Annotated in this window: 113 protein-coding genes and 2 tRNA genes (2 of these 115 running past the window's edge); 52 read left to right on the top strand and 63 right to left on the bottom strand. The window is 66.0% G+C overall.

From position 1 onward, the window contains the following. Positions 1–1,354, top strand: partial view of an autotransporter domain-containing protein gene (locus tag BVE01S_RS01400; RefSeq protein WP_066623240.1) — the 3' portion only. Its footprint begins 449 nt before the window's first position; the window shows 1,354 of its 1,803 coding nt (coding positions 450–1,803); its start codon lies beyond the left edge, outside the window; the stop codon is at positions 1,352–1,354. A gap of 22 nt (positions 1,355–1,376) precedes the next feature. Here the strand turns inward: BVE01S_RS01400 and BVE01S_RS01395 are convergent, their stop codons facing one another. Next, a complete protein-coding gene (locus BVE01S_RS01395) occupies positions 1,377–1,940 on the bottom strand; it encodes a GGDEF domain-containing protein (RefSeq protein WP_055804230.1) in 564 nt (187 codons plus the stop codon). A gap of 183 nt (positions 1,941–2,123) precedes the next feature. Here BVE01S_RS01395 and purE point away from each other — a divergent pair, with 183 nt between their 5' ends. After that, positions 2,124–2,615, top strand: coding sequence for a 5-(carboxyamino)imidazole ribonucleotide mutase (gene purE, locus BVE01S_RS01390; RefSeq protein WP_066623238.1), 492 nt, complete (start codon positions 2,124–2,126; stop codon positions 2,613–2,615). Next, complete coding sequence (locus BVE01S_RS01385) at positions 2,616–3,698, top strand: 5-(carboxyamino)imidazole ribonucleotide synthase (protein WP_066623236.1); 1,083 nt, start codon at positions 2,616–2,618, stop codon at positions 3,696–3,698. A gap of 247 nt (positions 3,699–3,945) precedes the next feature. Here BVE01S_RS01385 and BVE01S_RS01380 read toward each other — a convergent pair whose 3' ends face one another. Next, a complete protein-coding gene (locus BVE01S_RS01380; RefSeq protein ID WP_066623371.1) occupies positions 3,946–4,593 on the bottom strand; it encodes a COQ9 family protein in 648 nt (215 codons plus the stop codon). A gap of 188 nt (positions 4,594–4,781) precedes the next feature. Between BVE01S_RS01380 and rpsU the strand changes: the two genes are divergently transcribed. After that, the gene (gene rpsU / locus BVE01S_RS01375) at positions 4,782–5,024 is read left to right on the top strand and encodes a 30S ribosomal protein S21 (protein ID WP_026108547.1); all 243 of its coding nucleotides are present in this window, start codon (positions 4,782–4,784) and stop codon (positions 5,022–5,024) included. Positions 5,025–5,190: 166 nt separating this feature from the next. Here rpsU and BVE01S_RS01370 read toward each other — a convergent pair whose 3' ends face one another. The 7 genes from BVE01S_RS01370 to BVE01S_RS01340 all read right to left on the bottom strand — a co-directional run bounded on the left by BVE01S_RS01370 (position 5,191) and on the right by BVE01S_RS01340 (position 11,669). After that, on the bottom strand, positions 5,191–6,549 hold the full coding sequence (locus BVE01S_RS01370) for an ABC transporter permease (RefSeq protein ID WP_066623229.1): 1,359 nt from the start codon (positions 6,547–6,549) through the stop codon (positions 5,191–5,193). Continuing rightward, positions 6,546–7,493 (bottom strand): ABC transporter ATP-binding protein, encoded by a 948-nt coding sequence (locus BVE01S_RS01365; RefSeq protein WP_066623225.1) that lies wholly within the window; start codon positions 7,491–7,493, stop codon positions 6,546–6,548. Before BVE01S_RS01365 ends, BVE01S_RS01370 begins: the two co-directional genes overlap by 4 nt. Before the next feature lie 74 nt (positions 7,494–7,567). Continuing rightward, positions 7,568–9,454, bottom strand: a complete 1,887-nt coding sequence (locus tag BVE01S_RS01360) for a CocE/NonD family hydrolase (protein WP_167544814.1) — start codon at positions 9,452–9,454, stop codon at positions 7,568–7,570. Positions 9,455–9,520: 66 nt separating this feature from the next. After that, entirely contained in the window at positions 9,521–10,162 is a 642-nt protein-coding gene (locus BVE01S_RS01355) for a M23 family metallopeptidase (protein WP_066623212.1), read from the bottom strand. Between the two features lie 168 nt (positions 10,163–10,330). Further along, the gene (locus BVE01S_RS01350) at positions 10,331–10,555 is read right to left on the bottom strand and encodes a YdcH family protein (RefSeq protein ID WP_066623203.1); all 225 of its coding nucleotides are present in this window, start codon (positions 10,553–10,555) and stop codon (positions 10,331–10,333) included. A 50-nt stretch (positions 10,556–10,605) separates the two neighbouring features. Beyond that, on the bottom strand, positions 10,606–11,070 hold the full coding sequence (locus BVE01S_RS01345) for a TIGR02444 family protein (protein ID WP_066623200.1): 465 nt from the start codon (positions 11,068–11,070) through the stop codon (positions 10,606–10,608). Further along, positions 11,067–11,669, bottom strand: coding sequence for a UbiX family flavin prenyltransferase (locus tag BVE01S_RS01340; protein ID WP_066623197.1), 603 nt, complete (start codon positions 11,667–11,669; stop codon positions 11,067–11,069). The genes BVE01S_RS01345 and BVE01S_RS01340 overlap by 4 nt, the downstream gene beginning before the upstream one ends. Positions 11,670–11,785: 116 nt before the next feature. Between BVE01S_RS01340 and BVE01S_RS01335 the strand changes: the two genes are divergently transcribed. Further along, positions 11,786–11,959 (top strand): YdcH family protein, encoded by a 174-nt coding sequence (locus tag BVE01S_RS01335; RefSeq protein WP_017505994.1) that lies wholly within the window; start codon positions 11,786–11,788, stop codon positions 11,957–11,959. Positions 11,960–12,032: 73 nt separating this feature from the next. Here the strand turns inward: BVE01S_RS01335 and BVE01S_RS01330 are convergent, their stop codons facing one another. Further along, positions 12,033–12,698 carry a DUF1013 domain-containing protein gene (locus BVE01S_RS01330; RefSeq protein WP_039245300.1) on the bottom strand — a complete coding sequence of 222 codons (666 nt, stop codon included), beginning with the start codon at positions 12,696–12,698 and terminating at the stop codon, positions 12,033–12,035. A 219-nt stretch (positions 12,699–12,917) separates the two neighbouring features. On the opposite strand from BVE01S_RS01330, the gene BVE01S_RS01325 reads away from it, so the two are divergent. Further along, on the top strand, positions 12,918–13,523 hold the full coding sequence (locus tag BVE01S_RS01325; RefSeq protein WP_045810275.1) for a beta/gamma crystallin-related protein: 606 nt from the start codon (positions 12,918–12,920) through the stop codon (positions 13,521–13,523). Here BVE01S_RS01325 and BVE01S_RS01320 read toward each other — a convergent pair. Further along, positions 13,520–14,491, bottom strand: coding sequence for an NAD(P)H-quinone oxidoreductase (locus BVE01S_RS01320; RefSeq protein ID WP_066623195.1), 972 nt, complete (start codon positions 14,489–14,491; stop codon positions 13,520–13,522). The genes BVE01S_RS01325 and BVE01S_RS01320 overlap by 4 nt on opposite strands. A gap of 88 nt (positions 14,492–14,579) precedes the next feature. Between BVE01S_RS01320 and BVE01S_RS01315 the strand changes: the two genes are divergently transcribed. Next, positions 14,580–14,783, top strand: a complete 204-nt coding sequence (locus BVE01S_RS01315; RefSeq protein ID WP_055754990.1) for a DUF1192 domain-containing protein — start codon at positions 14,580–14,582, stop codon at positions 14,781–14,783. A gap of 109 nt (positions 14,784–14,892) precedes the next feature. Continuing rightward, positions 14,893–15,393 (top strand): protease adaptor protein RcdA, encoded by a 501-nt coding sequence (gene rcdA, locus BVE01S_RS01310; protein WP_055754989.1) that lies wholly within the window; start codon positions 14,893–14,895, stop codon positions 15,391–15,393. Positions 15,394–15,401: 8 nt separating this feature from the next. Here the strand turns inward: rcdA and BVE01S_RS01305 are convergent, their stop codons facing one another. Together BVE01S_RS01305 and rpmE are read right to left on the bottom strand one after the other, a co-directional pair. Further along, on the bottom strand, positions 15,402–16,964 hold the full coding sequence (locus tag BVE01S_RS01305) for a L,D-transpeptidase family protein (protein ID WP_066623193.1): 1,563 nt from the start codon (positions 16,962–16,964) through the stop codon (positions 15,402–15,404). Positions 16,965–17,123: 159 nt separating this feature from the next. Next, positions 17,124–17,348, bottom strand: a complete 225-nt coding sequence (gene rpmE, locus BVE01S_RS01300) for a 50S ribosomal protein L31 (protein WP_017506001.1) — start codon at positions 17,346–17,348, stop codon at positions 17,124–17,126. 152 nt (positions 17,349–17,500) lie between these two features. On the opposite strand from rpmE, the gene BVE01S_RS01295 reads away from it, so the two are divergent. Continuing rightward, a complete protein-coding gene (locus BVE01S_RS01295) occupies positions 17,501–19,372 on the top strand; it encodes an ABC transporter transmembrane domain-containing protein (protein ID WP_066623192.1) in 1,872 nt (623 codons plus the stop codon). A gap of 9 nt (positions 19,373–19,381) precedes the next feature. Here the strand turns inward: BVE01S_RS01295 and BVE01S_RS16685 are convergent, their stop codons facing one another. The 7 genes from BVE01S_RS16685 to BVE01S_RS01265 all read right to left on the bottom strand — a co-directional run bounded on the left by BVE01S_RS16685 (position 19,382) and on the right by BVE01S_RS01265 (position 24,982). Continuing rightward, entirely contained in the window at positions 19,382–20,593 is a 1,212-nt protein-coding gene (locus BVE01S_RS16685) for a hypothetical protein (protein WP_146112043.1), read from the bottom strand. Positions 20,594–20,707: 114 nt separating this feature from the next. After that, entirely contained in the window at positions 20,708–21,748 is a 1,041-nt protein-coding gene (locus BVE01S_RS01290) for a glycerophosphodiester phosphodiesterase (protein ID WP_066623190.1), read from the bottom strand. A 195-nt stretch (positions 21,749–21,943) separates the two neighbouring features. Beyond that, a complete protein-coding gene (locus tag BVE01S_RS01285; protein ID WP_066623187.1) occupies positions 21,944–22,750 on the bottom strand; it encodes an inositol monophosphatase family protein in 807 nt (268 codons plus the stop codon). Positions 22,751–22,854: 104 nt separating this feature from the next. Then, the gene (gene efp, locus BVE01S_RS01280; RefSeq protein ID WP_055754985.1) at positions 22,855–23,421 is read right to left on the bottom strand and encodes an elongation factor P; all 567 of its coding nucleotides are present in this window, start codon (positions 23,419–23,421) and stop codon (positions 22,855–22,857) included. Between the two features lie 103 nt (positions 23,422–23,524). Continuing rightward, complete coding sequence (locus BVE01S_RS01275; protein WP_055754984.1) at positions 23,525–24,085, bottom strand: tryptophan-rich sensory protein; 561 nt, start codon at positions 24,083–24,085, stop codon at positions 23,525–23,527. Positions 24,086–24,154: 69 nt separating this feature from the next. After that, positions 24,155–24,655, bottom strand: coding sequence for a bacterioferritin (gene bfr, locus BVE01S_RS01270; RefSeq protein WP_026108332.1), 501 nt, complete (start codon positions 24,653–24,655; stop codon positions 24,155–24,157). Positions 24,656–24,796: 141 nt separating this feature from the next. Then, positions 24,797–24,982 (bottom strand): (2Fe-2S)-binding protein, encoded by a 186-nt coding sequence (locus BVE01S_RS01265; protein WP_017504559.1) that lies wholly within the window; start codon positions 24,980–24,982, stop codon positions 24,797–24,799. A gap of 130 nt (positions 24,983–25,112) precedes the next feature. Here BVE01S_RS01265 and thiE point away from each other — a divergent pair, with 130 nt between their 5' ends. From thiE to BVE01S_RS01250, 3 genes are all read left to right on the top strand, one after another. Then, complete coding sequence (gene thiE / locus BVE01S_RS01260) at positions 25,113–25,766, top strand: thiamine phosphate synthase (protein ID WP_066623368.1); 654 nt, start codon at positions 25,113–25,115, stop codon at positions 25,764–25,766. Positions 25,767–25,828: 62 nt separating this feature from the next. Then, positions 25,829–27,520: a sensor histidine kinase gene (locus BVE01S_RS01255; RefSeq protein WP_066623184.1), complete on the top strand. Its 1,692-nt coding sequence runs from the start codon at positions 25,829–25,831 to the stop codon at positions 27,518–27,520. A gap of 43 nt (positions 27,521–27,563) precedes the next feature. Then, positions 27,564–28,358: a hypothetical protein gene (locus tag BVE01S_RS01250; RefSeq protein WP_066623181.1), complete on the top strand. Its 795-nt coding sequence runs from the start codon at positions 27,564–27,566 to the stop codon at positions 28,356–28,358. 3 nt (positions 28,359–28,361) lie between these two features. Here BVE01S_RS01250 and BVE01S_RS01245 read toward each other — a convergent pair whose 3' ends face one another. After that, the gene (locus BVE01S_RS01245) at positions 28,362–28,703 is read right to left on the bottom strand and encodes a VOC family protein (RefSeq protein ID WP_066623179.1); all 342 of its coding nucleotides are present in this window, start codon (positions 28,701–28,703) and stop codon (positions 28,362–28,364) included. A gap of 98 nt (positions 28,704–28,801) precedes the next feature. On the opposite strand from BVE01S_RS01245, the gene BVE01S_RS17345 reads away from it, so the two are divergent. Further along, positions 28,802–28,930: a hypothetical protein gene (locus tag BVE01S_RS17345; RefSeq protein ID WP_276309700.1), complete on the top strand. Its 129-nt coding sequence runs from the start codon at positions 28,802–28,804 to the stop codon at positions 28,928–28,930. Here the strand turns inward: BVE01S_RS17345 and aroC are convergent, their stop codons facing one another. Then, entirely contained in the window at positions 28,931–30,016 is a 1,086-nt protein-coding gene (gene aroC / locus BVE01S_RS01240; protein WP_066623177.1) for a chorismate synthase, read from the bottom strand. Positions 30,017–30,025: 9 nt separating this feature from the next. After that, a complete protein-coding gene (locus tag BVE01S_RS01235) occupies positions 30,026–30,760 on the bottom strand; it encodes a DnaJ C-terminal domain-containing protein (RefSeq protein ID WP_066623175.1) in 735 nt (244 codons plus the stop codon). A 110-nt stretch (positions 30,761–30,870) separates the two neighbouring features. Between BVE01S_RS01235 and pdxH the strand changes: the two genes are divergently transcribed. Further along, positions 30,871–31,545, top strand: a complete 675-nt coding sequence (gene pdxH / locus BVE01S_RS01230) for a pyridoxamine 5'-phosphate oxidase (protein ID WP_066623174.1) — start codon at positions 30,871–30,873, stop codon at positions 31,543–31,545. Between the two features lie 7 nt (positions 31,546–31,552). On the opposite strand, the gene queA is transcribed toward pdxH, so the two are convergent. After that, positions 31,553–32,638, bottom strand: a complete 1,086-nt coding sequence (queA, locus tag BVE01S_RS01225; RefSeq protein ID WP_066623171.1) for a tRNA preQ1(34) S-adenosylmethionine ribosyltransferase-isomerase QueA — start codon at positions 32,636–32,638, stop codon at positions 31,553–31,555. A 345-nt stretch (positions 32,639–32,983) separates the two neighbouring features. Continuing rightward, entirely contained in the window at positions 32,984–34,270 is a 1,287-nt protein-coding gene (locus BVE01S_RS01220) for a D-amino acid dehydrogenase (protein WP_066623170.1), read from the bottom strand. A gap of 135 nt (positions 34,271–34,405) precedes the next feature. On the opposite strand from BVE01S_RS01220, the gene BVE01S_RS01215 reads away from it, so the two are divergent. The 6 genes from BVE01S_RS01215 (at position 34,406) to BVE01S_RS01190 (ending at position 38,501) form a co-directional block, all read left to right on the top strand. Continuing rightward, on the top strand, positions 34,406–34,855 hold the full coding sequence (locus BVE01S_RS01215) for an Lrp/AsnC family transcriptional regulator (protein ID WP_039246401.1): 450 nt from the start codon (positions 34,406–34,408) through the stop codon (positions 34,853–34,855). A 41-nt stretch (positions 34,856–34,896) separates the two neighbouring features. Beyond that, positions 34,897–35,373, top strand: a complete 477-nt coding sequence (locus tag BVE01S_RS01210; protein ID WP_066623169.1) for a hypothetical protein — start codon at positions 34,897–34,899, stop codon at positions 35,371–35,373. Positions 35,374–35,434: 61 nt separating this feature from the next. Then, positions 35,435–35,779 (top strand): RidA family protein, encoded by a 345-nt coding sequence (locus tag BVE01S_RS01205; protein ID WP_066623168.1) that lies wholly within the window; start codon positions 35,435–35,437, stop codon positions 35,777–35,779. A gap of 41 nt (positions 35,780–35,820) precedes the next feature. Further along, the gene (locus BVE01S_RS01200; RefSeq protein ID WP_066623167.1) at positions 35,821–37,503 is read left to right on the top strand and encodes a lysine--tRNA ligase; all 1,683 of its coding nucleotides are present in this window, start codon (positions 35,821–35,823) and stop codon (positions 37,501–37,503) included. A gap of 64 nt (positions 37,504–37,567) precedes the next feature. Next, the gene (locus tag BVE01S_RS01195; RefSeq protein WP_066623163.1) at positions 37,568–37,939 is read left to right on the top strand and encodes a hypothetical protein; all 372 of its coding nucleotides are present in this window, start codon (positions 37,568–37,570) and stop codon (positions 37,937–37,939) included. Between the two features lie 88 nt (positions 37,940–38,027). Next, positions 38,028–38,501, top strand: coding sequence for an SH3 domain-containing protein (locus BVE01S_RS01190; protein ID WP_039246408.1), 474 nt, complete (start codon positions 38,028–38,030; stop codon positions 38,499–38,501). Positions 38,502–38,562: 61 nt separating this feature from the next. Here BVE01S_RS01190 and BVE01S_RS01185 read toward each other — a convergent pair whose 3' ends face one another. From BVE01S_RS01185 to BVE01S_RS01165, 5 genes are all read right to left on the bottom strand, one after another. Further along, complete coding sequence (locus BVE01S_RS01185) at positions 38,563–39,198, bottom strand: S24 family peptidase (RefSeq protein ID WP_066623161.1); 636 nt, start codon at positions 39,196–39,198, stop codon at positions 38,563–38,565. A 42-nt stretch (positions 39,199–39,240) separates the two neighbouring features. Beyond that, the gene (locus BVE01S_RS01180) at positions 39,241–39,681 is read right to left on the bottom strand and encodes a hypothetical protein (RefSeq protein ID WP_066623158.1); all 441 of its coding nucleotides are present in this window, start codon (positions 39,679–39,681) and stop codon (positions 39,241–39,243) included. Positions 39,682–39,773: 92 nt separating this feature from the next. Next, a complete protein-coding gene (locus BVE01S_RS01175; protein WP_066623150.1) occupies positions 39,774–40,124 on the bottom strand; it encodes a hypothetical protein in 351 nt (116 codons plus the stop codon). A 176-nt stretch (positions 40,125–40,300) separates the two neighbouring features. Further along, positions 40,301–40,696 carry a PaaI family thioesterase gene (locus BVE01S_RS01170; RefSeq protein ID WP_066623148.1) on the bottom strand — a complete coding sequence of 132 codons (396 nt, stop codon included), beginning with the start codon at positions 40,694–40,696 and terminating at the stop codon, positions 40,301–40,303. Further along, positions 40,693–41,193, bottom strand: coding sequence for a PaaI family thioesterase (locus BVE01S_RS01165; RefSeq protein WP_235551321.1), 501 nt, complete (start codon positions 41,191–41,193; stop codon positions 40,693–40,695). The genes BVE01S_RS01170 and BVE01S_RS01165 overlap by 4 nt, the downstream gene beginning before the upstream one ends. A gap of 46 nt (positions 41,194–41,239) precedes the next feature. Between BVE01S_RS01165 and BVE01S_RS01160 the strand changes: the two genes are divergently transcribed. Beyond that, entirely contained in the window at positions 41,240–42,271 is a 1,032-nt protein-coding gene (locus tag BVE01S_RS01160; protein ID WP_066623147.1) for a ligase-associated DNA damage response exonuclease, read from the top strand. A 3-nt stretch (positions 42,272–42,274) separates the two neighbouring features. Here the strand turns inward: BVE01S_RS01160 and BVE01S_RS01155 are convergent, their stop codons facing one another. Further along, entirely contained in the window at positions 42,275–43,897 is a 1,623-nt protein-coding gene (locus BVE01S_RS01155; RefSeq protein ID WP_066623145.1) for a response regulator, read from the bottom strand. Positions 43,898–44,089: 192 nt separating this feature from the next. Here BVE01S_RS01155 and queC point away from each other — a divergent pair, with 192 nt between their 5' ends. Genes queC through BVE01S_RS01140 form a run of 3 tightly spaced genes read left to right on the top strand, consistent with a single transcriptional unit; the run spans position 44,090 to position 45,821 of the window. Next, positions 44,090–44,821 carry a 7-cyano-7-deazaguanine synthase QueC gene (gene queC / locus BVE01S_RS01150; protein ID WP_066623363.1) on the top strand — a complete coding sequence of 244 codons (732 nt, stop codon included), beginning with the start codon at positions 44,090–44,092 and terminating at the stop codon, positions 44,819–44,821. Next, positions 44,818–45,453 carry a 7-carboxy-7-deazaguanine synthase gene (gene queE, locus BVE01S_RS01145; protein ID WP_066623360.1) on the top strand — a complete coding sequence of 212 codons (636 nt, stop codon included), beginning with the start codon at positions 44,818–44,820 and terminating at the stop codon, positions 45,451–45,453. The genes queC and queE overlap by 4 nt, the downstream gene beginning before the upstream one ends. Further along, positions 45,453–45,821: a 6-pyruvoyl trahydropterin synthase family protein gene (locus tag BVE01S_RS01140; protein WP_066623142.1), complete on the top strand. Its 369-nt coding sequence runs from the start codon at positions 45,453–45,455 to the stop codon at positions 45,819–45,821. Before queE ends, BVE01S_RS01140 begins: the two co-directional genes overlap by 1 nt. A 1-nt stretch (position 45,822) precedes the next feature. Here the strand turns inward: BVE01S_RS01140 and BVE01S_RS01135 are convergent, their stop codons facing one another. After that, the gene (locus tag BVE01S_RS01135; protein ID WP_017504585.1) at positions 45,823–46,101 is read right to left on the bottom strand and encodes a hypothetical protein; all 279 of its coding nucleotides are present in this window, start codon (positions 46,099–46,101) and stop codon (positions 45,823–45,825) included. A gap of 55 nt (positions 46,102–46,156) precedes the next feature. Next, on the bottom strand, positions 46,157–47,005 hold the full coding sequence (locus BVE01S_RS01130; RefSeq protein WP_066623136.1) for a thioesterase family protein: 849 nt from the start codon (positions 47,003–47,005) through the stop codon (positions 46,157–46,159). Between the two features lie 180 nt (positions 47,006–47,185). On the opposite strand from BVE01S_RS01130, the gene BVE01S_RS01125 reads away from it, so the two are divergent. The 3 genes from BVE01S_RS01125 (at position 47,186) to BVE01S_RS01115 (ending at position 49,132) form a co-directional block, all read left to right on the top strand. Beyond that, the gene (locus BVE01S_RS01125) at positions 47,186–47,674 is read left to right on the top strand and encodes a winged helix-turn-helix transcriptional regulator (RefSeq protein ID WP_066552002.1); all 489 of its coding nucleotides are present in this window, start codon (positions 47,186–47,188) and stop codon (positions 47,672–47,674) included. Positions 47,675–48,012: 338 nt separating this feature from the next. Next, positions 48,013–48,714: a helix-turn-helix transcriptional regulator gene (locus BVE01S_RS01120; protein ID WP_066623132.1), complete on the top strand. Its 702-nt coding sequence runs from the start codon at positions 48,013–48,015 to the stop codon at positions 48,712–48,714. Between the two features lie 61 nt (positions 48,715–48,775). Further along, complete coding sequence (locus BVE01S_RS01115) at positions 48,776–49,132, top strand: VOC family protein (protein ID WP_066623129.1); 357 nt, start codon at positions 48,776–48,778, stop codon at positions 49,130–49,132. Here BVE01S_RS01115 and BVE01S_RS01110 read toward each other — a convergent pair whose 3' ends face one another. From BVE01S_RS01110 to BVE01S_RS17200, 8 genes are all read right to left on the bottom strand, one after another. Further along, positions 49,133–49,822, bottom strand: coding sequence for a response regulator (locus BVE01S_RS01110; RefSeq protein ID WP_066623357.1), 690 nt, complete (start codon positions 49,820–49,822; stop codon positions 49,133–49,135). A gap of 164 nt (positions 49,823–49,986) precedes the next feature. After that, positions 49,987–52,341, bottom strand: coding sequence for a TonB-dependent receptor (locus BVE01S_RS01105; RefSeq protein WP_066623127.1), 2,355 nt, complete (start codon positions 52,339–52,341; stop codon positions 49,987–49,989). Positions 52,342–52,536: 195 nt separating this feature from the next. After that, complete coding sequence (locus tag BVE01S_RS01100) at positions 52,537–54,462, bottom strand: S9 family peptidase (protein ID WP_066623120.1); 1,926 nt, start codon at positions 54,460–54,462, stop codon at positions 52,537–52,539. A gap of 85 nt (positions 54,463–54,547) precedes the next feature. After that, positions 54,548–55,759 carry a tRNA 2-thiouridine(34) synthase MnmA gene (gene mnmA, locus BVE01S_RS01095; RefSeq protein ID WP_066623117.1) on the bottom strand — a complete coding sequence of 404 codons (1,212 nt, stop codon included), beginning with the start codon at positions 55,757–55,759 and terminating at the stop codon, positions 54,548–54,550. A 90-nt stretch (positions 55,760–55,849) separates the two neighbouring features. Beyond that, positions 55,850–56,134 carry a CtrA inhibitor SciP gene (gene sciP, locus BVE01S_RS01090; RefSeq protein WP_026108337.1) on the bottom strand — a complete coding sequence of 95 codons (285 nt, stop codon included), beginning with the start codon at positions 56,132–56,134 and terminating at the stop codon, positions 55,850–55,852. A gap of 172 nt (positions 56,135–56,306) precedes the next feature. Next, the gene (flgE, locus tag BVE01S_RS01085) at positions 56,307–58,064 is read right to left on the bottom strand and encodes a flagellar hook protein FlgE (RefSeq protein ID WP_055754753.1); all 1,758 of its coding nucleotides are present in this window, start codon (positions 58,062–58,064) and stop codon (positions 56,307–56,309) included. A gap of 48 nt (positions 58,065–58,112) precedes the next feature. After that, complete coding sequence (locus tag BVE01S_RS01080; RefSeq protein ID WP_066623114.1) at positions 58,113–58,841, bottom strand: flagellar hook assembly protein FlgD; 729 nt, start codon at positions 58,839–58,841, stop codon at positions 58,113–58,115. A gap of 4 nt (positions 58,842–58,845) precedes the next feature. Continuing rightward, positions 58,846–60,726: a flagellar hook-length control protein FliK gene (locus BVE01S_RS17200; RefSeq protein WP_240612075.1), complete on the bottom strand. Its 1,881-nt coding sequence runs from the start codon at positions 60,724–60,726 to the stop codon at positions 58,846–58,848. A 407-nt stretch (positions 60,727–61,133) separates the two neighbouring features. On the opposite strand from BVE01S_RS17200, the gene flgK reads away from it, so the two are divergent. The 9 genes from flgK (at position 61,134) to BVE01S_RS01030 (ending at position 71,666) form a co-directional block, all read left to right on the top strand. Beyond that, positions 61,134–63,233 (top strand): flagellar hook-associated protein FlgK, encoded by a 2,100-nt coding sequence (gene flgK, locus BVE01S_RS01070; RefSeq protein ID WP_244878335.1) that lies wholly within the window; start codon positions 61,134–61,136, stop codon positions 63,231–63,233. Next, positions 63,230–64,195, top strand: a complete 966-nt coding sequence (locus BVE01S_RS01065) for a flagellin (RefSeq protein ID WP_066623110.1) — start codon at positions 63,230–63,232, stop codon at positions 64,193–64,195. The genes flgK and BVE01S_RS01065 overlap by 4 nt, the downstream gene beginning before the upstream one ends. 66 nt (positions 64,196–64,261) lie before the next feature. Next, a complete protein-coding gene (locus BVE01S_RS01060; protein ID WP_066623107.1) occupies positions 64,262–65,500 on the top strand; it encodes a putative DNA modification/repair radical SAM protein in 1,239 nt (412 codons plus the stop codon). Beyond that, entirely contained in the window at positions 65,500–66,954 is a 1,455-nt protein-coding gene (locus tag BVE01S_RS01055) for a UdgX family uracil-DNA binding protein (RefSeq protein ID WP_066623104.1), read from the top strand. Before BVE01S_RS01060 ends, BVE01S_RS01055 begins: the two co-directional genes overlap by 1 nt. A gap of 228 nt (positions 66,955–67,182) precedes the next feature. Beyond that, the gene (locus BVE01S_RS01050) at positions 67,183–68,298 is read left to right on the top strand and encodes an MlaE family ABC transporter permease (RefSeq protein WP_066623101.1); all 1,116 of its coding nucleotides are present in this window, start codon (positions 67,183–67,185) and stop codon (positions 68,296–68,298) included. Then, positions 68,295–69,071 (top strand): ABC transporter ATP-binding protein, encoded by a 777-nt coding sequence (locus tag BVE01S_RS01045; RefSeq protein ID WP_055804373.1) that lies wholly within the window; start codon positions 68,295–68,297, stop codon positions 69,069–69,071. The genes BVE01S_RS01050 and BVE01S_RS01045 overlap by 4 nt, the downstream gene beginning before the upstream one ends. 12 nt (positions 69,072–69,083) lie before the next feature. After that, positions 69,084–70,022 (top strand): MlaD family protein, encoded by a 939-nt coding sequence (locus tag BVE01S_RS01040; protein ID WP_066623098.1) that lies wholly within the window; start codon positions 69,084–69,086, stop codon positions 70,020–70,022. Further along, on the top strand, positions 70,019–70,669 hold the full coding sequence (locus BVE01S_RS01035) for an ABC-type transport auxiliary lipoprotein family protein (RefSeq protein ID WP_066623095.1): 651 nt from the start codon (positions 70,019–70,021) through the stop codon (positions 70,667–70,669). Before BVE01S_RS01040 ends, BVE01S_RS01035 begins: the two co-directional genes overlap by 4 nt. Before the next feature lie 94 nt (positions 70,670–70,763). Next, a complete protein-coding gene (locus tag BVE01S_RS01030) occupies positions 70,764–71,666 on the top strand; it encodes a hypothetical protein (RefSeq protein ID WP_066623093.1) in 903 nt (300 codons plus the stop codon). Positions 71,667–71,669: 3 nt separating this feature from the next. On the opposite strand, the gene uvrA is transcribed toward BVE01S_RS01030, so the two are convergent. The 3 genes from uvrA to BVE01S_RS01015 form a co-directional block, all read right to left on the bottom strand. Beyond that, complete coding sequence (uvrA, locus tag BVE01S_RS01025; RefSeq protein WP_066623090.1) at positions 71,670–74,615, bottom strand: excinuclease ABC subunit UvrA; 2,946 nt, start codon at positions 74,613–74,615, stop codon at positions 71,670–71,672. A gap of 110 nt (positions 74,616–74,725) precedes the next feature. Then, a complete protein-coding gene (locus BVE01S_RS01020) occupies positions 74,726–75,220 on the bottom strand; it encodes a group III truncated hemoglobin (protein ID WP_066623087.1) in 495 nt (164 codons plus the stop codon). Between the two features lie 25 nt (positions 75,221–75,245). Further along, the gene (locus tag BVE01S_RS01015) at positions 75,246–75,680 is read right to left on the bottom strand and encodes a hypothetical protein (RefSeq protein ID WP_066623084.1); all 435 of its coding nucleotides are present in this window, start codon (positions 75,678–75,680) and stop codon (positions 75,246–75,248) included. A 175-nt stretch (positions 75,681–75,855) separates the two neighbouring features. On the opposite strand from BVE01S_RS01015, the gene BVE01S_RS01010 reads away from it, so the two are divergent. Further along, a complete protein-coding gene (locus BVE01S_RS01010; RefSeq protein ID WP_066623081.1) occupies positions 75,856–77,466 on the top strand; it encodes an ABC-F family ATP-binding cassette domain-containing protein in 1,611 nt (536 codons plus the stop codon). Between the two features lie 6 nt (positions 77,467–77,472). Here BVE01S_RS01010 and BVE01S_RS01005 read toward each other — a convergent pair whose 3' ends face one another. From BVE01S_RS01005 to BVE01S_RS00990, 4 genes are all read right to left on the bottom strand, one after another. Continuing rightward, positions 77,473–79,050 carry an EAL domain-containing protein gene (locus tag BVE01S_RS01005; RefSeq protein ID WP_066623078.1) on the bottom strand — a complete coding sequence of 526 codons (1,578 nt, stop codon included), beginning with the start codon at positions 79,048–79,050 and terminating at the stop codon, positions 77,473–77,475. Between the two features lie 103 nt (positions 79,051–79,153). Beyond that, positions 79,154–79,591 carry a flagellar basal-body protein FlbY gene (locus BVE01S_RS01000; protein WP_066623076.1) on the bottom strand — a complete coding sequence of 146 codons (438 nt, stop codon included), beginning with the start codon at positions 79,589–79,591 and terminating at the stop codon, positions 79,154–79,156. Next, on the bottom strand, positions 79,588–79,890 hold the full coding sequence (locus tag BVE01S_RS00995; protein WP_066623075.1) for a rod-binding protein: 303 nt from the start codon (positions 79,888–79,890) through the stop codon (positions 79,588–79,590). The genes BVE01S_RS01000 and BVE01S_RS00995 overlap by 4 nt, the downstream gene beginning before the upstream one ends. A 2-nt stretch (positions 79,891–79,892) precedes the next feature. Next, on the bottom strand, positions 79,893–81,014 hold the full coding sequence (locus BVE01S_RS00990; RefSeq protein WP_088582749.1) for a flagellar basal body P-ring protein FlgI: 1,122 nt from the start codon (positions 81,012–81,014) through the stop codon (positions 79,893–79,895). A gap of 183 nt (positions 81,015–81,197) precedes the next feature. Between BVE01S_RS00990 and BVE01S_RS00985 the strand changes: the two genes are divergently transcribed. The 3 genes from BVE01S_RS00985 to gltX all read left to right on the top strand — a co-directional run bounded on the left by BVE01S_RS00985 (position 81,198) and on the right by gltX (position 83,639). After that, positions 81,198–81,623, top strand: coding sequence for a flagellar assembly protein FliX (locus BVE01S_RS00985; RefSeq protein WP_066623074.1), 426 nt, complete (start codon positions 81,198–81,200; stop codon positions 81,621–81,623). 179 nt (positions 81,624–81,802) lie between these two features. After that, a complete protein-coding gene (gene dksA, locus BVE01S_RS00980; RefSeq protein ID WP_084375231.1) occupies positions 81,803–82,228 on the top strand; it encodes an RNA polymerase-binding protein DksA in 426 nt (141 codons plus the stop codon). Between the two features lie 76 nt (positions 82,229–82,304). Further along, positions 82,305–83,639: a glutamate--tRNA ligase gene (gltX, locus tag BVE01S_RS00975; protein WP_066623072.1), complete on the top strand. Its 1,335-nt coding sequence runs from the start codon at positions 82,305–82,307 to the stop codon at positions 83,637–83,639. Positions 83,640–83,654: 15 nt separating this feature from the next. Here the strand turns inward: gltX and BVE01S_RS00970 are convergent, their stop codons facing one another. Together BVE01S_RS00970 and BVE01S_RS00965 are read right to left on the bottom strand one after the other, a co-directional pair. Continuing rightward, positions 83,655–83,948 (bottom strand): DUF8200 family protein, encoded by a 294-nt coding sequence (locus BVE01S_RS00970; RefSeq protein ID WP_017504618.1) that lies wholly within the window; start codon positions 83,946–83,948, stop codon positions 83,655–83,657. Positions 83,949–84,053: 105 nt separating this feature from the next. Continuing rightward, positions 84,054–84,659 carry an LOG family protein gene (locus tag BVE01S_RS00965; RefSeq protein ID WP_066623070.1) on the bottom strand — a complete coding sequence of 202 codons (606 nt, stop codon included), beginning with the start codon at positions 84,657–84,659 and terminating at the stop codon, positions 84,054–84,056. A gap of 111 nt (positions 84,660–84,770) precedes the next feature. Here BVE01S_RS00965 and BVE01S_RS00960 point away from each other — a divergent pair, with 111 nt between their 5' ends. Next, positions 84,771–85,493 (top strand): hypothetical protein, encoded by a 723-nt coding sequence (locus tag BVE01S_RS00960; protein WP_218015894.1) that lies wholly within the window; start codon positions 84,771–84,773, stop codon positions 85,491–85,493. A gap of 116 nt (positions 85,494–85,609) precedes the next feature. Here the strand turns inward: BVE01S_RS00960 and mnhG are convergent, their stop codons facing one another. The 7 genes from mnhG to BVE01S_RS00925 all read right to left on the bottom strand — a co-directional run bounded on the left by mnhG (position 85,610) and on the right by BVE01S_RS00925 (position 91,856). Further along, positions 85,610–85,951 (bottom strand): monovalent cation/H(+) antiporter subunit G, encoded by a 342-nt coding sequence (gene mnhG, locus BVE01S_RS00955; protein WP_066623067.1) that lies wholly within the window; start codon positions 85,949–85,951, stop codon positions 85,610–85,612. Next, the gene (locus BVE01S_RS00950) at positions 85,948–86,229 is read right to left on the bottom strand and encodes a K+/H+ antiporter subunit F (protein WP_045810222.1); all 282 of its coding nucleotides are present in this window, start codon (positions 86,227–86,229) and stop codon (positions 85,948–85,950) included. Before BVE01S_RS00950 ends, mnhG begins: the two co-directional genes overlap by 4 nt. Beyond that, entirely contained in the window at positions 86,226–86,714 is a 489-nt protein-coding gene (locus BVE01S_RS00945) for a Na+/H+ antiporter subunit E (RefSeq protein ID WP_055804412.1), read from the bottom strand. Before BVE01S_RS00945 ends, BVE01S_RS00950 begins: the two co-directional genes overlap by 4 nt. Further along, the gene (locus BVE01S_RS00940) at positions 86,711–88,306 is read right to left on the bottom strand and encodes a monovalent cation/H+ antiporter subunit D (RefSeq protein WP_066623064.1); all 1,596 of its coding nucleotides are present in this window, start codon (positions 88,304–88,306) and stop codon (positions 86,711–86,713) included. Before BVE01S_RS00940 ends, BVE01S_RS00945 begins: the two co-directional genes overlap by 4 nt. Beyond that, on the bottom strand, positions 88,303–88,647 hold the full coding sequence (locus tag BVE01S_RS00935; protein WP_218015893.1) for a Na+/H+ antiporter subunit C: 345 nt from the start codon (positions 88,645–88,647) through the stop codon (positions 88,303–88,305). Before BVE01S_RS00935 ends, BVE01S_RS00940 begins: the two co-directional genes overlap by 4 nt. Next, positions 88,644–91,562, bottom strand: coding sequence for a monovalent cation/H+ antiporter subunit A (locus BVE01S_RS00930; RefSeq protein ID WP_066623058.1), 2,919 nt, complete (start codon positions 91,560–91,562; stop codon positions 88,644–88,646). Before BVE01S_RS00930 ends, BVE01S_RS00935 begins: the two co-directional genes overlap by 4 nt. A 219-nt stretch (positions 91,563–91,781) precedes the next feature. Then, positions 91,782–91,856, bottom strand: a tRNA-Asn gene (locus tag BVE01S_RS00925). Positions 91,857–91,900: 44 nt separating this feature from the next. Between BVE01S_RS00925 and BVE01S_RS00920 the strand changes: the two genes are divergently transcribed. Continuing rightward, complete coding sequence (locus tag BVE01S_RS00920) at positions 91,901–92,734, top strand: TrmH family RNA methyltransferase (protein WP_084375230.1); 834 nt, start codon at positions 91,901–91,903, stop codon at positions 92,732–92,734. Between the two features lie 48 nt (positions 92,735–92,782). Here the strand turns inward: BVE01S_RS00920 and BVE01S_RS00915 are convergent. Beyond that, positions 92,783–92,856 (bottom strand) — tRNA-Cys (locus tag BVE01S_RS00915). A gap of 135 nt (positions 92,857–92,991) precedes the next feature. On the opposite strand from BVE01S_RS00915, the gene BVE01S_RS00910 reads away from it, so the two are divergent. The 5 genes from BVE01S_RS00910 to BVE01S_RS00890 all read left to right on the top strand — a co-directional run bounded on the left by BVE01S_RS00910 (position 92,992) and on the right by BVE01S_RS00890 (position 99,595). After that, the gene (locus tag BVE01S_RS00910; RefSeq protein WP_066623056.1) at positions 92,992–93,621 is read left to right on the top strand and encodes a protein-L-isoaspartate O-methyltransferase family protein; all 630 of its coding nucleotides are present in this window, start codon (positions 92,992–92,994) and stop codon (positions 93,619–93,621) included. Positions 93,622–93,761: 140 nt separating this feature from the next. After that, positions 93,762–95,297, top strand: a complete 1,536-nt coding sequence (locus BVE01S_RS00905; RefSeq protein ID WP_066623053.1) for a TolC family outer membrane protein — start codon at positions 93,762–93,764, stop codon at positions 95,295–95,297. Positions 95,298–95,427: 130 nt separating this feature from the next. Further along, positions 95,428–96,033: a DUF2497 domain-containing protein gene (locus BVE01S_RS00900; protein ID WP_066551944.1), complete on the top strand. Its 606-nt coding sequence runs from the start codon at positions 95,428–95,430 to the stop codon at positions 96,031–96,033. An 82-nt stretch (positions 96,034–96,115) separates the two neighbouring features. After that, complete coding sequence (locus tag BVE01S_RS00895; RefSeq protein ID WP_066623051.1) at positions 96,116–98,842, top strand: valine--tRNA ligase; 2,727 nt, start codon at positions 96,116–96,118, stop codon at positions 98,840–98,842. 21 nt (positions 98,843–98,863) lie between these two features. Then, positions 98,864–99,595 carry a TlyA family RNA methyltransferase gene (locus BVE01S_RS00890; RefSeq protein WP_066623044.1) on the top strand — a complete coding sequence of 244 codons (732 nt, stop codon included), beginning with the start codon at positions 98,864–98,866 and terminating at the stop codon, positions 99,593–99,595. Between the two features lie 124 nt (positions 99,596–99,719). Here the strand turns inward: BVE01S_RS00890 and BVE01S_RS00885 are convergent, their stop codons facing one another. Further along, positions 99,720–100,382, bottom strand: coding sequence for a YMGG-like glycine zipper-containing protein (locus BVE01S_RS00885; protein ID WP_066623042.1), 663 nt, complete (start codon positions 100,380–100,382; stop codon positions 99,720–99,722). 196 nt (positions 100,383–100,578) lie between these two features. Between BVE01S_RS00885 and BVE01S_RS00880 the strand changes: the two genes are divergently transcribed. Both BVE01S_RS00880 and BVE01S_RS00875 read left to right on the top strand, forming a co-directional pair. Then, positions 100,579–101,823 carry a class I SAM-dependent RNA methyltransferase gene (locus BVE01S_RS00880; protein WP_066623035.1) on the top strand — a complete coding sequence of 415 codons (1,245 nt, stop codon included), beginning with the start codon at positions 100,579–100,581 and terminating at the stop codon, positions 101,821–101,823. A gap of 2 nt (positions 101,824–101,825) precedes the next feature. Continuing rightward, positions 101,826–102,221 (top strand): hypothetical protein, encoded by a 396-nt coding sequence (locus BVE01S_RS00875; RefSeq protein ID WP_240612077.1) that lies wholly within the window; start codon positions 101,826–101,828, stop codon positions 102,219–102,221. Here BVE01S_RS00875 and BVE01S_RS00870 read toward each other — a convergent pair. The 3 genes from BVE01S_RS00870 to BVE01S_RS00860 all read right to left on the bottom strand — a co-directional run bounded on the left by BVE01S_RS00870 (position 102,218) and on the right by BVE01S_RS00860 (position 105,742). Continuing rightward, the gene (locus BVE01S_RS00870; protein WP_066623030.1) at positions 102,218–103,060 is read right to left on the bottom strand and encodes an alpha/beta hydrolase family protein; all 843 of its coding nucleotides are present in this window, start codon (positions 103,058–103,060) and stop codon (positions 102,218–102,220) included. The two genes, BVE01S_RS00875 and BVE01S_RS00870, sit on opposite strands and share 4 nt — an antisense overlap. A 43-nt stretch (positions 103,061–103,103) precedes the next feature. Next, on the bottom strand, positions 103,104–104,189 hold the full coding sequence (locus BVE01S_RS00865; RefSeq protein WP_066623028.1) for a PA0069 family radical SAM protein: 1,086 nt from the start codon (positions 104,187–104,189) through the stop codon (positions 103,104–103,106). A 62-nt stretch (positions 104,190–104,251) separates the two neighbouring features. Continuing rightward, positions 104,252–105,742, bottom strand: a complete 1,491-nt coding sequence (locus tag BVE01S_RS00860; RefSeq protein ID WP_066623026.1) for a D-alanyl-D-alanine carboxypeptidase family protein — start codon at positions 105,740–105,742, stop codon at positions 104,252–104,254. 275 nt (positions 105,743–106,017) lie between these two features. Here BVE01S_RS00860 and BVE01S_RS00855 point away from each other — a divergent pair, with 275 nt between their 5' ends. Then, on the top strand, positions 106,018–106,509 hold the full coding sequence (locus BVE01S_RS00855; RefSeq protein ID WP_084375229.1) for a phasin family protein: 492 nt from the start codon (positions 106,018–106,020) through the stop codon (positions 106,507–106,509). 61 nt (positions 106,510–106,570) lie between these two features. On the opposite strand, the gene BVE01S_RS00850 is transcribed toward BVE01S_RS00855, so the two are convergent. Continuing rightward, the gene (locus tag BVE01S_RS00850; protein ID WP_066623022.1) at positions 106,571–107,044 is read right to left on the bottom strand and encodes a nuclear transport factor 2 family protein; all 474 of its coding nucleotides are present in this window, start codon (positions 107,042–107,044) and stop codon (positions 106,571–106,573) included. A 172-nt stretch (positions 107,045–107,216) separates the two neighbouring features. Here BVE01S_RS00850 and clpS point away from each other — a divergent pair, with 172 nt between their 5' ends. Both clpS and clpA read left to right on the top strand, forming a co-directional pair. Then, entirely contained in the window at positions 107,217–107,546 is a 330-nt protein-coding gene (clpS, locus tag BVE01S_RS00845; RefSeq protein ID WP_017504641.1) for an ATP-dependent Clp protease adapter ClpS, read from the top strand. 13 nt (positions 107,547–107,559) lie between these two features. After that, positions 107,560–109,858 carry the 5' portion of an ATP-dependent Clp protease ATP-binding subunit ClpA gene (clpA, locus tag BVE01S_RS00840; protein ID WP_066623019.1) on the top strand. 2 nt of this gene lie beyond the right edge of the window, so 2,299 of the gene's 2,301 nt are visible here — the first part of the coding sequence; it begins with the start codon at positions 107,560–107,562; the stop codon is cut by the window's right edge — 1 of its three bases falls inside, at position 109,858.

Genomic DNA, 109,858 nt, shown 5'->3' with positions numbered 1-109,858 from the left:
CGCCGCCATCACCCCGGTCGCCACTACAGCTGCCACTAACGTCAACACGCTGGTCAACACCGTGGCGGGCGCCGGCGCTGGGACCATTCTGGTCACCAACCTGCCCAAGCTTAGCCTGACGCCTCTCTTCCGCGGCCAGATGGCGGCGCCGCTGGCCGACTATGCGGTGACCACCTTCAACACGGCGCTCCAGGCCAATCTGACCGCCACCGCCGCCGCGCGTCCGGGCAGCAACATCATCATGATGGACCTGTTCAAGGTCAGCGACACCCTGGCGGCGAATCCAGGATTGTTCGGCATCACCAATATCACTGATAAGTGCTTCAACGGGGTGACGGTTTGCGCGAACCCCGACAGCTATTTCTACTTTGACGATGTCCACCCGACCGCAGCGGGCCATCGGATCATCGCCCAGCTGGCGACCGACTACCTCTACTATGGCGACATCGGCGCTCAATCGACCTTGCAGGGCGAGACGGCCTATCGTCACCGCGAGGACGCCTTGGACGCCGCCGGCGAGGCCCTGTCGGGTCGCCAGCCGTGGGAGGCCGGCGTGTCCGTCACCACCTCGGCCCTGATCGACAGCGTCGACACCGACGCGCGCGGCTCGGTCACCAGCTCGTCCAGCGACGGCTGGGGCGCCCGTATCGCGCTCGAGGCCGGTCCTTCGGCCAACTGGCGCTTCGGTCTGGCCGGCACGGCGCGCAACACCGACGTCGAAAGCCAGGCGCTGCAGTTCAACGTCGAAAGCTTCGGCCTTGACGTCTATGGCGGCTGGCGCTCGGGCGATGTCTTCGTCAACGCCGCCGTCGGCGTGGCGCGCGCCAACATCGACGACATCGAACGCACCACCAGCCTGGCGCCGATCGTCCACACCGCCGAAACCCGCGCGCTCAGCAGCGGCGCGCGTCTGCAAGGCGGCATGTGGTTCGACATGGGCGGCGTTGCCCTGTCGCCCCGTGCGGCCCTCGCCTACGTGTCCAGCGACGTGGACGGCTATTACGAACAGGGCGTCGGCGCCCAGTATCAGTACGGTGATCGCACCGTGAAGGCCCTGACCGGCGAGGTCGCCCTGCGCGCCGAGGCGGAAATGGGCGGGTTCGGCCTGTTCGCCGAAGGCGGCTACCGCGACGCCCTGGACGACAGCTCCGATCCGGTGCGCGTCGGTCTCTACAACAACCCGGCCCAGGTGCTGTCGCGCGAGATCGACGATCCGTTCGGCGGCCAGTTCCTGGCCTCCGCCGGCGTCGAGGGGTCGCTTGGCCCGGTCAAGGTGACGGTCGGCTATCGCGGCCGCTTCGGCGACCACGCCGACAGCCACATGGGCGGCATTCAGCTGAAACTGCCGCTTTAAGCGGCAGGGGCGGGAAGGGGCCTCAGCGCCCCTTCTTCCTCACCCACATGGCGGCGTCGGCCTCGGTCAGCCACACCTCGGCGTCGGTATGGCCGTCCCAGGCGCGCACCCCGAACGAGCCGCCCAGTTCGGTTTTCTGGCCGTCCCAGACGAAGCCCTCGGTCTTCAGCGCCTCGGCCAACTGACGCGCCTTGGCCCGGCCCTCTTCATAGCCTGCGTGCAACATCAGCAGGGCGAACTCGTCGCCGCCCAGCCGCCCCACCGCATCCGACTCGCGCAGATTGGCCAGGAACAGCTCCGCCACCGCGACCAGGGCCGCATCGCCGGCGGCATGGCCCAGGCTGTCGTTGACGCTCTTGAACCCGTCCATATCCAGATACAGCAGCACCGCCGGCACCCCGTGCCGCTGGCAATAAGCCATGGTCCGCTGCATCGCCGTGATGAAGCCGCGCCGGTTCAGGGCGGGGGTCAGCACATCGTGGTCGGCGGCGGCCTCGGCGGCCGCGGCGCGCGTCTTCCACGCTTCCAGCTCGACGCGCAGGCGCGCGATCTCGGCGGTCAGGTCGTGTTCGGCCACGTCGGTCACGGCGCAGGGATGGCTCCGAAGGCGCGACTCAGTCTGCGTCGCGCGGTCGAACGATGGTAGAGCGTGATCCGCCGACATTGAAGGCCGACATTACGGGCCGACGCGGCTGAAATCACGGTGTTGCGGTTGCGGGCGTCACCCGCGTGCTGTAACCGGCGCCTTTCCGCGAGGGGCCTTGCAGACATGGCGACTTCCGAAACCCCGGTGGCGATCATCATGGGCAGCCGGTCCGACTGGCCGACCATGAAGTTGGCCGCCGATCGCCTGGATCAACTGGGCGTCGCCTGGGACGCCAAGGTCGTCAGCGCCCACCGCACGCCCCAACGCCTGGTCGAGTTCGCCACGGGCGCCAAGGCCGCCGGATACAAGGTCATCATCGCCGGGGCAGGGGGCGCCGCCCACCTGCCGGGCATGGCCGCCTCCATGACCGAACTGCCGGTGCTGGGCGTGCCGGTCCAGTCCAAGGCGCTGAAGGGCATGGATAGTCTGCTGTCGATCGTTCAGATGCCGGCGGGCGTTCCGGTCGCCACCCTGGCCATCGGCGAGGCGGGCGCCGCCAACGCCGGCATCCTGGCCGCCCAGATCCTGGCCCTGTCGGACGAGGGCTTGGCCGGACGCCTGGCCGCCTTCCGCGCCGCCCAGACCGAATCCGTCGCAGAAACCGTCGAGGACTGAGTGCCTGATCTTCCGCTTCCCCCCGGTTCGACCCTCGGCATCATCGGCGGAGGCCAGCTGGGCCGGATGCTGAGCCAGGCCGCATCGCGTTTGGGCTTCGACGTCGTGATCCTGGACCCCGAGGCCGACAGCCCGGCCGGCCGGGTCTCGGCGCGCCAGATCGTCGCCGCCTATGACGACCCCAAGGCCCTGTCGGCGCTGGGTCGCGCCGCCGATGTCGTCACCTTCGAGTTCGAGAACGTGCCGGCCGAATCCATCGAGCGTCTGGCCGAGGCCGGCGCCCTCGTCGCGCCGGGACCGACCGCGCTTCGCGTGTCGCAGGACCGGGTGGACGAAAAGACCTTCCTGAACGCCGTCGGCGCCCCGACGGTCGCCTTCGCCGTCGTCGATACGCTGGACGACCTGGTCGTCGGCCTGACCGAACTGGGCCTGCCCGCCCTCCTGAAGACCCGCCGCGAAGGCTATGACGGCAAGGGCCAGGTCTGGATCCACACCATCGAGGACGCGCCCGCCGCCTTGGAAAGCCTGGGCGGTCGTCCGGCCATCCTGGAGGCCAAGGCGACCTTCGTGCGCGAACTGTCGGTCATCGCCGCCCGCGACTGGGACGGCCATATGGCGGTCTATCCGCTGGGCGAGAACCGGCACGAAGGCGGCGTTCTGCGCACCACCCTGGCCCCCGCCGCCGTGGACGAGAAGACGCAAGTTCGCGCCCGCGCCATCGCCGAGGCGATTCTGGACGGGCTGGACTATGTCGGCGTTCTGGGCGTCGAACTGTTCGACCTCGGAGATGACGTGCTTCTGGTCAACGAGATCGCCCCGCGCGTTCACAACACCGGCCACTGGACCCAGGACGGCTGCGTCTGCGACCAGTTCGAACAGCATATCCGCGCCGTCGCCGGCTGGCCGCTCGGCCCCACGACGGCCCACGCCCGCATCGAAATGACCAACCTGCTGGGCGACGAGGTCGAGGATTGGCGCAAGCTGTCGGCCAAGTCCGACGAACGCCTGCACCTCTACGGCAAGGCCGAGGCCCGCCCCGGCCGCAAGATGGCCCACGTGAACCGGGTGCTGAGCGTCGTCTGATCAGCCGACCTTGGTCGCGTTACACCGCACGAAATTGAGCACGCCGTTGGGAATCGGTTTGCTCTCGACCCAACAGACCTTCGGCTTCACTCGTGACGGCGGCTCTTGGTAAGAAAGTGCGCCCAAAAGCGCCGACCCTGCCAAAACGCCTACGCCACTCAAGGCGATAGTCTGTCGCATCCCACACCCTCCGTTGAAACGAAGGGTCGCATCGGTTGCGCTTTTCGGCAACCTTGACGCGTTCGCCTTACGCCCTCGCCCCATACCGCATGCGGCTCAGCGCATCGCTGACCTTTCGGAACGGCGCGTCGAAATCCTTGCCCGCCTTCCACTTCTCGAAGGCCATGACGTTTTCGATCCGGCGGGCGACGAAGGCCTCCGCCGCTTCGCGGCCGTCGAACCAGCGCATGGTCAGGGCGGGAATCAGGATGCCCGACAGGATCGTCCGCTTCGAATAGTGATTCCAGTCGGTCGCCTCGTCCCCGGCCCAGCGCCACAGATGATCCGCGCTCTCCCAGGCCAGTTTCAGGCCCAGGTCGGCGTTGACGGGTATAGCCAGGAAGGCGGCGCAGCGACGCGTGGCCTCCAGATCGGCGGCGCCGGCCTCCATCCGCTCGGACACGGCGCGGGCGATTCGCTCGCGAATCTTCAGCGACTTGGCGTCGATTTCATCCAGAGCCGCCAGCGCTCGCGCATCGTGGCGGCGCGACAGCAGGGCCGCCAGATCGCGCGCGCCGTTGGGCAGCAGCAGTTCCTCGTCGCCCTGCGATAGTCCGGACGCCTCGCAGGCTTCGCGCACCAGACGCGCGCTCCAGCCCAGGGCGGGCGCGCGGGCGATGGCGGCGTCCAGCACGGTCTGTTCGGTCCGGTCGGCCCAGTCTGTCGTCTCGGTCATAAGGGCGATCATACGCCGGTCGTCATGGCGTTTCGAGCCTTGAAGAATGGTCGCGACGATCTGGACAGAAGGAGGCGGCTCGTGTATCAGCGCGCCTTCATCCGAGAGCCCGGCTGTCGGAAGACGATTTTATTTTGTTCGCCCGTCTCCCTCACAGGACGCGGCGGGCGGCCAAAGGAGAGTTTAACCTGGTTCAGATTTTCGTTCGCGACAACAACGTCGACCAAGCGCTCAAAGCCCTGAAGAAGAAGATGCAGCGCGAGGGCAGCTTCCGTGAAATGAAGCGCCACGTGCACTTCGAGAAGCCCTCGGAAAAGCGCGCCCGTCAAAAGGCCGAAGCCATCCGTCGCGCCCGCAAGCTGGCGCGCAAGCGCATGCAGCGCGAGGGCCTGCTGCCCGCGCCCAAGCCGCGCGTTCCCGGCGGTCGTTAAGACCCCGGCGAAAGCCCAAAGATTTAAGGCCGCTTCCTTCGGGAAGCGGCCTTTTTCTTTGCGTTTCATTTCTGCGGAGCGTGGTGGAGGACTCATGAAGTCCCACAGAAGAAGCGCGGCGCCACCTCCCCATCGCGACGCGACAGGGAGGGGACAACCGTGCTGCCTACGCCCGTCCGGTAATCGCCCGGCCGAAGCTCTTCCAGCTCAGCTTCACGTCTGACAGCGCGCCGGCGCGGAACGCCCGCCCGGCGATCCACACCATGAAGGCGGCGGTCGCGAACATGCCGATCAGCGTCAGAATCACCTCCACCAGCGGCGGATCGCTGGGCGCGCGGGCGCTCATCAGGAAGGGGGTGAAGAAGGGGATCCAGGACAGAACCTTGACCACCGGCGCATCCGGGCTGGTCAGGGCCATCTGCATCACCAGGATCGGCACGACCAGGATCATCATGATCGGCCCCATCAGGGTCTGGGCGTCGCGCGGCGTCTCGCAGAAGGCGCCGATGGCCGCGAACAGCACCGCATACATCAGGTAGCCGCCGACCATATAGGCGATGAAATAGAAGATCAGGCCGTCGTGCAGCAGCACCTGTCCGACCGTCGCGGCCGTCTCGGGCGATGCTGAAATCAGGGTGAAGGCCCCGATCCCGCCCCAGACCCCCATGACCGTCAGGGTCAGCAGCGCCACGCCCAGCACCTTGCCCGTCAGGATTTCGGTCGCCGAGGCCGAGGACAGCAGCACCTCCAGGATCTTGTTCGACTTCTCCTCCATCACGCTGTTCAGCAGGATGGAGGCGCCGGTGATCACCAGCGACCACAAGAGGAAGCCGACGCCCAGGCCGATGAAGGACGGGATTCGGTCACGCATCGACACCTCGCCCCCGCTGGCGGCGCTGGGCGAGAAGGACTTCACATCGGGCCGGAAGGTCTGAACCTCCTGCGCCACGGCCGGGGCGACCCCGGCTGCAGTCAAAAGCTCGGTGCGCCGCGCATCACGCAGGGCGTTGCGGACAAAGCCGGAGACGTCATTGTCGGTGGCGCGCGCGGTCCAGACCTGGGCGGCGGGCTTGCCATCCGTGCGGCTCAGGAAGACCACGGCGTCGAGGCGCCTGGCCTTCGAGGTCTGCTTGTCCAGCGCCTTGCGGATCGCCTCGTCACGGGCCGGGCCGACGGCGTCGGCGATGGCGGGCGGCGCGTCGACCAGACGGATCTTGGGGCCGGTGATGGAGGCGACGGCGCGCCCGGCGCCGGCCTGTCCCTTTTCAGCGGCTTCGCGCAGGCGTTCGTTCTGACGATCCACATCCGCTTGCAGAGAGGCGCGAACGGCGGCGGCCAGACCCGTGGCATTGGGGCCTTCCTCGATCACCGCCACCGACTTGATCGGCTCGGAGGCCTTGATCAGCGCCGGAATGCCGCCGCCCAGCACGGCGAACAGGGGAAAGGCCAGAAGCGACAGCCAGAAGCCGACGGTCTTGGCGTAGGCGACATATTCGCGTCGCGCGATCAGCAGCGTGCGGTTCATCGGACAGCCTCCACGGATGCGACGGGTTGGTCGGGATGGTCCCCGGTCAGGCCGATGAAGGCGTCGTGCAGCGTCGGCTCCTTGAGCGCAAAGCCCCGCACGTCCAGGCCGTTCAGGAAGGCCGTCTTCAACGTATCTTGACCCCCAGCGCCGGGTGCCAAGGCGATCTTCAGGCGACGCACGCCATCCACGTCGGACAGGGTCTCGACGCCCGCCACGCCGGGCAGGGCGGCGGCGGCGTCCGCGCTGATCGCACCATCCAGATCCAGGAAGCGCGGCGAGGTGGCCTTGGCCTGATCCACCGTCCCCTCGAACGCCTTCTTGCCACGCGCCAGCAGCACGACCTTGTCGCACAGCCGCTCGGCATGCTGCATCACGTGGGTGGAGAACAGCACCGTGGCGCCGTTCGCGGCCAGCCCGCGAATCATCGCTTCCAGGCCCTGCTGGTTCATCGGGTCCAGACCGGAGAAGGGCTCGTCCAGGATGACGAACTCAGGCTGGTGCACGACCGAGGCGATCAGCTGCACCTTCTGCGCCATCCCCTTGGACAGCTCCTTCATCTTCTTTCTCTGCGCCTCGCCGAGCCCCTGCTGCTCCAGCAGGGTCTTGGCGCGCTTGCGGCCTTCGGCGACCGGCAGGCCTTTCAGCGCGCCAAAGAAGGCGATGGCCTCGACCGGCGTCATCTTTTTATAGAGGCCGCGTTCCTCGGGCAGGAAACCGATCCGATCGCGCACCTTGCGCCCGTCGTCGGCGCCCAGGATCTCGATCCGCCCCGACGTCGCCGGCTGCAACCCCAGGATCATCCGCAGGGTCGAGGTCTTGCCCGCCCCGTTCGGCCCCAGAAAGCCGCAGATCGACCCCTTCTCGACCTGAAAACTCAGATCGCGCACGGCGTGGAAATCGCCGTATCGCTTGTTCACCCCATCCAGCGTCAACGCCGCCATGTCGCCTCCCAAATCCCTGTCGTCAGCCTAGAATCCGACGACAGGGGACGCCAGCGACTTCGGCGCGGGGGCGCCTATTTCACCACAGGCAGGTCGATATAGGAGGCGTCGTCACCCGCGTGATGGACGGCGTTGTCGGCGACCACGCCCTGGCTCTCGGTTTCGTTCGGTCCGCCCGTGTTCAGGTTGCGCACGAACTTTGGGAAGTTGGAGCTGGTGACTTCGACCCGGATACGGTGACCGGGCTGGAAGGTGTTGCTGATAGTCAGCGGCGTGGGCTGCACGGTCGCCACTTGTCCCGGCGTCAGGGGCGCGGGGCGGTCATAGCCGTTGCGATAGCGCGCCCGCATGATGGTGTCGCCCAGGATATAGGCCGTGCCGTCCGGCGCCACGTCCACCAGCTTGACCGCGAAATCGGTGTCGGGCGCAGAGGACGACACCTTCAGCACCGCGTCGATGAAGCCGGTGACCTGCATTGGCTCGGTCAGCGCCTCCGACGTATAGACCAGCACGTCGTTGCGCGCTTCGATCGGTCGCTGATCGAAGGCCCCGGCCGTGACCAGCCCACCGTTGCAGCAATCGCCGCCGCCGATGGTCTGGACCGGGTTCATCGGATCATAGCGATAGCGGTCGGCCGGCTCGCCGGCGGGCGGCGCCTGAAGGCTCAGCAGGCCGTCGCCGTTCAGGCTGTTGGCCGCACCGCCCGAGCGCAGATACATCCGCACCGTCTTGACCCCGGCCGGCGGCCACTGCGCGGCCGTGCGCCAGGCGTTTTCGCCCATGTTGAAATACTGCACGTGCGGCGTGCTCTCGGGGAAGGCGCGGCGCTCGCCCTTCAGCCAGCGATCGAACCAGGCGTGCACCAGGGCGTCGCTGTCGAATGTGGCGTCGCCCAGCGGGCGGTCGCCCGACTTGTAGTTCGGCCCCAGGCCGCCAAAGGCGCAGTGGTTGTTGGGGCCGACCACGACGTACTGGTTCTCGGCCGCCTCGCGATCCTGGGTCGTGGATCGGGCGTGGTTGAACAGCTCCATGTTCGGCCCGATGGAGACGTCATACCAGCTGTTGAACCAAAGGGACGGCACGCCCCAGCCCATGTCGTCGTGATACAGGCCGCCCTGACGCCAGGCCGGATCGGATGGGGTGCGCGCGATCAGTTCCTCGAACGTGCCGGCCGGCTCGCCCAGGTCCTTCAGCATGTCATTGACCGGCAGATGCCGGATCTGGCTGGGCCAATTCACATCCGGCTTCTTGGCGTCCAGGTCGTTGTAGCGGACGATCCGGGCGCGGGTTTCCTGGTCAATATCCATCGGGATCTGGGCGCGCTGCGGATTGTCCACGCCGTAAAGCCACACGAAGAACAGGTTGCGCGGCACGCCCCCGGTGTACCAGTTGCCCTGTTCTTGGAACCGTCCGACCTTGCCGATGCCGGCGCCCGAAGCTTGGGGCACCATGGCGGCGTGGGCGGGGTGGTTCTGGGCCGCCAGGGCCAGCTGCCATTCGGCGGAGGACGAACAGCCCAAGGTGCCGACCTTGCCGTTCGACCACGGCTGGGCCGCGATCCACGTCAGGGCGTCATAGCCGTCGGTCTGGGGATAGCCCAGGATCTGATAGTCGCCGCCCGAGAAATACCGTCCCCGCTCGTTCTGGATGACGAAGGCATAACCCTTGCTGACCCAGCTCAGGGCCGAGCGTGTGGTGCGGGCGTTGTACGCCAGCTCGTTATAAGGCGTGCGGACAAACACTGTCGGCAAGGGGCCGGATGCGTTCTTGGGGCGATAGACATTGGTGGCCAGTCCCACGCCGTCGCGCATCGGCACCATGACCGCCATCTGCACATCCGCCAGGCGCGACAGCTCGGCCTGTGCGGCGGCGTCGCTGTAGCGCCCGTAGTCCTGCGCCGAGGCGGCGATGGGCGTGGCGGCCAGCAGGCCCGCGACGACGGCGGCGACGATCTTGTTCATGTCCATCCCTCCCAGAACGTGAGGGACACTAGGACGTTTGCGGCGCGCGTCGCAACGCAATGCGCGTCAGGCCTTGGCCTTCACCGTTACTTCGAAATGGCGATCGACCACCTTGGTCGGATTGACCTGGGCGCCGCCGCGACGGACCTCGAAATGCAGGTGCGGGCCGGTGGAATAGCCTGTGGAGCCGACCAGACCGATGCGCTGACCGGGCGCGACCGCATCGCCGTTCGCCACATCGATCCGGCTGAGGTGGCCGTACAGGGTGCTCATGCCGTTGGGGTGGCGCACCTCGATGAAGTTGCCATAGCCTTGGGGGTCGTAGCCCGTGCGGATGACTTCGCCCTCGGCGGCGGTGAAGACGGTCGTGCCTTTCGGCGCGGCGATGTCGACGCCCTTGTGCGCGCGCGCCTTGGCTTCGATGGCCAGTTTGCGCAGGCCGAATGGCGAGTTGATCGCATAGCCGCGCACCGGGGCGGTGAAGGCGATCTGGCGCGTGATCGGCCCGGCTTTTTCGACCTCGGCCTTCAGGGGCGGCGAGACCGGCGCGGCGATCTGGGTCGGCGGCGGCAAGGCGGCCTCGCGCGCAGCATTTGGCGCGGCGGCGGCGGCGAAAACGGCCACGGCGGCGAAGGCGGCCGTCTGGCCGGAGTGGATCAACAGGGTCTTGCACCGCGCCATCGGCGCGTTGGATAGCAGGCGTCGCATTCGGCGGCCTCTCCAGCGTCTCTACGCTCTGGAATGAAGGAAGCGGCGCCCCGACAGCGCACGGCGTTCCGTGGGAGGGCGGCTTATGCCTGCTGGCTTTGGCGACTTTGGGGCTAGGGCAGGGCGGCGGATGGTCGCAGGGCGGAACCTGCCGCCCGGCCGGCCAGATCAGGCGATGATATCGGGCAGGATGCGGTCTTCCAGCTTCACGATCTCGTCCTTCAGCGCCAGCTTCTTGCGCTTCAGCCGGGCGATCATCAGCTGATCGGGAATGGCGGCCTGACCCAGGGCCTCGATCGAGGCGTCAAGGTCGGCGTGTTCCTGGCGCAGATGGTTCACCCGCGCGTGAAGCTCGACCATTTCCTCGGTGATCGCAGGCGTGTCGTCGTTCATCGTGTCATCTCCACGCCGCTCGTCTCAGGCCGCTTATAGCCACGCTGATCTCAGGCCGGAAGGGCGTCTGCGAGCCGGATCAGGGCCGGGCGGGGCGTGACGTCCGCCCACATCCGGGCGGTGGCTGCCAGGCTGTCGATGATCGGGCGGGCCGGTCCGCTGGGTTCGGGCGCCAGCGCTTCCAGCGCATCCAGCAAATGCCGTTCCGCCTCCAGCTCCAGCGCCTTGACGCGGTTGCGCACGCTCTCGCGCGGGCCGTCGTCGATATCGGGCACCGGCGCCTTCAGGGTCCGCCGCACCGAACGCAGCGGGGCGACCACGACGCTGTCCCAGGCGCGGGCGGTGTCGCAAGCCGCCTCGATCGTCTCTTCGTCGGCCTTTCGGCCTGTCGCCGCGACCCAGGCGGACCACAGCAGCACGGGCACGTTCTGGTCGTGGCTGTCCTGCAGCGCCAGACACGCCTCGCCGACCCCCGGCGCGCCATAGGCGGCCACCGCCCAGTCCCAAAGCCTCATGACTTCAGGCCTTCCCAGCGCCGCACCGCGCGCCAATCCAGGCCGAACAGGTCCAGCGTCCTCCCCACCGACTGATCGACCATCTCCATGATCGAGCTCGGCCTGGCGTAAAGCGCGGGCAGGGGCGGGGCGATGATCGCGCCCATTTCGGCTAAGGACGTCATGGTGCGCAGATGGCCCAGGTGGAACGGCGTTTCGCGCACCATCAGCACCAGCGGTCGCCGCTCTTTCAGCGTCACGTCCGCCGCGCGCGTCAGCAGGGTGGAAGTCACGCCGGTCGCGATCTCGCTCATCGTCTTGATCGAGCAGGGCGCCACGATCATGCCCAGGGTGCGGAAAGAGCCGGAGGCGATCGTCGCCCCCACGTCGCCCAGCTTGTGGACCACCGACGCCTTGGCCGTCAGTTCGTCGGGCGACAGATCGGTCTCCTGCGACAATGTGAGCAGGGCGGCCTTGGTCACGACCAGATGGCTTTCGACGCCCAGATCGTTCAGCGCGTCCAGCACCCGGGCGCCATAGACGGCGCCGGAAGCCCCTGAAATTCCGACCACCAGTCTGGCAGGCGGGTTCCGTATGGCTCCGTTCACATCATCGTCCATTTTGGGGGTCAGCCTCCTTCGGGTCCGGGGCGACGGGCTGTCACTGGAAAGTGATTACACAGCGCGCCAAACCGGGCGCTCACTCTACTGGTCCCTAACCAAAGGAGGCGCAAGCCATGACCATCGAGGCTCGTATTCGCGAACTGGGTAATCGTCATCGCACCCTGGATGAGACCATCCAGAAGGAGCTTACCCGCCCGTCCACGGATCCGTTGCAGGTCAGGGCGCTGAAGCAGAAGAAGCTTCGGCTGAAGGAAGAAATCACCAGTCTGGAGGCGCGCGCGACCTAGCGTCCGCCTCCCTGAAAACGACGACGGCCCCGGAGATCGCTCTCCGGGGCCGTTTTCGTTACGCGAACGCGGATCAGTCCTTGGTGCCGAACACCGATTCCGCCGTCGGCTCGGCGCCGGGACGTTGGCGGGCTTCCGGCACGAACTCGGGCTCGGCCTCGACCTGTTCGACGGGCTGGATCGTGCCGCCGCCGTTCTTCAGGTCGTCCTTGGCCTTCTTGTCGGCGGCCTTCTTGACGATCTCGTCCAGCGCCAGCTGGCCGACCAGGCCGAGAGTCACCGGGTCGACCGGCTTGATGTTGGCGCTGTTCCAGTGCGTGCGGTTGCGCACGCTCTCGATGGTGGACTTGGTCGTGCCAAGCATCTTAGCGATCTGGGCGTCCGTCACCTCGGGGTGGTTGCGCACGAACCAGGCGATGGCGTCGGGGCGGTCCTGGCGACGCGACACCGGCGTGTATTTGGGCGCCGGCTTTGCCGACTTCAGCAGTTCGGCGTGGCGGCTGACGATCGCCTTCATGCGATAGTTTTCGTCGCCCTGGGCCTTATCCAGTTCTTCGCGCGTCAGCTGGCCGCCGGTGACGGGATCGACGCCGCGGATGTCGCGCGCCACGTCGCCATCGGCGATGCCGCGAACTTCTAGCGGGTGCAGGCCGCAGAAGTCGGCGATCTGCTCGAAGCTGAGAGAGGTGTTGTCGACCAGCCAGACCGCAGTGGCCTTGGGCATCAGAATGTCGCTCATGGGGCGTTCGTCCCGGTGTTGTTGAGCCGCCGAATGAGGCTTCGGCTGGCGTTGGATACGACGGCGCCCGGCCTTTCGACCGGGCGCGTATGATGCCGATATAGGCCTATTCGACACAAAAGAAAACGCTGAGCGACAATCCCATACAGCAACGGTTCATCCGCCTGACGCAACCTTCGCGGTAATGAAGCTTTTCAGCTTCGGGAGAGGAGAACCACCATGTCCATTCTGCTTGGCGCGGCTCTGGCCGCAGCGATGGCTTCGGGCCAGGACTATGCGCAGCAACGCGTCGCCCCGCGCGGCGGCTATACCCAGTCGTGTTCGGAAGCCTATGTGAATCGCGGTCGTCTCTATGCCGATTGCCGCGATACGCGCGGCCGGATGCGCGGCACGTCGATCGAGCTGAACCGCTGCGGCGGCGAGGAGATCAACAACGACAACGGCCTGCTGGTCTGCGGGCGGTTCCGTGGCGACTATGAAGACAGCCAGCCCGGCCGGCCGGGCGGCGGCTGGGGCCCCGGCAACGGCGGCCCCGGCTGGGGCGGCGGCAATGGCGGCGGTTGGGGGCGGTCTTCGATCACCGTCTACGAGAACGCCAACTTCCGCGGCGCCTCGCGTGAGTTCACCAGCGAGGACCGCAACCTGGGCCGCACCCCGTTCAACGACCGCATCAGCTCGATGCGCGTCGAAGGTCGCTGGGAAGTCTGCACCGACGCCGAGTTCCGGGGACGCTGCCGCATCGTCGAAGGCGATGTCCGCTTCCTGAACGGCGGCTTCAACGACAACATCTCGTCGCTGCGCCCCGTGCGCGGCGGGCGCTACTAGACGCTCAGCACGATCTTGCCGATGTGCCCGCCGGCTTCCAGTTCGGCGTGCGCATCGGCCGCCTGCTCCAACGCGAACACCGCCTGAACCGGCGGCTTCACCTTGCCGGATGCGACCCACGGCCAGGCGGTCGTCTCGACAGCCGCGGTCAGACGCGCCTTTTCGTCTGCCGGGCGGCTGCGCAGCGTCGATCCGGTCAGGGTCAATCGCTTCAGCATGATCCGCTGCAGATCCATCTCGACCTTGGGGCCGGTCAGGGAGGCGATGACCACCCAACGCCCGCCCGCATTCAGACTGTTCAGGTTCAGGGCGGCGTAGTCGCGCCCCACCATGTCCAGAACCACGTCCGCGCCGCCCGCCTCGCGGATCTGCGCCTCCAGATCATCGGTCTTGGCGTCCAGGCTGATGTCCGCGCCCAGCGCCTTGGCGGCTGCGGCCTTGTCCGCCCCGCGTGACGTGGCGATCACTCGGGCGCCGGCGGCCTTGGCCATCTGGATGGCCGTCACGCCGATGCCGCTGGTCGCCCCGTGGATCAGCAACGTCTCGCCGGCCTTCAACGCGCCGCCCTCGAACACATTGGCGAAGACGGTAAAGACGGTTTCCGGCAGCACGGCCGCCTGCACGTAATCCAGACCCTCGGGGATCGGCAGGACATGACGCGCATCGACCACGGCCAACTCCGCATAGCCGCCGCCGCCCAGCAGGGCGCAGACCCGGTCGCCGACCGCCCAGCGCGTGACGCCCTCTCCAACGGCCTCGATCTCGCCAGCGATTTCAAGCCCCAGAACGTCCGACGCACCGGGGGGAGGGGGGTAGGCGCCGGTGCGTTGCAGCAGGTCCGGCCGGTTCACGCCCGCCGCCCGCACCCGGATCAGCACCTGACCCGGCCCCGCGACGGGATCGGGCCGTTCAGCGATCCTCAGGGCCTCGGCCGGTCCAGAACCGCCTTCGATTTCGATCACGCGCATCGCACTCGCCTTGCATTCGTCCGTATCCGGGCGTTCAGATAGGGACCGTGGACCGCCTTGGCCATGACAGCGCGAAAGGAAGGCGACGATGTTCGAAGATCTTGAACCCCGCCCGCAACGCGGCGAGCCGCTGCGGGCCCTGTCACGCGAAGACCTGGATGTTTACGCCGTCGAGGATTTGCAGGAGCGGATCGCCGCGCTTGAGGCCGAGATCGCGCGTTCGCGCGCCGCGATCGAGACGAAACGCTCCAAGAAAAACGCCGCCGACGCCCTGTTCAACTTCGGTTCGTGATCGCGAATGATCCGCTGGCATGGCATGAGCGTTGCATCTTTCGTGCGAACGGCGCCGCCAGGGGCCGATTGCAGGACGGACCCGACCTTCTCTGATGATCAATGCTCAAATGACCTCCGCTCCGTCCCCCGCTGACCGCAGCCGCACCGTTCGCGATTTCGCCCGGTCGGAGCTGTTCGATCGCACCTTCCGCGAAGGAATGGAGCTGGTCGAGGAGACCGCTGCCTATCTGGACGGCGAGGGCCGTCGCGATTCCAAGATGCTGTCGCGCGCCGCCGCCCTGGCCTATGCGGCCGAGAGCATGAAGCTGACCACCCGCCTGATGCAGATCGCCTCCTGGCTCCTGGTCCAGCGCGCCGTGCGCGAAGACGACATGTCGCCGGAAACCGCCTGCGAGCCGCGCTATCGCCTGAACGAGCGCCGCATCGACGCCGAGCCCAGCCACGCCGAACTTCCGATCGCCCTGATCGAATACCTCGTGCGGTCGGAAAAGCTGTTCGACCGCACCCTGTATCTGGATCGCCGCATGTATGCCGACGATCAGGATCAGGCCCCGGAAAACCCGGTGCTCAGCCAGATGGGCATGCTCGAGGCGGCCTTCAGGGGCTGATCGCCCCTTTACGGCCCGACGTCGTTGGCGTCCGCCCGGCCATCGTCGATGGGCTTGGGCAGATTGACGCCGATGCCCAGCGCCTGCGCCAGCTTGTCGTCGCGGCCATAGACGTCCTCGCGGAACGCCACGCGGCCCTGACCGTCCACGAAGGCGGTCCAGTACAGCAGACGCACCGAGATTTCCCGGCCGGTGGTCACGCGCGTCGTCTCGCGCGTGTCCTGAGCCGTGTCGAACTGGGCCAGCTTGGTCGGATCGGGCGACAGCAGCAGGCGCGCGAACTCCACCGCATTCTGCACCCGCACGCAGCCGTGGCTGCGCTGACGCGTGGACAGGTTGAAGGCGGCTTTCGACGGCGTGTCGTGCAGGAAGATGGCGTAGCTGTCGCGTAGCTCGAACTTCACATAGCCCAGGGCCGAGCGCGGACCGGCGCGCTGGATGACCGTGCCGTCCTTCACATACATGTCGTTGGCGGCCAGATACCCCGGCCCTTTGGGCAGGATTTCGCGGCGCGCGATGCCGGCGGGCACATACCAGGGCGGATTGGCCACGACCGAGGCGAACGGCTTCTCCAGGCTGGGCGTCTGGTTCTCGGCCGAGCCGACCACGACGCGGTTGGAGTGGACCGGCTTGCCGTCCTTCCAATAGACCATGATGGCGGCGGCGGTGTTGACCTCGATCCGCTCGGGCGCGACTTCGCGCTTCAGCCAGCGACGACGCTCCAGGTTCAGCGCGATCTGACGCGCACGGTCCTCGGCCGAGGCGCCCAGCGAGCGCTGGGTGCCCGCGCCGATCCGCCCGTCTGCGCCAAGGCCATGGCGGTTCTGGAAGCTTTGCACCGCACGTTGCAGTTCGGCGTTGTAAACCAGGCCCTGCGACTTCAGCCGCGCGCCGTCGGCGGCCGACAGGTCGCCTTCGGCCGTCAGGCGATCGATCAGGGCGGGGATGCGGCGATCGCTATTGCCCGGCTCGATGGTTGCGCCTTGAACAAAGCGGGGCCAGCCGCCCTGCGCCGCCAGACGGCGATAGCGGACATAGCCGGCCGACAGGTTCTGATAGCCGATGTCGGTGGGCGCTAGGCCGTCGTACCATTGGCCCAGCACGTTGCGGGTCAGGGCGTCGCTGAGACCGCGCGGCAGATCCACGCGATTCTTCTGCATTTCCCACAGGTCTTCGACCGTCTCCGGCCGCACCTTGCCCTCGGCCAGGACGCGCGCATAGGCCAGCGCCGCCGCCGTGGTCCGCAGGTCCGCGCTCGCCGGATCGGCCGCCAGTCCCACGAAGTCGAAATAGTCGGAGCCCGCCAGACCATGGCGATTGGCGCCGGCCGCGACGGTGTTCAGGGCCCGAACCCTGTCGGCGTTCCACACCGGCCGCCAGCCGTTCATTTCATAAAAGGCGCGCACATCCGCCTGCTGCGTCTCGGGCAGACGCGAAATCTGATCGTTGAAGCTGTTGTAGAAGGCCGTCGCCTCCGGTCCGCGCTGCACGAAGACCTGCTGCGCGCGCGCCGCCGAGCCAAGGGTCATGGCCGCCGTCGCGACGCCCAGACCCAGTTGCCGTCTATTCATAGTCTTCCGCTTCTTCGATCGCTTCGGCCAGCGTGGCCGACGCCCCTGGTACCCGAACGCCCCCACATTATCGGTGTTCCGACCAAACAAAAAGCGCCGGCCTTGCGACCGACGCTCTTGGTGTTCCGATTGCTGCGAGATGTCGCAGCCAAGACGCGCTTACTTCTTGATGAAACCGGCGAACTTGTTGTTGAAGCGCGAGACGCGGCCGCCGCGGTCCATCAGCTGGGCGTTGCCGCCCGTCCAGGCCGGGTGCGTCGACGGATCGATGTCGAGGGCCAGCTTGTCGCCTTCCTTCCCGTAGGTCGAACGGGTCTGATAGGTGCTGCCGTCGGTCATCACCACGGTGATGAAGTGGTAGTCGGGATGGGTATCCGCCTTCATGGTCGTCGTCCGGTCTCTGCGCGGTGACGATGCCGACCGTCCGTGCGCGTGAAATGAGAAACCCGCCACCAAATCCTTTTTAAGGGAAAGGCCCGGCGGAATGAGGGGCGGCGTTTACACCGGGGGGCGTTCCGGGGCAAGAGGCGGGCGAAATGACCGATCAAGCCGCCGCCTCCGCCCCTTCCGCCAACCGCGCCTCGGGCATGGCGTCGCTGGAGGGGAGGCCCAGCGCCGGCGCCCTTCTGGCCGACCAGATGTCCGAAGCGGGCGCCAAACGCGCCAAGCGCCGCGACATCCGCCCGCTGACGCGACTGATTCCCTTCGCTATGCGCCACAAGGGTCATGCCCTGATGGCGGTCTTCTGGCTGCTGCTGTCCACCGCCGCCTCGCTGGGCCTGACCGCCCTGGCGCGCGGGGCCATCGACCATGGGTTCGAGGCGGGCGGCGCCAATCTGAACATCTGGTTCCTGCTGCTGGGCGCCAACGCCCTGTTCCTGGGGCTGGCGACCGCCGCCCGCTACTATTTCGTCACCCGCACGGGCGAGCGCGTCATCGCCGATGTGCGAAAGGGCCTGTTCGGCCGCATCCTGACGCTGGACCCGTCCTTCTACGCCCATATGCGTACGGGCGAGGTGCTGTCGCGCCTGACCACGGACATCGCCCTGGTCGAGACGTTGATGACGACCTCGATCTCCTACGCGCTGCGCAACTTCCTGACTCTGATCGGCGGCGTGGCCCTGCTGTTCTTCGTCAGCCCCAAGCTGACCGGCTTCGTCCTGCTGATCGTGCCCTTCCTCCTGGGGCCGATCTTCATCTTCGGCCGCAAGGTGCGCAAACTGACCGTCGCGTCCCAGGACCGCTTCGCCAACGCCGTCGGCTTCGCCGGCGAAAGCGTGGACGCCATTGAGACGGTCCAGGCCTTCGGTCGTGAACAGAGCGCCATCACCCGCTTCGGCGCGGCGGTCGAGGACGCCTTCAACGCTTCCCTGACGCGGATGCAGGCTCGCGCCTGGATGACCGCTCTGATCATCGTTGTCATGTTCGGCGGCGTGACCCTGGTGCTGTGGCTGGGCGCCCAGGACGTGGTGAAGGGCGCCATGACGCCTGGCGCCCTGCTTCAGTTCGTTCTGCTGTCCGTTTTCGCCGCAGGCGCCGTTGGCGCGCTCGGCGAAAGCTGGGGCGACGTGCAAAAGGCAGCCGGCGCCATGGAGCGGATTGAGGAGCTGATGCGCGCCGTCGCCGGCATCGCCCCGCCGCCTCAGGCCACGGCCCTGCCGACGCCCCCGCGTGGCGAGGTGTCGATGTCGGCCGTGGGCTTCGCCTATCCAGGCCGCCCCGACCTTCCGGCCTTGAAGGGCTTCAGCCTGACCGTACGCCCCGGTGAGACGGTCGCTTTGGTCGGTCCGTCCGGCGCCGGCAAGTCCACGGTCTTCCGCCTGCTGCTGCGCTTCTACGATCCGCAGACCGGCATGGTCTCGGTCGACGGCGTCGATGTGCGCCAGGCCGATCCCGTCGCCGTGCGCGACCGCTTCGCCTGGGTGTCGCAGGAGACGCCGCTGTTCTCGGGCTCGGCCTTGGAAAACATCCGCTTCGGTCGCGAGAATACGACTTTGGAAGAGGCCCGCGCCGTCGCCGAAAAGGCCCAGGCGCTCGGCTTCATCGACGCCCTCCCGGAAGGGTTCGACACCCCGCTCGGCGAGCGCGGCAAGAGCCTGTCGGGCGGCCAGCGCCAGCGCCTGGCCATCGCCCGCGCCCTGGTCCGCGACGCCCCCATCCTGCTGTTGGACGAGGCCACCAGCGCCCTCGACGCCGAAAGCGAACGCCTGGTCCAGGTCGCCCTCGATCAGGCGATGGAGGAGCGCACCACCCTGGTCATCGCCCACCGCCTCGCCACCGTCCTGCGCGCCGACCGCATCGTCGTCATGGACGACGGCCGCGTGGTCGAAGAAGGCACCCACGAGCAACTCGTCGCCCAGGGCGGCCTCTACGCCCGCCTCGCGGAGCTTCAATTCCGAGCAGACTAAGGTCCTAGGTCAGCACAGGCGGCGATCTTGGACGGTTTGGCCTGTGTCTTCGTCGATGACACAACTATGCCCCGGATCTCCGGCTGGCAAAGGAACGCCTGCGCCGAGCAAGAAGGCTACAGAATGCGCTCCGCTTAAACCGGCCGGAAAGCGAGCGATCGGTTTATCAATGCGCAAGCCATCGGATAGGCGGACGATCTGACCTGACCCTATGAGTTGGGCAAGGCCCGCCTGTTGGGGCAGAACATCATAGGATTCGACTTTGACGTCGCTAAGAACCTGATCCGGATCGATCTTTGAGAAGCCGCCTGGGTGGAACCGAAGCAGTTCGCGCCACATGCCTTGGTCGAAACCATCCGGGGATCGCCCGGGCCAATCGCCCCTCGCTGCTTTGCCGGACGGTAGTTTCACAGCGCCTACGGAATAATGCGCGGCGATCACGTCGGGCGTGCGTCCTGTCGCTCTCCGAATTATGTCGCCTGCTCGCGTCGCCTGTATCGATTCCGGGTCGGAAAAATATCCGAAGCAACTGCCAGGGTTTCGGGTCGTGATTACGTCTGACGCGATGCCCGTGACGCCTGCGAATGGTCGTTCCGAAAGCGCTCCAGCGCTTGATTGGCGACGTCCGCCTACGATTTGAGCGGCGGCGACGGCCGCGCGTTCGGCGTCTTGCAGGGTCGCTGTCCGGCGGGACGAAGCGACAGCACCATCTGCCGCCAATAGAATCAACTTTTCCACACGGCTCGTTGCGCCGGAGAAGCGCCAGACCATGTTGTCGTAGGCGGACAAGACCACATACAGCGGCTCGTCTCCGGCCTCTATTTTAACCTCTATAGTTGTTGTTTCAGCGTCCCGGTTACCCAATGCGACTGTTGAGATCGCATCGCCCTCATAGACGCTAAAGACCACGAGTTTGCGCTCGCCTGCAGTTGGGAGGACGCAAGACGACGTCGAAAGCAAACCCACGCTGCGCGGCGAGGGACGATAAGCAGCCGCATCGGCCTCGTCGCCTTTGGTCGCATCAATGTTGAAGTCGAGGTGGGAGTGTTCGGCAGGCGCACCCGTCTCACCCTTCGCTTCAAACGGGTTGAACACAGGCAGAGTGAAACGTGTCTTCGCCCCCAATGATGGGTGGGCGATGCTGAGGTCCAGCCCTCCGCCGATGCACACGCCTGTGACGATGGCGACGCCGATCGCCGCTGCAAATCCCAAGTTCCGCATCTGCTCTCTCCACCTTCGTGCGGAGGATACAACTGGGGCGTTAATCCGGGCCTGACTGTGATGATTAACACACGGGCTTGGACGTGGCCTTCGACGTCGTTGCCGAGCATCGAGTTATCGGTCGTTTCGATGGCCCGGACGCACCAGGGCCGAGAAATCGGTGAACAGCGCATCGACTCCGGCCTCGGCGAAGGCTGAGGCATAGCCGGTCATGTCGCCGTGCCCGGCGGGGTCGTCGCCTCTGCGTCGCTCGACCGGCAGGAAGGCGTTCTCGGCCCGTAGGGTCCAGACCACGACCTTGAGGCCCGCCGCATGGGCGTCTGCGACCAGGGTGCTCGGCGCTGTCGTGCGGCCGTCGGCGGCGCGCGGCAGGACCAGGGTCATTTCCGGCGCGACCCAGGCGGCGTAGGCGGCGATGGCTTTCAGCCCCTCGGGCGTGATCATCTGCGCATAGGTCACGTCCGCCCGGTCCGCTGGTCCGCCCTTGGCCGCCACGAGTTGAGCCAGCGGCGCATCGATCCGCGTCGCCAACCGCTCCAGCCGCCCGACCTCGAAACACTGGATAATGATCGGGGCCTCGGCGCCCGTCAGACCCAGCAGTTCCAGTTCAGCGACGAAGCCGTCCTCCATCGGCAGGCCAATCGCGGCGAAGTAGGTCGGGTGTTTCAGCTCCGGCGCCACGGCGATTGTCCGCCCGGTCCGCGCCGAGGCCTCGCGCGCGATGGCGACGACCTCGTCGAAGGTCAGGATCGGCTCTTGACCGTCAAAGGCGGCGCTGCCCGGTCGCAGGGCCGGCAGCCGCTCCCTGGCCCTCAGGGTCTTCAACTCGGCCAGGGTGAAGTCTTCGGTGAACCAGCCGGTGGTCTCGACCCCGTCGATGGTCTTGGTCGTCCGACGGCCCGCGAATTCGGGCCGGTCGCCCACGTCGGTCGTGCCGCCAATCTCGTTCTCATGCCGATCGACGAAGACGCCATCCCTGGTCAGCACCAGATCCGGCTCGATCACATCCGCGCCCTGTTCGATCGCTAGCTCATAGGCCGCGCGCGTGTGCTCGGGCCGTTCGCCGGAGGCGCCGCGATGGGCGATGATCAGGGGCTGAGCCAAGGCGGGCGTTCCGGTCAGAAGGACGAGGCCGCACAGGATGAAACGGATCATCCGCCTTGGATAGGGCGGGGGCGCGACAGGCCGATGACCGTCTCCTCCCCACATGTGGGGAGGGGGACCGCGAAGCGGTGGAGGGGGTCTTGACACCCCACCGGCCGCTGGCGATCAGGCAAGAGCCCCTTCGTCACGGCGCTGAAGAAGCGCCGCGCCACTTCCCCGCAAGCGGGGAAGAGACAGAAGCGAGCCTCAGGAGCCCTGAAGCACCTTGCGCAGGTGCGGATGCAGTTCGGTGTTCGACGCCAGGATCGACTTGCCCGTCTTGGGATCGCCGTCGTTCTCGATGGTCGTGACCCGGCCGCCGGCCTCGGTGACGAACAGGATGCCCGCCGCCACGTCCCAGGGCTTCAGATTGCGCTCATAATAGGCGTCGTAGCGACCGGCCGCGACCCAGGCGAAGTCCAGCGCGGCCGAACCCAGGCGGCGTATGCCGGCGACCCGTTGGCCCACGGCGTGCAGATCCTTGATCGACTGGGCGTGGCCCGACTTGCCGATGAAGGGCAGTCCGGTGGCGATCAGGCTTTCGGACAGATCGCGACGGCCGGCGACGCGGATGCGCTGGTCGTTCAGATAGCAGCCCTTGCCTTTTTCGGCCCAGAACAGCTCGTTCATGACGGGGTTGTAGGTCACGCCGGCGACGATCTCGCTCGACCCGTCCGGCGTGCGGCGCTCCAGCCCCACCGTGATGGCGAAGTGGGGCATGGCGTGCATGAAGTTGGTGGTGCCGTCGATTGGATCGACGATCCAGGTGTGGGACTTGTCCGTCCCCTCGATCATGCCGCGTTCCTCGCCCAGGAAGCCGTAGCCAGGGCGAGCCTTCATCAGCAGTTCGTAGAGCGTGTCTTCGGCCTTCAGGTCGGCGGCCGTGACGAAATCGCCGGGGCCCTTCCTCGATACCTGAAGCTGCGAGACTTCGCCGAAGTCGCGCAGCATCGGGCGGGCGGTCTTGCGCACCGCATCGGTCATGACTTGGAGCAGGGCGGAGGCGAGGGCCATCGGGGAATCTCCTGGTCCGAAAGTCCTTCAAAGCCGCAGCCGGACAGTCGGAGAAGTTCAGAAAGGAACGGCCCCGCGAGGGGCCGCTTTAGCATGGTGGTCTGTTAGTCCGCGCGGCGGACGTATTCGCCGCTGGTCGTGTCGACGACGATACGCTCGCCGGCCGACATATAGGGCGGGATCATGATGCGCACGCCGTTCGACGCCAGCGCGGGCTTGTAGGACGACGAGGCGGTCTGGCCCTTCACGGTCGGCTCGGTCTCGGCGACTTCCAGCACGACCTGATCGGGCAGTTCCAGGCCGATCGGACGCTCTTCGTGCATCTCGATGACGACCTTCATGCCTTCTTGCAGATAGGGGATGCGCTCTTCGCCGACCCAGTCCTTCTGCAGTTCGATCTGCTCGTAGGTGGTGTCGTCCATGAAGACCAGGCTGTCGCCGTTGTCGAACAGATAGGAGAAGTCCTTCTGTTCCAGCGTCACGCGCTCGACCTTGTCTTCCGAACGGAAGCGTTCGTTCAGCTTGTTGCCGGTCTCCAGGTTCTTGGCCTCGACGTTGGCGAAGGCGCCGCCCTTGCCGGGCTTGACGTGGCTGGCCTTGGTGACGACCCACAGGCCGCCATTGTGCTGCAGGACCATGCCGGGCTTGATGGTGTTGCCGTTGATCTTCATGGGGTCACATCGGAAATGGAGTTGCGCCCTCGCACCGTTCGGGGCGAGGCGAATAGGGCGCGATCCCTAGAGGAAGCCCCGATAAAGGGCAAGGCGACGCAACCTAATGCAGGGTGCGTCCGCCCGAGGCGTCGTCGGCCTTGCGGTGCAGGAAGTTTCCGAACCGCACACCTGACCCCAGCGGCGCCGCCATCTTGCCGGCCCCTTCGTCCAGCTTGCGCGCTTCGTGGGCGAAGGCTGCGGCCAGACCGGCCGACGACATCGCGGCGACCACCTGACGCGCCATCGACGACGGACGCAGGCCCAGCCAGACGGCGTTCACCGTCTGGGCCGCGACCCATAGCCCCATGGCGCGGGTCCGTTCCTTTTGCGGAGGCGCGTTCCAGACGCGCACGGCCGACAGGGTCGTCGCCGAAAACACCGCCGGCAGGATCAGGCTGAAGGCTCCCTTGGGCTTCTCGGTGATCGGCAGGTCCTTGTCGCGCACCTGTTTCAGGTTGCGACGAGGCTTCAAGGCGCCCGACGCGATGGTGTGGGCCAACAGGGCGAAGCCGACGGTCAGGGCGATCCCGGCGACCACATGGCCGGCGCTGCGGCCCTCGCTGTTCAGCAAGTCCATGGCGGCGTCGCGCACGTCGTCGATGGCGTCGTCGATATCGGTCATGGTCCGCTCCAGCTTGGCCCTGACAGGCTAATGGCCGGAGCGGATTGGAGTTCCGTCAGAAGGCAGAGCTTAGTTGCCGGTCGCCGCGCCGTCGGTGACGATCTCTTTCATCGCCGATTGCAGATAGTTTTGCGCGCCCATCAGCTCGATCAGCTTGTGCTGGTTTTCCAGGAAGTCGATGTGCTCTTCGGTGTCGGCCAGGATCTTCATCAGCAGGTCACGGCTGACGTAATCGCGGGTTTCCTCGCACTGGGTCACGGCGGCGGCGGTCGTCGCGCGGCTGTCCAGTTCCAGTTGCAGATCGGCGCCCAGGCATTCGATCGGATCCTCGCCGACCTTCAGCTTGTGCAGGTCTTGCAGGTTGGGCAGGCCATCCAGGAAGAGGATGCGTTTGATCAGCATGTCGGCGTGCTTCATCTCGCCGATCGATTCTTCGTAGATCACGTTGCCCAGGTGCGCGAGGCCCCAGCTTTCGAACATGCGGGCGTGCAGGAAATACTGATTCACGGCCGTCAGCTCGTTGGTCAGCACTGCGTTCAGCGTGCGCAGGATTGCGGGGTCGCCCTTCATGGCCATGGTCCTTGGTCTCGCCACGGCGCTATCGCCGTCTGTCGAGCGCAGCCATAACACAGTAGAATGGGCTTTGTTTATTTGCGAGTTCTTATCACTGCATTGAGAGTGCGAGTGACTGTCGGCCGCAGGCGAAGCAAACTATTCGGCTGCGAGTGCGAACGCTTCGCGGCTTTCCTGAATCATCTGACGCATCTCGCAGACGCATTTGGCGCACTGGGCCTGGCATTGGTTGCGCGCGAAGATGTCACGCGGACGGCAGGCGCCGGCCTCGATGGCTTGGGCGACATCACGCTGGCGAAGACCGTTACAGTTGCAGACGTACACGAGGCGCTACACGTTTCACTGACTGAGAATGGTTCGCTATAGCAGTCCTTAAGGCGATTGCAAGTCGTTCGCATGGCTCAGCTGCCGGTGGGCCGTTGACGGATCGTCGCGGGGGCAGGCAATGACGGACATGGCCCGAACACCTACCGTCCCCGAGCGTCCGCCCTGCCGGCTGTATCTGATCACGCCGCCCGCGATCGCCGACCTGAACGCTTTTGCGCAAACCCTCGATCAGGCCTTGGCCGCCGGCGACGTCGCGGCCTTGCAGATCCGGCTGAAGCCCGCCGACGAGGCCGCTATCCGCACGGCGGTCGAAGTGTTGGCTCCCATTGCGCGGCGTCATGATGTCGCGGTCCTGCTGAACGACCGGCCCGATCTGGCGCGGGCCACCGGCTGCGACGGCGTTCACATCGGTCAGGAAGACGGCTCTCTGGCCGAGGCGCGGCGTATCATGGGGCCAGACGCCATGATCGGCGTCACCTGCCACGACGACCGCGACCTGGCCTGGGACGCCGCAGAGGGCGGCGCCGACTACGTCGCGTTCGGCGCCTTCTATCCCACCGATACAAAGGAAACGGTGCATCGCCCGCCGCTGGATATCCTGACGGTGTGGCAAGAAACCGTCGAGACGCCCTGCGTCGCCATCGGCGGGATCACGGTCGACAACGCTGCAGAGCCTGCCCAGGCCGGCGCCGACTTCGTGGCGGTCAGCGCCGGGGTCTGGAACCATCCCGACGGCGCCGCCGAGGCCGTCAGGCGTTTCAATGAAAAATTGCAGGCCTGACTTCAGGGGATATTAGGAACCGTGTCGTCCTATTCCGACCTCTGATTGGTCGGAACCTGTCCATGATCCTGAGCCGCGCGCTCAACATCGACGCCCCCCACAGCGCCCCCGTCAAGGGCGTGATGGCGGCTGGCCATCGGCCCGGCCCCGTCGGCGCCGAAGGTCCGGACGGCCCCAATCCCCTTATTCCGGTGCTGACGGGCGTCGTCGTCGCCATCTTGGTCGCCCTGGCGATCGCCTATGCCCGTTCGGCCGGACTGGTGGCGGGCTTGTGGGGCGCCAGCGGGGTCGCCGTCGCCGTCTGGCTGCGCACCAGCCGTGGCCGCACCAGCGACCTCACCTTCGCCGGCGTCCTGACCGTCAGCATCCTGATTGGCGAGATCATCGCCGGCAATAAACCGCCGCTGGCGCTGGCCTTCACGATCGCCAACATGATCGAGATCGTCGGGGCTGTCCTGCTGGCCCGCCGGTTCTCGCCCACGCTCAACCTTTCCAGCCTGAACGGCGCGGTCAGCTTCCTGTTCTTCGCGGCTGTCCTGGCGCCGATCCCCGCCGCCCTGTGCAGCGTCCTGATCCTGTCGGTGATGGGCCAGGGCGACATCGTCTGGCAGGGCTTCCAGACCTGGTGGCTCGGCCACACCCTGGGCATCGCCGTGCTGGGGTCGCTGGGCATGTCGCTGACGCCTGCGATGTTCGCCCGCCTGCTGAAACCCAGGAAGCTGATCGAGGCCGTCGTTCTGATCGGCCTTGTTCCCGTCTTTTACTTTGTCGCCTTCACGGGCGACGTGCCGATGGGCTTCGTCCTGCTGCCGCTTCTGCTGGCCATTGCGGTACGGCTCGGCGTCGCGGGCGCCGCCTTCACCCTGGTCGTCATGAGCGTGCTGCTGGTCGGCAGCGCCATGATCGGAAACGGCCCCTATGCTCAGGGCGACCTGACCCACCAGGTTCTGATGGCCCAGATGCTGGTGCTGATCGGCTATATGCCCGTCCTGCTGGTGGCCTCGCTGCTGGAAGAGCGCGATCTTCTGGCGGAGCGCGCGCGCGTCGGTCGCGAACGCGCCGAAAAGGCCTCGGAGGCCAAGTCCCGCCTGCTCGCCAACGTCGCCCACGAGATCAAGAGCCCCGTCGCCGGCATCATCGGCATCGGCGATCTGTGGCGGCAGGGCCACCTGGGGCGGGTCTCGGCTCAGCAGGCCGAAATGTCCGACATGCTGGTCAAGACCGCGCGTCAGGTCGAAACCCTGGCCCACGATTTGCTGGACGTGGCGCGCGCCGAATCCGGGGCCGTCCGGGTCGACCTGCGGCCGACCGACATTCCGGGGCTGCTGGAAGACGTGCGCCGCACGTGCCTGCTGTGGCCCGACGCCGACCGGGTCGCCGTCGAGGTGGTGTGCGAGGGCGATGGCTTGATCGCGGTCGCGGACTCTCAGCGTCTGGCCCAGATCATCACCAACCTGACCAGCAATGCGCTGAAATACGGCGGTTCCGGCGGTCGTGTCGTCCTGCGTGCGCTTCGTCAGGACGACTGCGTCCGCATTGAGGTCAGCGATTTCGGCCCCGGCCTGTCGCCACAGAAGCAGGCGCAGCTGTTCGAACCCTTCAACCGCCTGGGGCTTGAGCGTTCGACGGTCGAGGGGCACGGCGTCGGCCTGGCCCTGGCCAAGCGATTGGTCGAGTTGCAGGGCGGCTCGATCGGCGTGATCTCGGCGCCGGGCGAGGGCGCCACCTTCTGGGTCGCGCTGCCCAAGGCGTGAGGTCGCGCTTGCGGTCGCGCCCCGGCCGCGCGATGGTCGGGCCATGCCCATGATCGCCCTTGCCGCCGCCCTCGTGATTTCCGGACAGGCGACGACGCCTCCGCCGCAGCGCGCCGGTTCCAACCTGACGCGAGACTTGAACAGCGCCCCGCCTTCCGCGACCCCGCCCGCCGCCTCCACCGCAGCGCCGACCCAAGTCCCGGCGCAGGCCCCGGCCCGGGCGACGAGCCAGGCCTTGCCTCCAATCGGCCAGACCCCCGCGGCATCGCCGCGTCCGGCGCCCGCCGCGTCATCCGCACCGCGCACGACCCAGGCCCAGCCGCCCATCGGCCAAAGCCCGGCGACCACGACGCGCCCGGCGACCGCGACACGTCCGCAAACGCCAGCCCCGACCACAGCGGCGCCTCAGGCGACCACGCCTCAACCGACAACGACCGCGCCTGCCGCAACCCCGCCGGCCGCCGCATCCGCGCCGGCGGCCTTGAACGCCGCCGCCATCGCCGCTCTGCCGTTCAGCATCCAGCAGCCCGCCGGCCTGACCATCACCCCGGCGCGCGCCGGCGCGAACGCCAGCATCTATCGCGTCCAGCGCGGCGACCAGACCCTGCTGATGATCTACGCCGGTCCGTCGTCGCAGTTTCCGATCTACGACGGCGAGACGGTCCGCGCCGGCGGCCGCGCCTCGGTCGTCGTCACCGAAGGCAGCCGCCGTCTGGCGATGGAGCATCTGTTTCAGCGCGCTGCGGACCCCAAGGAAATCCACGTCTGGATCGCCAGCGTCGAGGGCGCGGACCGGGATCTGGCCGAACGCATCGGCCAGTCCGTCGACGTCAAATAGGGCTCAGCCCTCGGACCACACCGCCATTTCGGTGCCGGACGGATCGGCGAAGTGGAAGCGGCGACCGCCGGGGAATCTGTAGATCGGTTTCACGATCCGGCCGCCGGCCGCCTCGACCTTGGCCAGCATGGCCTCGAGGTCGTGTGCGTACAGGATGGGCAGGGGCGCCTTGGTCTGATCGGCCTGATCGGCGTCGAACCCGCCGTCCAGACCCTGATCGAAGGCGGCATAGGTCGGGCCGTAATCCACGAAGGTCCAGCCGAATGCCTGGCTGTAGAATTGCTTGGTCGCGGGCAGGTTGGCGGCGGGGAGTTCTAGGTAGTCCAGCTTTCCGTCTTCACGCACGGTTGATCTCCTGAGTTGGGCGCCACCGGTCCCTTGTCTTGCACGCGCCCTCGACATGCGCAAACCTGCAAACGGTTCGCAGTTGCAGGAATCGAGCGATGATCGTGATGACGACAGGCCTGTCGGCCCTGATGGCCCTGATGCGGTGCGAGGCGCGTCCGGTCGAGCCGCCGCCGAGGCGCGACACCGATCGCGCAAACCCGCGTCCGCCCCGACCCAGGCCCTGATCAGCCGACCTGGGCGCGATGCCTCAGATGCGCGTCGGCCAGCACGCAGGCGGCCATGGCCTCGACCACCGGTACGGCGCGCAGGGCGACGCATGGGTCGTGACGGCCCTTGGTGCGCAGGTCCGTCTCTTCGCCGTCGCGGGTGATCGTCTGGCGCAGGGTCAGGATGGAGGAGGTCGGCTTGAACGCGACCCGCGCGGTCACCGGCTGGCCCGTCGAAATCCCGCCCAGCACGCCGCCAGCCTTGTTCGACAGGAAGACCGGCTGCTTGTTCAGGTCCAGCCGCATCTCGTCGGCGTTCTGTTCTCCGGTCAGTTCGGCGGCCTCGAAGCCGGCGCCGATCTCGACGCCCTTGGCCGCGTTGATCGACATCAGGGCCGCCGCCAGCTCACCGTCCAGCTTGCCGTACAATGGCGCGCCCCAACCCGCCGGAACGCCCGTGACCTCCAGCGCGACGATGGCCCCGACCGACGATCCCGCCTTGCGGATGCCGTCCAGATAGGCCTCCCAGTCGCCCACGACCTCGGTCGAGGCGGCGAACAGGGGATTGCCGTGGACGGCGTCGAAGTCGATCTGGTCCGGTGCGATCCGGTGCGGGCCGATCTGCACCACGCCGGCCCTGATCTTAACGCCGTCGCCCAGCACCTTGCGCGCCACGGCCCCGGCCGCCACCCGGCTGGCGGTCTCGCGCGCCGAGGATCGACCGCCGCCCCGATGGTCGCGCACCCCGTATTTGACCTGGTAGGCATAGTCGGCGTGCCCCGGCCGATAGGCGCGGGCGATCTCGCCATAGTCCTTTGACCGCTGGTCCTCGTTCTCGATCAGGATCGAGATCGGCGTGCCCGTCGTCACCGGCCCGTCGCCGTCGTCGAACACGCCCGACAGTATCCGCGCCGTGTCGCTTTCCTTGCGCTGGGTCACGAAACGGCTGCCGCCCGGCTTCCGCTGGTCCAGCCACGGCTGAAGGTCCGCCTCGGTCAGCGGGATCATCGGCGGGCATCCATCAACGACGCAGCCGATCGCCGGCCCGTGGCTCTCGCCCCAGGTGGTCACGCGAAACAGATGGCCGAAGGTATTGTGCGACATGGCCCCGACTTAGGCCGCCAGACGCTCCTGCGTCCAGACCCGCGTGAACCGCACCAGCAGGTCTTCGGCCGCCGAGGGGACATCGGACGACGGCTCCAGCGTCACGAACAGATGCCCCGCCGGCCGCGATCCACGCGCGGGCAGGCCCAGGTTCTTCAACCGCACCCGCACCGGGGCGGCCATGTCGGCGGTGATCCAGGCCGAGCGCGTGCCGACAGGGGTTTCGATCTCCACCCGCCCCCCGTCGGCCATCAGGCGACGCTCGACGGCCCAGGTCATGAACAGGTCGTCGCCGACGACCGACAGCCCGTCCTCGGGTCGGATCAACACCGACAGATAGAGATCGCTCCCGTCCGCCGCCTCGCGTCTCAGCCGCAGATGATCGCCGCTGCGCAGGCCCCTGGGCGCCGTGACCCGCACCGTGCGCGCGCCCAGCCGGACCTCGACCTGACCCCCGGCCAGGGCCTGCATCGGCGACAGCACCAGAACCGGCGTCGGCGCGGGCCGCGCGGTGGGCGCCGACAGGGCGGGGCGAGGGGGCTGGTGCGCCTGGATCAGTCGATAGGCCGCGATCACGCGCCGGAACCGCTCGGCGTCCCCGCCGGCCTGATCCGGCCGCGCCGCCTTCACCGCCGTGCGGAAGGCGGCCTTCAGCGTCGACGCATCGACATCGCCGTTCAGGCCCAAGATCGACAGGGCCTCGCGGACGCCGGACACATCTGAAATCGAAACAGGCCCGCTCATGCCGTCACCGTTCGCGCATCAGGGTCAATGGGCGGTTAACCCTGACGGCGACATGCCCGTTTTTGACCTCGATCATTCCCAGCCGAGCCAGCACCGACTACATCACTCGCATGACCGCATCCGTGATCCCGCCCAGCCCGTCGCGTGAGGAATACGCCCGCGACTACGCCGCCGCCCTGGCCGCCAATGGCGACGAGACCATCTTCGACCGGCCCGAACCCATCGGCCTGTTCGTCGAATGGCTGGCCGATGCGCGCGCGCACGAGCCGAACGATCCCAACGCCATGACCCTGTCGACCGTCGACGCCGACGGCCTGCCCGATGCGCGGATCGTTCTGCTGAAGGATGTCGATGCGCGGGGCTTCACCTTCTATTCGAACAGCGAGAGCGCCAAGGGCGTCGAACTGGCCGGTTGCGCAGCCGCCGCCCTGACCTTCCACTGGAAATCCCTTCGTCGCCAAGTGCGGGTGTGCGGCGCGGTCGAGCCGGTCACGCCGGCCGAGGCCGACGCCTATTTCGCCAGCCGCGCGCGCGAAAGCCGCATCGGCGCCTGGGCCTCGGACCAGTCCCGCCCCCTGTCGGATCGCACCGTGCTGGAAGAGGCCGTGGGCCGCGAAACCGCGCGTTTCGATGGTCAGGAGGTGCCGCGCCCGTCCCACTGGACCGGTTGGCGCGTCGTGCCGCGCTCGGTCGAGTTCTGGCGCGATCGCCCGTTCCGTCTGCATGACCGACTGCGTTTCGACCGCGACGGCGAGGCCTGGCGCTCAGGCCGCCTCTGGCCCTGACCCGCGATCAGTCGCGGAACAGCAGCGATCCGTCGCCGTAGGAATAGAAGCGATAGCCGTCGGCGACCGCATGGGCATAGGCCGCCTTCATCGTCGCCGTGCCCGCAAAGGCGCTGACCAGCATGAACAGCGTCGACTTCGGCAGGTGGAAGTTGGTCATCAGCACATCGACCGCCCGGAAACGATAGCCGGGCGTGATGAAGATGGCCGTGTCGCCGTGGAAGGGTTTGATCTCGCCGTCCTCGGACGTCGCGCTTTCCAGTAGCCGCAGAGAGGTGGTGCCGACGCAGACGACGCGCCCGCCCTTTGCATGGACGGCGTTCAGGGCGGCGGCGGTTTCAGGCGACACCTCGCCCCATTCGCTGTGCATCTTGTGGTCGGCAAGATCGTCGGCCTTGACCGGCAGGAAGGTGCCGGCCCCGACATGCAGCGTCACCGCATGGGTCGAGACACCCTTGGCGCGGATGGCGTCCAGCAGGGCAGGGGTGAAATGCAGCCCCGCCGTCGGCGCCGCAACCGAACCGTCATGCTCGGCGAACACGGTCTGATAGTCTGACCGGTCGCGGTCGTCCTCGGGTCTTTTGGCGGCGATATAGGGCGGCAGGGGCATGACCCCGACATCGCGGATCGCATCGTCCAGCGCCGGTCCCGCCAGGTCAAAGGTCAGGGTGATCAGCCCGTCTTCCCCCTTTGCCGTCACCGTCGCATCCAAACGACCAAGGTCGCAGGCGGCGTCGCTCGCGTTTCCGAACCGGATCCGATCCCCCGGCTTGATCCGCTTGCCCGGCTTCATGAAGGCGGACCAGACGTCGGGCGCGTCGCGGTGGTGCAGCGTCGCCTCCACCTCGACCGTCAGGGTTTCGCCCTCGGCCCCGATCCGCTGACGCACGCCCGACAGACGGGCGGGAATGACCCGCGTATCGTTGAACACCAGGGCGTCGCCGGGCTGCAGGAAGTCCGGCAGATCACGAACGATCCGGTCCTCCAGCGCGCCGCCTTTCACCACCAGCAGCCGCGCGGAATCGCGCGGATCGGCCGGGCGCAACGCAATCCGGTCTTCGGGCAAGTCGAAATCGAAATCGGCGGTCTTCATCGCGCGCTCTATAGGGGGCTCCGACGCGCCGCGCCACGCCGCGGCGCCCTGCCAGCGCATCGTTGGCGCCCCGCTATTTGATTTCCAACGGGTTTTCGCCTCCGAGCGGCGTCCAACCGACCGCGCCCCGGCCGTGTGGTAGACTGGCCGGCGATCTTTGACAGCGTAAGTTCAGGCGGAAGGGACGACCAAATCCCGCCCGCGCCTCACCCGGATGATGCCGCCAGATTAGACGAATTAGACACTTTAGACGGTGAATTCCCGTCCGCGGCCCAAGGACCCGCCGCCGCGCGATTAGACGAATTAGACTCTTTAGACGGTAAAATTTCCCGCCGACGTCTGATCTCAGCTGTAGCCCGGCGCGAACGCCCCGGCCCAGGCGCCATAGCGGTTCAGCGACAGGTCGCGGGTTTCGATCTCGGGCGCCTTGCCGTCGACCATGTCGGCCAGAACCCGCGCCGAGCCGCACGCCATGGTCCAGCCCAGGGTGCCGTGGCCGGTGTTCAGATAAAGCCCCGGAACCTTGGTCGCGCCGATCACCGGCGTGCCGTCCGGCGTCATTGGACGCAGGCCCGACCAGTAACTGGCGCCCGCCAGGTCGCCGCCGCCGGGGAACAGGCTGCCGACCGAATGGGCCAGGGTCTCGCGACGCAGGGCGGGCAGCGTGTTGTTGTATCCCGACAGCTCGGCCATGCCGCCCACGCGGATACGGTCGCCCAGGCGCGTGATCGCCACCTTGTAGCTTTCGTCCATGACGGTGGAGACGGGCGCGCGGTCTTCGTTCACGATCTTGGCCGTGATCGAATAGCCCTTCACCGGATAGACCGGCAGATCCAGACCCAGCGGCTTGGCCATCATCGGCGAATAGGAGCCGAGCGCCAGGATCACCAGATCGGCCGTCATGGCGCCCTTGCTGGTCATTGCGCCGGTCGCGCGACCGTCCGTCATCGTGATCGACTGGATCTCGGTCGCGGTGTGGAAAACCACGCCGCGCTCCGCCGCCAGCTTCGCCAAGGCGTTGGTGAATAGGAAGCAGTCGCCGGTCTCGTCATGCGGCAGGCGCAGACCCCCGACGAAATCGACGTCGGAGGCGGCCAGGCCCGGCTCGGCGGCGATGCAGCCGGCGTGGTCCAGCACCTCGCACGGGACGCCGGCGGCCTTCAGCACATCGACGTCCTTGTGCACGTCGGCCAGCTGCTTTTCGGTGCGGAACAGCTGCAGCGTCCCCTGCTGGCGACCGTCATAGGTGATGCCGGTCTCGCGGCGCAGCAGGTCGATCTGGTCGCGGCTGTATTCGGCCAGACGTACCATCCGGCTCTTGTTCAGCGCATAGCGGTCGTGGGTGCAGTTGCGCAGCATCGCGATGGTCCAGCGCACCATAGCCATGTCCAGACGCGGCCGCACGATCAGGGGCGCGTGGCGCATCAGCAGCCACTTCATCGCCTTGACCGGGATCGACGGCGCAGCCCAGGGCGCGGAATAACCCGGCGAAATCTGCGCGGCGTTGGCGAAGCTGGTTTCCAGCGCCGGACCGGCCTGCCGATCCACCACCGTGACCTCATGCCCGGCCTGGCTGAGATACCAGGCGGTTGTGACGCCGATGACGCCCGACCCAAGCACCAGAACCCGCATGTGACGTTCCCAAGCCCAATGTTGTTATTCGCCGCAAGCTAGCGCTGCATGGATCGACGATCCTGCCTGTTTGCGCAACGATCGGTCGCTGATAGACGTCTTACGCAATAATCTGCGGCTAAATGGTGGAAACTTGTGTCCCTGCTCGATCCCCTTGACCAGCGCCTCCTTCAACGGCTCCGCGCCGATGGGCGCATCAGCAATGCGGACCTGGCCTCCGCCGTCGGTCTGTCGCCTTCCGCCTGCCTGCGGCGCGTGCGTCGCCTGGAAGAGCGCGGGGTGATCCGGGGCTATGCCGCCGTCCTGGCCAACGACAGCGACGACGGCGTTGTCGCCTATGTCGAGATCACGCTGGAGAAGCAGACCGACGACCACATGCGCCGGTTCGAGGCGGCCGTCCGCAACCACCCGGAAATCCGCGACTGCTATCTGATGGCGGGCGAGGCCGACTACATCGTCCGCGCCGTCGCGCCCGACATCGCCGCCTATGAGGTGATCCACAAGGACGTCCTGTCGCGTCTGCCGGGCGTGTCGCGCATCCACTCCAGCCTGGCGATCCGCAACGTCCTGGCGGCCCGCGGCTGAAACGGGCTGAACCTTCCGGCCCGGTCGGGTGTTGTGGCGGCATGAAAGCCCTCGACCTCCTCCCATCCGCCCTCATCGGCGCTGTCGCCAGCGCCCGTTCCATGACCCCGATGGCGGCCCTCGCCACTGCCGAACTGGCGCACAAGCCGTTGCCCGGCCGCGTCTTCCTGCTGAACCGGCAGCTGTTCAAGTTCGGCGCCCTGGCCATGGGTATCGGCGAACTGCTGGGCGACAAGATGAAGACTGCGCCCGATCGCACCGTCTTCCTGGGCCTATTGGCGCGGGTCATGAGCGCGGGCATCGCCGGCGCCGCCCTGGCCCCGCGCGGCAAGGAGAAGTTGGGCGCCGGCCTGGCGGTCGGCACGGCCGTGCCGCTGGCCTATCTGACCCTCTCGGGTCGCAAGAAGGCCATGGCCCGCATCGGCCAGACCAAGAGCGGCCTGATCGAGGACGCCTTGATAGTCGGCGCCGGCGCCCTCGTCGTCGGCTTGACCGTCTCGCGGTTCAACCGCCGCTAGCCGCTCGACAGCCGGGCCCCGGCAGCGATAGGTGAGGGACGTTTTCGAAGGACCCCCGCCCATGATCACCCGCATCCAGCCCGGCGCCCGCATGAGCGAGGCTGTCGTCCACGGCGACACCATCTATCTGTCGGGCCAGGTCGGCGAACCCGGCGACGACGTGGCGACGCAGACCCGAACGGCGCTGGCCGAGATCGAGGCGCTGCTGGTCGAGGCCGGCAGCGACAAGTCCAAGATTCTGATGGCCCAGATCTGGCTGGCCGACATCGCCGACTTCGAGGCGATGAACGGCGTCTGGGACGCCTGGGTCGACACCGCCAACCCGCCGGCTCGCGCCACGGGCGAAAGCCGGCTCGCGTCGCCCGACTACAAGGTCGAGATCATCGTAATCGCCGCCAAAGCCTGATCGCGGTTGACCGGGCGGGATGCAGACTGCAAACCGCCGCCATGCTTCAGAACCTCGAAACCCTCGCCCGCGAGGCCAAGTCCTGGCCCTTCGAACAAGCTCGCAACCTGCTGGCCCATGTTCTGAAGAAACGGCTGGGCGAGACCGAACGAGCCGAAGCGCGCGCTCTGATCGACGCCGGCAAGGCGGATGAAGCCCTGGCGGCCTTTCCCGCCTTGCAGCGCCCGGTGATCCTGGAGACCGGCTATGGCCCGTCGGGCCTGCCGCACATGGGCACCTTCGGCGAGGTCGCCCGCACGACCATGGTGCGCAACGCCTTTCGCGCCCTGACCGGCGACCACTGGCCCACGCGCCTGATCGCCTTCTCCGACGACATGGACGGCCTGCGCAAGGTGCCGGAAGGCGTGCCGAACCCGGAGATGTTGCGCGAGGACCTGCATCTATCCCTGACGCGGGTGCGCGATCCCTTCGGCACCCACGACAGCTTCGGCGCGCACAACAATGCCCGCCTGCGCGCCTTCCTCGACAGCTTCGGCTTCGATTATGAGTTCATGTCATCGACCGAGACCTACAAGTCGGGCCGGTTTGACGCGACGCTGCTGACGCTTCTGGAACGGTTCGACGCGGTCCAGGCCATCATGCTGCCGACCTTGGGCGAGGAGCGCCGCGCCACCTATTCGCCCTTCCTGCCCGTCAGCCCGATCACCGGCCATGTCCTGCAGGTCCCGACCCTTGCGCGCAACGTCGAGAAGGGCACGATTACCTTCGAAGACCCCGCCGGCGAGCCGGGCAATCGCACTGAGGTGCCGGTCACGGGCGGCCATGTGAAGCTGCAATGGAAGCCCGATTGGGCCATGCGCTGGGTCGCGCTGGACATCGACTACGAGATGTCGGGCAAGGACCTGATCGAGAGCGTGCGCGAAAGCTCCAAGGTCTGCCGCGCCCTGGGCGGCACCCCGCCCGAAGGCTTCAACTACGAGCTCTTCCTCGACATCGAGGGCAAGAAGATCTCCAAGTCCAAGGGTAACGGCCTGACGATGGACGAGTGGCTGCGCTACGGCACGCCCGAGAGCCTGTCGTGGTACATGTTCCAGTCACCGAAGTCGGCCAAGAGCCTGCACTTCAACGTCATTCCGCGCGCCATCGACGACTATCTGGCCTTCATCGAGAGCTACAAGACCCAGGAGCCGGCCAAGCGGATCGACAACGCCGTCTGGTCGATCCACGCGGGCGACCCGCCGACCCACACGTCGCCGGTGTCCTTCGCCCTGCTTCTGAACTTGGTCGGCGTGGCTAATGCCTCGACCAAGGATCAGCTGTGGGCCTACTTCGCCAAATACCTGCCTGACGCGACGCCGCAGAACGAGCCGCTGCTGGATCGGCTGATGGACCACGCGCTGAACTACTACGTGGACTTCGTGAAGCCCTCGAAGTCCTATCGCCTGCCGGACGACAAGGAGAAGGCGGCGCTGCTGGACCTGGCCGAACGGCTGAAGGTGCTGCCGGCCGACACCACCGACGGCGAGCTGATCCAGAACGAGGTCTATGCGGTCGGCAAGGCCCACGCGTTCGAGCCGCTGCGAGCCTGGTTTGGCGCGCTCTACGAGGTGCTGTTGGGCGCCAGCCAGGGGCCGCGCTTCGGTTCGTTCGCAGCCATCTACGGCCTGCCGCAGACGATCGCCCTGATCGAGGCGGGCGCAAACGGAGAACTGGCGCAGGCTTAACCTTTTCGCTGAAGGTTCTGTTAGCCAGACCGCGCTATCGACGCCCGCGTCAAAGGAGCCGGGTGTGCGTTATCGAATCGATGAGGAGGCGCAGCTTCTCCATCTCGACCTGAACAGCGGCGTCTCGGCTGAGACAGCATTGGGTGAGGCGCTCGCAATCATCAAGGTTCGCCCTGATCTTTGGAGCTGGGACTGGATCGTCGAGGCTGAGACGACGCCGTGGGATGCGTCATTTGAGCAGATTGCTCGACTAGCCGGCGCACTGGACACGCCGCCGCAGACTGAGGTTTTGACTATGCTCGTCAGTCAGGATGCGTCATTGCATTTGTGGGCCCGCGTGATGGATTTTCAGTTTTTGCGCCGACGCCATGTCGTGGTGCGCTCCATCGAAGAGGCCCGCGCTCAGATTCACCGGCATCGCAAGCAGCCAAGATGAACGGAAAATAACGGCGAAGCTCCGGGAGCCTTCAGGTTCGTCCGTGCATTCTTCCCTCATCGGCAAACGCGCTGACAGGAGAAGAGTTATGTCGAACAAGATTTTCAAGACCGGTCTGGCCACCGCTGCCGCCTTGGCCGCCATGGTGACCGCCGCCCCGATGTCCGCCCAGGCTCAGGCCAACGGCGTGACCAACTGTGACGCCCCTGGCGGTCGCCAACGTGCAGGCGCTCTGATCGGCGCCGTGGTCGGCGGCGTGGTGGGCTCGAACCTCGCTCGCAATGAGCGTACGGCCGGCACCATCGTCGGTGCGGGCGCCGGCGCCGCCGCCGGTTCCTATATCGGCTGCAACCAGCAGCGCGCTCGTGCTGCTTCGGCCTCTAGCGGCGCCCAGTATCGCGCTTCTTCAAACCTGCGCATCCGCAGCGGCCCTGGCACCAACTATCGCCAAGCCGGCACGCTGTCGGCCGGTCAGCCCTTCACCGCCATTGGTTCGCAAGGCGAGTGGGTGCAGATCGCAGGCGGTGGTTGGGTGAACGCCCACTACGTCACGGCCAACTGATTGCAGTTCGCCGCTAATCGAAAGCCCCGTCCGGCACGCCGGGCGGGGTTTTTGCTGCGCGCTACTGGCTGACCCAGAGGATGCGGGCCATCCATTCGATCTCGCGTCGGGGCACGATCCTTGGGGGGTAGTCGGGATTGATTGAGGCCAAGGTGACGGCGCGGCTGGTCAGGCTGGTAACCTCCTTGGCCACGGTTTCTCCGCTGGTCAGGCGGGCGACGACGCGGTCTCCCCGCCGCACCTGCGTCGCTTCCTGATCCACGATGACGCGATCGCCTTCGCGATAGAGGGGCGACATCGAATCGCCAGTGATCTGAAGGCTGAACAGGGTGTCCTTGGCGCGCGGCAGGTCGGTCTGATCCCAGCCTTCGCCGACCGGCAGGCCAGCGTCGTCGAAGAAGCCGTCCTGACCCGCCTTGGCCAGACCCAGCAAGGGCACGCTGGTCGGCGCCTCCGGTGCGTCTTCGGCCAACACCGCAAACTCCGAAAGCGACAGGCCTGTCGCCTGAAGCACCAGCGTCATGCTCTCGGTCGAGGGCCAGCGCGGACGCGGCGGATCACCCGGCCCGAAGCGTTTTGACGGATTGAAACTCGTCGCATCCAGACCGGCCCGTCGCGCCAAGCCCGACGGCGTCAGCCCTTCACGCCGAGCCAAGGTGTCGACGGCCTTCCAAAGCTTGGTGTGGGATAGCGGCATGGTGTTCCAGCGACCGATTCGTCGCGAGAATAAGATCGAATGCTAGGAATTTCTACCTATCAACGCCGCCGCGCGGCGCTCTTGCCAAGCGTAGAACGTACCGACTGCGATGGAGATTATGATGAGATAACTGGTCAGATTGGTCACTGTGTAGAGAGACGCGACATGTACATTCTGGCTAGTCAGTCTCATGACTTGAGACATTACAGTAATCAACTGAAGACCTGCGGCCCAAACCGGCCATGCATGCTTGTAGCGCCAAGCTATGGCGCAAAACGCAAGCAACATACATATGTCGATGACGAGCAGACCAAAAGGTACGCTTCGAAATCCCTCATTCTGCTGCAAAACGAGCGACGCAAACCAGCCGAAAAGGTACGCGCCGGCTCCAAACTGTTCCGCTCTGTCCCCCTTCAAAAAGGCGAACAGAGCCATGCCGACCATGAAGACGGCACCAATAATCGCGTAGCTGATGTTGAACATGACAAATCGCCCCCGATGCATCGCTGCACGGAGGCGATATTGGCTGAATTAAAGCCAGTCCGAAATCTTGTTAAGCTAAGCTAACAAAGAATTCATGCGACGCGATGCAGGTGCGTCTTTGCGAGGGCAACCTTCGGGTCCAGCCAGTCGTCGGGCTTTGCAAGCGGGCCGGCGGCGTAGGTGCCGAAGCCGAGGCGGCGATGATCTTTCTGCAGCTCGGCATGGCAGGCCACGATGGATTCGCGGGCGGCCGAGAGGGCGGCGATCGTTTCCATGGCCTTGGCTTGCGACATCGTGCCGGAAACCGGCGACAGCGACAGAGCGGCGCGAGCGCCGATGAAGGATTGAACCAGCGTGGTCGCCTGGGTGATCGCGGCGTCGATCGCGAGTTCGGTAGCATGCAGATCGCCAGCAACGCTGGTGACGACTTCAGTGCGGTCCATGAAAGCCCCTCAAAGACAGGTTTACAAGAACCGTATGGTTATCACGTCTTAACCTTGTTTGGTAGAGCAATCTTTACCATATCGGCAATCGCGCGTTGAAGCGCCGCCGTAAGCACGGCTTTGAAACCCAACGAGAGCAAGAAGTCGGCGCGAATCAGCACGCTAGCGCGCGGTGATCAGTCCTGGTTGTCCAGTAGGAAGTGGGCGGTGAGAGACGCAATCGGGTGTTGACGTTCTTCCTGCCAGGCCTCCGCGTGCACATGGGCGACGCGACGACCCGCCCGGCTGATGCGAGCACGCGCGAAGACGTCGATCGGTCTGCCGGTGCGCAGATAGGCGACCGTGACGTTGATCGGGCGGGGCAGTCGGGGACCCGGAAAGCTGAGCGCCACCTGAGCCATCGCCGTCATTTCCAGAAGGGCGGCCGTCGATCCGCCATGCAGGGCGGGCAGCATTGGATTGCCGATCAGCTTGTCGTCGAAGGGCATGATGACGGTAACTTCGTCGCCGCTGACCAAGGTCTGAAGGCCAAGAAAGCGAGCGTAGGGCATGCGGTTTAGGATGTCGGTCATGCCGCCGCTCCTTTTGCATGGGGCGCCCGCTCGCGGGTCTGGTTGAGGATATAGGCGGCTTGCGCAGCGGCGACCGGATCGGCGGGATCGTCTTCGAAGGCCCAGGCGCGCACGAAGGCGATGCTCGGCGTCAGCCGGTAGCATAGGCCTTGGGCCAGCAGGTCCTGACGCGGCCTTGCCGCGCGCATGTAGTCGACGCGCAGATCCAAGGTGGCGATGGGCTGGAAGGCGTCCATCGCGGTCCACACCGCCAGGCCGCCGATATGATCCAGCAAGGTCGTCACAAGCCCGCCTGCGAAGACGCCGCTGTCGGGATCGCCGACCAGATCCTCACGCCACGGCACGCGGATGCGAGGCTCGCCATCGTGCAGGCCGTCGAAGGTGAAGCCCAAGGCGCCGGTGTGGGCGGCGCCGGCGGCCAGTTGCGGCAGGATGGTGGTCAGAAAACTCTCGTGCATCGTGCGGACTGAACCTGTTGCGCCGATTTTCGGGGTCATCCTCTATGGGGCGGCGACCCGACGGCGTCGAGAGCGTTACCGCAAGATGATCCGCCCCGAAGACCTGCTGCATCCCACGCCCGCCGGCCTCTACTGTCCGCCGGGAGATTTCTACATTGACCCGGTTCGGCCGGTGGATCGCGCCGTCATCACGCACGGCCACGCCGACCACGCGCGCGCCGGTCACGGAGCGGTGCTCGCGACGCGCCAGACCCTGGCGATCATGGCTGAACGTTATGGCGCGGATTTCACGCTGCAGCCCCAATCGGTGGAATACGGCGAGGCGACCGCGATCAATGGGGTCGATCTCAGGTTGGCGCCCGCCGGCCATGTGCTGGGCTCGGCCCAGGTCGAGGTGCGCTGGAAGGGGCTAATCATGGTCGTGTCCGGCGACTATAAGCGCCGCTGCGATCCGACCTGTGCGCCGTTCGACCCCGTGCCCTGCCACGTCTTCATCTCGGAGGCGACGTTCGGCCTGCCGGTCTTCAGCCATCCGCCGGCGGAGGAGGAAGTCGGGCGGCTGGTGCGGTCGCTGGGGCAGTTTCCCGAGCGGGCGCATCTGGTCGGCGCCTATGCACTGGGCAAGGCGCAGCGGATCATCCGCTTGCTGCGCGAGGCCGGATGGGACCGCACCATCTATGTCCACGGGGCGCTGGAGCGGCTGAACGCCTTGTACGAGAGGGAAGGGGTCGATCTGGGCCCGCTTGCCCCGACCCGTGATCTGCCGAAGAATGCGCTAGGCGGCGAGGTCGCCATCGCACCGCCATCCGCCATCCAGGATCGATGGGCGCGTCGGTTCGCCGATCCGGTCACGGCCTTCGCTTCAGGGTGGATGGGGGTGAAGGCGCGGGCGCGCCAGCGCGGCGTGGAACTGCCGTTGGTCGTGTCGGATCATGCCGACTGGAACGAACTGACCGCGACCTTCACCGAGATCAAGCCGGAGGAAATCTGGATCACTCACGGCCGCGAGGAGGGTTTGCTGCGTTGGGCCGAGATCAACGGGCAAAAAGCGAGAGCCCTGCGTCTGGTCGGCTACGACGAAGAGGACGAAGAGGCGCTGGATGTTCGTCCGGACTGACGATCAAGCGACGGCGCGACCGGATTGATCCTGCTTTTGTGCGCTTTCGTGAGCGGCGGAGATGGCGGCGTTCATCGCCATACGCAGGCGTTCGGGCTTGATGGGCTTTTCGACGACGGCGGCCATGCCGATCGAGAGATAGTGTTTGGCGTCTTCGGGGTCCGCATTCGCGGTCAGGGCCACGATTGGCACGCGGCCGACGGCGCCGGGCAGGGCGCGAATGGCCTGCGTCGCCTGAACCCCGTCCATCCGCGGCATCTTGATGTCCATCAGGACCAGGTCGTAGCGGCTTTCCTGAACGGCCTGAAGCGCCTCCAGGCCGTCCTCGGCCAGTTCGGAGCTGCAGCCGAACATCTCGCACAGCGCCTGGGCGACGACGCGGTTGGTGGCGTTGTCGTCGACGATCAGGATGTGCGGCGCGGATTTCAGGTCCAGGCCCGACAGATCTGACACGTTGGATTGCGCTTCCGCCTCGACGACGGCGCGGGGCGCGGTCAGGTCGAAGGCGAAGGTGGCGCCGCGTCCCTTGTTGTTCTCGGCCCAGATCCGGCCGTCCATCCGGTCGATGACCTGACGACAGATCGACAGGCCCAGGCCAGCGCCGTCGGGACCGGAACCGTGAACGAAGGGCTCGAAGATGGAATCGACGCGTTCCGGCTCGACGCCGGGGCCGTCGTCGCGAATGCGGGCTTCCATACGAATGCGGTCGCCTTCGACCCAGGCCTTGAGGCCCGCTTCGACCACGCCGTTGCGGGCGAACTTCAGCGCATTGCCGATCAGGTTGTTGAACACCTGCTTCAGGCGCATGCCGTCGATGACGGCCGCCAGTTCGGTGTCGCCTTCGTAGCCGACGAGCAGGGTCACGCCGTCCTGAGAGGCGCGCGGCTCCCACATCGACTGAATGTCGTCCATGACGGCGCGCAGGGCGGTAGGCTCGGTCTTCAGTTCCAGTTCGCCGGCCTCTGCCTTGGACAGGTCCACTGCGTCCTGGAGGATGCGCAGCAGGGTCTCGGACGAATCCACGATGGTCTGGACATGCGCCTGAGCCGCCGTATTCAACGGCTGGCGGCGGAGCAGTTCGGCGACGGCCAGGACGCCGTTCATCGGCGTGCGCAGTTCGTGGCTCATGATGGCCAGGAACTGGCTCTTGGCGCGGGCGGCGGCGATGGCCTGGGCGCGGGTGTCGCTGAGGATCGCGGCCTGTTCGGCCAGTTCGGCATTCTGCTCGCGCTGACGCGTGTTGACGGCCTGCAAAAGGGTGGCGGCGGTACCCACGCCCCAATAGGCGCCGTTTTTGGTGACGATGAAGCCGCGCAGCAGGGCGGCCGGCCCCCCCTTCAGCATGATGTCGCAAAAGGCGTCGATGCGGACGCCGGCCTCGACCACGGCCGGCTCGGGGTCCATGGCGAAGGTGATGGGGCGCAGATCGTAAAGGGCGTGGCCGAAGCGGGCGGCGATTTTCTGAAGGAAGGCGGTGCGTTCGACCAGGCCGACGGGACGGTCGCCATCGACCACGGGAATGACCAGCGTATCCGGCTCGCATTCAAAACGCGCCAGAACCTCGCAGCCGAGAGTCGTCGGCGCAACCGGCTTTGGACGCTCGGAAAGGGTCTCGATGGTCGGCATACTGCCTGGAACTCCTACTCATTGTGAGTAAAAGCCCGAATCGCTTGCGGATTAGTTAAGCGGCGTCATCCAAGACGCAAATCCGCCTTCTTTGCTCACGGGCGGGGTCTGGTGTATGAGGCCCGCCCGACCCATCTGGGTCTCCATCTCTTTGTGCATGCGCGCGGCCAAACGGCCGACCGCAGATTCGTCATGAGCGTCATCCTGGAAAAGACCTCCCCCACCGCTAGCAAGACGGCCCTGGTTCTGTTCTCCGGCGGGCAGGACAGCGCGACCTGCCTGGCCTGGGCGCTGGAGCGGTTCGTGCGGGTGGAGACGGTCGGGTTCGACTATGGCCAGCGCCATCTGGTGGAGATGCAGGCGCGTCAGGCGGTGCGCGAGGGAATGAAGACGGCCCTGCCGCAGTGGGCCGATCGCCTGGGCGATGACCATGTGGTGGACCTGACCGGATATGGCCGGATCGCTGAGAGCGCCCTGACCGCCGACCGCAAGATCGAAATGGACGCGCGCGGCCTGCCGACCACATTTGTGCCGGGCCGCAATCTGATCTTTCTGGTCGCAGCCGCGGCGCTGGCGGATCGGCGAGGACTGGAAGTCCTGGTCGGCGGCATGTGCGAGACGGATTATTCTGGGTATCCGGATTGCCGCCACGAGACGATGGAGGCGATGGCGCGGGCGCTGTCGCTGGGGCTGGACAAGCCGGTCGTCATCGACACGCCCCTGATGTGGTTGACCAAGGCCCAGACCTGGGAACTTGCGGACAGGATCGGCGGCGACACGCTGATCGAGCTGATCATCGAGGATAGCCACACCTGCTATCAGGGCGACCGGACGCATCGACACGTCTGGGGCTATGGCTGCGGGTCTTGCCCGGCCTGCGAACTGCGCGCGGCCGGTTATGACGAATGGGCGTCGGAGCGATGACCTATTCGGCCAAGGAAGTGTTCCTGACGGTTCAGGGCGAGGGCGGACAGGCGGGGCGGCCGGCGGTCTTCCTGCGGTTCGCCGGCTGCAATCTGTGGAGCGGGCGCGAGCAGGATCGGGCCAGCGCCGTCTGCACCTTCTGCGACACCGACTTTGTGGGCGTCGACGGCGACGGGGGCGGCAAGTTCGCCTCGCCGGATTTGCTGGCCGATCACGTCGCGGCGATGTGGCGCGGGCGTGACGGCGATCCGAAACTGGTGGTCTGCACCGGCGGAGAGCCCTTGCTGCAGTTGGATGCGCCGCTGATCGACGCGCTGCATGCGCGCGGTTTCGAGATCGCCATCGAGTCGAACGGCACGTTGTTGGCACCCGAGGGCGTCGACTGGATCTGCATCAGTCCCAAGGCCGATGCGGATGTGGTGCAGACGCGCGGGGCCGAGCTGAAACTGGTCTTCCCCCAGCCCAAGGCCATGCCGGATCGGTTCGAGCATCTGGATTTCGAACGGTTCTGGCTCCAGCCGATGGACGGGCCGGATCAGGTCGAGAACACCGCCGCCGCCATCGAATACTGCCTGACCCACCCACAGTGGCGCCTGAGCGTCCAGACCCACAAATACATCGGCGTCCGCTAATGCCCGTCTTCGAGATCACCAAACAGGCGACCTTCGACGCCGCCCACCACTTCCCGAACGAGCCCGAGGGCAGCATCTATCGCCGCATTCACGGCCATTCCTTCACGGTCGAAGCGACGGTGCGGTCCGAGGTGCTGGATGTCGAACACGGCTGGGTGGCGGACTTGGGCGCGCTGGACCGGGCGCTGAAGGCGGCGGCCGAAACTCTGGATCACGGCATGCTGAACGAGCACGAGGGACTGGAGCTTCCCAGTCTGGAAAACCTGTGTCTGTGGTTCGCCAAGACGCTGAAACCCGAATGGCCGGGCCTGTGCCGGGTTCAGGTGGCGCGGCCGACGATCAACGAGCGGTGCGTTCTAAGTCTCTGACCTAGCAGCGTTTGCCCTGACGTTGGCGCTGTTCGCAGCGCCGTTGTTCGCGTTCATAGTCGCGCTGTTCACGCTCGCGACGCAGTTTGGTTTCCTCGTCCGAGGTGGTGACGGCGTCGAAGCCGGCGCCGACGACCGCGCCGGTGGCTTTCGCCGTCCCGCCGACGACCGCAGCGGTCCCGCCGACGACGGCGCCGACAAGGCAGCCCTGCAGCATCAGACAACCGCCCAGCACGACGACGACTTGGGATACGGAAACGAGGCGATTTCGACGACGCATGGCGACACTCCAGAGATTTGGAATAGTCGTCGATAATGATGAATGAGGGCTGACTTCAGGCCGGACGTTGCGGCAGCAGTTTGCGGCGTTGGCGCGACAGGGCCAGCGGCGTTCCATCAGCGCCCCAGGCGATCGCCTCGTCCACCGTCCAGCCCAGGCCGAGGTCCAGCATCCTGAACTCGAAGAAGGCCCAGCCGTCCGGCGCGGTCTGCGGCGTTGGATCGGCCAGGATGTCGATGCGCAGATCGACGGTGGTCATGGCGGCCGGCGTCTTGGATGCGGTCCAGGCGGGCGGGTACAGCGCGTCCAGCAGGTAGCACAGGCCGACCTCATCCAAGGGCCGGCCGTCGGCCATCCGCATCCAGGTGCGCTCGATCACCGGCTTGCCCTCATTGCCGCCCAGGATGTTGGGCCCGCCGTCGAAGCGGTATTCGACGTGCTGGGCGAAATGCGGCGACATCGGCCCGCGTATGGTGGCCTTGGGGTCCAGTTTATCCAGCGGCGGAGGCGGCGCGTGCAACGGCGTCAGCGGTGCCGGCGCGGCGTCCAGCCCATAGGTGCCGGTGGCGTGGTGGGTCATGCGCCCGTCCTGCTCGGCCTCGACCGCGGCATACAGAACGTTGCGGCCGCCGCGCAGCAGGCGAGGGCGAAAGGCGACCTGTTCGCCGAACCTTGCCGCTGACAGATATTGGACCGACAGGGTCCGAAGGGGCGCGGTCAGCGCCAGTCCCTGTCGCATCGACTGAGCGCACAGGGCCGCCAGCAGCCCGCCGAACGGAAAGCCCTTCTCCGGCGTCATGCTCGATGGGCCATTCGAGAAATGACCCGGCACAGGCGCGGACAAACCGCCGTCGTCGAGGATCTGGAAGGTGAGGGCGGCGTCGAGGGAAATGGGCGGCGTCATTGCGCGATCCTGCGTCAGGCGAAGAAGCGGCGGAAGGCCTGATGACGATCTCCCGCCGAAGTCCAAGGAACAAGGCGGCGAACCGGGAGGCTCGCACGTCCGTTGCGAAACAAGACTGACTTGGAGCGTTCGGATTTGCAACCCTTGCCAAATGCCTGACGCAGCGTCACTTTCGCGCCTATGGGACGCACCGCCGACTACAGCCGCCAAAGCTGCTCCATCGCCGCCACGCTTGAGGTGATCGGCGATCCCTGGACGCTGCTGGTCATTCGCGACGCCTTCAACGGGGTCAGCCGGTTCGAACAGTGGCAAGACAATCTGGGCGTGGCGCGCAATGTCCTGGCCGCCCGGCTGAAAAGCCTGGTCCAGCATGGCGTGCTGGAGCCGCGTCTGTACTCAGAGCGCCCGCCGCGTAACGAATATGTCCTGACCGCCAAAGGCAAGGATTTGTACGGCGTTCTGGTCACCCTGCATGGCTGGGGCAACAAGCACGTCTATGGCGACGCCGACAGCGGCATCGACATGATCCACAAGACCTGCGGTCACTCCCTGAGCCCGCGCATCGCCTGCGGCTGCTGCGGCGAGATCGTCAAACCCAGAGATATGGTCCTGACCCGCGCCGAGAACCGGCCTACGGTCGGCGACGTGATGCCGAAGGAAGTGGCTTAGGGAGCTCAGCGACTGGTCATGAACGGTCTGATGGCGAGATCGCTGATCGCTACCGCAGTCGTCTCAGCGGTTGTTGCTGGGGCTTGGATCTACAAGGTGGAAGGCGACTGTAGGCGGTTGCTGGCAACCAGTTCCCAAAGTGATGTCGAGGTGCGCCGTACGAGCGCGGGCATCTGCTATCCTTGTCGCTTAGACGGCCCTTTGTATGATATCAGATATCGCCGTTGCGAGGGTGACGATCGCGCTTATCGCGCGTCGTAATACGGCAAGCTAACAACATACGAGCGCGTGGATGCACTGCTGACGCTTCCTGGCAGTAGGGCTGCTAGGATCGCAAGGTGTCACGCTCCGAACGCCTTCTCGATCTGCTGAATGTGCTGCGGCGGCATCGTCGGCCGGTGAGCGGGCAGGTCTTGGCCGAGGAGATGGGCGTCAGTCTGCGGACGCTTTACCGCGATATCGCCAGCCTGCAGGCGCAAGGGGCGACGATCGAGGGGGAGGCGGGGGTCGGCTATGTTCTGAAGCCGGGCTTCATGCTGCCGCCGCTGATGTTCACGCCGGAAGAGATCGAGGCCTTGGTGCTGGGGTCGCGTTGGGTGGCGGACCGCGCCGATCCGCGGATGCGCGATGCGGCGTTGGCGGCGCTGGGAAGGATTTCAGCGGTGTTGCCGCCCGATCTGCGCGACGAGATGGACACGTCGGCCCTGCTGGTGGTGCCGGGAGAGCCGTTCCCGGCGGATCGGGTCGATCCGGCCTTGCTCAGGAAGGCGATCCGTACGGAGCGACGGCTGAAGCTGTGTTACCGCGACGAGGCGGGGTCGGCGTCGGAGCGTGTCGTCTGGCCGTTCGCCCTGGCCTTCTTCGACCGGGTGCGATTGCTGATCGCGTGGTGCGAACTGCGCGGTGATTTCCGCAGTTTCCGCACCGATCGCATCGTCGAGGCGGAGGTAATGGAGGCGCGCTATCCGACGCGTCGCCAGGCGCTGATGAAGACCTGGCGCGAGGCGCATGAAAGATCGAGATCGGGCGACGGCTGCTGACGGAAACTGGCGGCAGCGAAGGCTAGGGTTCGGCGTGTTGGAAACACAAGGGGCTGGGCTGATGAGCGAGATCGAGGACATTATTCTGGCCGTCGCGGATCCGGAAATCAGCGCGCGCTTCTATGCCAACCTGCTGGGTTGTCGGCCGGTGATGGCGGGACCGGACCGGGCCTTGTTCAAGCTGACGTCGGGGCGGGCGCTGGGGCTGCTGCGGCGTGCCGGCGATCGGCGCGAGGTATGCGAAGTCGACTTTCCGCTGGAGGGCGCCGAGGCGGTGGATCAGGCGCATATCGACTGGTGGGATCGTGGCGCGCGCATTCTGACGCCGCCCACGAACGCCACGCCGGTCCGCAGCTTCGTGGCAGGCGATCCGGACGGCCATCGGCTGAGGGTCTATGCCGTCGCGGCGTGGGCGTGATCAGACCTCGGCTTCGAGCCGGTATCCGACGCCGCGGACATTGGTCACCAGACCGGCGGCGTCGGCGGCGTCCAGCTTGCGGCGCAGATGGCTGACGTGGCTGTCGATCGTGCGCTCCAGAACCGACTGATTGGGGAAGCAGGCCTGCATGATTTCACTGCGGCTGAAGACGCGCAGGGGCGTGCGGGCCATGTGGGCCAGGATGCGGAACTCTGTCAGTGTCAGGTCCAGACGGCGCTTGCCCGACGGCGTCAGGATCGCCGCCAGATAGTTCTCCAACTGCACTTCCAGGGGACCGACGCGCAGGGTCTTGGCGGCCCGACCGCCGCCGCTGCGTCGCAGGATGGTCTGGATCGAGGCCGTGACCTCGGCCGGCTTGAACGGCTTGGCGATATAGTCGTCCGCCCCGATCCGCAGCGCCTGCAGCTTGTCTGTGGCCTCGTCCCGCTCGCCGACCATGATGACGGGCGTTTCGCCGCGCCGACGCAGTTCGCCCAGCACATCCCAGCCGTCGCGCACGGGCAGGCGGACGCTGAGCAGGGCGAGATCGGGTTTGAGCGACGCATGCAGGTCGGCAGCCTGCTGGCCGTTGGCGGCGACGACGGTGCGAAAGCCGTCCCGACGCAGGGCGGCGTCCAAGATTTCGACGCCCTCGGCGGCGTCATCGGCGATCAGGATCAGGCTGCTCATGGCGTCTCCGAAAGCCGCCATCGCGCCAGATCGTCGCGTCGTCCAGCAAAACCGGACGGCTGCGGTGAAGTTTCATATCGCCGTCGCAAAGCCTTCACGCAGACGAAGAAAAACCCCCTCCCGCCAAGGCGGAAGGGGGCCAGTCGTTCGTTCGGGAGGAACGCTTAGTAGGAGGCGCGCAGCTCGATGCCGAAGGTGCGCGGGTTGTTGAAGTTGCCGTAGTCGCCCAGGGTGTTCCGGTTCGACGGATCGCGGCGATAGACGTAGGTCTCGTCCAGCAGGTTGCGCGACCACAGGGCCACTTCCAGCAGCGGACCGCCGTCGCGGGTCGTGATGTCGGCGATGGCGACGCGGGCGTTCACAACGAAGGACGAGTCGGCCTTGATCGCGAACTGCTCGAAGCTGTGGGCCGCATCGGCGTAGTTGGCGTCGATGTGCGCCTTCAGCGTCGCGCCCATGAAAGGCGAGTTCCAGTCGGCCGCGACGCTGCCGGCGTTCTCAGGCGTATAGGCGATGAAGACCTGTTGAACCTGGCCGTTGAACGGGTTGACCGTGTCCGGCACCTTGGCGTCCGTATAGGCGTAGGAGGCCGACAGGGTCAGGTTGTCGGTCGCCCGGAACTGACCTTCCAACTCGACGCCGCGGATTTTCGTGGTGCCCGGAGCGTTGATCGTTTCCAGCGTGTTGCGGGTCGAGGCGCCCTGGACGGTGACCAGGCTGAAGTCGATCTGGCTGTCGGTGCGGTCCATGGCGTAGACGGCGGCGTTCAGGCGGACGCGACGGTCGAACAGGTCGCTCTTTACGCCGATTTCGTAGGCCTTGACCTCTTCGGGATCGAACGAGCGATAGGTCAGCGAGCGCGAGGAGGCGCCGCCGGCGCGGTAGCCGGTCGAATACTTGCCGTAGATGTTGATGTTGTTGCTGACGTCATAGGCCAGGGTGACCAGCGGGTCGAAGCGATCGACCTTGGAGCTGAAGCGCCGCACGCCCCGCACGCCATCTACGATCGGCAGATCATTGTTCACCAACTCCAGCACGCCGTCCTTGTCGTCCCAGGTGTAGCGCCCGCCGACCGTCAGGTGCAGGGCGTCCATGCTGGCCGGCGTCCAGGTCGCCTGGCCGTAGATGGCCTTGGACTCCGAATGGGCGGTGGACTTGCGGTCCAGCGAGCGGAAGCCGCGGATCGTCGGGGTGGGGTCCAGGATGGTGTAGCCCGTGCCGTCGGCGTTCCACTGGTTCGTCGAGGGCGTGGCGGCGTCGTCGGACACCGTTTCCTTGAAGTAGAAGACGCCGCCGACGTAGTCGATGCTGTCGCCCAGCGAACCGACGGCCTGCAGTTCCTGGCTGAACTGATGCTGCCAGAAGCCGGCCAGCGAGTAGCGGCTGAACTTGCCGTTCGGGCCTGTAACCGGCGGGCGGTGCGCGCCGGCGATGTTGTCATACTGTTCGACGTCCAGATCGCGGTAGGCCGTGATCGAGCGGATTTCCAGCGAGTCGGTCGGGCGATACGACAGGTGCAGATCCATGCCGCGCGTGTCGTCGACGCTGAACTGCTGAGGCACGCCGATGTCGGCCTGCGTCATGCGCTTGGAGCCTTCGACCTGGACCAGGGGCGACAGGGCGCGGATGCTGCCCGAGGGAACCGTAGCCGAGGTGAACGGCACGACGGTCAGGCCGTTCGGGTTGAAGTTCAGCAGCTGGCTGTAGAACGGGGTGTTCTTGTCCTTGCTGATGTCAGCTGCGAAGTTGGCGGTGAAGTTTTCGGCCGGCGTCCAGCGCGTCTGGAAGCGAAGGCCGCGACGGTCATACTCGCCAAAGCCCGTCTGTCCCGGCAGGATGTTCTCGGTCACCGGACCCTGGACGGAAATGATGCCGTCGACCTTGAAGGCGAAGTCGCCCAGAGCGGGGAAGTCGACGTGCAGTTCGGAGTTGTAGGACTCCAGATTGCCGACGCCGGCGATGGCGCGCATGCCGAACACGCCCGTGGGCTTCTTGGTCACCAGCGACAGGGCGCCGCCTTCGGTGTTGCGGCCGAACAGGGTCCCTTGCGGCCCCTTGAGGACTTCGACGCGCTCGATGTCGAGCAGGGCGGCGGCGAGGCCATGCTGGCGGGCCAGATAGACGCCGTCGACATAGACGCCGACGCCTTGCTCACGGGCGGGCTGGTTGGCGTCGTTCGGCACGATGCCGCGGATGCCGATGGTCAGGGCGGACTGACGGGCCTCGAAGGTGGCGATGCGCAGGCTGGGGACGCTGCCGTCGGCCAGGTCCATCAGGCTCTGTACGTGGCGATCGGCCAGGGCTTCGGCGTTGACGACCGAGATCGAGATCGGCGTGTCCTGCAGGTTGGTTTCGCGCTTGGTGGCGGTCACGACGATGTCGTCAAGACCGGCCGGCTCGGCGCTGGCGGCCGTCGGCGCGGTCTGGACCGGCGCGGTTTGGGCGAAGGCGGAAACGGGCGCGGCGAGAAGGGCGGTCCCCAGCAGCAGCTGAAGGCGCAGTTTGGTCTGACGATGCATTTTTATCCCCTGCTTAGTCGGGGCGGGGATTACGCCGTCATTGCGATGCGCAGTTTACAGCCGTGCAACAGCCCGGTGCATCTTTGATGTCCGAGGACGCGTCAAATCTTCGATGCAGGTCCACGATAATTCCACATCGTCTCCACAATCGAACAGACGGAGCACGTCGGGTAACGCGCTCCGTCCTCGTGAAAGCTATTTCCTCACGTATTTGTCGAGGAAGGTCAGATAGGCGTCCTGGGCTGTGATGCGGTTGTCGCGGCGGGTGAAGCCGTGCCCTTCGTTCGGGAAGACGACATAGTCGACCGGCACGCCATTGGCGCGGACGGCGGCGACCAGTTCGTCGCTTTCGACCTTCAGCACGCGCGGGTCGTTCTCACCCTGCACGACCAAGAGGGGCTTGTTGATCCCTTCGGTGTGGAACAGCGGCGAGATGCGGCGGTGGCGCTCGGCGTCGGTGGCTGGATCACCCATCTCGTCATAAAGGGCGATGCGCTGGGCGCCCCACCAGGGCGGAATGGACTCAAGCGTTCGAACCCAGTTGGTTACGCCGAAGATGTCCACCCCCGCCGCAAAGGCGTCGGGATGGAAGGCGAGGGCGGCGGCGGTGATGTATCCGCCATAGGATCCGCCCATCACTGCGACCTGATCGTCGGCGACCCAGTCCTGCTCTCTCAGCCAGTCGCCGCCGGCGACGATGTCGCGCAAATCCGCCTCGCCGTGCTTCTTGTCGTCCAGATGGAAGAAGGTCTTGCCGTAGCCGGAGGAGCCCCGGTTGTTGGCGCCCAACACAGCATAGCCATGGTTCACCAGGTGCTGGACCATGGCCGAATAGCCGCGTCGGGTCTGGCCGCCGGGACCGCCGTGGACCAGCACGATGGCCGGGGCGAGATTTGCGGCGGACGCGCCCTTGGGCTTGTAAAGCACAGCGGGGATCATGACGCCGCCCTCGCCAGGGTATCGCACGATGGTGGCCTCGACGAGCGCGTTTTCGTCGATTGCGGGATTGAGGGCATGGGTCAGACGGGTGGCCCGCCCGGTGGTCAGGTCGGCGACGAAGACGTCGGCCGGCGAGGTGTCGGACGAAACGGTGAAGGCGATGGTCTTCTCGTCCTCGCTGAACCGGACATTGCCGATATCGCCGTCAGGCAGGCCGGTCATGGCGACAGGCTGGCCGGTCGTAGCGTCCAGCAGGGTCAATTCGGTCTTGGCGTCGGCGTTCAGGCCCGAGACGCGGTAACGCCCGCTGGGCGAATAGAAGACGAAGCTGACATCCCAATCCGCCTGGATAAGCGGCGTGTTCGCGCCGCTCGCCAGATCGTGGCGAATGGCCTGCTGAAACTCGCCGTTCTGGTCCGTGCCGATCAGCACGGCTTTCGAGTCTGGCGTGAAGTCGAAGGCGGTATAGGCGACATTGCCTTCGTGCGGGGTCAGCAGCTTGGGCTCGCCCGGTGCAGTCAGATCGACCAGATAAAGGTCGTTGTTGGCGCTGGTCAGCGCCTTGTCCAGCACCAGCCACCGGCCATCCGGCGACAGGGCGGCCGGTGAGAAACCGCCGGTGTTCTCGAACACCGTCCGATGCGCATAGGTGGTCGCATCATAGGCGATGACATCGAAGGCTGAGGCGTCGCGTGCGTTGGACGTGACGAAGAAGGTCTTGCCGTCCTGGCTCCAGCTCAAGAAGTCGGCCTTGACCTTGTCGCCCGGCGTCAGGTCGGTGATCGCGTCGTCCGGCGTCCGCACGAACAGATGGCTCAGCTCGTCGCCGCCGCCGTCCTGAGTGAAGAGGATGCGGGCATCAGAGGGGAAGTAGCTGACGGGATTGACCGCGCTCGTGGTCGAGGTGGTCAGCGGAATCGGATCGCCGCCGGCGATGGGCAGGGCGTAGGCATTGAAGACCCCCGTCTTGTCCGACCGGATCAGCACGGACTTGCCGTCCGGCGAGAACGCCTTGGCCCCGCCATAGCCCAGACCATACGAGACGGTGTCGAAGAACTGGGCCGCCGTATAGGTCGGCGCCGCCGGGCTTGTCGCCGCGGGTGCGGCGGCCTGCGCCATTGCTGCGGCGGGAAGGGCGGCCATCAGGGCCATTACGGAAATCAGGCAGGCGGTGGTGCGCATCGGAGCCTCTCATCGGTGGGATGACCGTAGGAGGCGACAGAACACCACGACGGATGCAAACTGTCTTCGATTTAATGGATCGTCGTTAGGCGACGACCGCCGTCGTGTCGCGGATGAAGCCGCCGCCCAGGACGCGTTCGGGGTCCGTCGGATCATACAGGGCGCAGGCCTGGCCCGGCGCGACGCCTTCTTCGCCGTCGTCAAAGACCACGCGGATATCGCCGTCGATCAAGGCCAGGCGGGCCGGCGAGGGCTGGCGGGTCGAACGGACGCGGGCAAGGACCGGGATATTGGCCTCGGCGGCCTCGACGATGGTCGCCTCTTCGCCCAGCCAGTTGGTTTCTTCCAGCGTCAGACTGGCGGTCAGCAGGGCTTCGCGCGGGCCGACGATGACGCGACGGGTCTCGGGCTCCAGCCGGGTCACGAACAGCGGCTCGCCCACGGCGATGTTCAGGCCGCGGCGCTGGCCGATCGTATAGTCCGTGATGCCCGCGTGCCGGCCCAGCACCCGTCCGTCCATATGCACAATCTCGCCGGCCTCACGCCCTTGCGGACGCAGGCGGTCGATCAGGGTGCGATAGTCGCCGGAAGGTACGAAACAGATATCCTGGCTGTCCGACTTTGCGGCGATCTTCAGGCCCAGTTCGGCGGCGACGCCGCGCACCTGTGGCTTTTCCAGATCGGCCAGGGGGAAGCGCAGATAGTCCAGCTGGTCTTGGGTCGTGGCGAACAGGAAGTAGGATTGGTCTCGCGAATGGTCGATCGCCTTGCGCATCTGCGAGCGGTTTCCGGCGACGGCGCGGCGGACGTAGTGACCCGTGGCCATCGCCTCGGCGCCCAGGTCGCGCGCCACGTCCAGCAGGTCGCGGAACTTGACGGTCTGATTACAGCGGATGCAGGGGACCGGCGTCTGGCCCTTTAGGTAGCTGTCGGCGAACTGGTCGATGACCGCATCCTTAAACCGGCTCTCATAGTCCAGGACGTAGTGCGGAATGCCGATCATGTCGGCGGCCAGACGCGCGTCGTGAATGTCCTGGCCCGCGCAGCAGGCGCCCTTCTTCTTCAACGCCGCGCCGTGGTCATAAAGCTGCAGCGTCACGCCGACGACGTCATAGCCGGCCTTGTGCAGCAGGGCCGCGACGACAGTGGAATCCACACCGCCGGACATGGCGGCCACCACGCGCGCGCCGACTGGCAGGCCGACCGCCGCCCGCGCGCTCTCGACCGCCGCATCCATGTCGGTGCGGGCGATGTCGGGAACGGGGCAGAAATCTTCGACCAAGGTCATTGCGGCCATTTAGTGCGGAACCGGCGCGATTTCGAGGCCCCAAACGAAAAGGGCCGCACCCGTCGCCGGATGCGGCCCTTAACGTCTTCGGGGAAACCCTCAGGAGCGGTAGCTCTGGATCCGCGTCGTGCGCAGACCCTGCATGCCCCATTTGTCGATGGCCTTCTGCCAGGCCAGGAACTCTTCGGCCGTCAGGCGATATTTCGCCAGGGCGTCGTCGAGGCTGAGCAGGCCGCCGCGAACGGCGGCGACGACCTCGGCCTTGCGCCGGATCACCCACCGGTCCGTGTTGGACGGCGGCAGGTCGTTGAGGGTCAGGGGCGTGCCAGTCGGTCCGACCACGTATTGTTCGCCTTTGCTATTAAGGCGTCGCTCTTGCAACATGGGCTTATGCCTCTTTCACCAACACCGTAGTGTCATGAAGGTAGGCGTCCCCGACTAAGGTCCGTTTAAGGGTCGTGGTGAAGGAACGGATAACTTCCGCCCCTCCCTGAACGACTCTGTAAACCTTGCTTGCGCGACGATTCATCGAGACTAACGCTTACTTACTCGCCGATCAGCGTTTGATGTTGATCAGCTCGGCCAGCATTTCATCGGCCGTGGTGATGATTTTGGACGAGGCGGAATAGGCGCGCTGAGTGGTGATCAGGCCGGTGAACTCGGCCGACAGATCAACGGTCGAGGACTCCAGCTGCTTGGCCGCGATCTCGCCCGCGCCGCCCGTTCCCGCCGCCTTCAGGTTGAAGGTGCCGGACTGAAGGCTGACGGCGTAGGCGTTGCCGGACACTTCACGCAGGCTGTCGGGGCTGGGGAAGGTGGCGACCGCGACCTGGGCGATGCGGCGCATGACGCCGTTGTCGAAGATGGCGGTGACGAAGCCGCCTTCGTCGATCTTGATCTCGCTCAGATTGCCGAACGCCGTGCCGTTGGTGACCGTCGATTGCACCACCGAGGCAGTGTTCAGCTGGCTGAGGCCGCCGGCCGAGGTGTTGAGGTCCAGCGTGACGGCTTGGGCGGCGATGCCGAGGCCGTCAGCCCAGGCCACCTGGCCGGCCGGCATGGTCAGATTGTTCGGATCGGACTTGCCGAAGTCCAGCGTCGCCATGGTGGGGTCGTCGAACAGACCCGTGCCTGCGGGCCAGGCCTTCATCGTGTCGACGTCCAGGCGACCCGACGGCGTGAAGGCGATCTTGCCGGTCTTGATCTGGCCGTTGGCGTAGGGAGCGCCTGCGATCACGTCGCTGGCCGGCACGGACACGATTTCCGCATACCAGATGTTCGGTTCGTCGCTCTTCAGGAAGCGGAGTTCCAGGTTGCGCTGGCCGCCCTTGGAGTCCGAAACCGGGATGTTCATCTTGAAGTCGGGCTTCACGCCGACGGGGTTGTCGTCGTCGGCGTTGTACATCGCCATGGAGTTGACCGACGGGTCGTATTTCGTCTTGGCGACGTTTTCGTTGCCCAGGCCGACGTCCGAAAGGTTGAGCGTATAGGCAGGGCCGCTGGCCGGCGTGAACTGGATCTGGGTCGGCGGTGTGCCGATCGCGGTCGCTGAGCCGGCGTTCGCGCCGTTGATGGTCAGTCCAGTGATGGCGCCGGTGGTCGGGTCGAAGGTCGCCGAGGCGTCGACCTTCTGCGAACCGGACTTGATCACCAGATCATGGCTGTTGGCGCCGGTGCGGGTGTAGCGGACCGACACGTCGTGGGTCACGGCCGGCGTCGCCGTATCGGACACGCCCTTGTAGGACTGGGCGCTGGCCGCGGAGGACGATTCCTGGCTCGAACGCAGGTTGGCGTTGATCTGGACGCGAGTGGTCGGTTCGGCGGTGCCGCCGACCGAGCCGATGTTGATCGAGCGCAGGCGCGACAGATCGGAAGGATCGGTCGAGATCTCGCCGTTGGAGTCCACCGGCCAGCCTTGAAGATACAGGCCGGCGCTGTTCTTCAGATAGCCCTGCTTGTCGACGGTGAAGGCGCCGGCGCGGGTGAACAGGCGGGTGTCGGTCGCGCCGACGTTCTCGGCCTGGGTCGTGGTGACGAAGAAGCCCTGACCGTTGACGGCGAGGTCGGTGCTGGAGGTCGTGCGCTGAAGCTGACCTTCCTGGCTGACATAGGAGCGGGTGTTGGTGGTCACGCCGCCGGCCGAGTAGCTGCCGCCCGATGCGGTCTGGCTGTTGACCAGGGTCTGGAACTCGCTGGCCGTGCGCTTGTAGCCGACGGTATTCACGTTGGCGATGTTCTGGGAGATCGCCGCCAGGGCGGCGGAGTTGGCGGCCAGGCCGGACACGCCGGCCAGCATTGCACTGTTGAGGCTCATGGAAGAACGCTCCTTAAATAGATGTCATCGGGAAGGCGGCGGATCGCATCATGCGGCCGCCTCCTCGTTGGGGACGTTCGGATTCTCCGTATCGTCGGTATCGTTGGCCGCCTGAGCCTTGATCTCGTTCAGCGAGATCACGGTCGAAAGCGGAAGGATGGAGTCGCCGATCACCAAGTATGGCGCGCCGTTGTACATCTCGACGCCGGTGACCCGGCCCTGGATCAGGGCTTGGGCGTCAACCTTGGCGCCGGCAGCGTCGGTAGCGGCGACCTTCAGCGTATAGACGCCGCCGTCCTCGGCCGTGCCGCCGTCCTTCAGCTTGCCATCCCAGGAGAAGGTGTGCAGGCCGGACTTCTTGTCCGGCGCGGCGCCTTCCCAGACCACGACGCCCTTGCTGTCGACGACCTGCAGCGTGGCCTTGTCGGCGTCGGCGCCTAGCTCGTAGGCCCAGGTGGCCTTGCCGTCGTTGAACTCGGTGGCGGTCCAGGCGGCGGTGACGCTCTTGCCGATGTAGTTGGCGGCGTTGTCCAAGCCGCCGCCGGCCTGGGCGGCCAGCAGGCTGGTCAGCAGGTCGTTCGTCAGCAGTTGCTGCTCCACGCCAGCCATCTGGGTCAGTTGAGCGGTGAATTGGTTGGAATCCAGCGGCGACAGCGGATCCTGGTTCTTCATCTGCGTGGTCAGCAGGGTCAGGAAGGTCTCGAAGTTCGAGGCCAGGGCCTTTGTGCCGCCGGTGACCCGGCCGGCTGCTGCGCTTGTGGTGACGGCGTCGACCATGGGGTCAGACCTTCAGATCGACGCGGTCAGGCGTCAGGGAATGATTGATCCAGGCGCCGGGCGCCGGGACGATGGGCATGTCGGCCTGGGCCGCAAGGCGAGAGCCGCCGGCGAACAGGGCGTTGCGCTGCTGCTGGCGCTCGAAGGCGCCGCCGCCCGCGGACGGATCGCGTTGCGAGAAGTCGAGCGCATCGCCTGCGACCTGGAAGCCGGCCTCCTGAAGCTGGCGACGCAGTTCGTCGGCGCGACCCTTCAGATCGGCGGCGGCGGCGGGGTTGTCGAAGGCCAGGCGAGCGGACAGCTGGCCGTCCTTGCCGATCTCAAGGCTGACATCGACGCGGCCCAGATCTTCGGGCGTCAGCACCATGTCGAACCGGGTCGAACGGCCGTCCAGTTTGCGAGCGATCTGTGCGGCGAGTTGAGCGGTGGTCTCGACGGTGGCGCGCGACAGGGTGGACAGGCCCTGAGCATGGCTGGACACGGCGGCCTGTTGAGCAGGCTGAGCATCGGTCGGCGCGGGGTTCGCAATCGGCGCATCAGGCGACGCTGCATCGGGCGCGGCGACGGCGGCGGTTGCGGGCTCGGCTGCCTTTGCGGATGGGGACGCCGGCTTGGCGGCGACTTGGATCACGGCGCTGGAAGGAGTGGCGTCTTCGGTCGTCGCTCTTTGAACCGCAGCAACGGCGGTTTCCCCGGTCTGGTCCAGCGCGCCATGGAGGTTGCCGCGCAGGGGTGCAGCGGCCTGCAGGGAGGTCAGCGGCTTCAGCGTGTCGGCCGGGGCAGCCTCTGTCGACTGTCCGAAAGCCGCTTCGGTGAGGGCTGCGACGACGTCGGCGGGGGCTATGGCGGAGGGCTTGGGCGTCGTTGCGTTGGCGGCGATCTGAACCTGAGCGGCCGGGATCTGAGCGGCCGCCAGGGACTGCGCTATGGGCGAGGGAGCGGCCGGTTTGTCGGTATTGGCGACAACGGTCTGGATCGTGTTGGCCGCAGCGTCGAAATTCGCAGGCACCGGCGGCGCTGCGTTGGTCGGACGAGGCGCTGCTTCGCCCGTTCCCGTAGCGGCAGGCTTGGGCGCGACTATCGGCTTCGGACCGTCTGTAGTCATCGTCGGCTGGGCAGGCGTGACCGAGGCCTCGGCGGCCTTGACTTCAGCCGGCTTCGCCGCGGCGGGAGAAGAGGTCGACGCTTCGGTCGTCAGGATTTCTGAGAGTTCCGAAAGGACTGCTTGAGCGCTCGCGGCCGTCAGGGCCGTCTTCGCTTCAATGTCCTGGTTGGCAGGCGCCGACGCAGTCTTGGCCGCCGTGTCAGTTTCAGCACGAGCATCTGTGGCGACCGTCGTCTTCATCGCCTCGGGCGCAATGAATGCGACTGACGCAACATCTTTGGGAGCTTGTGGATCGACAGGGATTTCCGCCGCGTCCTCGGAAACGGCCGACGAGCCCGCGACGACGATCGATTGAGCGACCGGAACGGCCGGCGTCAGTTGCGCGGCTGTAAACGGCGTTGCGGCGACGAGGTCAGGGGTATCGTCATCATTCGCGGCCGTGTCCGTGCCGATCTGCTGCTCGTCGGCAAGGGAAGGCTGAGCTGCGGAGTCTGCTATCTCGCCCAAGATCGTAGAGACGCTTTCGGTTGTCGGGGCCGGCGTGTCGGTGCCCGGCTCGGCCGTCATGGGCTGGGCCATGATGACGCCCAACGACCGAGCGCCCGTCAGACGGCCGGGCGTCATCCGTTCGACAGGCGCGCCGTGGACGCCCGCATTCAGCGCATCGGCGACCTTGCTGGAGAACAGGCCCGCATCGGCTGACTCTGCGCCCAGCGCGGCAGCCGACGTTCCGGTCGAAACCAGAGCGGCAGGCGCGAGCAGGGCGGAAGCGGTGGACATGGAAGCGCGGCGGCTTTCGTAAGGAGCGACGACGGCGCCTGCTGCGCCCAAGAGTTCGCCGCCCTCGACGCAAGGGCCGGGCCAAGAAAATAAGCGAGCAAAAACAATGCAAAGAATAGGGTCGAGGTCGACGGGTCCGCGGCGCGGCGGTCGTTATTGCCGCGCTCTCGCCACTTTTTGCCCGGCTTCGCACGCTGCCGATCAGTGACGCGCGGCATGCCCGCAATCCGATTGGCCCGACCTTTGCGCGTCTTTCCCATCATGACGGCCGCCCGATCAACGATCCTGTGGAAAAACAACGCTTTATGCGAGCGGGCGCGGCGCGTGGCTGGGCAAGAACTGCGCGTCGCGATGCAGCGGTTGCCGGGTAGGGTGGGGGAGACGCGTCAATGTCGCTGAACTCGATCATGAACATTGCGACCTCAGGGCTGAAGACCGCCCAGTCGCAGTTGCGTGTCACCGCCGACAATATCGCCAACGTCGATACGCCCGGATACATCCGCAAGGTCGCCGATCAGTCGGCCGCCGTCACCAATGGCTATGGTTCGGGTGTCGACGTCACGCGGGTGCGTCTGGCGACAGACCGTTTCCTGCAGGCCGCCAGCCTTAGCGCCGGGGCGGACGCCGCGCGCCAGACCGTGCGCTATGAACTGTACGACCAGATCCAGAACCAGTTCGGCGATCCCAGCAGCGACACCAACTTCTTCGCTCAGGTCGACAAGTTGTTCGCCACCTATGCGACACTGGCCGAAAGCCCGACGTCCTCGGCCGGGCGTCAGGACACGATCTACAAGACCCAGGCGATCTTCAATCAGGCCGCCGGCATCGCGTCACAGATCCAATCGGCGCGTCAGGAGGCGGACGGCCGACTGCTGAGCGCGGTCGAGACGGTCAATCCGCTGCTGGAACAGATCGCCAAGCTGAACAAGACCATCGCCGCCGGCACGGTGACGAACGAGGATGTGACGGGCGCCCAGAACGCCCAACTTGGCCTGATCAACGAACTGTCCAAATATATGGATGTGAAGGTCGAGGCGCGCTCGAACGGCGGCGTGACGCTGCGCACCAACACAGGCACGACCCTGGTGGGCGAGGGGGCGGCGACGCTGTCGTACCAGGCGGCTGGCACTGTGGACGCCATGACGGCCTTCTCGGACATCATGATCACCGAGCCCAGCGGCACGCGCTGGCCGCTGTTGGACGGCGTGTCGTCCGGTCAGATTCGGGGTCTGGTCGAGATGCGCGATGTCGATGCGCCAGCGGCCGCCGCCCGCCTGGGTGAGTTGACGGCCAAACTCGCGGACGAACTGAACCGCGCCCATAACGCAAACAGCAGCGTTCCTGCACCGACCACCTTGACGGGGCGCAACACCGGCCAGTCGCTGGAGAACGCCCTGACCGGCTTCACCGGCACGACGACCATCTCGGCGGTCAATGCGTCGGGCGTGGTGCAGGCCTCGGCCCGGATCGTCTTTTCCGGCGGCACAATGACGATCAACGGCGCCGCCGCGGATCCGACCACCTTCCTCAGCGTGCTGAACGCCCAGCTCGGCGGCACGGCGACGGCGAGCTTCTCGGACGGCCAACTGCGCCTGGACGGGGCGGGCGGAAACGGTGTGGCCATCGCCGACGACGCGACATCGCCCAGCACGAAGGGCGGGCGCGGATTTTCGCACTGGTTCGGGCTGAACGACCTGGTCGCCACGACGACGCCGACCTTCTACGAGACGGGCCTGACCCTGACGTCTCAGCATGGGTTCGATCCGGGCGAGAGCTTGACCTTGCGCTTTGCCGGTCCGTCTGGGGCGCGTCTTCGTGACATCACCGTGTCCGTGCCCGCCGGGACGGGAACGATGGGCGAGATGCTGGGCGCGCTGAACGATCCCATCACCGGCGTCGGCCGCTATGGCGCCTTCAGCCTGGATGCGGCGGGCAAGCTGTCCTTCAAAGCCTACGACCCGTCTGCGACGTCGATGAGCGTCGTGAAGGACAATACGACCCAAGATCCGTCCGGCGTTTCAATGTCGCAACTTTTCGGCCTGGGCGCGACCGGGTCGACGCGGGCGGGCGCCTATACGGTGCGCAGCGACATCCAGCAGGACCCCGGAAAGCTGGCCCTAGCGCAACTGAACCTGTCGGCCGCGGCGGGGACGCCGGCGCTGAGCAAGAACGATGGGCGCGGCGGCCTGGCGCTGGGGGATGTGGGCAAGACGAACATCGCCTTCGCCGCAGCCGGCGGCAACGCCGGCGGGACCAAGACCCTGTCGTCCTATGCGGCGGACTTTGCCGGCGAGATCGGCGGCAAGGCCTCGGCCGCCAAGACCCGCAGCGAAACGGCAAGCGCCCTGGCCAAGGAGGCGGACAGTCGCCGCACCTCGGCCGAAGGCGTGAACATGGACGAGGAGCTGGTCAATATGACCACCTTCCAGCAAGCCTATAACGCCTCTGCGCGCCTGATTCAGGCGAGCAAGGACATGTACGACGTACTGATCGGAATCCTGCAATGACGCGCGTCGCGACCCACGGGAACTACCAGTCGGCCTTGCTCAGCCTGATGAACGCGCAAGGCCGCGCGCAGCAGGCGCAGGAGCGGATCGATAGCGAGAAGATCGCCACCGACATGTCTGGCTACGGCCGAGGCGCCGAACAGCTGACAAGCCTGACATCGACCCAGGCACGGCTGGAGGGCTTCATCTCTACTGGTGAGGCCGTGAAGGCGCGGCTGAGCGCCCAGGATTTGGCCATGAGCCGCATCTACGAAGGCGGTAATGCGGCGCGCGAGGCCATTGCAAATAGCCTGGCCGCCGGGCGGATCGACAATCTGATGGTGGAACTCGGTCTGAACTATCAGACTGTGCAGGGGGGGCTGAACTCGGAACACCAGGGCTCGTACCTGTTTGCGGGCGGTCAAAGCGACATCGCTCCCGCCACGGCCGCGACCATGGCCGATTTGACGGCGGCGCCGTCCACCGCCGCGACCTTCGCCAACGACACCTTGAAGCAGAAGTCGCGCATCGACGAGAAGACCACGGTCGAGACCGGGTTTCTGGCCAGCGAGATCGGCGGGCCGCTGACTGAGGTGTTTCGCAACATTCAGGCCTTCCAGAACGGCACGGCGGTGACCGTCGGCGGCGTGACCTATACGCCAGCCGGCGCGGGCACGCTGACGGGACAGCCCGACGCCAACGTCACCGCGTTTTTGAAGGCGCAGATGGGCGAACTGGACAAGGCGAATGCGGGACTGACGAACCAGACGGCCAAAAACGGTCTGATCCAGAACCACGTCGAGACGGCGCTGGACGCCCAGGAAAATCAGAAGACCGCCCTGCAGAAGATGATGCAGGACAAGTCCGGCTATGATCCGGCACGGGCGATCACCGATCTGCAGATGGCGCAGGTGGCGATCGAGGCTTCGGCCCAGATCATCAACTCGCTGAAGAGCACGTCGCTGCTCAATCTGCTACGTTAAGTCGTCGTTTCAAAAAAGAAAACGGCAACGCTGGACCAAACATCGTTCTGGAACGTATCATGAACGATGGCCCGTCTCGATCTGCGTCGAAAACTCTCCGTTCTGGCTGACGCCGCCAAGTATGACGCCTCGTGTTCGTCGTCCGGAACGTCGAAACGAAACTCTGTTGGCGGCAAGGGTATTGGCTCGACCGAAGGCATGGGCATCTGTCATGCCTATACGCCGGACGGTCGATGCATCAGTCTGCTCAAGATCTTGCTGACCAACTTCTGCATCTACGACTGCGCCTATTGCATCAATCGCGTGTCGTCGAACGTGGAGCGCGCGCGCTTCGATGTCGACGAGGTGGTCGACCTGACGCTCAACTTCTACAAGCGCAACTATATCGAGGGTCTGTTCCTGTCGTCGGGCATCATTCGATCCGGCGACTATACGATGGAGCAGCTGGTCCTGGTGGCCAAGACGTTGCGGGAAGTCCACGATTTTCGGGGCTACATTCATCTGAAGCTGATCCCGGAGGCGGATCCGAAGCTGGTGGAAATGGCGGGACTGTATGCCGACCGCCTGTCAGCCAATATCGAGCTTCCGCGCGACGAGGCGCTGGCGCGACTGGCGCCGCAAAAGGATGTTGGGGTCATCAAGAAGGCGATGAGCCAGGTGCGCCTTGGCGTCGAGGCGGCCAAGCCGGCCAAACGTGAAAAGATCAAACCGCCGAAGTTCGCGCCGGGCGGCCAGAGCACGCAGTTGATCATCGGCGCCGACGGCGCGCCGGATACGGAAATCCTGGATCGCAGCGCCTCGCTCTACGGTGGTTACGGCCTGCGCCGCGTCTATTATTCGGCGTTCAGCCCGATCCCGGACTCCAGTTCGATCCTGCCGTTGTCCAAGCCGCCGTTGATGCGCGAGCATCGGCTGTATCAGGCCGATTGGCTGATGCGGTTCTATGGCTTCTCCGCGCCGGAGATCGGCGAGGGGGCATCGAATGGCATGCTCGATCTGGCGGTCGACCCCAAACTGGCTTGGGCGCTGAACAAGCGCGAGCAATTTCCCGTCGATGTGAACCGTGCGCCGCGAGAGATGCTGCTGCGGGTGCCGGGGCTGGGCGTGAAGGCGGTGGACCGGATCGTCTCGGTGCGCCGCTATCGGACCCTGCGGCTGGAGGATGTCGGACGGCTGACGCGATCGGTGGCGAAGATCCGGCCCTTCATTACGGCGCTGGACTGGACGCCAGGCGGTCTGACGGACGCGGCGGACCTCAAGGCGCGCGTGACCAGCCGAACGCCCGAGCAGTTGAGCCTGTTCTGATGGCGGTGGCGACGCTGGACGGTGAGACCGACTTCGACGGCTGGCGGAAAGCGGCGCGCGCGTTTCGATTGGCGGGTGTGGAGCCTGCGGCGGCGCGGTTCGTCGTGGCGGGGACGATGGAACAGGGCGGGCTTTTCGATCAGCCGATTGCCGAAGAGGCGTCGCCGACGCCGGATGAGCGCAGAGCTTTCAACGTCCCGAAAGAGTTCGTGGACCTAGCCCAGAACCTGATCCTGCATCGATCCGCTGACCGTTTCGATCTGATGTACCGGCTGCTGTGGCGGCTGAAGGATGAGCCGGACCTGATCAAGGTCATTTCAGACCGGGACGTCGCCGACGCGCTGGAGCGGGTCAAGAACGTCAGCCGGGCTTCGCACAAGATGAAGGCCTTCGTTCGCTTTCGCCAGGTGCATGACGATCTGGGCGAGGCCTGGGTGGCGTGGTTCGAGCCGCCGCATCGGGTTCTGGAGAAGACCGCGCCGTTTTTCCAACGGCGGTTCACGACTATGCGCTGGTCGATCCTGACGCCGGATGGTTCGGCCGTCTGGGATGGAGAAGCCCTGCGGTTCGGGCGGCCAGCGACCCGCGACCTGGCGCCCGCCGAGGACGAGATCGAGGATTTCTGGAAGACTTACTACGCCTCGACCTTCAATCCTGCGCGGCTCAAGGTGAAGACGATGCAGGGTGAGATGGCCAAGTCCTATTGGAAGAACCTGCCGGAAGCCGCCCTGATCCCGGAACTGGTCGTGGCCTCGTCGGTTCGGACCGAGACCATGGTCGCTACGCCGTCGCCTCAGCCCAATTCGCGTTTCGCGCGCGCCGTCGCGCCAGACGTGCATTTGGCGCGTCCCGACGCCGAGGCCGTGCCTCAAAATCTTGACGACGTCGCCAGCGGCGTTCAGGCGTGTCGCCGTTGCCCGCTTTACCGCGACGCGACGCAGGGCGTGTGCGGGGAGGGGCCGAAGTCGGCGCGTCTGATGATCGTCGGCGAACAGCCGGGCGATCAGGAGGATCTGGCAGGCCGCGCCTTCATCGGGCCGGCGGGACAGGTGCTGAACGCCGCCTTGGCCGAGGCCGGCATTGATCGATCCGACGTCTATGTCACCAACGCGGTCAAACATTTCAAACACGAGCCGCGCGGCAAACGTCGCCTGCACAAGACGCCGAATGCGGGCGAGGTTCAGGCCTGCCGCTGGTGGCTGGACTCGGAGCGAAGGTTGATCAAGCCGCAGGTCGTGCTGGCCCTGGGGGCGACGGCGAGTTTGGCGTTGCTGGGTCGCAAGCCGGCTGTGATGCAGGAACGCGGCGCGCCGATCGACCTGAGCGACGGATCGACCGCCGTACTGACGGTCCACCCCTCCTATCTGCTGCGTCTGCCGGACGAGGCGGCGAAGTCCGAGGCGAGACGGTTGTTCATTGAGGATCTGACGGCCGTGCAGCGTCGTATGAGGTGACGCGAGAACGAATCCCGTTCGGCCGCGTTTGGCATCAGCGCCAGCGTGACCGTTGGACGTTTCATCGGGGGAGGCGATCTCGACACGGTCGATCGACAAACATCCGCGCGAATGTCATCGCGCGTTGACATCGAATGCCGGCTTGACCATTAGCGCGGCAGGGATTTCGGCTGTCTGTTCAGAGCGTCAGGGGAAAATCGCGATGTCAGATCGGTCTTCAGGGGCGCGATGAACACGGCTGCATATGAAATCGTCGATAGTGATGGCGAGGCCCGTCTGCGCTTGACCGGCGACTGGACGACCACGGCGCTCGGTCGTCTGCCGACGGAGCTGAGCCGCGATCTGGAAGGCCGCGATATCGCCAGCATCGACACCTCCGATCTCGGTCGCTTCGATACCGCCGGCGCGCTGGCTCTGGTGCAGGCTTCAAGCGGCCGCCTGGCCAAGAGCCAGTGGAAGGATCGACCGGAGGCCGGTCGCATCTATCACATGATCGAACTGCTGGAGCGCCAGAGCGCCCCTGCGCCGAAACGCCCCAGCGCCTTCGTGCGCACCTTCGCCAAGATCGGCCGTGGCGTTTACGATTTCGGCGGCGAGGCCATGTTGTCGCTGGCCTTTCTGGGTCGGCTGATGGCCGCCGTGGTGGAAGCCGCCAAACATCCCGGCGGCATCCGTTGGCCGGCCTGGGTCAGTCAGGCCGAGCGCGCCGGGCTGGACGCCATTCCGATCGTCATGATCACCAACTTCTTCATCGGCGCCGTCATCGCTTTCATCGGCGTGGATTTGCTGACCGACTTCGGCGCCCAAGTGTTTGCGGTTCAGCTGATCGGCGTCGCCATGTTCCGCGAGTTCGCCGTGGTGATCGCCTCGGTCTTGTTGGCTGGACGTTCGGCTTCGGCCTTTGCGGCCGAGATCGGATCGATGCGGATGAACCAGGAGGTCGACGCTATGCAGGTCATGGGCGTCAATCCGTTCCAGGCCCTGGTGATCCCGCGCGTTGCGTCCCTGGTGCTGATGCTGCCGCTGCTGACCTTCATGGGCATGATCGGCGGTCTGGTCGGCGGTCTGGTCGTGTGCTGGAGCTCGCTGAATCTTGGTCCGTCCTTCTTCTTCCAGCGGCTCGTCGAGGACGGCACCATGGCCCAGCATCTGATGGTCGGTCTGGTGAAGGCGCCGGTCTTCGCCCTGGTGATCGCCGCCATCGGTTGCCGTCAGGGCATGTCGGTCGCCGGCGATGTCGAAAGCCTGGGCCGGCGCGTGACGGCCGCCGTGGTGCAAGCCATCTTCGCCATCATCTTTCTGGACGCCGTGTTCGCCCTGGTTTTCCTGGAGCTGAACATATGACCGAAGCACCAGAAAACCTGATCGAGGTGCGCGGCCTGTTGAGCCAGTTCGGCGAGCGCACCATCCACGAAAACCTCGACCTCGACCTGGTGCGCGGCGAAGTCTTGGGCGTCGTCGGCGGATCGGGCGCGGGCAAGACCGTGCTGCTGAACACCATCATCGGACTGAAAGAGCCCGAGGGCGGGTCGGTGAAGGTGCTGGGCTACGACCGTGCGACCCTGACCGACGATCAGTCGGCGGACATCGAGCGCCGCACCGGCATCCTGTTTCAGCAGGGTGCGCTGTTCTCATCGCTGAGCGTGTTGGAGAACGTCGCCTCGCCCCTGGTCGAGCACACCAAACTGCCCAAAGCGATCATCTATGAACTGGCCGAACTCAAGATCGCCATGGTGGGCCTCAAACCCGAGCATCATCACCTGAAGCCCGCCGAACTGTCGGGCGGCATGAAGAAGCGCGCCGGCCTGGCGCGTGCGCTGGCGCTGGACCCAGAACTGGTGTTTCTGGACGAGCCGACGGCGGGTCTGGACCCCATCGGCGCGGCCGCGTTCGACGATCTGATTCGGCAACTGGCGGACGACCTGGGTCTGTCCGTCTTCATGATCACCCACGACCTCGATACGCTCTACGCCATCTGTGACAAGGTGGCGGTGCTGGCCGACAAGCGGGTCGTGGAAAAGGCCACGGTGCAGGAGCTGGAAGGCTCCGACCATCCGTGGATCAAAGAATATTTCCTGGGGCCGCGCGGACGCGCAGCCACCAAGTCTGCCGCCTGAGGAGAGCGGATCATGGAAAGAGACGCACATTACGCCGCCGTCGGCATCGCCACCGTCGCCCTTCTGGCGGCTCTGGCGGTGTTCACCATCTGGCTGGCCCGGCTGCAGTTCAACAGCGACTATGACATGTACGACATCGTCTTCTATGGGCCGGTGAACGGCCTGTCCGAAGGCGGCGAGGTGCATTTCAACGGCATCCGCGTCGGTGAGGTCACTGACCTGAACATCGACACCAAGCGCGGCGACCAGGTCATCGCCCGTGTCCGCGTGGACGGCACGACGCCGGTGCGCGTGACCTCGCGCGCGCAGCTAGAGCCGCAAGGCATCACCGGCCTGAACTACATCCAGATCACCGCCGGCTCGCCCAACAGCGCCCTGCTGAAAGAGCAGTATCCGGATAATGTCGTGCCCGTGCTGCAAAGCCAGCCGTCGCCGATCGCTGAACTGTTGAGTGGTTCGGGCACGGTGCTGGCCCAGACCGTGGATGCGCTAAACCGGATCAACCGCGTCATGTCCGACGACAATATCCGCAGCTTCTCCACCAGCGTGAAGAACGTCGAAGCGCTCACGACGGAACTGGAAGCCCGCAAGGCCATCTTCCAGCAACTGGAAGACGCCGTGACCAACGCCAACGCCGCGGTGAAGGAATATCAGGCCCTGGCCGTCGACACGCGTCAGATCATCAATACGGACGGTCGCCAAGCCATCGCCAATATCAACTCGGCGACGGCGGAAGCACGCACGGCGATCGCCTCGGCCAACCGTTCGATCACTGGGCTGGAGCGTCCTTTGGGTGACTTTGCGACGACCAGCCTGCCGCAACTGACCGGCACGATTGAAGAGCTGCAAGACGCCACCCGGTCTCTGCAATCCCTGATCGACGACGTCCGCGCCAGCCCGCGCGACTTCATCGGTCGTCCGAAATCCAAAGAGCTGGAGGTGCAGCCGTGATCCTTCGTCCTGTCCTTCGACTGGCGGCGTCCGCCGCTGTCTTGGCCGCGCTGAGCGGATGCGCGCTGCTATCGTCGCCGGACCCGGTCCAGAACTATCGGTTCGGCTTGCCGATGGCCGCGCCGTCGGCGGTGGGCGACACGCCTGCGCCTCTAACGGTCTCGATCCGCCGCATCGAGTTCCCACAGGCGACCGGCGACGACAAGATCCTGGGCGTCACGGGTCTAGAGACGGCCTATATCGGCGGCGCACGCTGGGTGTCGCCGGCCTCGACCCTGTTCGACGACAGCCTGAAGGCGGCCTTCGCCAACCGCGCCGACCGCATTCGCGTGCTGGGTCGCCGCGAGCCGGGGACGCCGCCGCTGATCCTGCAGGTCACGGTCACGACGTTCGAGGCGCGATACGCCGCGCCGGGCACCGTGCCGGATGTCGTCGTGACCGCGCGGGCGCAGCTGCGCTCCACCCCGGAACGGCGCGCTGGCGGCGGGACCATTCGTCCCGAGGAAGGGCGCTCGGTCGAGCGGGTGTTCACCGTGACCCAGCCTGCCGGCGACAACCGCGTGTCCGCCATCGTCGCAGCTTTCGACACGGCGACGCGCGACATCAACACCCAGATCGCGGACTGGACGATCGCCTCCGCGAACTGAGGCGATCGAACGCATGATGCCGGGACGGCGGCGGTGGGGGACGTAGGCTTGCGGATGCGCTACGGTGCGCCGCGAATCTGCTCCCGGAGTTGTCATGAGTTTTTCCGCCACCGATGCGGCCTTCGAAGGCTTTCGGGTCGTCCGTCGGCATCCGATTGTCGCGGTCGCCTGGGGCCTGGTCTATCTGGCCGTCTATGTCGCCATGTTCGGCCTGGGCGCAGACAAGTGGGCCAGCCTGATGGCGGCGGGTGAAGCGCTGGAACAGTCGGCCAACCCGTCGATGGCGGAGTTTCAGGCCTTGGGTCAGACCTATGCCGGAGCCCTGATCTGGGCCGCGCCCATTGGCCTTCTGGTCGGCGCGGTGCTGAGCGCGGCCGTGGCGCGCTCGGTCTTGCGGCCGGCCGAGTCGTCGTGGGGCTATCTGCGCCTCGGTATGGATGAGGTCCGCGTTCTGGCGGTCAGTCTGATCGTCAGCCTGGCTGTCGGTCTGGCGTCTGGCGTCGGCATGATGGTGGTCGGCGCGGCCATCGGTTTCGGCGCGGCGTCGGGTCAGGCGCTGCTGATCTTGGCCGGCGTGCTGCTGATCTTCGCCGTCTTCGCCCTGATCGTCTGGCTGGCGATCAAGTTCAGCCTTGCGGTGCCGATGACGATCGATCGCCGCAAGATCACCATCGTGGAATCGTTCGCCGCCACCAAGGGGCATTTCTGGTCGCTGCTGGGCATGGCCGTGATCGCCATCATCATGTCCCTGATCGTCAGCATCCTGGGCATGATCATCGGCGCAGCCGCAGACCTAGCCACCGGCGGCATCCAGACGCTGGCGCGCTTCGACGGCGAGGGACTGGGTCAGATCCTGATGCAGGCCTGGCCGGCGATCCTGGTGTCGTCGATCGTCAACGCCTTCCTCGCCGCGCTGCAACTCGCGGTGCTGTATGCCCCGTTCGCAGCGGCCTGGAATGGGCTTCGAGGCGGTCAGTCGACCGACGTCTTTTCCTGACGATCAGGCCGACGCCTTCACCCTTTTCTTTTTGGCCGGAGCATCGACGGACCCGCCCAAGGCCGCCACACGCGCCTTGCGGCGGTCCTCGTGCCGATCCAGCACCTCCTTGAGGTATTTGCCGGTCCAACTGGCCTTGTTGTCCGCGACCTGTTCGGGCGTGCCCACAGCGACGATCTCGCCGCCGCCGTCGCCGCCCTCGGGACCGAAGTCGAGCAGATAGTCGGCGACCTTGATGACATCGAGGTTGTGCTCGATCACCACGATGGTGTTCCCGGCCTCGACCAGTTCCTGCAGCACTTCCAGCAGCTTGCGCGTATCCTCGAAATGCAGGCCGGTGGTCGGCTCGTCGAGGATGTACAGGGTGCGGCCGGTGGCGCGCTTGGACAGCTCCTTGGACAGTTTGACCCGCTGGGCCTCGCCGCCTGACAGGGTAGTGGCGGGCTGGCCAACCTTGACGTAGCCCAGGCCCACGCGTTCAAGCGTCAGCATCTTGTCGCGGATCGGCGGCACGGCCTTGAAGAAGGTCGCCGCCTCCTCGACCGTCATGTCCAGCACGTCCGAAATGGACTTGCCCTTGAACACGATCTCCAGCGTCTCGCGATTGTAGCGTTTGCCCTTGCAGACGTCGCAGGTGACATAGACGTCCGGCAGGAAGTGCATCTCGATCTTGATGACGCCGTCGCCTTGGCAGGCTTCGCAACGCCCGCCCTTGACGTTGAAGCTGAACCGCCCGGGGCCATAGCCGCGCGCCTTGGATTCCGGCAGGCCGGCGTACCAGTCGCGGATAGGCCCGAAGGCGCCGGTATAGGTCGCGGGGTTCGAGCGCGGGGTGCGGCCGATGGGCGACTGGTCGATGTCGATGACCTTGTCGAAATGCTCCAGGCCTTCGATCCGATCGAAGGGGGCAGGGGCCTCCGAGGCATTGTTCAGGCGACGCGCGGCGGCCTTGTACAGGGTCTCGATGGTGAAAGTGGACTTGCCGCCGCCCGAGACGCCGGTGATGCAGGTGAAGACGCCGACCGGGATTTCGCCGGTGACGCTCTTCAGATTGTTGCCGCTGGCGCCGCTGATTTTCAGCATTCGCTTGCGGTTGATGGGGCGGCGACCCTCGGCGGGGACTTCGATCTCGCGCTCGCCGGTCAGGTATTTGCCGGTCAAGGACTTGGGATTGGCCATGACCTGGGCCGGCGTGCCCTCGGCGCAGACCTGGCCGCCATGAACCCCGGCGGCCGGGCCCATGTCGATGACGTAGTCCGCGGTCAGGATGGCTTCTTCGTCATGCTCGACCACGAGGACCGAGTTGCCGAGATCGCGCAGCCCCTTCAGGCTTTCCAGCAGGCGGGTGTTGTCGCGTTGATGGAGGCCGATGGACGGCTCGTCCAGCACGTAGAGGACGCCGGTGAGGCCCGAGCCGATTTGCGACGCCAAGCGGATGCGTTGGCTCTCGCCGCCCGACAGAGTGCCGGAGGATCGCGACAGGTTCAGATAATCCAGGCCGACGTTGTTCAGGAATCGCAGCCGGTCGCAGATTTCCTTCAGGATGCGCCGGGCGATCTCCATCTGCTTGTCGGTCAGGTTCTCTTCCAGCGTCGAGAACCACAGATAGGCCTTGGAGATGGACAGGGTGGAGATGTCGGCGATGTCCTCGCCGCCAACCTTGACCGCCAGGGCCTCGGGCTTCAGCCGCTTGCCGTGACACGCGTTGCAGGGCGTCTCGGATTGATAGCGGGCCAGTTCCTCGCGCACCCAGGCGCTGTCGGTCTCGCGCCAGCGGCGTTCCAGGTTCGGCAGCACCCCTTCGAACGGCTTGGAGACCTCGTATTTTCGGGCGTTGTCGTCATAGACGAACTTGATCTTCTCCGACCCCGTGCCGTGCAGGATGGCCTTGTGCGCCTGGGCGGGCAGGTCGCGCCACGGCTTGTCCATCGAGAAGCCATAGTGGAGGCTGAGCGACTGCAGTGTCTGGGTGTAAAGCGGCGACGGCCCACGCGCCCATGGCGCAACGGCACCCTTGTGCAGTGTCTTGTCGCGGTCCGGGATCACCAGATCGGCGTCAAATGCCAGCTTGACACCCAAGCCGTCGCAGACCGGGCAGGCGCCGAAGGGGTTGTTGAACGAGAACAGACGCGGCTCTATCTCGCTGATCGTGAAACCCGACACCGGGCATGCGAATCGTTCGGAAAACAGGATGGAGCGCGGCGCGGTTTCACCTTCCGCCGTCGAGGCCCATTCGGCATTGGCGATGCCGTCGGCCAGACCCAGCGCCGTCTGTAGGCTGTCGGCGTAGCGCGCTTCCTGATCCGGCTTGGTGACGATCCGGTCCACGACGATGTCGATGTCGTGCTTGAACTTCTTGTCCAGCGTGGGCGCTTCGTCGATCGGATAGAACTGGCCGTCGATCTTCAGGCGCTGGAAGCCCTGCCGCTGCCACTCGGCGATTTCCTTCCTGTACTCGCCCTTACGGCCGCGAACGACGGGGGCGAGCAGCAGGATGCGCTCACCATCGGGCAGGGCGACCAGCTTGTCGATCATCTGGCTGACGGTCTGGCTCTCAATGGGCAGGCCGGTCGCCGGCGAATAGGGCACGCCGACCCGCGCCCACAGCAGGCGCATATAGTCGTGAATTTCCGTCACCGTACCGACGGTCGAGCGCGGGTTCTTGGACGTTGTCTTCTGTTCGATGGAGATGGCCGGGGACAGGCCTTCGATCAGATCCACGTCCGGCTTGCCCATCAGCTCCAGGAACTGGCGGGCATAGGCCGACAGGCTCTCGACATAACGCCGCTGGCCTTCGGCATAGATAGTGTCGAATGCCAGCGAGGATTTGCCAGACCCCGACAGGCCGGTCATCACCACCAGCTGTTCACGCGGAATGTCGAGATCCACGCCCTTGAGGTTATGCTCGCGGGCGCCGCGAACGCGGATGAAGTTATGCTTTTCGGTCATGCTGTCCGGAGAACGCGGAGGAGGGCCGGCGGGTCCGGCGCGACATCGCTATATGGGGACGAATTGCGTGATTGAAGCAAGAACAATGTAGGAACATTTCGGCCGGTGCATCAATCCGGCGTCCACACCTGCGTGGGCCGCACGAAACGCTCGCCCATGGCCAGACGCACGCCGCTGGCGTTTGCGACGCCCAGTTCCAGACTTTCGGCGATGCGACGGGCGCGTTCAACGAAGTGGTCGGCGGCGATGGGCGGGCACAGGGCGCGCGCAGTTTCGACGAACAGCTCCAGCCAGCGATCGAAATGCCGCGCATCGATGGGAAGGGGCAGATGTTTCGGCATCGGCCTGCCTTGATAGACGCCGGTGGACAGGGCGACCGACGACCAGAAAAGCTTCATCTGCGCCAGATGCGGCGCCCAGTCGGTGATCCGGTCCGCGAAGATCGGGCCGATCAGGGCGTCGTCGCGGACGCGGGCGTAGAAGCCTTCGACCAGGGCGTCGATCATGGCCTCGTCGATACCTGTCTCGTCTCGCAGGCGCTGGACGGCGGCCCCGCGCCGCGCGGCGGCGCTGGCGGGGTCGTCGATGCGGAAAAGGGTTTGCATGACGGCTGGTCTAGCGGGAGCCAGCCTATTGGTCGAGGAAGTCGCCGGCGTTGAACGACAGGATGCAGACAGCGTCTCCGCCCATCGCATCGGTCGAGCAGGAATCGACTCCGAACAGGTCGGCCTCGACCTTTGCGGTCGAGCGGAAGGTGCGGCCGTCACGCTGGAATGTCGATCCGATCTTCTCGCTCCAGGGAATCAAGGCTGTGGCGAAGGCGGCGGCCGGCGCACCCGTGCAGGTGAACAGGATATATTCTGCGCCGTCCCCGTTGTCCGCGCGACGATAGGCGTCGGCTGCGGCAGCCTGCTCCAGGCAGGCGGCATAGAGCCGTGCGTTGGGCGTCGGCGCCTGGGTCGGCACGGCGCTGTAATTCGGGGCAGACGGCCGCCGGTCCGGCGCAGTCGCGCATGCGGCGCAAGCCAGTGTGGAGACGATGGCGAGGGTGATGACGGTCTTCATGGTTGTCTCCTCAACGCCAAGCTTCTCACGCGGCCGTGTTCGACGCCAGACTTGCGCATTGCGGGATTACGACCCATCCTCCTTGTTCTGACGCGTTTTGCAGAAGGTTTGACGATCATGATCATCGCATTGGCCACCGGTTCCGCCCTGTCCGCCATGCTGCTCGTGATCCTCAATGCCAATCAGCCCAAGCCGAAACGCGTCCCCGTCCGCACTCGCGACACTCGACAAGGTCGCCGCTAGGACGCCGGACGGCGCCACATTATTCGACAATCTGAGCCTGACGTTCGGGCCTGAGCGAACCGGCATCGTCGGTCGCAATGGCGCGGGCAAGAGCACGCTGCTGCGCCTGATCTCGGGCGAAGCCGCGCCTGCCGAGGGTGCAGTCGCGCGAGCTGGAACGATCGGCGTGCTGGATCAGCGTTATGAGCCGGCGCCAGACGAAACCGTCGCGCGAACCCTCGGTGTAGAATCTGCGCTGGCTGTTGTGGCGCGGGTTTTGGCGGGGCAGGGAACGGCTGACGATCTGGCCGAGGCTGACTGGACGCTGGAGACTCGTCTTGACGAGGCCTTGCGAGAGATCGGGCTGCCTGACCTGGACCACGACCGCCTGACGTGCAGTCTCAGCGGGGGCGAGCAGACGCGGTTGCGGCTGGCGGGTTTGAGGCTGGCCCAGCCCGATCTGATCCTGCTGGACGAGCCGACCAATCATCTGGATGCGCAGGCGCGGGCGCTGGTCGCCGATGTCATCGCGCGTTGGGACGGCGGGGTCGTGGTGGTCAGCCATGATCGCAACCTGTTGCGCCGCATGGACCGAATCCTTGAGGTGTCGAGCCTGGGCGTCGCCAGCTACGGCGGCGGCTATGACGCCTATGTCGAGCGAAAGGCGCTGGAGCGCGAGGCGGCGACGCGGGATCTGGCCGAAGCCAAGCGCGAACTCGCGCGTGTCGGCGCGGAGGCTCAGCAGCGCGCGGAGGCTCAGTCGCGCCGTGACGCCGCCGGCCGTCGCAAGGCCGCCAAGGGCGATATGCCGAAAATCCTGCTGGGCGCCCGGGCCGAGCGCGCTGAAAACACGGGCGCGCGCGGCGGCTTGCTGGCCGAACGTCAGGCCGCGGCCGCGCAGGACGCCTTGGCCTCAGCCCAGGCGCGCGTAGAGCGAACGCGGACGCTGGCGATCCCGATGCCGACGACCGGCCTGCCAACGGGACGGACAGTGCTGACATTGGACCAAGTCGGTTGGGCGACACCTGAGGGACGGACGATCGTCGGGCCGGTCGACCTGAAGCTGGTCGGGCCGGAACGAGTCGCGATCACGGGACCGAACGGCGCGGGCAAGACGACCTTGCTGCGGCTGATCACCGGCGATCTGCAACCGACCACGGGCGCCGTCGATCGGCCTGTGCGTGCGGTGCTGCTGGATCAGGAGGTCAAGATCCTGAGCCCGGACGAAACCTTGGTGGAGGCGTGGCGGCGATTGAACCCGCAAGGGTCGGTCAATGACGCCCAGGCGGCGCTGGCGCGGTTCCTGTTTCGCAATACGGCGGCGCAGCGCCGGGTCGGCGAGCTGTCAGGCGGGGAGCGGCTGAGGGCGGGTCTGGCCTGCGTCATGACAGGCGCGACGCCGCCGCAGTTGCTGGTGCTGGACGAGCCGACGAACCACCTCGACCTGGACGCCATCGCGTCGATCGAGGAGGCGCTGAACGCCTATGACGGCGCGTTGATCGTGGTGAGCCACGACGTGGATTTCCTGGCGGCGCTGAAGATCACGCGCCCGATCGAACTCTGAAGTCGGTCAACCCCAGGCCTCGACGGCGCCCTTGCGACGGACCATCGACGGGCTGGACAGTTGGGTGCGCGGCTCGGCTTCAGCGCGGCCGAAGAGCCAGCCTTGGCCGTATTCGACGCCCGCCGCCTTGAGCTCGGCGGCGACGCCGTCGGTCTCGATCATCTCAGCAATCGTTTCCAGCCTCATCGAACGGCACAGTTCGACGATGCTGTGCAGCATGGCCTTGGACCGTTGGTCGGTCTGGATGTCGCGCACGATGGCTCCGTCGATCTTGACCGAATCCACGGACAGTTTGCGCAGATAGTCGAAGGCGGCGGCCCCTGCGCCGAAATCGTCGATGCAGACCTTGATACCGGCTTCGCGCAGCGCAGCCAGGCGACGGTCGGCGGCTTCGATGTCTGCAACGGCGGAGGTTTCGGTCACCTCGACCATCAGGCGACGGCGTTCCTCGGGCGCGCCGGCGGTCATGCGCAGCAACTGCTCGACGTAGGTGTCATCGCCCAGCGAGGCGCCCGAAACATTGATCGCCATCTTCAGAAGGCCGGCGCCGGGCTGGCGCATCCGCTTCAGCACCTTCTCCGCCACGGCGAGGTCGAACGACTCGATCATGTCCAACTCCTCGGCCATGCGAATGGCCTCGGCGGGTCCATTGTTGCCGTTGAAGCGGGTCAGGGCCTCGAAGTGGTGGACCGCGCGGGAGTCCAGATGGACGATGGGCTGATAATGGACCTGGAACTCGCGCGACTTGACCAGGCTGCGGAAAGTTTCAGCGTCGCGGAAGGTGCGCTTTAGCGAGTCCGCGAAGGCGATCTGCGGATTGGCGAGGCCGTCGCCCTTCAGACAGCCTTCGATGGCGAACCGCATGGCGCGCAGCACGCACAGGGAATCCGATCCGGGCGGCACGGGCGAGCTGAAAGCCTCGGCGCCCAGCGATAGGCCTTCGGCCCGACCGGCTTCCACGATCTCGGCTGCGATGTCGCGACGGTCGTTGGCGGGGCGCAGCAGGGCGAAGCGGACGCCGGTGACCTGCGACGCGCTCGACCCCTCGACGGCGGCGGACTGAAGCGTGGCCTCGATGCGGCGGTTCAGACGGTCGGCGGCGTCGCCAGTGACGTTCTCAAGCCCCGTGATGTCAAGGAAAGACAGGGCCAGGTCGGGATTAGACTCCAACACGCGCCCTGCGTCGGCCAGGAAATCTTCCGGCTCAAGAAGCGGGCGGGTTTCCAGATCCTCCAGCGCGAAGGCCGGGCCTTCGTAGGATATGGCGCAGGAGACGGCGGGCGCCATCTGCGGCAGGACGAAGGCGCGGAACGAGGCGCGGCGCACGCGGTCAGGACCGGCCGCCACAAGGATCGACGTCGCCGGAATACGCACACCGGCCTTCATGCCTTGCAGGGCGGTCAGGGTAGAGGCGCCGTCGTGCAGCAGATCGAGCAGGGGACGGCCCGTCCAGGTCGCGCCTGCGTCTTCGCCGGCCACGGCGCCCGCGCCGATCGCAAAGGCGACCACGCCTTTCGGATCCACCTCCACCAGGGTGTCGGCGGAAGCGAAGGCCAGGCCTAGGAGGCGAGTGGTCAGCGTCATGAGGCCATGCTGGCACACAGTCGCTTAAAAAATAGGCAATGACCCTTAGGACGCGAACCGTGATCTGCGAACGGCGAAGGGCCGTCCCTTCAGGCCATGCGCTTCAGGCCATTCGGTTCAGGGCGACAGCGCGTCCGTCGCCTAGCGAGGCGCGGCCGTCGGCGGCATAGGCGGAGGCGGGTGTGCGAGCAGCGGTGACCTCCGCCGCGATGGCGCGGACCAGACCCTCGGAGATTTGACGCGCGGCGTCGACGGCGCGGCTGTGGCGAGTCAGGGCCGCGTCGAACTCACGCGTGGCGTCGATCAGTGTCCTGCGGTCTTCCATCGGAGCGCCGCTTAGCAGCGCCGGATTGGCCTTCACATGGGCGGAATCGCGACGGTAGAGATTGGCCATCTCCTGGGTTTCCGACAGACCGGCCGCCACATCCTGAGGACGGCCATCGGCGAAAGCGGCTGTTTCGGCCCTCAGCCGCTCGGTCAGGCGCAAGGTCAGGGTCGTCAGCTGGCGAACGCGTGCCTGGGCCAGTTCAGTGTCGCTCATTGCCGGCCCTCCTGCATCTTCAGCATTTCGGCCATGACGGTGTTGCTCAGGCCGATGCCACCGGCCTTCACCGTGCTCTTGGCCATTTCGTCCAGCATGAAGCTACGCCATGTCGCCTCGCCCTGACCGCCGCCGAACAGGCCGTCGGTCGACAGGCCTTCGAACATCGGCTTCAGCATCTGCGAGATGAAGGTGGCCTCGAAGGCCTTGGCGGTTTCCGCGATTTTGTCACGGTTCACGGCCGTTGGGGCGGCCGCGGCGGGGCGCAGCAGATCGGCGGAGACGGTCAGGTCGGTCATGCTCACATCACTTCGATGTCGGCCTGCAGGGCGCCGGCGGCCTTGATGGCCTGCAGAATGCTGATCATATCACGCGGGCTGACGCCCAAGGCGTTCAGGCCGTTGACCAGGGTGGACAGGTTGGCCCCGCCGCCGACCAGCCGCATCTGGGTGCCCAGATCCTCTTCGACGTTCACCTGGGTCGAGGGCACGACGGCGGTCTGGCCCCGGCTGAAGGGCGCCGGCTGACTGACTTGCGGCTGTTCGTCCACCGATATGGTTAGGTTGCCCTGGGCGATGGCGACGCGAGAGATGCGCACGGCGTCCCCCATGACGATGACGCCGTTGACCTCGTCGATAATGACCTTGGCGGGGGTATCGACGCTGACGGCCAGGTTTTCGATCCGGCTGATGAAGCCCGCCATGCCCAGTTCACCAGGCGCGCGCAGGGCGACGACCGTGCCGTTCTCGGCCAAAGCCGAGCCTGGATAGGCGGCGTTGACGACGGCGGCGACGCGCTGGGCGGTGGTGAAGTCGGGGTTGCGCAGATTCAGGCGTACCTCGTTCATATTGGCCATCTGGAAGCCGGTCTCGCGCTCGACCAGGGCGCCCGAGGCGATGCGGCCGGCGGTCGGCACGCCGCGCGTCACCGACGACCCCGAACCGCCAGACGCCGAGACGGCGCCGGTCTGGACCGAGCCTTGCGCCACCGCATAGACCTGACCGTCCGCGCCTTGCAGGCTGGTGACAACCAGCGAACCGCCCAGCAAGCTTTTAGCGTCGCACATAGAGGCCACCGACACGTCGATGCGCGAGCCGGGCGTGGCGAATGCGGGCAGGTCGGCGGTGACCATGACGGCGGCCATATTCTTGGTGTTGGCGTTGGCCCCGCGAATGTTGACGCCCAGCCGCTCGGTCATGCCTTCCAGCGATTGGCGGGTGAAGGGGCAGTTGCGTAAGGAATCGCCCGTGCCGTTCAGCCCCATGACCATGCCGTAGCCGACCAACTGGTTGCCTCGCACGCCCTCGATGGCGGCGATGTCCTTGATGCGCGACTGCGACTGGGCCAACGCCGAGGTCGCGCCGCCGGCGACGACGAGCGTCGCGGCGACGGAGGCGATCAGGCGGGCAAGCAGATTTTGCATCGGTCAGGCGTCCACGCAACGTTACGCCGTCATCACTGCGAGGATCGTGCCGAAGAATTAACGACGTGAATTCAATGTCGGTCGGCCTTTGACGGTCAGAGAAGCGGCAGGATTTGCCGGGGCGTTAACCAAACAGTCACCGCCGCCCGTCATCCATGATTTCATGACGCGGAGCACCTGCACATGAAGGTTGTCGGCCCCAACGGCGTCAGCACGCCTGCCAGCACACGTCCTACGCGATCCGCCAGCGGCTTCTCGCTAGGGCAGACTGCGGCTACCCCTGCGCCTGCTGCAACGACCGCCAGCGCAGCGACGGGCGGGGTTTCTGACGTCTCGGCCTTGATGGCCCTTCAAGGGGTCGAGGGGCCGCTGGAAAAGCGACGTCGCGCGATCCGGCGCGGCAGCGGTCTTCTGGATCGCCTTGACGAAATCAAGCTGGCCCTGCTGAACGGCGACGCCGCCGAGGGGGCTCTGGACCGTCTGGCGCGGAGCCTGCGCGAGGAGCGCGCCGCCGACGACGACAAGGACCTGGGCGCCTTGCTGGATCAGATCGACCTGCGCGCCTCAGTCGAACTAGCGAAGGCGGAAATGCGCCGCAACCGCCCCTGACACGAAATAATCGTCTGACATCAGGCGGCTAAGCTTCGGCACTGAGTGACTTTTGCCACTGTCCGGCGGTTAGTCGCCCTATTTTCATCACGGAATCGAGAACCGCGTTGCCGCGACTCGACGGGCTGATTATACGGCCATCTACGCCACAGGGGGGCGTGTTAGAGAGCGTGAGATCGATGAGCGCCTTGGCGTCCGTTGTGTCCGACGAAACCGGCCCGTATCGGCCGTCTGACAGCGAGCCGTTCATGAACGAACGGCAGCAAGCCTATTTCAAGAAGAAGCTGCTGGCCTGGAAGGATGAGATCCTTCGCGAGTCCAAGGGCACGGTCGTCAATCTGAAGGCCGAAACCGAAAACCACCCCGATCTGGTGGACCGGGCGTCTTCGGAATCCGATCGCGCGCTGGAGTTGCGCACCCGCGACCGACAACGCAAGTTGATCTCCAAGATCGACGACGCGCTGCGCCGGATCGAGGATGGTTCCTACGGCTACTGCGAGGATACGGGCGAACCCATCAGCCTGGGTCGTCTGGAAGCCCGTCCGACGGCAACGCTGTCGGTCGAAGCCCACGAACGCCGCGAACGCGTTCACCGCGACGACTGAGGTTTAAGCCTTCCGCGCCTTGACTTCGCCGGGTTGCGGGGCGACCTAGCCGCCTCGCTTTCGAGGTCGTCTATCCATGTCCGTCAAGGTTCGTTTCGCCCCGTCGCCCACGGGTAAGCTGCATGTCGGCAATGTCCGAACTGCCTTGGTGAACTGGATGTTCGCCAAGGGGCAGGGCGGATCGTTTGTGTTGCGCATCGACGACACCGACTTGGCGCGCTCCACGCCCGAGTTTGAACAGGGGATCGAAGACGACCTGACTTGGCTGGGGATGCCGTGGGACGAGCGTTACAACCAGTCCAAGCGGTTCGATCGCTACGAAGAAGCGGCCGCCAGGCTGAAGGCGTCGGGGCGGCTATATCCCGCCTATGAGACCGCCGACGAGCTGGACCGTCGCCGCAAGGTGCAACTGTCGCGCGGCCTGCCGCCGATCTATGACCGCGCGGCGTTGGAACTGACCGAAGAGCAGAAGGCCGCTTACGAAGCCGAAGGGCGCCGCCCCCATTGGCGCTTCAAGCTGGATGGCAAGCGCGTCGCCTGGGAAGACTTAGCGCGCGGTCATGCGGAGGTGGACACCGCCTCGATGTCGGACCCGGTGCTGATCCGCGAGGACGGTCTGTTCCTCTACACACTGCCGTCGGTGGTCGATGACATCGACATGGCCATCACGCACATCATCCGGGGCGAGGATCACGTCACCAACACCGGGGCGCAGATCGAAATCTTCGAGGCGCTGGGCGCGCCGGTTCCGGGCTTCGCCCACATGCCGCTGCTTGTCGGCGCCGACGGCGCGGCCCTGTCCAAGCGTCTGGGATCGCTGTCGATCAGCGACATGCGCGACCAGGGCTATGAGCCGATCGCGATCACCAGCCACCTTGGCCGGATAGGCACCTCTGATCCGCTGGAAGTCGGCGCCTCGATTGAGGCTCTGGGACAGAGCTTCGCCTTCTCCAAGATGGGCCGTTCGCCGGCGCGTTACGATACGGCGGATCTGGACCGGCTGAACGCCCAGGCGCTGCACGTCATGGATTATGCGACGGCGCAGCCGCGTCTTCAGGCTCTCGGCGCCGATCTGGGCGAAGCCTTCTGGAATACGGTGCGGGGCAATCTGACGAAGTTCGCCGACGTCGCGGACATGGCGCAGATCGTCCGTGGTCCGATCCAACCGGTGATCGAAGATGCGACCTTCATTGAAACAGCGCTGCGTCTGCTGCCGGAAGTGATCGACGAGAACGCCTGGTCGGCGTGGACCTCGGCCGTCAAGGCCGAGACGGGCGCGAAGGGTAAGGCGCTATTCATGCCGCTGCGTCTGGCGCTGACGGGGCAGCAGCATGGGCCGGACATGGCGGCCATGGCGCCGCTGATCGGTCGCGAAACCATCCAGCGGCGTCTGAGAGGTGAGGCGGCCTAAGCCGCCTTAGGCATTCTAGGCGTTGCAGACAGCCAGTTCGTCTGCGCTCAGGGCGACGCCCTTGTAGGAGAAGGCGGTCACGGGACCGAACTTCTGAACCACGCGACGGCAAGCGCGCGTCGCGGGCTGTTCGGTGCCGCCCGCGGCGGTGCAGGTCGCGCCTTCGCAGGACCAACGAGCGCCGTCGATGATGGTGGCGCGTGCGGGCGCCTTGGCGGCGTCGGCCAGCGTCAGGCTGGTGGCGGCGGGGGCTTGGGCGACCGCAGGGGCGGCGGCGAACAGGGCGGCGGCGATCAGCAGAGCGCGCATTGAAAACTCTCCGAAATGAAGAACGGCGTCATGCCGCTGCGCTCCCATGTCAGTTTTCGATAAAAACTGTCAAGACGCGCGCAGCGGATTATGAGCGATGATCACTTATCGATGATCATGTTTCAATTGCGGCGCATCGCCGCCGGCCTGAACCTGCGCCATCGCCTCTTCGACGGTTTCAGCGACGGTCCAAGCGTCCAAGAACGACGGCGGCGTCATTCCTTCTGCGACGCTGTGCTTCATCAGGTCGAAGAAGCCATTCCAGAAGCCGTTCAGGTTCAGGAAGACGACCGGCTTGTGGTGCAGGTCCAGCCGCTTCCAGGACAGCAGCTCCACGACCTCTTCTAGGGTGCCGATGCCGCCGGGCGCGACCACGAAGGCGTCGGACTGGTCGTACATCAGTTGTTTGCGCTCATGCATCGAAGTGACGACGACAGTCTCGACGTCGTCGAACAGGCGTTCGCGGCTGCGCAGGAAAGCCGGCATGATGCCGACGACCCGGCCGCCCGCCTCATGCGCGCCACGCGCCGAGGCCCCCATCAGGCCCACGCCGCCGCCACCATAGACCAGCCGCCAGCCCGCCTCGGCCGCCACCTTGCCGAAGGCGTAGGCGGCTTCGGTATAGGTGGGATCGGCGGTCTCGGAGGCGCCGCAGAACAGGCAGACGGAAGAGCCGTCGAACGGCAGGAACGAAACGGGGGGCAGGGACATGGAGCCTCGAAGAAAACGAATAGGCGGCCTGGCCATGGCCAAACCGACGGCGCTCAAGCTAACACAGGCTCGAGCCGCTGGGTCGCCAGTCCTATATTGTAGAGGCGCAGGATGAAACGTCAGATGATGGTCGCGTGTGTCGCGGTCCTGGCTGCCGCAGCCTGTTCCGATCAGCAGGGCGGCGTGGCGGGGCCGACGGGGGCCGACGAGGCCTCGCCCTGGGTTCGCCCGCCCCAGATTGATGGCGTGATGCGCGACGGCGGCGTTCTGGTGCTGCGCGGCGGGGCGGGGCCCAATGCGCGCGTCGTGCTGCGTGCGCCGGATACTGCGGCCGTGGCGACGACGGCGGACGGCGCGGGGCGGTTCGAACTGCGACTGCCGCCTTTGAGCGGCGATGTGCGCTTTACGCCCGAGGTGCAGGTGGGCGAGGACGCCGCCGTCTCGCCTGAGACGCTGGTGGTGATCCAGGGCGGAGCCGGTCCCGTCGCCCTGATCGCAGCAGGCCAGCCGACTGTCCGGCTCGATGGCGGCGAGGGGCTGGATGCGGTGGATTCGGACGGTGCGACTCTAATGGCGTCAGGCCGGACGAATGGGGCGGCTCCCTCGGTCAATATCAACGGTGCAGATATGGCGCCGACGGCGATCGGACGCGGCCGCTGGCGGGCAGTCATCGGACAGTCGGGTGGGGCGACGATCACGGTGAATGGAAAGCGCTTCGACTATCCGGGCGCGGGGGCGACTGCGGGCTTCGTCGTCGAGCGGGCGGGGGCGGGCTGGCGGATCACATGGCCCGTCGATCCAGCGGGACGTCAGACGACCTGGCTGCCGGACTGAAGGCGCTTAACGATCTGGAAACCATTTCGGTTAAGGAATGGGCCGTCCTCAGGGACACCATCACCGAACCTGCTTGCAGCCCGGCGCCCCCGCCGGGCTTCTTTTTTGCCGGTCGATCAGCCCTTCCTCGGCGTGTCTTTGACCCTGTCGGTGCGATCACGGAACAGGGCGGCGCGGGCGAGCAGGATCAGGGTGACCGGCGTCGTGACCGTCAGGAACAGGCCGATCAGGATTTCGCGCGGCATGAAACGCCGCTCCACGGTCGTGAACCAGACGATTGACGCCAAAAGGACCAGGACCATGCCTAGCGTGGCCCCAAGCGTCGGGGCATGGACGCGCTCATAGAAGGTCTTCAGCCGAACCAGCCCAACCGCGCCCAGTAGCGAAAGGGCCGAGCCGATGACGGCCAGGGCGACGACTATGATGGCGGCCCATGCGGGAACGTCAGCTTGGGTCATTCAATCACCTCGCCGCGCATCAGGAACTTGGCCAGGGCCACGGTGGCGGCGAAGCCCAACATGCCGATCACCAGGGCGGCCTCGAAATAAAGCTGGCTGTTGGTGCGGATGCCGAACACCACCACCAGCAGCATGCCGTTGAGATAAAGGGTGTCCATGCCCAGGACGCGATCCTGGGCGCGCGGACCGTGAATGATCCGCCATGCCGCCAGGCCCATGGCGCAGATCAGCATCAGCTGGGCCAGACCCAGACCCCAGGTCAGCACCGCCGCCGTCATTCGAAAATCTCCATCAGCCGGCGCTCGTAGCGATCCTTGATCAGCCGCACCCAGGTCTCTTCATCCACGAGATCCAGCACGTGCAGCAGCAGACGGCCGGTGGCGGACTCATACTCGACCCACAGGGTGCCGGGCGTCGAGGTGATGATGATGGCCAGGACCGCCAGGCCATATCGGTCGCGCAGATCCAGCGGGATATGGATGAAGCCGGATGTGCGCTCATGCCGTCGCCGCCCCAGAATGATGTGCGACACCGCCCAGTTGGAGCGCACGATGTCGCCGACGACGTCGATGGCGAGGCGCATTATGGCCATCGGCGCCTTTACCCGCACGCGATCCACGCCCAGCGCCAACATGATGATCGGCGCCAGAAGGGCCAGCAGCACCGCGAGCGCCAGAGACGGCGGTGCGACCGAGGCGCTGAGGAGGATCGAGGCGACGAACAGGCCGAGTGAAAGGATGGGGTAGGGGAGGATGCGTCTCATCGCCCGCTCCCGCCCAACACCGCGTGGATGTAGCCTTGCGGGTCAGCCAGCCAGGCCGCCGTGTGGTCGGTGTAGATCAGGCCAGAGCCAGCGAAGATTGCCAGGAACACGCAGGCGCCAAGCAGGGCTGCGACCGCCGTCAGCTCGGCCGCACCCACCACGAATGCCGGCGCATCTTCGTCGCGTGTCCAGATCGCGCCGACGCCCAGGCGCGTCAGGCCGATCAAGGCGCCAAGACTGGATACGGAAAGCACGGCGACCAGCGTCCAGGCCGCCGCATCGCCAACGCCGACCAGGGCGCTGATCATCGACAGTTTTCCAACGAAGCCGGCCAAGGGCGGCAGGCCGGCGACCATCAAGGTGCAGATCAGAAAGGCGCCGCCCAGGGCGGCGACGGCCGCCGGAATGACCAGGCCCGGCTCGTTGCGCTCTTCGTCGTCGAACGGATCACGATATTCGTCATCGAAAACAGCGCGCGCCTCTCCGACATCGGATTCTCGCCCTCGCTGGAGAATCTCGGCCAGCAGAAACAGGGCTGCGCAGGCCAGAGTTGAGCCGATCAGGTAAAAGAGCGCGCCGCTGAGGGTCGCCGCATCGCCGACGCCCAGGCTGGCCAGAACGGTGCCGGAGGAAATCATCACACCGAACCCGGCGGCGCGCGACAGATCGCGAGAGGCGATCAGGCCGAACGTGCCGAACGCTATGGTCGCCATTCCGCCGACAAACAGCCAGGTCAGGCCAAATCCGGCGGAGGCGCCCGCGTCGGCGCCGAACAGCAGCAGACTGAGGCGGATGACCACGTAGACCCCGACCTTGGACAGGATGGCGAAGACCGCCGCCGCCGGCGCGCTGGCAGCCGAATAGGTCGGGGTCAGCCAGAACCCCAAGGGCCACATGGCGCACTTGATCAGAAAGGCCGTACCCAGCACCGCCGCTCCGATATGAAACAGTCCCAGGTCATCCACTGAGATGGTCGCAACCCGCGTTGCAACATCCGCCATGTTCAGCGTGCCGATCACCCCGTAGATCAGGCTGACGCCGATCAGGAACAGCAAGGACGCGGTCAGATTCACGGCGATATAGATCACGCCTGCCCGCACACGCGCCTCGCCCGACCCATGCAGGGCCAGTCCGTATGAGGCGGCCAGCATGATCTCGAAAAAGACGAACAGGTTGAACAGGTCGCCGGTCAGCAGGGCGCCGTTCACCCCCATGATGAGAAGCAGGAACAGGGCGTGGAAGCGCGGCCCCGCCCGGTCCCATCGCGCCAGGGCGAAGATCAGGGCGCATCCGCCCAAAACGCTGGTCAGCGCGACCATCATCGTCGACAGCCGGTCGGCCACCAGGACGATGCCGTAGGGCGCAGCCCACGATCCCAGGCGATAGACCCGCGCAGTATCGCCGCCGCCCACGGCGCCGTTTGCGCTTTCGTGCAGCAGAACCAAGGCCATGATCAGAATGGCGGCCATAGCGCTCAAGCTGAGCGCCGCCTTCAGCGTTCGGCGACGCTCGTCCAGCAGCAGCATGGCTGAGGCGATGATCATCGGCAGGACGATGGGGCCGATGATCAGATGGGCGTTCCAGTCGATCATGCGTCCGGCTCCTTGCCATCGACATGGTCGCTGCCGGTGATGCCGCGCGCGGCCAGAATGACAACCAGGAACAGCGCGGTCAGGGCGAAGCTGATGACGATCGCGGTCAGGACCAGCGCCTGCGGCGTCGGGTCGGTGTAGCGCGAGGGGTCGGAGACCTCGCCCGCCAGCACCGGCGGCGCGCCCGACCTCAGCCGTCCCATGGCGAAGATGAAGATATTGACCGCATAGGACAGCAGCGACAGCCCCATGATCACCTGGAAGGTGCGCGGGCGCAGCAGCAGCCAGACGCCAGAGGCCGACAGCACGCCGATGGCGAGGGCGAGAACCAGCTCCATCATGACGGCTCTCCTTCTTCGGCGTCTCTTTGCTTGGGCTTGCGCAGCGACTGGTGCGCCAGGGCGACGAGGGTCAGGACCGTGGCGCCCACGACCAGAACGACCACGCCCAAGTCGAACAGCACGGCGCTGGCCAACGGCACGCGGCCCAGGATCGGCAGATCGGCATACTGGAACCAGGACGTCAGGAAGGGATAGCCGAACAGCCACGATCCGAGCCCGCTGAGGGCGGCGATCACCAGGCCGGCGCCGATCCAGAAGATGGGCCGGATCGCCAGCCGCTCTTCGACCCAGCGAGCGCCCGAAGCCATATATTGCAGGATGAAGGCAATCGACAGGGCCACGCCCGCCGCGAAACCCCCGCCCGGCAGGTCATGCCCGCGCAGGAACAGGTGAACGGCGAGCAGGATGATGAAGGGGAAGATCCAGCGCATCACCACGCGGGGGATCAGCATGGTCTCCTTCAGCGTGTCGCCCTCCGATCGCGTCTCATGATCGCGGTCTGAGGCATCCTGCACGCTCTGCTGGCTGGGATTGGACAGGGTGTCGTCGGCGGGACGGAAGCGGCGCAGCAGGGCGAAGATCGTCAGGCCGACAATGCCCAGAACCGTGATCTCGCCGAAGGTGTCGAAGGCGCGGAAGTCGACCAGGATGACGTTGACGATGTTGCGCCCGCCCGCGTCCTTATAGGCGTGCTCGACGAAGAAGCGCGAAATCCCCTCGATCGATGGACGCGTCATGACGGCGTAGGAAATGGCCGTCAAGGACGCGCCGGCGGCGGCGGCGATGATCAGGTCGATACGGCGGCGGCGACGAGATCGCATCTCCATGGCCTGTGGCAGGCGAATGGTCTCCAGCCGTTTCGGCAGCCAGCGTAGGCCCAGCAGCAGCAGGACGGTGGTCACGACCTCGACCAGCAGTTGGGTTACGGCCAGATCTGGCGCCGACAGCCAGACGAAGGACAGGCAGCTGGCCAGACCTGCGCCGCCCATCAGAACCACGGCAGCCAGTCGGTGATATTTCGCCTGCCATGCCGCCGCGACTGCACAGCTGGCGCCGACCAGCCAAAGACCGGCGAAGGCCCAGTTTGACAGGGTCAATGTCGGCATGATCGGGCCGATGACCAATCCTGCGCCGATCGCCGCCAGCCCTCCCGCCAGCAGGGCGACCAAGACGATGGCCCTCAGCTGTGCCTGTTGTCGTGTGGCCCCCAACAGGCGAACCATCGCCTCCGAGCCCTTGAACAGGCCGGTCATGGTTCGCTCGAACAACCAGCCGCCGTTCAGACGCTTCCAGCCCCACGGTCCGCCGCGCGGATTGGCGTTGATGCGTTTGCCGAAGACGACATAGAGACCCACGCCGCCGGCGAGGGCGATAAGGCTCAGCACTAACGGAAGGTTGAATCCGTGCCACAGGGCCAGGCTGTAATAGGGCAGATCGAAGCCCAGCACCGAAACTGCGGCGCTCTTCAAGAACGGCCCCACCGTCACAGCCGGGAAGATGCCGACGACCAGACACAGCGCGACTAGCACCTCGACGGGGCGACGCATCCAGGCGGGCGGCTCGTGCGGGATGCGATCCAGCTCGGTCGGAGGCGGGCCGAAGAAGGTCGCGTGGATAAACCGCAGTGAATACAGAACGCTGAAGGCGCTGGCCAAGGTGGCCAGGGCGGGCAGCAGCATGTTCAGGCCGTGCGTATGTGCGCTGGCCACCGCCTCGGCCAGGAACATTTCCTTGGACAGGAAGCCGTTCAACAGGGGCACGCCCGCCATCGCGGCTGCGGCCACCATGGCCAGGGTCGCTGTAAAAGGCATGAAGCGGAACAGACCGCTGAGCTTGCGCATATCGCGCGTGCCGGCCTCGTGATCGATGATGCCGGCGGCCATGAAGAGCGACGCCTTGAAGGTGGCGTGGTTCACCGTGTGGAAGATGGCCGCAATACAGGCCAGCGGACTGCCTAATCCCAGCAGCAGCACGATCAGGCCCAGATGGCTGATCGTCGAATAGGCCAGCAGGCCTTTGAGATCATGCTGGAAGATGGCGCACCAGGCGCCGAGCAGCAGCGTCGCCAGACCCATGCCGCCGACGATCAGATACCAGCTCTCCGACCCCGCCAAGACGGGCCAGAAGCGGATCAGCAGGAAAATGCCTGCCTTCACCATGGTCGCGGAGTGCAGATAGGCGCTGACCGGCGTCGGCGCGGCCATGGCGCGGGGCAGCCAGAAGTGGAACGGAAACTGTGCGCTCTTGGTCATCGCGCCGAGCAGCAGCAGGATCAGCGCGGGCAGATACAGCCGGCTGGTCTGGATCGCCTCGCGTGACGCCAAGACGACATCGAGGTCGTAGCTGCCGACGATCCGCCCGATCAGGATCATCCCGACCAGCAGGGCGATGCCGCCCATGGCCGTCACCGTCAGCGCCATGCGGGATCCTTCGCGCGCGGCGGGGTTCTGGTGCCAATAGCCGATCAGAAGGAACGAAAAGAGGCTGGTCAGCTCCCAGAATACGACCAGCTGGATCAGATTGCCCGACAGCACCACGCCTTGCATCGCCCCCATGAAGGCCAGCAGGAAGGAGAAGAACCGCGGCACCGGATCCTTCGGCGACATGTAGTAGCGGGCATACAGCACCACCAAGGCGCCGATCCCCAGGATCAGGGCGCTGAACAGCCACGACAGTCCATCCAGTCGCAGCACCAGATTGACGCCCAGCGACGGCAGCCACGGGATTTCGTAGCGCAGCGTCTCCCCGTCCTGGAACATCGGCCATAGCGCAGCCAGACACCCCAGGCTGACCAAGGCCACGATCCAGGACAAGATGGCGGCCGAGGTGCGTGCGTGACGCGGCAAGCCGGACGCGACGATGGCGCCAAGGAACGGCAGGACCAGGATGACGACGAGAAGGAAGCTGATGGACATCGAGGCGGGGCGTCTCTCCTGGATCGTGAGGGATAGCTTTGCCAACGCTCAAGGTTGGCCAAGGTTCGCTATGATCTACGGGCAGGGGCGGGGTGCGTCAAAGCGACACCAGAGCGCGGCGCGCCCGCGCACAACAGCTCGGCCGCGGTGCGAAAAGGATCAGGTATTATGGAAAGTTTTCGACCTAACGCCTTGTCTGGCCTCAGTCTTTACCCCGAGTGGCTCCGCAGGTAGGATTCGAACCTACGACCAGCCGATTAACAGTCGGCTGCTCTACCACTGAGCTACTGCGGAACATCTGCTCGGGAGGCGGGCGTATAGCAGCGGCCGTTCTGATCTTGCAATGGGAAAACGAGCCAATCGAAACGATATTTATCGAAGATCCCGACGACCCGCGTGTTGCGGCCTACCGCGATATCCGCGAGCGCGATCTGACGGGTCGTCAGGGACTGTTCATCGCGGAAGGGGAGGTGGTGGTGCTTGGACTGGCGTCGATGGCGTCGCGCTGTCAGCCCTTGTCGCTGCTGCTGGCGGAAAAGCGCGTTGCGGCCTTGGGCGATGTCATCACGTCTCTGCCGTCCGCGACGCCCGTCTATGTTGCGAGCCAAGCCGTGCTGGACCGGATCGCGGGATTCGAACTGCATCGGGGCATTCTGGCCTTGGGCCAAAAGCCCGAGCCGCTGTCGCTGGACAAAGTGCTGGCGGATATCGGGTCGCAGGACGTGTTCGTCGTGGCTAGCGGGATCGGCAACCACGACAATGTCGGCGGCTTGTTCAGGAACGCCGCCGCGTTCGGCGCCACGGCGGTGCTGCTTGATCCGACCTGCTGCGACCCCTTTTACCGCAAGGCGATTCGCGTTTCGGTCGGCGCGGTGCTGCGCACGCCGTTCGTCGTGGCCGGCGCGACAGACATTATCGAGGCCCTGCAGCGGGCCGGCGTCGAGGTGTTGGCGCTGACGCCTTCGGCGACCGAGCGGCTTTCGGACTACAGGCGCGCCGGACCGGTCGCTCTGATGCTGGGGTCGGAAGGTCCGGGGCTGCCCAAGGATTTGATCGACCGTTGCCGGCCGATCGGCATCGCTATGGCGGGCGGGTTCGATTCGCTGAATGTCGCGGCGACCAGTGCGGTTGCGCTTCATCACCTGACGACGACGGCGCTTGCTGGAAGCTGAAAACGCGAAGGCCGCCCCGAGGGGCGGCCTTCGTCCGTATCGTCGCGATGGAGGCCTGACCGGGAATCGAACCCGGGTGCAAGGATTTGCAGTCCTCTGCGTCACCACTCCGCCATCAGGCCGCTTTCTGTCCCCGATTTCTCGGGGGCGGTCATCGCGAGGGGCGTTCGCTATCAGATCGGATTGTCCGCTGCAACGCACGGACCTATAAGCGCGCGAGTTTTCCTCCCGGATTATCGTTGAAGGCTGCCTTACAGATGGATTTCACCGCAGAGCGCAAGGCCATGGTCGACTCGCAGGTGCGAGTGAACGACGTGACGGATCGCGCGATTCACCTGGCCATGATGGCCGTGCCGCGTGAAAAGTTCTGCGCGCCTGATCGCGCCTTCGCCGCCTATTCCGAAGAATCGGTGGTGATCGCGGGCGAGCGCCGCCTGATGCCGGCGCGCGACGTCGCCAAGCTGCTGCAAGCCGCCGATGCACGTGAAGGCGAGAAGGCCCTGGCCATCGCCGCGCCCTACGCCGCCGCCCTGCTGGCCCGTATGCGCGTCAGCGTCACGGCTCAGGAATCGGACGACGCCGTTTTCGTCGTGGTCGGCGAGCCCCTGTCTGAAGCGGGCGTGGCGACCGTCGTCGCGCCGCTGGCTCAGCCGACCGGCGAAGGATGGGACCTGATCATTTCCGAAGGCGGCGTCGAGAGCCTGCCCGAATCGTGGGGCGCGGCCCTGCGTCCCGGCGGCCGGATCGTCGTGGTCGAACGCCGCGGCGCCATCGGCAAGGCGGCCCTGTATGTTCAGACGCGCGAAGGGCTGTCGCGCCGCGAACTGTTTGATTCGTCGCCAGCGGTCCTTGCCGAGCTGAAGCCCGCCCCCACTTTTGCGCTGTAAGACCAAAGAGACGCGCGGTTGCGGCGGAAATCCCGTTCGCAACCGTGAAGAAAACTTAACTGGCGTGTGGTTCGGTCAGGCCGCAGTTACGCTTGAGAAAACATTCGGGCGTTCTTCGGAGCGTCACGCAAGGACGGACAATGTTGAAACGCTCGCGTGTGCTGGCTTCGGCCGCTGTGGTCGCCGTGATGACTGGTCTGGGCGCGCCGGCCTGGGCCGAGACGCTGCAGGACGCCATCGCCCTGGCCTATCGGACCAACCCCAACCTGCTGGCCCAGCGCGCCAACCAGCGTGCGCTGGACGAGACGGTGGTTCAAGCGCGGTCGGGCCTGCGCCCGACCATCGGCGCCTCGGCCGGCGTCGACTATACCCGCAGCGACTTTCCCGCCGTGACCCAGTTCGTCGATACGAACGGCGACGGCATACCCGACACCCAAGTCACGACCTCATCGTCCGAAACCGAAGGCGCCAATGTCGGCGTCAGCGTCAGCCAGAATGTCTGGACCGCCGGTCGCACCTCGCGCGCCATTGATCAGGCGCGCGCCAGCGTCCTGGCCGGCCGTGAGAACCTGCGTGAGATCGAGCAGTCGGTCATGCTGTCGGTGATCCAGGCCTATGTGAACGTCACCCGCGACATGGAAATCCTGCGTATCCGTCAGGAGAACCTGACGGTGCTGCAACGCCAGCTGGAAGAAACCAGCGCCCGTTTCGAGGTCGGTGAGATCACCCGCACCGACGTGGCCCAGGCCGAAGCTTCGCAGGCGCAGTCCGAGGCCGACCTGGCGAACGCCCAGGCCCAGTTGTCCACATCGCGCGCCGCCTATGCAGCCGTCGTCGGCCAGTCGCCGGCCGATCTGGAAGCCGCGCCGGTCCTGCCGGAAGTGCCCAGCGACTTCGACGTCGCCATCGAGACCGCGTTGCAGCGCAATCCCGCTGTCCTGGCCGCAACCTATCAACTGCAAAGCGCCGAGGCCGCCGTTGCGGCCGCCCGTTCGGAATATCTGCCGTCGGTGCGCGCCACCGCCTCCTATGGCGGATCGACCAACGATCTGGGCGACCTCGGTGAACTGGCTGATCGCCGCAGCTTCACGGCCGGCGCCACTCTGTCCGTGCCGCTGTTCACCGGCGGCCTGAACCGCTCGCGCGTCGCCCAGGCTTTGGAGCGCGCCAACGCGGCCCAGATTGGCATCGAGGGCGAGCGCCGCACCGTGCTGCAGAACGTCAGCTCGGCCTACGCCCAGGTGCTGTCGACCCGCGCCACGGTCGCGGCCGGCACGGAAGCCGTTCGCGCCGCATCGGTCGCGGCCGAAGGCGTGCGCCAGGAAGCCCAGGTCGGTCTGCGCACCACGCTGGACGTGTTGAACCAGGAACTAGCGCTTCGGAATGCCCAGACTTCGGTCGCCAGCGCCCGCGCCGCTGAATATGTCGCCCGCGCCTCGCTGCTGGCCGCCATGGGCCAGTTGGAAGGCCCGGCGCTGAACCCGACGATCGAGGCCTATGATCCCGCTGCGAACTACGACCAGGTCAAGGGACGCGGCGGCCTGCCGTGGGACGGCGTGATCGAGACGCTGGACCGCGTGGCCTCGCCGCCGATCGTGACAACGCCGGACACCGCCGACGCGCCGATCGACGCTCAGCTCAAGGGCGAGGTTGTGCGCACGGCGCCGCAGAACTGACCGCGTCGAATACGGACGGAAACCGCCCGTTGATTCCGACGGGCGAAGATGCGACGACAAGGCACAGGTTTCGAGCGATCCATCGTTCGGCGCCCACCCCTTCTACCCAGGCCTCGCCCAAGGTTGCGCCATGACCGATCAGTCCGCCCAGGAACCGACCATGGAAGAGATTCTGGCGTCGATTCGCCGGATCATCTCCGAAGACGAGGCCCCGGCCGAGACGCCGGCCGCCGCGATGCCGGAAGCCACGCCTGAGCCGGTTCCCGAGCCGATCGCGGCCGAAACCGTCTTCGCCGCCCCGGTCGAGCCGACGCCGGAACCCGCCGCCGTCGAAGACGACGTGCTGGAACTGACCGACCGCTATGAAGCGCCGGCCGAGACCATCGGCGACCTGGACGTGGTCGAACATTCGCCCGCGCCCTATCAGCCCGAGCCTGAACCCGCGCCGGCTTACGAATCGGCTCCCGAGCCGGCCCCGGCCTATGACACTCTGGTCGGCGACAGCGCCGCCGCCAGCGCGGCCTCGGCCTTTGCGGGCCTGGCCGCCAGCTTCAAGAAGCCTGAGCCGGCTCCGTCGGCCTCGGGCGACCTGCCCTTCGTCAGCGGCAACACGGTCGAGGCCATGGTCGCCGAGATGCTGCGCCCGCTGCTGAAGGACTGGCTGGACAACAACCTGCCCGGCATCGTCCAGGCGGCGGTACAAAAGGAAGTCGAACGCATCGCGCGCAGCGCCTAGCCCTTCGCTTCAGCCCAGACTAATCCGAGGGGCGGCTCCTGAAGGGGCCGCCCTTTCGCATTTTGCAAAAGACCAGACGCCAATGCTTGAGAAGACTTTCGAACCCCAGGCCGCCGAGCCCCGCATTTACGCCCAGTGGGAAGAGAGCGGCCTGTTCGCGCCCCGCACCGACGGCACCGCCGAGGCCTATTCGATCGTCATTCCGCCGCCCAACGTGACCGGCAGCCTGCATATCGGCCATGCGCTGAACAATACGCTGCAGGATATCCTTGCCCGCTATCACCGGATGAAGGGCAAGGCGGTGCTGTGGCTGCCCGGCACGGATCACGCCGGCATCGCCACCCAGATGGTGGTCGAGCGTCAGCTGGCCGCCGCCGGCAATGTCGGCAGGCGCGACATGGGCCGCGACGCCTTCATCGAGAAGATCTGGGAATGGAAGGCCGAAAGCGGCGGGACCATCGTGCGCCAGCTGCGCCGCCTCGGCGCATCGTGCGACTGGTCGCGCGAGCGGTTCACCCTGGACGAGGGGCTAAACGCCGCCGTCCGCAAGGTCTTCGTGCAACTGCATAAGGAAGGCCTGATCTATCGCGACAAGCGGCTGGTGAACTGGGATCCGCATTTCCAGACCGCCATCTCGGACCTGGAGGTCGAGCAGCGCGAGGTCGACGGAGCCTATTGGCATTTCGCCTATCCGCTGGCCGACGGCGTCACCTATGAACATCCCATCGCCTTCGACGAGGACGGCAAGGCGACCGAGTTCGAGACGCGCGCCTTCATCGTCGTCGCCACGACCCGGCCCGAGACCATGCTGGGCGACACCGGCGTGGCGGTGCATCCGGATGACGAACGCTATGCCGGCCTGGTCGGCAAGTTCGTGACACTGCCGATCACCGGCCGTCGCATCCCCATCGTCGCTGACGACTATGCTGATCCGACCAAGGGTTCGGGCGCGGTGAAGATCACGCCGGCGCATGATTTCAACGATTTTGGCGTGGGTAAGCGCGCCGGCCTGCCGTCGCTGAATATCCTCGACGCTTTCGGACGCATCACCGACGTCGATACGCCCGACGTGCCCGCAGACTACGTCGGGCAAGACCGTTTCGCTGCGCGCAAGGCCATCGTCGCCCGCGCCGAGGAAGAGGTCTGGCTGCGCGAGATCGAGAAGACCAAACACGTCGTGCCGCACGGTGACCGCTCCGGCGTGGTGATCGAGCCGTGGCTGACCGACCAGTGGTACGTCGACGCCAAGGTCCTGGCCCAGCCCGCGCTGAAGGCGGTGGAGCAGGGCGATACGGTGTTCGAGCCCAAGTCCTACGAGAAGATCTATTTCGAATGGCTGCGCAACATCGAGCCTTGGTGCATCTCGCGCCAGCTGTGGTGGGGGCACCGCATTCCGGCCTGGTATGGCCCGAACGGCGAAATCTATGTGGCTGAAACGGAAGAGGACGCCCGCGAACAGGCGATGGCGGACTATGATTCCGAGGTCGCCCTGACCCAGGACGAGGACGTTCTCGACACCTGGTTCTCCTCGGCCCTGTGGCCGTTCTCGACCATGGGCTGGCCCGAGAAGACCGAGGATCTGGAGCAGTTCTATCCGACCAGCGACCTGGTCACGGCAGCGGACATCATCTTCTTCTGGGTCGCCCGGATGATGATGATGGGCCAGCACTTCATGGGCGAGGTTCCGTTCAAGCGCGTCATCATCAATGGCCTCGTCCGCGACGAGAAGGGCCAGAAGATGAGCAAGTCCAAGGGGAACGTCATCGATCCCTTGGGCATCATCGACGAGCTGGGCGCCGATCCCTTGCGCTTCACCATGGCGATCCTGTCGGGTACCCGCGACATCAAATTGTCGAAACAGCGGATCGAGGGATACCGCAACTTCGGCACCAAGCTGTGGAACGCCGCGCGCTTCAGCCAGATGAACGAGGCGCGCCGGGTGGCGGGCTTCGATCCCGCGAGCGTTGACCAGACAATCAACCGTTGGATCCGCGGCGAGCTGACCAAGGCCGAACGTGCGGTGTCGCAAGCCATCGAAGGCGGACGCTTCGACGATGCGGCGGGCGCCTTGTATCGCTTCGTCTGGAACGTCTTCTGCGACTGGTATCTGGAACTGGCCAAGCCTGTCTTCCAAGGATCGGACGAGGCCGCCACGATCGAAACGCGGGCCATGACGGCCTGGACGCTGGATCAGACGCTCAAGCTGCTGCATCCGGTCATGCCCTTCATCACCGAGGAACTGTGGGCCGAACTGGGCAAGGAGGGCCCGGCGCGCGACGGCTTGCTGATCGGCGCCGAGTGGCCGGTGCTGCCGTACGCCTTCATCGACGCCTCGGCCGAAGCCGAGATCGGCTGGCTGATCGATCTGGTGGGCGAGATTCGCGGTCTGCGCGCCGAAATGAACGTGCCGCCGTCGGCCAAGCCGCCGCTGGCCTTTGTCGCGCCCGACGCCGTGTCGGCTGAGCGAATCGCTCGCCATCGCGATCTGATTCTGACCCTGGGCCGGGTGTCCGAGGTCGGTTCGGCTGACGCGGCGCCGACAGGGGCTGTGACCTTCGTGTCCGGCGGTTCGACTATCGCCTTGTCCTTGGCGGGGATCATCGATCTGACCGCCGAACGGGCCCGTCTGGAGAAGGAAATCGCCGCCTTAGACAGCGACATCGGCCATGTGAACAAAAAGCTGGGCAATCCTAACTTCGTGTCTCGCGCCGCGCCGGAAGTCGTCGACGAACAGCGCGCCAAGCTGGCCGAGGCCGAGGCAGGCAAGGTCAAGCTACAGGCGGCGCTGGCGCGTCTGGCGTCGCTTTGACGCCCTGATGAAAGCAAGGCTGTGAAGACGCGGATTGATCAGCTTCTGGTCGCACGCAGTCTGTTCGACAGCCGTTCGCAAGCGCGCGCCGCGATCGAGGCGGGGCTGGTTCTGGCCGACGGCGCGCTCGTGCGGAAGGCGTCCGAACAGTTCGCGGACGACATCGCGCTGGAGGCCCAACCCGCCCACCCGTGGGTCGGGCGCGGGGCGCTGAAGCTGGACCACGCCCTGACCCTATGGCCCGTTCTTGTCGAGGGCAGGGTGGCGCTGGATGTCGGAGCATCGACCGGCGGCTTTACCGAGGTTTTGCTGACCCGCGGCGCGGCCAAGGTGTTCGCCGTCGACGTCGGCTTCGGCCAGATGCACCCACGGGTGTCGTCCGATCCACGCGTGATCAATCTGGAGCGCACCGATGCGCGGGACCTTACGGTCGATCTGATCCGGCAGCCGCCGTCGCTGGTGGTCTGCGACGCCAGTTTCATCAGCCTGATCAAGGTTCTCCCGGTCGCGCTGGATCTGGCGACGCCTGGCGCGGATCTGGTCACCCTGGTCAAGCCGCAGTTCGAGGCCGATGGCCCGGGCGGCGGCAAGAAGGGCGTGATTAAGGATGCGGCGGCGCATGCGGCTGCTGTCGAGCGCGTGCGCAACTGGCTGGAGGCGCTGGGCTGGGCGGTGCAGGCGACGACCGAAAGCCCGATCACCGGTGGCGACGGCAATCTTGAGTTCCTGCTCTGGGCGAAGAAGCCGGGCTAGGACCGTAACCCCAAAACGGGCTCAAGTAGGCAGCGGCCGATAGCCCCTGAAACAAAGAGAAACCGCCGGAGGATTGCTCCTCCGGCGGCTCCGTCACGTCGTCGATCGACAGGGGGGCTGAAAATTAATCGACGACGCGATAGCGGCCGTATTGGTCGGGGCAGGTGCGGACGTAGCGGGTGTCCGTACGACCATCGGGCAGACGGATCTGGCTTTCGGCCAGACGGCATCCGTCTGAATTCTGATAGGATTCGACCGGGCGCGAGCGGTCGTCGTAATAGCCACCACGGCTATAGGCATAGTCGTCGCGACGGTCGTAGTCGTCGTAGCGATAGCCTTGGTCGCCGGTGTAACGATCGTCGTAATAGCCGTAGCTCGGTTGGCTGTAGCCCTGGGCGTAATAGCGGTTCGAGCCATAGCTGCTCTGATAGCTGCGGCAGGCGTCCGAGCTGGAACGACCGACCTGCGACCCGACGACAGCGCCGAGCACGCCGCCCAGGATGCTGCCTTCCGTGCGTCGACCGCGTGCGGCCAGTTGCGAGCCGATGACGGCGCCCGCGCCGCCGCCGATCACCGCGCCGGCGCCGGTGCGGCCTTGGCGCTCACGCGCGCAAGGATCGTAATAGCGGCCGCTGTTGTAATCGTACGAGCGGCTGTAGGTGCCCGTGCCGTAGTTCTGGCTATAGCCGCTGCCGTAATAGTTCTGGGCCGACGCCGTGAGCGGGGCAGCCGTGACGCCGAACGCCAGGGCGGCGACGGCGGCGATCGATGTTTTCGTGAGACGCATTTTCCAACCCTCTGAGGACCGAACGGTTTTCCGTCAAACGTTAACGGCAAAGCCTCGTGTCTCGTTGCACTAGGATTTACGACGGCGAAGCTGAACGGCAATTGATCGGTTCGTTCATCTTCGTTCATGTTCAGCCGGTCCGCCGTTGTAGCCCCGTGGCTTGAGCGAAAGGGGACGCCCGGCTAGAAGCCCGCCGATGGACATCTTCACCATCGACCGCGTCGGCGGCCAAGGCGACGGCGTCGCCCAGACGCCGTCTGGCCCGGTGTTCGCCGGCCTGACCTTACCCGGCGAAACGGTGCGCGGCGTCGTCGTGGACGGTCGGCTGGAAGAGGTCGAGATCATCACGCCCAGTTCTGACCGGATCGCACCGGTCTCGCCCCAGTATGGCGACTGTGGCGGCTGCTCGCTTCAGCATTGGTCAGAAAAACCTTATCTGGATTGGAAGCGAGAGCAGGTGCGCCTGGCCCTGGCGCGCGAGCGGATCGAGACCGAGATCGAGGCGACGGTGGCGACCCCGCCGGCCAGCCGTCGCCGCCTGGCTCTTCATGCCCGTCGCGCCCAGGATGGACGGGTGGTGCTGGGCTTCAAGGCGCGCCGCTCCTGGCGGCTGGTCGAGGTGAAGGCCTGTCCGGTCGCTGATCCCCGGATCGTAGCGGCCATTCCGGCGCTGACGCAGGTCGCGGCCGCCTTTTTCGAACATCCGAAGTCCGCGCCGACCCTGCACGTCACTTGGACCTTGTCGGGGCTGGACGTCGATGTGACCGGGGTCGAAAGGCGCTCGGGCGGCGGCCTGTCGGCCGACGCCCAGATGCAGGCCATTCATGCCGCGCGCCGGGCCGATCTGGCGCGCCTCAGCCTGGCGGGCGACACCCTGGTGATGGCGCGCCAGCCCAAGGTGGCGTTCGGTACCGCGACCGTGTCCCTGCCGGCGGGCGGTTTCCTGCAGGCGGTCCCTCAGGCCGAGGCGGCGATGGTCTCTCGCGCGCTGACGGCGGTGAAGGGCGCCAAGAAGATCGCCGATCTGTTCTGCGGCGCGGGGACCTTCACCTTCCCGTTGGCCACGGTCGCGCCGGTGATCGCAGCGGACGCATCCAAGCCGGGCATCGATGCGCTGAAGGCCGCCGTCGGTTCGGCCAAAGGGATGAAGGCCATCACGGCCGAGGCGCGCGATCTGTTTCGTCGGCCGATGAATCCTTATGACCTGAAGGGATGCGACGCCATCGTGTTCGACCCGCCGCGGGCCGGCGCGATAGACCAGACGGCTCAGATCGCGGACACCAAGGCCGGCATCGTTGTGGGCGTGTCGTGCAATCCTCAGACCTTTGCGCGTGATGCGCGGGTGCTGATCGACGCCGGTTTCCGCCTGGAGACGGTAATGCCGGTGGATCAGTTCCTGTGGTCGTCGCACGTCGAACTGGTGGGGGTTTTCAAACGATGATCTTGGACGACACGAGCGAAGAGGACGGCGGCGGTTTCGACGCCGACGACTGGATGCGGCTGAAGCCGTTCACGGGCGCTGTGGCGACGCTGGACGACGTTCAGGCGAGACGTGCGGTGTTCGCCTTGGGCGAAACCGACGATCCGCGTCTCATCGTCATGGATTTGCCTCAGCCGGTCATCTGGTGGGATGAGGACGGCGAACAGGCGGCGGTGGCCGTTCAGGCCGAAAGCCATCTCGGCGCCGATGGCGAGGAGATGGAAATCCTCGGGCTGATCTTGCCGGATGGGGAGGGCGCGGTGGCCCTGATGGAGGATGTCGATCTGGTCGATGACACCGACCCCACCTGGCGCGATCTGGTCACGCGGGCCATCGATCCTTCGGCAGCCGACGACTAATTCAGGGCTGCGCCCACGCGAGTGACGAAATCCGGCTGCGAGGGGATGTCGCCGTGGTCCGCTCTCGCGAACACCAGACGCTCGACGTTCACGCCTCTCGTCCGAAGATCATGAGCAAGTTTGCGGCTGAGTGTGGGCGGCAGGGTCGTGTCGCGAGAGGCTTCCAACACGACGACCTTGCCTGAATAGCCGTCCAGCGTCGCGGGCACATCCACTGTCGTCAGGGGCTCGGCCAACTGAACGCGGACGATCGGCCGCCACAGACCGACCATTGAGTCAACAGCTGCGCGGGCGGTGGGTGTGGTCGCCTCCAGCACTACGGCGTCGGCGCGGATGACGCGCGCGGCCTCGGCGCAGATCGGGCCGCCCAGGGAATGCCCCCAGGCGATCAGCCTGCGGCCTTCGGCGTCGGCCTGGGCGCGGGCGGTCGCCGCGATGACCTCGCCGGCATCCCTGTAGGTCGCGAAGCTGGCCTGCCCCGGCGTATCGCCGGAGCCGGGATAGTCGAACATCAGCACATCGCCGAACGGGGCGAGTTCGGCCGCAACCTGCGCGCCCGCAACACCACGACGGAACAGATTGCCCCCGCAATACAGGATCAGCGGTGCGTCGGCGCGTCCCGTCCGCACGCGGGTTGCAGCGACAGCGCCTCCCGCAAAAGGCAGCGATAGGGTTTCAGCCCCAGGAATGGCAGGGCCGGGAGCCAAAATCAGCTTCTCCGCCTGAACCCGCGTGTCGGGATAGAAGAACTGCCCTTCAGGCACGCTAACTGTCATGCAGCCGGCCAGGATGGTCGACAGGAAAATGGCGACAGCGGCCGCCGACAGACGTTTGATCATGACATCCCCCCAGATAGGGCGACGCTAAACCGAAGGCGGTTGATCAGGCAATCTTGTCGAGCGGCGGATCGAAGAGGTCCAGCTGAGGCCGGGCATCTGCCGGCACGCGGAACTGGGTTTCGTCCAGCAGGCGGTGCGGCGTGTCGAGACCGTAGCGTTTGACGGCGGCCTTGAACCGCGTTCCGATCAGTTCGGCGACAGGGCCGGTTCCCTTCATCCGCTGGGACCAGTCGGCGTCATAATCCTTGCCCCCACGTGTCTGGCGGATCAACGACATGACGCGCGCGGCGCGATCCGGGCGGGCGTCGGCCAGCCATTCCCGAAACAGATCCTTGATCTCAAGGGGCAGACGCAGGGTGACATACATGGCCCGCGTGGCCCCGGCCTTGGCGGCGGCTTCCAGTATGGCTTCCAGTTCGTGATCGTTCAGACCCGGAATGACGGGGGCGAAACCGACCCCGACCGGACAACCGGCGTCTGCCAGGCGGCTTATGGCTTCCAGCCTTTTGGCGGGAGTCGAGGCGCGGGGCTCCATCGCCCGCGCCAGACCACGATCCAGGGTGGTGATGGAGACGAAGGCCGAGGCCAGCCCTGCCTTGCCCATCGGGCCCAGAATGTCGGCATCGCGCGCGATCAACACCGACTTGGTGATGATGCTGAACGGATGCCTGAATCTTTGCATGACCTCCAGGATCGCGCGCGTCGACTTCAGATCACGTTCAACCGGCTGATAGGGGTCGGTGTTGCCGCCTATGTGGATGCGCTTGCATCGGTATCGGGGTGCGAGGAACGCCTGTTCCAGCAGACTTGCGGCCTGGGGCTTGAAGAAGATCCGGCTCTCGAAATCCAGGCCCGGGGATAGGCCCATCCAGGCATGGTACGGACGGGCGTAGCAGTAGATGCAGCCATGTTCGCAACCTTTGTACGGGTTGATGGAGCGGTCGAAGCCGATGTCCGGACTATCGTTCCGGGCGATGATGGTGCGGGCGTGTTCAGGGGTGAGGGTGGTGCGTAGCGGCGCGGCCTCGGCGTCGTCTTGCGTCCAGCCGTCATCGAACGACTGGTGCTGCTCAGGCTCGTAGCGGCCGCTGGCATTCGAACGCGCGCCTCTTCCCTTGGCGGTTTCCATGGGAAGGACGATGCGACATCATCTGGAACAAAGCAAGAACATTTGTTCTCGCGATTTTGGTCTCAGTCGGGGCCGATGACCATGCAGGTCACGCGACGCGCGGCCAGCGCCTCGCAGGCGGACTTTGCGCCGGTTTCGGTCAGGCCGACGAAGCGCGAGCGATACCAGTCGCCCGCGGTCTGGACGTTGCGTTCGGCGGTGGCGAACTGATCGCGGAAACGGCGGTTGACCTCGGTCAGCCAGTCGGTCGCCACCTTCTCTTCGCGGAAGGCCCCGACCTGCACTGCCCAGCGCCCGGCCGGCGTTCTGGGCGCGGCGCGGGCGGGTTCCCGCGTTGTGGACGACGCCGAGCGACGGGGCGTGGTGGACGGCGCGACAGCAGCATTGGCCGGCGCGCCGTTCAGCGAAGCGGTGACATTGCGGGGCGCACGCGGAGCGGCGGAGGCGGCCGGCGCCGAACCAATGGGCGGCAGCGTCGCGGCGGCCCGCTGGCTGGCTGCGCGCTCCGACGGGGCAGGGGCGACGCGGGTCGGCAGGGCGGCGGGCGCCGGTGCGGCCGTATAGGCGACAGCGGAGGATTCCGCGCCGACGCCGTCCTCGTCGTCATTGACCGAAGCATAGGCGATCGGGGCGTCGGCGATTGCCGACCCGACGCCGAACCCGCGCTGCTCGAAGAAGGTCTGCGCCACCTGGATCCGCTCGCCCTGGGCGCGGCGGCGCTCGACCTCGAAGCCGGTGTCCATGAGTTCGGCGACGTGGGCGTTGCGGCTGGCGGTCGAACGGCCGCCCAGGACCACGGTGATCAGGCGTCGTCCGTCACGCACGGCCGAGGCGGCGAGATTGTAGCCCGAGGCGTTGGTGTAGCCGGTCTTCATCCCGTCATAGCCGCGCCCGGTCGGCAGCAGGCCGTTGGTGTTGCGATAGTTGCGGCCGTTGTAGGCCCAGTCGTGAAGGCCGAAATAGCTGTAATACTGAGGGAAGTCGCGCATGATCGCGCGCGCCAGAATGGCCTGGTCGCGCGCGGAGGTCACCTGACGTGCGTCCGGCAGGCCGTTTGCAGTGTGGTAGCGCGTCTGGGTCATGCCCAGCTGCGCGGCCTTCTGCGTCATCATATTGGTGAAGCGGGCTTCCGATCCGCCGATGTGCTCGCCGATGGCCAGGGCCATGTCATTGGCGGACCGCACGGCGGTGGCGCGCATGGCGTTGTCGAGGGTGATGGTCTGGCCAGCGGCCAGGCCCAGCTTCGACGGCGGCTGGGACGCGGCGCGTGGCGAGATCGTCAGCACGTCGTTCACGTTGGCCTTGCCCTGAGACAGCGCCTCGAACGTCAGATACAGCGTCATCATCTTGGTCAGGGACGCTGGATAGCGACGGCTGTCGGCGTTGCGCGCGAACAGCACCTCGCCCGTGGCGGCGTCGATCACGATGGCGGCGTAGCGGCTGTTCTCCTGGGCCGAGTAGGCGGTCTGGGCCTCGATCGGCCTGACGTTCGCGCCCAGAACCAGCGAAAGCGCGAGGACGGCGAACAGGCCACGGCGGAGAAAAGCGATCATGGGCGGGACAACCCCGCGGTGAGCAGGGTGCGACAGGCCCCCCGGCTGTCACGAACAAACAGCTAGCATAGGAAGCGCGGGTTTCGTGGTGGTTAACCGCGCGTCAACGCAAATTTGACCGGCCGATCAAGGTTATCGCCGATCATATTGTGCATTGCACAAAACGCTTGAAAAGCCTTCGCACTTGCAGCATATTGTCGGTCTGCGAGATCCCCTCGCGTCATTATTTCCGCCCTCAGGTCCGTCCCCAAGGGCCTTATACCGGAGAGACGATCATGGCCGACGCCGCTGAAACCGTGAAGAAAACCGCCGACCAAGCCGCCGCCGCTGCGACTTCGGCCGCCGCCAAGGTCAAGGCGCAAGCCGAAACCATGCAGGCTGCCGGCACGCAGGCCTTCCGTGAAGGCATCGACAAGTCGACGGCCTCGATGGCCGAGCTGAATGCGCACAGCAAGAAGACCCTGGAAGCCATGGTCGAGTCGGTCACCGTCGCTCAGAAGGGCGCCGAGGCCCTGTCGCAACAGGCGCTGGGTTTCGCCAAGTCCTCCTGGGAAGACGGCGTCGCCGCCTCCAAGGAACTGTCGACCGCCCGTTCGGTGCAGGAGTTCTTCGAACTCCAGACCGCCTGGGCCAAAAAGTCGATGGAGCGCTATGTGGCCGAGCTGACCAAGACGAACGAGATCGTCACCGCCACGGTCAAGGACAGCATCAAGCCGATCAACGAGCGCGTCACCGCCTCAGTCGAAACCTTCCAGGCCGCTCGCTAATCCCGCGAACCGCCTGAAGAATCGAGAAGGCCCCGGAGTTCGCTCCGGGGCCTCTTTGCTGTCAGGGCAGGGCGGAATGGTCGTAGCTGAAGACCCGCGCCAGCTTCCACTCGGCTCCCTCCTGTTTCCACATCTGCGTGAAGCGGGCGCGTCCGACGCGGGTTTCGGGTCCGTCGCCCTGGCGTTCGTAGAAGACGTGCTCGCCCGTTTCGACCGCGCCGTAGTTGTTGATGGGATAGACGGCCAGACCGTCCCGCACAGCCTCGCGCCGGGACCGCCAGGCGTCGGGCGCGCTACGGTCCTGACAGCGCACGGCGTATTGCGCGACAAAGCCCTCGGCGTCGGTGGCCACCCGTCCGCCGCGGTCGTCGAAAAACTCGAAGTCGTCGGTCAGCATGGCCCGAAGCCCAGCCGGGTCGCAGCCTTCGAAGAAGACTGCGAAAAGTTTCGCGTCGGCCGCCATGACGGCGGTTTCCAGCGGCGTAGGCTGGGAGAGGGCGGCGAGCGAAAGGGCGGCGACGAGGGCGGCGGGCATGGCGATCGGGAGCTGTTCAACTTGAGGCGCTCAACCTGAGCCGTTGACCGCCTGCGATCACGTGAAATCTTTGTCAGACGCCCTTCACGAAAGCCGTGACTGGACGCCGCTTCAATTCAGGCCATCATTCCCTATCTGAGAGCCAAGACGACTCCCCGATTACGGAACACGAATGCCCATACAAAGGCCCGGTGAGACCGGCGGCGGTCAAGGAACCGCCGTCGTCACCGAAACAAAGCCGAAGCTGCAAAAGCCCTCGCTCTATCGAGTGCTGATTTTGAACGACGACTATTCGCCGATGGAATTCGTCGTCTATGTGCTGGAGCGGTTCTTCCAAAAGAGCCGGGAAGAGGCCACCCGCATCATGCTGCATGTGCATCAGCATGGCGTCGGCGTCTGCGGCGTCTTCACCTACGAAGTCGCCGAGACCAAGGTCGCGCAGGTCATCGAGACGGCGCGCCGCCACCAGCACCCTTTGCAATGCACGATGGAAAAGGACTGAGAGGAGCCTCCCTATGCCTTCATTTTCCCGTCCTCTCGAAGAAACCCTGCACCGCGCGGTGGGATACGCCAATGCGCGCAGGCACGAGTACGCGACGCTCGAGCACCTGCTGCTCGCGCTGATCGACGATCCCGATGCGACCGGCGTCATGCAGGCCTGCAACGTCGATCTGTCGGCGTTGAAAGCGGCGCTGACCCTCTATGTCGACAACGACCTGGCCGCCCTGGCCACCAGCGACGGCGAGGACGCCAAGCCGACCGCCGGCTTCCAGCGCGTGATCCAGCGCGCGGTGATCCACGTCCAGTCGTCCGGCCGCGAGGAAGTGTCCGGCGCCAACGTTCTAGTCGCCATCTTCTCCGAGCGCGAGAGCCACGCCGCCTACTTCCTGCAAGAGCAGGACATGACGCGTTATGACGCGGTCAACTTCATCGCCCACGGCATCGCCAAGAAGGCGGGCGCCAACGAGGCCCGTCCGGCCAAGGGCGCTTCGCCCGAAGAGGCCGAGGATGCTTCCGCCGTCAAACAGGGCGGCGAGGCGCTGGAAGCCTATTGCGTCGACCTCAACGAGAAGTCGCGCCAGGGCAAGGTCGATCCCCTGATCGGTCGGCAGGCCGAGGTGGATCGCTCGATCCAGATCCTGTGCCGTCGGACCAAGAACAACCCGCTTCTGGTGGGCGACCCCGGCGTCGGCAAGACCGCCATCGCCGAAGGTCTGGCCCGCAAGATCGTCAACGGCGAAGTGCCCGACGTCCTGAAGGACGCCACCATCTACTCCCTCGATATGGGCGCGTTGCTGGCCGGCACTCGCTATCGCGGCGACTTCGAGGAACGCCTGAAGCAGGTGGTCAAGGAACTGGAGAACCACGACAACGCCGTGCTTTTCATCGACGAGATTCACACGGTGATCGGCGCCGGCGCGACCTCGGGCGGGGCGATGGATGCGTCGAACCTGCTGAAACCGGCCTTGGCGTCCGGCACCCTGCGCTGCATGGGATCGACGACCTACAAGGAATATCGCCAGCACTTCGAGAAGGACCGCGCCCTGGTGCGTCGCTTCCAGAAGATCGACGTCAACGAGCCGACGGTCGAGGATACGGTGAAGATCCTGAAGGGCCTGAAGACCTACTACGAGCAGCACCACAAGGTCCGCTATACCGACAGCGCCGTGCGCACGGCGGTAGAGCTGTCGGCGCGCTACATGACCGACCGCAAGCTGCCGGACAAGGCGATCGACGTGATCGACGAGGCCGGGGCGTCGCAGATGCTGCTGACCGAATCCAAGAGGAAGAAGGTCATCGGTCAGAAGGAAGTCGAGGCCGTCATCGCCAAGATGGCCCGTATCCCGGCCAAGTCGGTGTCCAAGTCTGACACGGAAAGCCTGCGCGAGCTGGAAACCGATCTGAAGCGCGCAGTCTTTGGTCAGGAACAGGCCATTGAACAGGTGTCGGCGGCCATGAAGCTGGCGCGGGCGGGTTTGCGCGATCCGAACAAGCCGATCGGCAGCTTCCTGTTCAGCGGCCCGACCGGCGTCGGCAAGACCGAAGTCGCCAAGCAACTCGCCGCCACCTTGGGCATCGAGATGCAGCGCTTCGACATGTCTGAATATATGGAGCGCCACACGGTCAGCCGTCTGATCGGCGCGCCTCCCGGCTATGTCGGTCACGACCAAGGCGGGCTTCTGACCGACGCGGTCGATCAGCATCCGCACGCCGTCGTGCTGTTGGATGAGATCGAGAAGGCGCACCCGGATGTCTACAACATCCTGCTGCAGGTGATGGACAACGGTATGCTGACCGATGCGGTCGGCAAAAAGGTCGATTTCAGGAACGTCATCCTGATCATGACCACCAATGCCGGCGCCGCCGACAACGCCCGCGCCTCCATCGGCTTCGGCCGGGGCAAGGTCGAGGGCGAGGACGACAAGGCCATCCAGCGCCTGTTCGCGCCGGAGTTCCGCAATCGTCTGGACGCCATCGTGGCCTTCAAGCCGTTGCAGGCCGACACGATCCGCTCGGTGGTGACCAAGTTCGTCCTTCAGCTGGAAGCCCAGCTGGCGGACCGCAACATCACCATCGAACTGACCGACGAAGCCGCCGACTGGCTGGCCAAGAACGGCTTCGACGAACTGTATGGCGCGCGTCCGCTGGCGCGGGTCATCCAGGACTCGATCAAGAAGCCGCTGGCCGACGACATACTGTTCGGCCGCCTGACGCGCGGCGGACACGTCAGGGTCCAGCTGAAGGACGGCAAGATCGACTTCGACATCACGAGCGCCAGCGCGCCCGCGAAGGCCGAGGAAGAAGAGACGGCCT

The organism is Brevundimonas vesicularis NBRC 12165, from assembly GCF_001592205.1.
GTDB classification, from domain to species: Bacteria; Pseudomonadota; Alphaproteobacteria; order Caulobacterales; family Caulobacteraceae; genus Brevundimonas; species Brevundimonas vesicularis.
Note: the sequence above shows the minus strand (reverse complement) of the source record. Positions and strands in the feature narration are given on the sequence as shown.

What these genes read in the sequence shown, in the direction of transcription:
- purE (WP_066623238.1), top strand. Translation starts at nt 2,124, where the DNA reads ATGGCGACTTCCGAAACCCCGGTGGCGATCATCATGGGCAGCCGGTCC.
- BVE01S_RS01380 (WP_066623371.1), bottom strand. Translation starts at nt 4,593, where the DNA reads ATGACCGAGACGACAGACTGGGCCGACCGGACCGAACAGACCGTGCTG.
- BVE01S_RS01370 (WP_066623229.1), bottom strand. Translation starts at nt 6,549, where the DNA reads ATGAACCGCACGCTGCTGATCGCGCGACGCGAATATGTCGCCTACGCC.
- BVE01S_RS01365 (WP_066623225.1), bottom strand. Translation starts at nt 7,493, where the DNA reads ATGGCGGCGTTGACGCTGGATGGGGTGAACAAGCGATACGGCGATTTC.
- BVE01S_RS01360 (WP_167544814.1), bottom strand. Translation starts at nt 9,454, where the DNA reads ATGAACAAGATCGTCGCCGCCGTCGTCGCGGGCCTGCTGGCCGCCACG.
- BVE01S_RS01355 (WP_066623212.1), bottom strand. Translation starts at nt 10,162, where the DNA reads ATGCGACGCCTGCTATCCAACGCGCCGATGGCGCGGTGCAAGACCCTG.
- BVE01S_RS01350 (WP_066623203.1), bottom strand. Translation starts at nt 10,555, where the DNA reads ATGAACGACGACACGCCTGCGATCACCGAGGAAATGGTCGAGCTTCAC.
- BVE01S_RS01345 (WP_066623200.1), bottom strand. Translation starts at nt 11,070, where the DNA reads ATGAGGCTTTGGGACTGGGCGGTGGCCGCCTATGGCGCGCCGGGGGTC.
- BVE01S_RS01340 (WP_066623197.1), bottom strand. Translation starts at nt 11,669, where the DNA reads ATGGACGATGATGTGAACGGAGCCATACGGAACCCGCCTGCCAGACTG.
- BVE01S_RS01335 (WP_017505994.1), top strand. Translation starts at nt 11,786, where the DNA reads ATGACCATCGAGGCTCGTATTCGCGAACTGGGTAATCGTCATCGCACC.
- BVE01S_RS01330 (WP_039245300.1), bottom strand. Translation starts at nt 12,698, where the DNA reads ATGAGCGACATTCTGATGCCCAAGGCCACTGCGGTCTGGCTGGTCGAC.
- BVE01S_RS01325 (WP_045810275.1), top strand. Translation starts at nt 12,918, where the DNA reads ATGTCCATTCTGCTTGGCGCGGCTCTGGCCGCAGCGATGGCTTCGGGC.
- BVE01S_RS01320 (WP_066623195.1), bottom strand. Translation starts at nt 14,491, where the DNA reads ATGCGCGTGATCGAAATCGAAGGCGGTTCTGGACCGGCCGAGGCCCTG.
- BVE01S_RS01315 (WP_055754990.1), top strand. Translation starts at nt 14,580, where the DNA reads ATGTTCGAAGATCTTGAACCCCGCCCGCAACGCGGCGAGCCGCTGCGG.
- rcdA (WP_055754989.1), top strand. Translation starts at nt 14,893, where the DNA reads ATGACCTCCGCTCCGTCCCCCGCTGACCGCAGCCGCACCGTTCGCGAT.
- BVE01S_RS01305 (WP_066623193.1), bottom strand. Translation starts at nt 16,964, where the DNA reads ATGAATAGACGGCAACTGGGTCTGGGCGTCGCGACGGCGGCCATGACC.
- rpmE (WP_017506001.1), bottom strand. Translation starts at nt 17,348, where the DNA reads ATGAAGGCGGATACCCATCCCGACTACCACTTCATCACCGTGGTGATG.
- BVE01S_RS01295 (WP_066623192.1), top strand. Translation starts at nt 17,501, where the DNA reads ATGACCGATCAAGCCGCCGCCTCCGCCCCTTCCGCCAACCGCGCCTCG.
- BVE01S_RS16685 (WP_146112043.1), bottom strand. Translation starts at nt 20,593, where the DNA reads ATGCGGAACTTGGGATTTGCAGCGGCGATCGGCGTCGCCATCGTCACA.
- BVE01S_RS01290 (WP_066623190.1), bottom strand. Translation starts at nt 21,748, where the DNA reads ATGATCCGTTTCATCCTGTGCGGCCTCGTCCTTCTGACCGGAACGCCC.
- BVE01S_RS01285 (WP_066623187.1), bottom strand. Translation starts at nt 22,750, where the DNA reads ATGGCCCTCGCCTCCGCCCTGCTCCAAGTCATGACCGATGCGGTGCGC.
- efp (WP_055754985.1), bottom strand. Translation starts at nt 23,421, where the DNA reads ATGAAGATCAACGGCAACACCATCAAGCCCGGCATGGTCCTGCAGCAC.
- BVE01S_RS01275 (WP_055754984.1), bottom strand. Translation starts at nt 24,085, where the DNA reads ATGACCGATATCGACGACGCCATCGACGACGTGCGCGACGCCGCCATG.
- bfr (WP_026108332.1), bottom strand. Translation starts at nt 24,655, where the DNA reads ATGAAGGGCGACCCCGCAATCCTGCGCACGCTGAACGCAGTGCTGACC.
- thiE (WP_066623368.1), top strand. Translation starts at nt 25,113, where the DNA reads ATGGCCCGAACACCTACCGTCCCCGAGCGTCCGCCCTGCCGGCTGTAT.
- BVE01S_RS01255 (WP_066623184.1), top strand. Translation starts at nt 25,829, where the DNA reads ATGATCCTGAGCCGCGCGCTCAACATCGACGCCCCCCACAGCGCCCCC.
- BVE01S_RS01250 (WP_066623181.1), top strand. Translation starts at nt 27,564, where the DNA reads ATGCCCATGATCGCCCTTGCCGCCGCCCTCGTGATTTCCGGACAGGCG.
- BVE01S_RS17345 (WP_276309700.1), top strand. Translation starts at nt 28,802, where the DNA reads ATGATCGTGATGACGACAGGCCTGTCGGCCCTGATGGCCCTGATGCGG.
- aroC (WP_066623177.1), bottom strand. Translation starts at nt 30,016, where the DNA reads ATGTCGCACAATACCTTCGGCCATCTGTTTCGCGTGACCACCTGGGGC.
- BVE01S_RS01235 (WP_066623175.1), bottom strand. Translation starts at nt 30,760, where the DNA reads ATGAGCGGGCCTGTTTCGATTTCAGATGTGTCCGGCGTCCGCGAGGCC.
- pdxH (WP_066623174.1), top strand. Translation starts at nt 30,871, where the DNA reads ATGACCGCATCCGTGATCCCGCCCAGCCCGTCGCGTGAGGAATACGCC.
- queA (WP_066623171.1), bottom strand. Translation starts at nt 32,638, where the DNA reads ATGAAGACCGCCGATTTCGATTTCGACTTGCCCGAAGACCGGATTGCG.
- BVE01S_RS01220 (WP_066623170.1), bottom strand. Translation starts at nt 34,270, where the DNA reads ATGCGGGTTCTGGTGCTTGGGTCGGGCGTCATCGGCGTCACAACCGCC.
- BVE01S_RS01210 (WP_066623169.1), top strand. Translation starts at nt 34,897, where the DNA reads ATGAAAGCCCTCGACCTCCTCCCATCCGCCCTCATCGGCGCTGTCGCC.
- BVE01S_RS01205 (WP_066623168.1), top strand. Translation starts at nt 35,435, where the DNA reads ATGATCACCCGCATCCAGCCCGGCGCCCGCATGAGCGAGGCTGTCGTC.
- BVE01S_RS01200 (WP_066623167.1), top strand. Translation starts at nt 35,821, where the DNA reads ATGCTTCAGAACCTCGAAACCCTCGCCCGCGAGGCCAAGTCCTGGCCC.
- BVE01S_RS01190 (WP_039246408.1), top strand. Translation starts at nt 38,028, where the DNA reads ATGTCGAACAAGATTTTCAAGACCGGTCTGGCCACCGCTGCCGCCTTG.
- BVE01S_RS01185 (WP_066623161.1), bottom strand. Translation starts at nt 39,198, where the DNA reads ATGCCGCTATCCCACACCAAGCTTTGGAAGGCCGTCGACACCTTGGCT.
- BVE01S_RS01180 (WP_066623158.1), bottom strand. Translation starts at nt 39,681, where the DNA reads ATGTTCAACATCAGCTACGCGATTATTGGTGCCGTCTTCATGGTCGGC.
- BVE01S_RS01175 (WP_066623150.1), bottom strand. Translation starts at nt 40,124, where the DNA reads ATGGACCGCACTGAAGTCGTCACCAGCGTTGCTGGCGATCTGCATGCT.
- BVE01S_RS01170 (WP_066623148.1), bottom strand. Translation starts at nt 40,696, where the DNA reads ATGACCGACATCCTAAACCGCATGCCCTACGCTCGCTTTCTTGGCCTT.
- BVE01S_RS01165 (WP_235551321.1), bottom strand. Translation starts at nt 41,193, where the DNA reads ATGACCCCGAAAATCGGCGCAACAGGTTCAGTCCGCACGATGCACGAG.
- BVE01S_RS01160 (WP_066623147.1), top strand. Translation starts at nt 41,240, where the DNA reads ATGATCCGCCCCGAAGACCTGCTGCATCCCACGCCCGCCGGCCTCTAC.
- BVE01S_RS01155 (WP_066623145.1), bottom strand. Translation starts at nt 43,897, where the DNA reads ATGCCGACCATCGAGACCCTTTCCGAGCGTCCAAAGCCGGTTGCGCCG.
- queC (WP_066623363.1), top strand. Translation starts at nt 44,090, where the DNA reads ATGAGCGTCATCCTGGAAAAGACCTCCCCCACCGCTAGCAAGACGGCC.
- queE (WP_066623360.1), top strand. Translation starts at nt 44,818, where the DNA reads ATGACCTATTCGGCCAAGGAAGTGTTCCTGACGGTTCAGGGCGAGGGC.
- BVE01S_RS01140 (WP_066623142.1), top strand. Translation starts at nt 45,453, where the DNA reads ATGCCCGTCTTCGAGATCACCAAACAGGCGACCTTCGACGCCGCCCAC.
- BVE01S_RS01135 (WP_017504585.1), bottom strand. Translation starts at nt 46,101, where the DNA reads ATGCGTCGTCGAAATCGCCTCGTTTCCGTATCCCAAGTCGTCGTCGTG.
- BVE01S_RS01130 (WP_066623136.1), bottom strand. Translation starts at nt 47,005, where the DNA reads ATGACGCCGCCCATTTCCCTCGACGCCGCCCTCACCTTCCAGATCCTC.
- BVE01S_RS01125 (WP_066552002.1), top strand. Translation starts at nt 47,186, where the DNA reads ATGGGACGCACCGCCGACTACAGCCGCCAAAGCTGCTCCATCGCCGCC.
- BVE01S_RS01115 (WP_066623129.1), top strand. Translation starts at nt 48,776, where the DNA reads ATGAGCGAGATCGAGGACATTATTCTGGCCGTCGCGGATCCGGAAATC.
- BVE01S_RS01110 (WP_066623357.1), bottom strand. Translation starts at nt 49,822, where the DNA reads ATGAGCAGCCTGATCCTGATCGCCGATGACGCCGCCGAGGGCGTCGAA.
- BVE01S_RS01105 (WP_066623127.1), bottom strand. Translation starts at nt 52,341, where the DNA reads ATGCATCGTCAGACCAAACTGCGCCTTCAGCTGCTGCTGGGGACCGCC.
- BVE01S_RS01100 (WP_066623120.1), bottom strand. Translation starts at nt 54,462, where the DNA reads ATGCGCACCACCGCCTGCCTGATTTCCGTAATGGCCCTGATGGCCGCC.
- mnmA (WP_066623117.1), bottom strand. Translation starts at nt 55,759, where the DNA reads ATGGCCGCAATGACCTTGGTCGAAGATTTCTGCCCCGTTCCCGACATC.
- sciP (WP_026108337.1), bottom strand. Translation starts at nt 56,134, where the DNA reads ATGTTGCAAGAGCGACGCCTTAATAGCAAAGGCGAACAATACGTGGTC.
- flgE (WP_055754753.1), bottom strand. Translation starts at nt 58,064, where the DNA reads ATGAGCCTCAACAGTGCAATGCTGGCCGGCGTGTCCGGCCTGGCCGCC.
- BVE01S_RS01080 (WP_066623114.1), bottom strand. Translation starts at nt 58,841, where the DNA reads ATGGTCGACGCCGTCACCACAAGCGCAGCAGCCGGCCGGGTCACCGGC.
- BVE01S_RS17200 (WP_240612075.1), bottom strand. Translation starts at nt 60,726, where the DNA reads ATGTCCACCGCTTCCGCCCTGCTCGCGCCTGCCGCTCTGGTTTCGACC.
- flgK (WP_244878335.1), top strand. Translation starts at nt 61,134, where the DNA reads ATGAACATTGCGACCTCAGGGCTGAAGACCGCCCAGTCGCAGTTGCGT.
- BVE01S_RS01065 (WP_066623110.1), top strand. Translation starts at nt 63,230, where the DNA reads ATGACGCGCGTCGCGACCCACGGGAACTACCAGTCGGCCTTGCTCAGC.
- BVE01S_RS01060 (WP_066623107.1), top strand. Translation starts at nt 64,262, where the DNA reads ATGGCCCGTCTCGATCTGCGTCGAAAACTCTCCGTTCTGGCTGACGCC.
- BVE01S_RS01055 (WP_066623104.1), top strand. Translation starts at nt 65,500, where the DNA reads ATGGCGGTGGCGACGCTGGACGGTGAGACCGACTTCGACGGCTGGCGG.
- BVE01S_RS01050 (WP_066623101.1), top strand. Translation starts at nt 67,183, where the DNA reads ATGAACACGGCTGCATATGAAATCGTCGATAGTGATGGCGAGGCCCGT.
- BVE01S_RS01045 (WP_055804373.1), top strand. Translation starts at nt 68,295, where the DNA reads ATGACCGAAGCACCAGAAAACCTGATCGAGGTGCGCGGCCTGTTGAGC.
- BVE01S_RS01040 (WP_066623098.1), top strand. Translation starts at nt 69,084, where the DNA reads ATGGAAAGAGACGCACATTACGCCGCCGTCGGCATCGCCACCGTCGCC.
- BVE01S_RS01030 (WP_066623093.1), top strand. Translation starts at nt 70,764, where the DNA reads ATGAGTTTTTCCGCCACCGATGCGGCCTTCGAAGGCTTTCGGGTCGTC.
- uvrA (WP_066623090.1), bottom strand. Translation starts at nt 74,615, where the DNA reads ATGACCGAAAAGCATAACTTCATCCGCGTTCGCGGCGCCCGCGAGCAT.
- BVE01S_RS01020 (WP_066623087.1), bottom strand. Translation starts at nt 75,220, where the DNA reads ATGCAAACCCTTTTCCGCATCGACGACCCCGCCAGCGCCGCCGCGCGG.
- BVE01S_RS01015 (WP_066623084.1), bottom strand. Translation starts at nt 75,680, where the DNA reads ATGAAGACCGTCATCACCCTCGCCATCGTCTCCACACTGGCTTGCGCC.
- BVE01S_RS01010 (WP_066623081.1), top strand. Translation starts at nt 75,856, where the DNA reads ATGCCAATCAGCCCAAGCCGAAACGCGTCCCCGTCCGCACTCGCGACA.
- BVE01S_RS01005 (WP_066623078.1), bottom strand. Translation starts at nt 79,050, where the DNA reads ATGACGCTGACCACTCGCCTCCTAGGCCTGGCCTTCGCTTCCGCCGAC.
- BVE01S_RS01000 (WP_066623076.1), bottom strand. Translation starts at nt 79,591, where the DNA reads ATGAGCGACACTGAACTGGCCCAGGCACGCGTTCGCCAGCTGACGACC.
- BVE01S_RS00995 (WP_066623075.1), bottom strand. Translation starts at nt 79,890, where the DNA reads ATGACCGACCTGACCGTCTCCGCCGATCTGCTGCGCCCCGCCGCGGCC.
- BVE01S_RS00990 (WP_088582749.1), bottom strand. Translation starts at nt 81,014, where the DNA reads ATGCAAAATCTGCTTGCCCGCCTGATCGCCTCCGTCGCCGCGACGCTC.
- BVE01S_RS00985 (WP_066623074.1), top strand. Translation starts at nt 81,198, where the DNA reads ATGAAGGTTGTCGGCCCCAACGGCGTCAGCACGCCTGCCAGCACACGT.
- dksA (WP_084375231.1), top strand. Translation starts at nt 81,803, where the DNA reads ATGAGCGCCTTGGCGTCCGTTGTGTCCGACGAAACCGGCCCGTATCGG.
- gltX (WP_066623072.1), top strand. Translation starts at nt 82,305, where the DNA reads ATGTCCGTCAAGGTTCGTTTCGCCCCGTCGCCCACGGGTAAGCTGCAT.
- BVE01S_RS00970 (WP_017504618.1), bottom strand. Translation starts at nt 83,948, where the DNA reads ATGCGCGCTCTGCTGATCGCCGCCGCCCTGTTCGCCGCCGCCCCTGCG.
- BVE01S_RS00965 (WP_066623070.1), bottom strand. Translation starts at nt 84,659, where the DNA reads ATGTCCCTGCCCCCCGTTTCGTTCCTGCCGTTCGACGGCTCTTCCGTC.
- BVE01S_RS00960 (WP_218015894.1), top strand. Translation starts at nt 84,771, where the DNA reads ATGAAACGTCAGATGATGGTCGCGTGTGTCGCGGTCCTGGCTGCCGCA.
- mnhG (WP_066623067.1), bottom strand. Translation starts at nt 85,951, where the DNA reads ATGACCCAAGCTGACGTTCCCGCATGGGCCGCCATCATAGTCGTCGCC.
- BVE01S_RS00950 (WP_045810222.1), bottom strand. Translation starts at nt 86,229, where the DNA reads ATGACGGCGGCGGTGCTGACCTGGGGTCTGGGTCTGGCCCAGCTGATG.
- BVE01S_RS00945 (WP_055804412.1), bottom strand. Translation starts at nt 86,714, where the DNA reads ATGAGACGCATCCTCCCCTACCCCATCCTTTCACTCGGCCTGTTCGTC.
- BVE01S_RS00940 (WP_066623064.1), bottom strand. Translation starts at nt 88,306, where the DNA reads ATGATCGACTGGAACGCCCATCTGATCATCGGCCCCATCGTCCTGCCG.
- BVE01S_RS00935 (WP_218015893.1), bottom strand. Translation starts at nt 88,647, where the DNA reads ATGATGGAGCTGGTTCTCGCCCTCGCCATCGGCGTGCTGTCGGCCTCT.
- BVE01S_RS00930 (WP_066623058.1), bottom strand. Translation starts at nt 91,562, where the DNA reads ATGTCCATCAGCTTCCTTCTCGTCGTCATCCTGGTCCTGCCGTTCCTT.
- BVE01S_RS00910 (WP_066623056.1), top strand. Translation starts at nt 92,992, where the DNA reads ATGGATTTCACCGCAGAGCGCAAGGCCATGGTCGACTCGCAGGTGCGA.
- BVE01S_RS00905 (WP_066623053.1), top strand. Translation starts at nt 93,762, where the DNA reads ATGTTGAAACGCTCGCGTGTGCTGGCTTCGGCCGCTGTGGTCGCCGTG.
- BVE01S_RS00900 (WP_066551944.1), top strand. Translation starts at nt 95,428, where the DNA reads ATGACCGATCAGTCCGCCCAGGAACCGACCATGGAAGAGATTCTGGCG.
- BVE01S_RS00895 (WP_066623051.1), top strand. Translation starts at nt 96,116, where the DNA reads ATGCTTGAGAAGACTTTCGAACCCCAGGCCGCCGAGCCCCGCATTTAC.
- BVE01S_RS00885 (WP_066623042.1), bottom strand. Translation starts at nt 100,382, where the DNA reads ATGCGTCTCACGAAAACATCGATCGCCGCCGTCGCCGCCCTGGCGTTC.
- BVE01S_RS00880 (WP_066623035.1), top strand. Translation starts at nt 100,579, where the DNA reads ATGGACATCTTCACCATCGACCGCGTCGGCGGCCAAGGCGACGGCGTC.
- BVE01S_RS00870 (WP_066623030.1), bottom strand. Translation starts at nt 103,060, where the DNA reads ATGATCAAACGTCTGTCGGCGGCCGCTGTCGCCATTTTCCTGTCGACC.
- BVE01S_RS00865 (WP_066623028.1), bottom strand. Translation starts at nt 104,189, where the DNA reads ATGGAAACCGCCAAGGGAAGAGGCGCGCGTTCGAATGCCAGCGGCCGC.
- BVE01S_RS00860 (WP_066623026.1), bottom strand. Translation starts at nt 105,742, where the DNA reads ATGATCGCTTTTCTCCGCCGTGGCCTGTTCGCCGTCCTCGCGCTTTCG.
- BVE01S_RS00855 (WP_084375229.1), top strand. Translation starts at nt 106,018, where the DNA reads ATGGCCGACGCCGCTGAAACCGTGAAGAAAACCGCCGACCAAGCCGCC.
- BVE01S_RS00850 (WP_066623022.1), bottom strand. Translation starts at nt 107,044, where the DNA reads ATGCCCGCCGCCCTCGTCGCCGCCCTTTCGCTCGCCGCCCTCTCCCAG.
- clpS (WP_017504641.1), top strand. Translation starts at nt 107,217, where the DNA reads ATGCCCATACAAAGGCCCGGTGAGACCGGCGGCGGTCAAGGAACCGCC.